Below are 114048 nucleotides of genomic sequence, written 5' to 3'. Positions count from 1 at the left end.
AAGGACTTGAGGTCCGCCTGGATGCCCGCGCCCCCGGTCGGGTCGGTCCCGGCGATCGACAGCACGCGCGGCCGCGAGGGCCGGACGTCGGGGTCGACGTCGGGACCGGGGGTGCGGCCGGCCGCGGGCGGAGGGGCACTGTCGCGCCGGGGTGCGGGGTCGTGCTGGGGCAGGGCGAGCGTCATCGCCGGACATCCCTTCGCTGGTACGAGCCAGAGCAGGTTCGACGGGTCTCATCTCAGCCCTCGTCGGGGCACCCCGTGTCGCTCGCCATGCTACGTCCTGCGTGCCGGACACCCGCGCTCGGTCTCGCGCCGCACCGGGCTGCGTGCGCGACCCCTCCCGGAGGACGCCTCAGGCCTGGTGGATCGCCTCGCCCGCGATCTCGAGGCCGATCTTCTTGCCCACGAGGAACCCGCCGGTCTCGAGGAGCACGTTCCAGACGAGGCCGAAGCTCTCGCGGTCGATCTCGCCCGCGGCGTGGAAGCCGAAGATGTCCCGGCCGTACGGGTCGCGTCGCGCTCCCCCGTACTGCATCGACAGCACGGTCCGGTGGGTGACGCCGCGGACGGTGAGCAGCCCGTTGACGAGGAACCGCCCCGCCTGTGCGGCCCGGGGCTGGACGCGCTCCTGCGCGAGCTCGGCGCGCTCGGGCGAGCGGTTCCGCAGCCGCGCCCACGCGAGGATCTGGTCCTGCTGCTCACCCTGCCAGTCGATCGAGGTGCTGCGGAACTCGATCGTCGGGTAGGCGTCGACGTCGAGGAAGTCGGGGCTGCGCAGGTGCGCGTCGCGCTCCTCGTGGTGGGTCGTGAGGCTCGCCGTCTCGATGCTCGCCGACACGGCCGACGCGATCGGGTCCTCGCCCACCAGGATCGTCGCGCTCGCCCGGGTGAACTCTCCCCGGACGGGCGACACCATCATGTGCATCCCGGTGAACCCGATGCGCTTGTGCGCCTCGTCGAGGGCGTAGGTGCCGGCCTCGGGAACGGTGAGGCCGTTCCACTGCCGGACAGGGCGTGCCGTCGTCATACGTCGCTCCCGGGCGTCGTCGAGCCGCGACGTCGGTGTCCGCCCGGTACTGGTCAGGTGTCCAGGACAGCATCCCCGATGAGTGGATGAAGTTTCAACTAGGTAGCGGGTGATCTCCCCCTCGCTTCTTCTGGCCGCGGCCCTCGGACGACCGCCCCGAACGCACGAGCGCCGCCCGACCGGACAGGTCGGGCGGCGCTACGGTCCTGCGACGCGGCGGGTGGCGACAGGGCGGTCGCCGCGACGTCAGCGAGCCGGGAGCTCTCCCGGCATCGGGTCGTCCGCGCCCCAGCGCGTCACGCGCAACCGGCGCGCGTCGGGCCCTGGCAGCGAGTCCCCGCGGCCCGCGGCCTCGTCCGCCGCGGCACGCAGCGACTCCGGCGTGTCGTGGGTCACGCGGACGAACGCGCCCGAGAACGCGTCGAGCTCGCCCCGGGCGATCGCGACGACCATCTCGACCGTGCGCTCGACCGGGGTCCACTCGGTGCGGCCCTCGTGCATGGCCATCGACGCAGTCATGTCGGTCTGCACCACACCCGGGGACACCTCGAACGTGCGCAGCCCGCGCGCGTGGCCGGACCGGTGGAGGTTCGCTCCCAGCCGCAGGAGCGCCGTCTTGCTCGCGTTGTACGCGCTCGCACCGTCCATGTCGTGCGAGCCCGCGCCGCTGTTGAGGTCGACGACGCGGCCCCCGCCGCGCGCGAGCATCCCCGGCACCACGGCGCGTGCGAGGAGGAACGGGCCGCGCACGTTGGTCTCGACGATCGCCCACCACTCGTCGGGGTCGGCCTCCCAGAGCGGCACCTCGGCGTCGACCCGACCCGCGTTGTTGACGAGGAGGTCGACGCCCCCGAGCGCGGACTCCGCCTCGGCGACGGCGGCCGCGACGGCCTCGGCGTCGGTGACGTCCGCGGTCACGACGACCGCACGCCCGGAATTGCTCCCGTCGAGCGCCGCGATCTCGTCCGCCACGCCCGCGAGCCGGCCGGCGTCGCGCGCGAGGAGCGCGACGTCGAGACCGGCCGCGGCGAGACCGACGGCGATCGCACGGCCGATGCCGCGCGAGGCGCCGGTGACGAGCGCCGTGCGGGCGGGCGCGACCTCCACCGCGCCCGCACCGGACTCCGCGCTCACGCCCGCAGCTCCGCGCCGACGCGCTCGCGTGCCACCGTCACGGCGCCCTCGCGAACACGTGCCACGTCGTCCGCGGTGAGCGTGCGGTCCGCGGCGCGCAGCCGCAGCGAGAACGCGAGCGACTTGCGCCCGGCGCCGACCTGCTCGCCGGTGAAGACGTCGAACAGCGCGACGTCCTCGACCAGGTCGCCCGCGCCGTCGACGATCGCGTCGCGCAGGGCCTGCGCGGTCACGTCGGCGTCCACCACGAACGCGAGGTCCTCCTTGGCCGCGGGGAAGCCCGAGACGGGCGTCGCCTGCACCGGCGCGTCGGACGAGCCCGCCACGAGCGCGGTGAGGTCGACCTCGAACGCCACCGCGCGCGGGGGGAGGCCCAGGTTCTCGACCACCTTGGGGTGCAGCTCGCCCGCGTGCCCGACGACCGTCCCGTCCGCGAGCTCGAGGCGCGCGCAGCGTCCCGGGTGGAACGGCGCGCGAGCCGTGTCGGCCACGACGCGCACGTCCGTGCCGACCCGGAGCCCGACGCGCTCCACGACGAGGCGGGCCGCGCTGAGCGCGTCCGTCCAGTCGGCCGCGCGGCCGGGGCCCCACCAGCCGGCACGCTCGCGGCGCCCGACGAGGACGCCGGCCACGTGGCGCGGCTGCGACGGCAGCGCGGCGTCGATCGCCGCGAGCTCGTCGTCGCTCGGCCGGGCGCCGCCCGGCAGCGCGGGCGCGGCGGGCGCGTCGGGCCGCGGGTGCGTGACGAGGCCGATCTCGAACAGCGCGACGTCGCCCAGCCCTCGGCCGACGTTGCGGCGCGTGGTCTCCAGCAGCGTGCTCAGCAGGTCGGTCCGCATCAGCGGGCGGTCGTCGGCGAGCGGGTTGAGCAGACGCAGCGCCCGACGCCGTGCGTCGTCCGCGGGCAGGCGCAGCGCGTCGAGCTCGGCGGTGCCGACGAACGGGTAGCTCAGCGTCTCGACGAAGCCGTCCTCGGCGAGCGCCCGCGCGACCGAGCGGCGCACGCGCTGCTCGCGCGTGAGCCCCCGGCCCCCGGGAGCGGCGGGCAGGAGGGACGGGATCTCGTCGTAGCCGACGAGGCGCGCCACCTCCTCCACGAGCTCGGCCGGCTCCGTGAGGTCCGGGCGCCAGGACGGCGGGGTGACCACGAGCACGCCCGTGGCGTCCGCGTCGCCCGCCTCCACGGTGCAGCCGATCGCCCCGAGCGTGCCGACGACCTGCTCGAGCGTGTACGGCACGCCGACGAGGCGCGCGGCCTCGCCGACCGGGAGGCGGATCGCAGCGGGTGCCGCGACACGGTCGAGGTCGCCCACGGCCGGGTCCGCGGTCCCGCCGCCGAGCTCGACGAGCAGGTCGACGACGCGCTGCGCCGCGACCGCGGGCAGCAGCGGGTCGACGCCGCGCTCGAACCGCTTCGCCGCCTCGCTCGACAGCTTGTGGCGACGCGACGTGCGCGCGACCGTCACCGGGTCGAAGTGCGCGGCCTCGACGAGGACGGCCGTCGTCGTCGGGCCGACCTCCGAGGAGGCGCCGCCCATGACGCCGGCGAGCCCGAGCACGCGTGAGGCGCGCGCACCGTCGGGGCTGTCCGTGATGAGCAGGTCCTCGGGGTCGAGGGCCCGGTCGACGTCGTCGAGCGTCGTGAGCCGCTCCCCCGCCGCCGCGCGTCGCACGACGATCGGCGCTGCGACCCGCTCGAGGTCGTACGCGTGCAGGGGCTGCCCGAGGTCGAGCATGACGTAGTTCGTCACGTCGACCGCGAGCGAGATCGGCCGCATGCCCGACGCCGTGAGGCGGCGCTGCATCCACGCGGGCGTCTGCGCGGCGGGGTCGATCCCCCGCACGACGCGCGTGACGAACCGGTCGCACCCGACGACGCCGTGGACCGGCGCCGCGTCGTCGACCTCGACGGGGAAGCCGTCGGGCGTCGCCGCGGGCGGGGGCGTGGGCAGGGAACCGGGCAGGCCGGGGTCGGTGAAGCGCGCGCCGGTCGAGTGCGAGAACTCGCGCGCGACGCCGCGGTAGGAGAACGCGTACCCGCGGTCGGGCGTCACGTTGATCTCGAGCACCTCGTCGCCGAGCCCGAGCAGCGCGACGGCGTCCTGGCCCGGGGTCAGGTCCTCGGCCGCGTACCCGAGCCGCGGCAGCACGATGATGCCGTCGTGGTCCTCGCCGAGCCCGAGCTCGCGCTGCGAGCAGATCATGCCGTCGGACACGTGCCCGTACGTCTTGCGGCTCGCGATGGCGAACGGACCCGGCAGGACGGAGCCCGGCAGCGCGACGACCACGAGGTCGCCCGGCGCGAAGTTGTGCGCGCCGCACACGATGCCGCGCGCACCGCCGGCCGGCATGTCGGCGGCGTCCACGCCCTTGATCTCGGCGACGTTGTGCTCCGGACCGACGTCGACCAGGCACCAGTTGATGGTCTTGCCGTTCTTCTGTGGCTCGGGCGTCATCTCCAGGACGCGCCCGACGACGAGGGGACCCGTCACGGCCGCGCCATGGATCGCCTCCTCCTCCAGGCCGACGCGGACGAGGTCGGCGGCGAGCCGCTCGGCGGTGAGCCCCGCGGGCAGCTCGACGTGGTCGCCCAGCCAGTCGATGGCGACGTAGGGCATCAGATCTCCGTTCCGAACTGGGCGGAGAAGCGCGCGTCGCCCTCCACCATGTCGTGCATGTCCGCGATCCCGTGACGCAGCATGAGCGTGCGCTCGATGCCCATGCCGAACGCGAAGCCCGAGTACACGTCGGGGTCGACCCCCACGGACCGCAGCACGTTCGGGTTGACCATGCCGCAGCCGCCCCACTCGATCCAGCCCGGCCCGCCCTTCTTCTGCGGGAACCACAGGTCCATCTCGGCGCTCGGCTCGGTGAACGGGAAGTAGCTCGGGCGCAGGCGCGTGCGCGCCTCGGGGCCGAACATGGCGCGCGCGAACGCGTCGAGCGTCCCCAACAGGTTCGCCATGGTGAGGCCCTCGTCGATCGCCAGGCCCTCGACCTGGTGGAAGACGGGCGTGTGGGTCGCGTCGAGCGCGTCGGTGCGGAACGTCTTGCCCGGGCACGCGACGTACAGCGGCACACCACGCTCGAGGAGCGAGCGCGCCTGGACGGGCGACGTGTGGGTGCGCAGCACGAGGTTCGACGGCGCCGCGGCACCCTCGGAGCCGCCCGCACCGGCCACGTAGAACGTGTCCTGCATCTGCCGCGCCGGGTGGTCGACGCCGAAGTTCAGCGCGTCGAAGTTGAACCACTCCGCCTCGACCTCGGGACCCTCCGCGATCTCCCAGCCGAGGCCGACGAAGAAGTCGGCCACGCGCTCCTGGAGCGTCTCCAACGGGTGCCGCGCACCCGACGGCACGCGGTCGATCGGGAGCGTGACGTCCACCGCCTCCTCGACGAGCACGCGCTCGTCGCGCTCGGCCTCGAGCTCGGCCTGCCGCGCCGCGAGCGCCTGGTTCACACGACCGCGGAGCGGACCGAGGAGCTGGCCGGCGGTCTTCTTGTCGGCGGGCGCGAGCGAGCCGATCTGGCGGTTCGCGAGCGCGAGGGCGCTGCGGTCCCCCGTGTGCTCGGTACGCACGAGCTTGAGCGCGTCGAGGTCGCCGGCCCCGGCGATCGCGGCGAGGGCGGCGTCGAGCGCGCGCTGGAGCGCGTCGGCGTCGAGCGGGGAGGGAGCGGTCGGGGTCTCCGGGCCGCCGTCCCCCGTGACGGGGGTGACGACGTCGGCGTCAGGGCTGGACATGCGTGCCTTCCTGGCGAGGGCGGGACTGCGGGAGCGGGCGACGACCAGGGCAGGAACCTCAAGGGTGGCCTGGACGGCTGCCGCCTCGCGGGGCGCGACGCACGGGGCGCGCGCGGGCGCGCGCTCGTGCGCGCGTCGCGGTCATTCTAGGGCGCCCGTCCCGGCCCGGTCCGTCCCGCCTCGGGCGGGAGGTGTGCACGCGTCAGTCGCGCGGGCCCGTGACGGGCCCGGGAAATCGACGACCACCGTGCATGCTCATGACCGCCATCCTCGCACAGCCGTCGCGCGGGTGCCGGGCGCTGCCCGTGCGGTGGTCGGCTCGCACGGGGGCTCTCGCCGTGCTCCCCACGACGCGGTCGTCAGCCGCGCGCGGTCACCCCGCCAACGGGAAGGTCTCGACCGTGCGGTACACGCGCCGGCCGGACGTGTCGCCGGACGTCGACTCGAGCAGCAGGAGCTCGTGCGCGGTCCAGTCGGGGCCCGCGTAGACGGACAGCGCCGCGGCCGGACGGGCGAGCGGGTCGCCGGTGGTGAGGTCGTCCGCGCCGCCTCCCCCGGAGCGTCGCGCGTGCGCACGACGTCGAGCCTGCCGTGCCCCGGCGGCGGCGCGCGCCACGGTCAGGTGGGCGCGCTGCCGCGGTCGTCGGTCGACGCGCACGCCGACCTCGCCGGCGGCCTCGGCCACGGCCACGCTGAGACCGGGGAGCGCGTCGGCGTCCGGGCCCCCGACGCCGACCCACAGCACGCGCCGGTCGAAGACGCCCGCGCCCCGCAGGCGCAACGACAGCGACGGGGTCTCGCGCGCGACCGGGGCGAGCGCAGCAGCGAGGTCGGGCACCGACCCGTCCGGGACCGACCCGAAGAACGAGACGGTCACGTGCCAGAGCTCGGGCGGGGTCCAGCGCACCAGCGGGGCGCCGTCGGGCCGACGCGCCTCCTGGGCCTGCGCACCCGAGAGCGCGAGCGCGAGGTGGTCGAGCGCGGCTGCGCTCGGTCGGAGCGCGGCGAACAGGCTCACGCGCCGGCCCCTCCGCCCGCAGCCGGACGCCGGACGGGCCGGTGCGCCCGGCTGGAGGCGTAGAGGCACACCGTCGCGGCGGTCGCGAGGTTGAGCGACTCGGCGAGCCCGCGGATCGGGACGCGCACGACCGCGTCGGCGAGCGCCCGGTCCTGCTCGGGCAGGCCCCAGGCCTCGTTCCCGAAGACCCACGCGGTGGGGGCCGCGAGGTCGACCGCGCGCCGCCCGTCCGCGGTGCTCCCCGCGCCCGCGGGACCAGCCACGTCGAGCAGGTCGTCCAGGTCCAGGTCGCCCGCACCGTCGGCGGCGAGCACGGTGAGCCCGGCGTCGCGCAGCGCGGCCACCGCGTCCCCGAGGCTCACGCCCGTGACGACGGGAAGGTGGAACAACGAGCCCGCGGTGGAGCGGACGACCTTGGGGTTGTGCACGTCCACGCTCTCGCCCGCGAGCACGACGGCGTCCGCGCCGGCCGCGTCGGCGGCCCGGATCACGGTCCCGGCGTTCCCCGGGTCGCGCACCGTCGCCAGCACCGCGACGAGGGCGGGCCGCTCGCGGTCGGGGCCGGCGAGCGTGGCCACGACGTCCCCGAGCGTCGGCTCGTGCGTGCGGACGACGGCGAGGACGCCCTGCGCGTCGGCGCTCATCGCGGTCAGCACCTCGGCCGTCACGACGTGGACGTGCAGCCCGGCAGCCCGGGCGTCGTCGACGATCTCGGAGTGGCGCTGGCCCGCCGCCGGCGTCACGTAGACGTCGCGGACCCGGTCGGGCGCGAGCCGCACGGCCTCGCGCACGCCCTGCGGCCCTTCGACGAGGAGCTGTCCGTGCCGGGAACGCGCCGGACGCCCGGCCAGCGCACGGACCGCCTTGACCCGGTCGCTGCGAGGGTTCGTCAGCGTGGGGTCGAGCGGGCCGTGCGCCGTCCGGGCGTCCGTGGCGCGAGAGGCGCTGGTCAGGCTGCGGCCTTCGGCGCGTTGACGTCCTCGGGGAGCGCGTCCTTGGCGACCTGGACCAGCGCGTTGAACGCGGCCACGTCGTTGACCGCGAGCTCGGCGAGCAGGCGACGGTCGACCTCGACACCCGCGGCCTTGAGGCCCTGGATGAGGCGGTTGTACGTCAGGCCCTGCGCGCGGGACGCCGCGTTGATGCGCTGGATCCACAGCTTGCGGAAGTCGCCCTTGCGCGCCTTGCGGTCGCGGTACGAGTAGACGAGGGAGTGGGTGACCTGCTCCTTCGCCTTGCGGTAGAGGCGCGAGCGCTGGCCGCGGTAGCCGCTGGCGCGCTCGAGGGTCGTACGGCGCTTCTTCTGGGCGTTGACCGCCCGCTTCACGCGTGCCACGTGATGCTCCTTGCAGTTCGGGGCTCAGGGGTGAGCCGGTCGGTGGCGGGAACCGCCACCTGCCGGGTCACTTGCCGAGCAGCTTCTTGATGGTCTTGACGTCGGCGGGCGAGACCACCTGGTCCTGGGCGAGGCGGCGCTTGCGCTTGGTGGCCTTGTGCTCGAGCAGGTGTCGAGCGTTGGCCTGCTCGCGCATGACCTTGCCGGTACCCGTGATGCGGAAGCGCTTCTTGGCACCCGAGTGCGTCTTGTTCTTCGGCATGACTGCCGTCTCTCCTTGTGTCCGGTCAGCCGCCTCGCGGCGGCCGACGTGTTCGGGTCCTGGCCGGTGGGCCCGGACCCCGAGCAGGGTCGGTCTGTGCTGCCGGCCGTCAGCCGGCCTTGCCTCGCGGTGCCGGCTTGGGCGCCGGGCGCGGGGCGCTCGGCTTGGGCGCGGCAGGCTTGGGGGCCGCCGGCTTGGCGCCGGACGCCGGCGCGGACGGAGCCGCCGGTGCCGGACGGGGGGTGGCCGGACGCGGCGCGGCGGGCTTCGAGTCCGCCGCCGGCCGGGCAGCGGGACGAGGTGCCGTGGCCGGACGCGGCGCGGGCGCCGAGCGCGGGGCGGCAGCCTTCGGTGCGGGCGCGGCCTTCGGTGCGGGTGCGGCCTTCGGCGCCGGAGCAGCCTTCGGCGCGGGTGCCTCCTCGACCGGAGCCTCGACAGGCGCCTCGGCCGGCGCCTCGACCGACACGGCCGCCTCGGCGGGGGCCGGGGTGGCCTCGACGGCCAGTGCCTCGGCGACCTCCACGGCCTCGGGCGCGTCGACGTCCTCGCCCTCCGCGCCGTCGACCGTGCGCGCCGCGGCACGCTGGGCGGACTTCGTCAGCCGAGGCTCGGCCTCCTGCGCCCGCTTGCGCTGCTCGCTCTTGGCGTCGGCCTTCTTCTTCACCGGGCCGAGCACCATGGTCATGTTGCGGCCGTCCTGCTTCGGCATCGACTCCACGAAGCCGAGCTCCGCGACGTCGTCCGCGAGGCGCTGGAGCAGGCGCACGCCCATCTCGGGGCGGGACTGCTCGCGCCCGCGGAACATGATCATGACCTTGACCTTGTCGCCGGCGGCGAGGAAGCGCTCGACGTGGCCCTTCTTGGTGCCGTAGTCGTGCGGGTCGATCTTCAGGCGGAAGCGGATCTCCTTGAGGACCGTGTTCGCCTGGTTGCGCCGCGCCTCACGCGCCTTCATGTCGGACTCGTACTTGAACTTGCCGAAGTCCATGAGCTTGGCGACGGGGGGCCGGGCGTCCGGGGCGACCTCGACGAGGTCGAGGTCCGCGTCCTGGGCAAGGCTCAGGGCAACCTCGGTGCGGACGACGCCGACCTGCTCCCCGCCGGGACCGATGAGTCGGACCTCGGGGACGCGGATCCGATCGTTGATGCGAGGCTCGCTGATGTGATGCTCCTAGGAAGTCGTCGGTAGACCACCCGGGACGAAGAAGGCCTCCGTCCCTGAGCGCAGGGCGGAGGCCATCAGGTCGGGACGTCGCACCAGGCGACGACCACGTCGGGACGCCCCCGAAAGGGTACGTCCCGGACCAGGACCCGGCCTCTGTCGCGACGTTCGTCGACGGTCGAGACCCGGGTGGGATGAGATCCACTTGCGCACTCGCACTCTTCCCGTCGCCCGGAAACCGGACGAGGAGACGCGCACGAGTCGGTCAGCCATCAAGGATAGCAGAGGCGGACCGACCCCCGTACCGGGCCAGAGACCGAACTCCGGATCGCCTCCATCATTGGAACTCTTCCAGTTTACGTGGTTAGAGTGGTGCCATGACGACAGGAGCGACGCCCGGCGTGGGGACGAGCCTCGACGACGGACCACGACGCGCCCGCCACGAGGGCGAGCTGCGCGAGCACGGCCTGCGCGTCACCGCTGCCCGGCTCGCCGTGCTCGACGCGGTCGAGCTCCAGCAGCACGCCGACGCCGACGACGTCCTGCGGGCGGCGCGCGAGTCGCTCGGCTCCGTCTCGGTCCAGGCGGTCTACGACGTCCTGCACACGCTCACCGACAAGGGGCTGGTCCGCAGGATCGAGCCCGCGGGCCACCCGGCACGCTACGAGCGCCGCCTCGGCGACAACCACCACCACGTGGTGTGCCGGAGCTGCGGCGCCGTCGCCGACGTGGACTGCACGGTCGGCCACGCGCCCTGCCTGACCCCCTCCAGCACGTCGGGGTTCCAGATCGACACCGCCGAGGTGACGTTCTGGGGCCTCTGCCCCGACTGCGCGGACTGACCACCCCACCCCGCCCCCCGTGTCCCCGCGCACCCGGAGAGCGCCCGTTTTCTCACGAAGATCCCGGTATGAGAACACCCAACGGGCCGCGACCGCGGCCCACGGAAGGAGACCCATGACCGCCCCCTTCACCACCACGAACGCCGGCGCACCCGTCGCCTCGGACGCGCACGCCCAGACCGTCGGCGCCGACGGCCCGATCGTCCTGCACGACCACTATCTCGTCGAGAAGCTCGCCCAGTTCAACCGTGAGCGCGTGCCCGAGCGCGTCGTGCACGCCAAGGGCGGCGGGGCCTTCGGGACGTTCACCGTGACGAACGACGTCAGCGCCTTCACGCGCGCGGCGCTCTTCCAGCCCGGCACGACGACCGAGATGCTCGCGCGCTTCTCCTCCGTCGCGGGCGAGCAGGGCTCGCCCGACACGTGGCGCGACCCCCGCGGCTTCGCGCTGAAGTTCTACACGACCGAGGGCAACTACGACCTCGTCGGCAACAACACGCCCGTGTTCTTCCTGCGCGACGGCATCAAGTTCCCCGACTTCATCCGCTCGCAGAAGCGCCTGCCCGGCTCGAACCTGCGCGACAACGACATGCAGTGGGACTTCTGGAGCCTGTCGCCCGAGTCGGCGCACCAGGTCACCTGGCTCATGGGCGACCGCGGCCTGCCGTCGAGCTGGCGCCACATGGACGGGTTCGGCTCGCACACCTACCAGTGGATCAACGCGGCGGGCGAGCGCTTCTGGGTCAAGTACCACTTCAAGACCCAGCAGGGCATCGACAACCTCTCCGCCGACGAGGCGTCGCAGCTCGCCGGGTCGGACTCCGACCACCACATCCGCGACCTGCACGAGCACATCGAGTCGGGCGACTTCCCGCGCTGGACGCTCTCGGTCCAGGTCATGCCGTATGAGGACGCCAAGACGTACCGGTTCAACCCGTTCGACCTCACGAAGGTGTGGCCGCACGCCGACTACCCGCTGGTCGAGGTGGGGGTGATGGAGCTCAACCGGAACCCGGAGAACTACTTCGCGCAGATCGAGCAGGCCACGTTCGCGCCGAGCAACTTCGTCCCCGGCATCGCGACGAGCCCCGACAAGATGCTCCTCGCGCGCATCTTCTCCTACGCGGACGCCCACCGGTACCGCGTGGGCACCAACCACGCGCAGCTCCCCGTGAACGCACCGCACGCGGCGAGCGACGGCGGCCACTCCTACGCCAAGGACGGCGCCATGCGCTACTCCTTCTCCTCCGCGACGACGCCGGTCTACGCGCCCAACAGCCAGGGCGGCGCCCACGCCGACCCGGCCCGCGCCGCGGAGTCGGCCGGCTGGGAGGCCGACGGCGAGCTGACGCGCACCGCCGCGACGCTGCACCCCGAGGACGACGACTTCGGCCAGGCCGGCACCCTCTACCGCGAGGTCTTCGACGACGCCGCGCGGGACCGCTTCCTCGCGACGATCACCGGGCACGTCGGCGCCGTGCGCAGCGACGAGATCCGCGAGCGGGCGATCGCGTACTGGACGAACGTCGACGCGAGCCTCGGCGGCGCGCTGCGCGAGGCGCTCGCCGCCACAGGCGCCCCGGTCGAGGGCGGCCAGCCCGGCACCGCGGCGGAGCCCGTGCGCGTCTGAGTCTCGGGTCCGGGGCGGTCACGGGCCGCCACCCCGCCTCGCCGGCCGTCGTCCCCTACGGGGGCGGCGGCCGGCGTCGTCGCGGCACGTCCATCACGGGGGGCGTGCTCCCCCGCCGCCGGATGGAAAGATGGTCGCCATGAGTACAGAGAACGCCGCCGTGCCCGACCCCGCCGCCGACGCCGTGCGCGACATCGCCGACGTCGCCGCCGTGGAGGTCATCACGTCCGCGGCCGTCCACCTCATGAGCGCCGCGGCCGTCAAGTGCGGTCTGGCGGAGGACGCGCAGGAGCAGGGCCACCTGGACCTCGACGAGGCGCGCAAGCTCATCAACGCTCTCGCCGCGCTCGTGACGGCCAGCGCTCCCGACATCGGCAACCAGCACGCCCGGTCGCTCCGCGACGGGCTGCGCTCGCTCCAGCTCGCGTTCCGCGAGGCGTCGGTCTACCCCGACGCCCCGGGCGAGGGGCCGGGCGAGAAGTACACGGGCGCCGTGAGTTGAGCACTCCCCCGGTGCCGCCGCCGCACGGCGCGTCCTCCGAGCCGCCGCCGGGTCGACCGCCGTCGCCGACCCGGCCGGAGAGCGTCCCGCGGGGGACGACGCCGCCCACGGTCCCGGGCGCACCCTCGTCGGCCGGTGGACCGCCGTCGTTCGCCCCGGCCTCCGCGGCGCCCCGTGGGCCGGCCCCGAACGCGGCCTCGAGCGCGGCGCCCGGCACCTTCGGGGCGGGCGCGGTACCGGGGGCCACCGTCCCTCGGGGCGGCGGCGCCTCGGACAGCGGTGCACCCGGACCGGACGGGGTGCCGTCCGCCGGCGGGGACGCGACGGCGCCGTCGCGCCGCCGCCGCGGCGCCGTGGTGGCGATCGTGGTGCTGTCCCTCCTCCTCGCGGCCGCCCTGGGGGTCGGCGCCTACCTCTGGGTCACCACGACGCGCTGGCAGGAGTCGAGCGCGGACTGGGAGGGCGAGGCCCGCGGGCTGGGCGAGGACGTCGCCCGGCTCCAGACCGAGCTCGACGGCGCGAACGCGGAGCTCGAGTCCGCGCGCACCCAGCTCACCGCCGCGCAGGACCGCATCAGCGACCTCGCCAACGAGAAGGCACAGCTCGGCGACGAGAACGAGGCGTCCCAGCAGTACCTCGACTACCAGAGCCGGGTCTCCGAGGCGGCGGGCAAGGTCGCGGCCGCGCTCGGCCAGTGCACGACGGCGCAGACCCAGCTCATCGGCTACCTCAACAACCGCGACGCCTACGACCCTGCGGACCTGGAGCGCTTCGCCGACCAGGTCGACCTGCTGTGCCAGGAGGCCACGGACGCGAACGCCCAGCTCCAGCAGGAGCTCGCCGGATGACGCGGCGCCGACCCGGGCCGACCGCCGAGGGCATGGCTCGGCGCACCGTGGGGCGCGTCGTCGCACCGCTCGTCTCCGTGGCGCTGCTCGTCGGCCCGCTCGCGGCGTGCGGCGTCCTGCCAGAGCTCCCCGAGCCCGTACCGGACACGGTCGTCCCGTCGCTCGTCGCCCCCGACGACCCCGCGGGGTCCGAGAACCTCTCGGCGGACGGCTTCGACGCCGTCCGGCGCATGGCCGTGCGCATCCGCAACGTGCGCTGCGACGGGCTGTCGACCGGCTCGGGGTTCGCCGTGGACTCGCGCACGCTCATCACCAACAAGCACGTGGTCGACTCGTCGCGCTCGTTGCAACTCCTCACCTACGACGGCCGCGACATCGCGGCCCAGACCGCGAGCGTGGCCGGCCTCGCGGACCTCGCGATCGTCCGGACGTCGGAGGACCTCCCGTCGGCCCCGACCCTCGCGGCGGCCGACCCGGCGCCGGGCGACCCGGTGACGGTCGTCGGCTACCCCGAGGGCGGCCGGCTCACGGTGACGCAGGGCTCTGTCATCGGGACGACGACGGACCCGCTGCACGAGAACCTCGGCGAGGTCCTCGTCACCGACGCCCCCGTCGAGCCGGGGAGCTCCGGCTCCGCCGCGCTCAACGACGCCGGCGAGGTGATCGGCGTCGTCTACGCGAAGACGTCGACCGACAAGTCGCTGCTCGTCCCGGTGAGCACGCTCCAGACGATGCTCGGCGACGAGTCGGCGTTCACGGCACTCCCGGAGTGCGACGCCTGACCACCCCGGCAGGGAGCCCGGCGGGCGGGTCGGCGGGCCGGAACGACCCGCCGCCCCGCACCCCGCGCGCACCAGGGACCGCAGGTCTACCCTTCCTGCCATGAGCACACACGCGAGCTCGGACACGTCCCCGGTCGACCCGGCGCACATCACCCACGCAGCACGCGACACGCTCACCGTGCGTCGCGTCTTCGGAGAGTCCTACGAGCGTGACGGCACGCTCGTCATCCCCGTCGCGACCGTCTGGGGCGGCACGGGCTCGGGCTGGGGATCCGGCGCCGGCGAGCTGTCGGGCAAGGGCGCGGCCGACTGGCGTCGCCGCATCGGGGCCGCGTCCGCACCCACGGCGGACGAGGGCGCCGAGACCGCGGCCGCGGGCTCGTCGTCCGACCCCGGGTCGGGCAACGCCGGCGGCGAGGCGGGGGGCGAGGGCTCCGGGGGCGGTGGCGGCTTCGGGGTCCGCGTCGTCGCCAAGGGCGTCTACGTCGTCGACGACGAGGGGGTGCGCTGGCAGCCCGCGCTGGACCTCAACCGCGTGATCCTCGGCGGGCAGGCCCTCGGCGCGGTCGTCGCGTTCTCCGCCGCGCTCGCGTGGGGTCTGAGCCGCCTGCGCCGTCGCTGAGGCCGCTCGGCGGGACCGCGCGGACGCCCACGTGGCTGGTCAGTCGGCGCGACCGACCCGCAGCTCGAGCCCGTCGACGCGCTCCGACACGACGGCGTCCGTCGCCAGCGCGGCGTTGACCTGACCGAGCACGGCGTCGAGCCCCGCCCGGTCCAGCCCTGCGTCGATGCGCAGCACGACGGCCACCTCGGCGCGCCGTCCCGGCTCCGCCCAGACCCGCGCGACGTGCGGGATCCCGGCGAGAGCGCCCTGGACGGCGGCGACCACCTCGGGGACGACGGTCCCGTCGACGACCGCGGGCGACCACTCCTTGCCCTGCGCGAGCGCCCACACGGCCGGGCGCGGCACGAGCGCCGTCACGGGGCCGCCCGGGTCGAGGACGAGCAGCGACCAGTCCTCGCTCACGGCGGACAGCGCCGCGCGACGAGCGTCGACGGGGACGGGGCGCGCGCTCGCGCGCCACGCGGACATCGCCGCGACCGACGTGAACACCGGGAGCGCGCGGCGCCCGTCCGGTGCCTCGATCGCGACGACCCCGGCGGAGGCCTCCTTGTCGACCGTGTGCCCGTGCTCGCCCTCGCCCGCGCTCTCGAGCTCGGCGAGGATCGGGACGAGCACGCGCGTCTCACCGAGCCGCGCGACCACGTCGGCCAGCGGGGCCGACCCCGCGGCGTAGGCGGCGAGCAGCGCGGCCAGCGCCGGGTCGGCCGACCCGTCGTCGCCCGCGAACCCGGACGACGGCGGGAGCGCCTTCCCCGGGGAGTCCGGGCCCACCGTCACGGCCGGCCCGCGACGTCGAGCGCCTGGGGCAGCGTGAACGCGCCCGCATAGAGGGCCTTGCCCACGATCGCGCCCTCGACGCCTGCCGGGACGAGCGAACGCAGCGCCTCGAGGTCGGCGAGGCTCGAGATGCCGCCCGACGCGACGACCGGCGCGTCCGTGCGCGCCGCGACGTCGCGCAGGAGGTCGATGTTCGGGCCGCGCAGCGTGCCGTCCTTGGTCACGTCCGTGACGACGTAGCGCGCGCACCCGGCGGCCTCGAGGCGGTCGAGGACCTCCCAGAGATCACCGCCCTCCTGCGTCCACCCGCGCGCGGCCAGCGTGGTGCCGCGCACGTCGAGGCCGACGGCGATCGCGTCGCCGTGCTCGGCGATGACCTTGGCCGTCCACTCGGGGTTCTCGAGCGCCGCGGTGCCGAGGTTGACGCGCCGCGCGCCGGTGGCGAGCGCGCGCTCGAGCGACGCGTCGTCGCGGATCCCGCCGGAGAGCTCGACCTGGACGTCGAGGCGCGCGACGACGTCGGCGAGCAGCTCCGCGTTGGAGCCTCGGCCGAACGCGGCGTCGAGGTCCACGAGGTGGATCCACTCCGCACCGCCCGACTGCCAGTCGAGCGCGGCGGCGAGCGGGTCGCCGTACGAGGTCTCGGAGCCGGCCTCGCCCTGGACGAGGCGGACGGCCTGGCCGTCGGCGACGTCGACGGCGGGGAGCAGCACGAGGCGGTCGGTCACGGGGTTCTCCATCGGTGTCGGTGGCGCGTCGCGTGCGCCGCAGCGGGTGTACGCCGGGTGTGCGGGGACCCGGCGTCCGGGTCGATCAGAGCGAGCGGACCCAGTTCTCGAGCAGGGTCGCGCCGGCGTCGCCCGACTTCTCGGGGTGGAACTGCGTGGCGGAGAGCGGCCCGTTCTCGACGGCCGCGACGAACCGGCCGCCGTGGTCGGACCACGTGACGAGCGGTCGCCGGATCGGCGAGTCCGCGGGCAGGTCCTGACCCGTCGTGAAGGACCGGGCCGCGTAGGAGTGGACGAAGTAGAAGCGCTCGTCCTCGACGCCGCGGAACAGGACGCTGCCCTCGGGGACGTCGACCGTGTCCCAGCCCATGTGCGGGACGACGTCGGCCTCGAGCCGGTCGACGAGGCCGGCCCACTCCCCCAGACCGTCGGTCAGGGTGCCGTGCTCGTCGCCCTGGTCGAACATGACCTGCATGCCCACGCAGATGCCGAGCACGGGGCGGCCGCCGGCGAGGCGGCGTCCGACGAGCTCGTCGCCGCGGACGCCGCGCAGGCCCGCCATGACCGCGGCGAACGCGCCGACGCCCGGGACGACGAGGCCGTCCGCATCCTGGGCGCGCGCCCGGTCTGCGGTGAGCTCGACGTCCGCACCGACGCGCTCGAGCGCGCGTACGGCCGACCGGACGTTGCCGAAGCCGTAGTCGAGCACGACAACGGACGGGCGGCGGGCGCCCGACGTCTCGCGGGTCGCCGGCTCGCTCATGCGCCGTCCTTCCGGGCGCGGCGCGCAGCCGACGTGAGCAGGCGCATCGCCTTCCAGCGCGAGATGGACGAGCTCGCGACGACGCCGTCCAGGTCGGCGAGCGTCGTCGTGCCGGTGAGCAGGTCCTCGAGCGCCTCCGGCGCGCCACCGAGCACGAGGCCCGGGGCGAGCTGGTCGCCCACCGCGCCGTCGGCCCAGCGCGTCATCGTGAGCTGCTCGCCGCTGCGCACGACGAGCACGAGCGGGACGCCCTTGACCAGGGTGGTCAGCGCGGCGGCGGCGTGCGCGGGGGCGTCGCCGCCCGTGTCGCGCAGGACCGCGACGGCGCCCACGTCGGTCGGCACGACGTCCGCCTCGACCTGCGCGAGCGAGCACGCGGCGGCGAGGGGCTCGGCCCCGGCGATCTGCGTGATGAGCGCGACGAGGTCGGGCGCCGCGGGACCCGTGAGGGACGAGAGGTCGTCCGGGATCTCGACGCCGTCCAGCGCGTCGTCGCCGTGCGTGCTCACAGGGCCCCCTTCGTGGACGGGACGCCCTCGACGCGCGGGTCGGGGGCCACCGCGGCGCGCAGCGCGCGGGCGAGCGCCTTGAACTGCGCCTCGACGATGTGGTGCGGGTCGCGGCCCGCGAGGACGCGCACGTGGATGCAGATGCCCGCGTGGTGCGCGATCGACTCGAGCACGTGGCGCGTCAGGGAGCCCGTGAAGTGCCCGCCGATGAGGTGGTACTCCTGGCCCTCCGGCTCTCCCGAGTGCACGAGGTACGGGCGCCCGGACACGTCGACGACGGCGAGCGCGAGCGCCTCGTCGAGCGGCACCGTCGCGTCCCCGAAGCGGCCGATCCCGACCTTGTCGCCCAGCGCGACGCGCAGCGCCTCGCCGATCGTGATCGCCACGTCCTCGACCGTGTGGTGCGCGTCGATGTGCGTGTCACCCGTCGCGACGACCTTGAGGTCGATGAGCGAGTGCTTGCCCAGCGCCGTGAGCATGTGGTCGTAGAACGGGACGGTCGTCGAGATCTCCGTCCGTCCCGTGCCGTCGAGGTCGAGCTCGACGAGCACGCTCGACTCGGACGTCGCGCGCTCGATGCGCGCGGTGCGCTTCACAGTCCTGCCACCTCCACGAGGGCCTGTCGGAAGGCCCGCATCTCCTCGCCGGTGCCGATCGACACCCGCAGCCAGCCGTCGGGACCAGTCTCCCGGACGAGCACGCCCCGCTCCAACATCGCCGACCAGACCGCGTGCCGGTCGGCGAACGTGCCGAACAGGACGAAGTTGGCGTCCGAGTCGGCGACGTCGAGCGGGCGACCGTCCGGGTGCCGGAGCGAACGCAGCCACGCGACGGTCTCGTCGCGGCGCTCGCGCAGCTCCGAGACCTGCGCGAGCAGCTCCCCGGAGTGCGCGAGGGCGGCGCGCGCGACCGCCTGGGTCACGGCCGACAGGTGGTACGGGAGCCGGACGACCCGGAGCGCGTCGACGAGGTCGCGCGACGCCGCGAGGTAGCCGACCCGAGCGCCTGCGAGCGCGAACGCCTTGGACATCGTGCGCGTCACCGCGAGGTTCGGGTACCGGTCGAGCAGCTCGAGCGCGGACGGCGTCCCGGCGCGGCGGAACTCGCCGTACGCCTCGTCGACCACCACGACGGCGGGCGCCTCCTGCCCGTCGGGCAGCGGGACCCGGACCGCGAGCGCCGCCTCGCAGACCGCCTCCACGGTCGCTGCGGGCAGCGCCGTGCCGGTCGGGTTGTTGGGGCTCGCGAGCAGGACGACGGACGGCTGCTCCCGCGCGACGACCTCGCGCGCGTGCTCGGGGTCGAGCGTGAAGTCCTCGGCGCGGCGCCCGACGACCCACGCGGTGTGGGTGTCGCGCGCGTACTCCGGGTACATCGAGTACGTCGGGGCGAAGGAGACGGCGGTGCGTCCCGGGCCGCCGAACGCCTGGAGCACGTGGAGCATGATCTCGTTCGACCCGTTGGCGGCCCAGAGCTGCTCGGCCTCGAGCACGACACCGGACTCGGTGCCGAGGTACGCCGCGAGGTCGGCCCGCAGCCCGAGGAAGTCGCGGTCGGGGTAGCGGTTGAGGCCCGCGGCGGCGTCGCGCACGGCCTGCGTGATCGTCGCGACGACGGCCTCGCTCGGTGCGTGCGGGTTCTCGTTGACGTTGAGCAGGACCGGGACGTCGAGCTGGGGCGCACCGTACGGCTCGACGCCGGCGAGCTCGGGGCGCAGCGGGAGCAGGGGCCGTCCCGCGACGGAGGGTGGGGTCACCCGGACAGTCTACGAACCGCGCGCGCACCCACGTCCGTGACGTCCGGCACGCGGGCAGGCGCCGCGGACGGCCGGACCCGTCGGGGCGGCCCCGCGTGCCTCGTCACGCCGAGGTGACCTCGCCGCCGTCGACGGTCACGGGCACCTCGGGAAGGGGCGACGGCGCGGGCCCGCCGAGCACGGCGCCGGTCGCGAGGTCGTAGCGGGAGGCGTGGCACGGGCAGAGGAGCTCGCCGTCCCCGGGCGCGACCGTGCACCCCTGGTGGGTGCAGATCGCGCTGAAGGCCGCAAAGGTGCCCTCCGCGGGCTGCGTGACGAGCAGCGGCGCGCCGTCCACGGTGACCGCGAGCGCCCCGCCGACCGGAACGTCGTCGACGCTCGCGAGCGCCTGCCCGGGACCGACGTCGGGCCCGCCGCTCCCGGAACCCTCACCGCCGCTCGTCCCGCCCTCCGGCGTCCCGGAGGGGCTACCACCGCCGCACGCCGCGAGCAGCGCGAGCGCCGCGCCCGCTCCCGACCCGGCGAGGACGACCCGCCGCGTCGGCGTCGCGCCGCGCGGGGCGCGCAGGACCGGGCCGGAGGGCCGGGTGCGGGTGGCGTCGAGGGTGGCGCTGGGCGTGGCGCCGCGGATGTCGACCGCATCCTCCGGGGGGACGGCGGGGTGCGGTGCGTCCATGTCCGGCCTCCTTGCGCGGTGCGTGGACGGACGGGCCTTCACCCGCCCGGGCCGCCCGGCGCGCGGGATGTCGCCGTCGGCGGTTCCATTGAAGCACCGGGGTACGGGAGCCCGCGCCCCGACCGCGCGAGGCGGAGGAGACGACGATGTCCGAGACCACGGGGCCGCCGACACCACCCGTGCGCGAGGGCCGAGCGCTCGGTGCGTGGGTCCTGCGCGGGCTGACCGCCGCCGGGCTGCTGCTCTCTGCCGACGTGCACCTCGTCCTGTTCGTCGAGGGGTACCGCGACATCGACGTCGTCGGCCCGCTCTTCGCGCTCAACGCCGTCGCGGGGCTCGTCCTCGGCCTCCTCGTCCTCGTGTGGCGACACTGGCTGCCGCTGCTCGGCGCGGTCGGCTTCGGGGCGCTGACCCTCGCCGCGTTCTACCTGTCGACGACCGTGGGCTTCTTCGGCGTGAACGAGACGGTCGGGGGGACGCAGCAGGTCCTCGCCGCGGTCAGCGAGTGGGTCGTCGTGGTCGCCGGGACGCTCGCCCTCGTCGTGGAGAGGCGAAGGTCACGAGCCGCACGGCCCTGAGTCGTCGATCCCGCCGCTCACCGCGCCGACCGTCCTCGGCGCGCGTAGCGTCGAGGACGAGGCAGGACCGCCGGCACGGTCCGGCCGCAACTCTCCCCGAGCAACCGAGGTGATCGTCATGCCCACCATGCGTGCCGCCGTCGTCCACTCCTTCGCAGACCCGCTGAGCGTCGACGAGGTCGAGGTCCCCACCCCCGGGCCGCACGAGGCCCTCGTCAAGGTCGACTACACCGGCGTGTGCCACACCGACCTGCACGCCGCGCACGGCGACTGGCCGGTCAAGCCCGCTCCTCCGTTCGTGCCGGGCCACGAGGGCGTCGGCACCGTCGTCGCGGTCGGCGACCAGGTGACGCGCGTCCAGGTCGGCGACACGGTCGGGAACGCGTGGCTGTGGAGCGCGTGCGGCGAGTGCGAGTACTGCGAGACGGGCTGGGAGACGCTGTGCCCGAACCAGAAGAACGGCGGCTACTCGGTCGACGGCTCGTTCGGCCAGTACATGCTCGTCGACTCGCGCTACTGCCCGGTGGTCCCGGACGGGGTCGACCTCTCCGCCGTCGGCCCGATCCTGTGCGCCGGCGTCACCGTCTACAAGGGGCTCAAGGTGACGGACACGCAGCCCGGTGAGTGGGTGCTCATCTCCGGGATCGGCGGGCTCGGGCACATCGCGGTGCAGTACGCGGTCGCGATGGGCCGCCGCGTCGCCGCGGTGGACGTGGACGACGAGAAGCTCGCCCTGGCGCGCAAGCACGGCGCGGAGGTCACCGTCAACGCCGCCACGTCGCCCGACGCCGCGGCCGAGATCCAGGACCTGACGGGAGGCGGGGTCCACGGAGCGCTCGTCACCGCCGTCAACGCGCACGCGTTCCCGCAGGCCGTGGGCGCGCTGCGCCGCGGGGGAACGGTCTCGCTCGTCGGCCTCCCGCCGGAGAAGTTCCCGCTCGACATCTTCACGACCGTGCTCTTCGGGCTGACCGTGCGCGGGTCGATCGTCGGGACGCGCAAGGACATGGCGGAGGCGCTCGACTTCTTCGCCCGCGGGAAGATCAGCCCGACGTACACGGTGCGCCCGCTCGACGACATCAACACGATCTTCTCCGAGATGGAGGAGGGCAGGATCGACGGTCGCGTGGTCATGGACATGCGCTCCTGACGCCCTGCGCCCTCGGCTCTCGCGGCCCGCGACCCCGTCCCCGGGGTTCGCGGGCCGCGGCCTGTGCACGACGACCCGAGGGTCGGCGGGTGCGCCTACGATCGTGCGGGTGAGCCCCACCGACCCGTACGCCGACCTGCCCTTCGACCCGGCCGACGAGCCGCCGCTCGACGAGCCCGCCGACCCGTTCGGCGACCCGTGGTCCGGGGGCGCGCCGTCGGGGAGCGCACCGGACGCGGAGCAGCCCGCGGTCGCCGGGCCGCGTGCACCGGCTCCGGCCGACGGCGGCGCTCCCGCCGCGGCGCCCGACGGCGGGGAGGCCGCCAAGCGGGCCAAGCTCGCCATGCTGCGCGGCCTGCTCGACGGGCAGTCGCTGCGCGAGGACGCCGAGACCGCGCTGCGCGCGCTCGTCGGGCGCGACGACGCGGCGCTCCGCGAGGACCAGTGGCGCGCGATCGAGGCCCTCGTGGCGTTCCGGCGGCGCGCGCTCGTCGTGCAGCGCACCGGGTGGGGCAAGTCCGCGGTGTACTTCGTGGCCACGCGCCTCCTGCGCGACCGCGGCGCCGGGCCGACCGTCATCGTCTCCCCGCTCCTCGCGCTCATGCGCGACCAGATCTCGGCCGCGGCCCGGGCGGGCATCAAGGCCGTCACCATCAACTCGGCCAACGTCACGGAGTGGGACGACGTGCACCGGGCGATCGCGGCCGGCGAGGTCGACGTGCTGCTCTGCTCGCCCGAACGCCTCAACAACCCGGGCTTCCGCGACGAGGTGCTCCCCCGGCTCGCGGCCGACGCCGGCCTCGTCGTCATCGACGAGGCGCACTGCATCTCGGACTGGGGCCACGACTTCCGCCCCGACTACCGGCGCATCCGCACGCTGCTCGCCGACCTGCCGCCCGGCATCCCCGTACTCGCGACGACGGCGACGGCGAACGCGCGCGTGACCGCGGACGTCGCGGAGCAGCTCGGCGTGACCGCGTCGCACGCCGCCGGGGGCGCGGCGGACGAGGCCGGGCACGAGGACGTGCTCGTGCTGCGCGGCGGGCTCGACCGCGAGTCGCTCCACCTCGCCGTCCTACGCCTGCCCGACCAGCCGACGCGCGTCGCGTGGCTCGTCGAGGCGCTCCAGGACGTCGACGGCTCGGGCATCGTCTACTGCCTCACCGTCTCCGCGGCCGAGCAGGTCGCTAGCCAGCTCCGCGCCGCGGGTCTCGCCGTCGCGTCGTACACGGGTCAGACGGACCCGGCCGAGCGCGAGCGCCTGGAGGAGGACCTCAAGGAGAACCGGGTCAAGGCACTGGTGGCGACGTCGGCGCTCGGGATGGGCTTCGACAAGCCCGACCTCGCGTTCGTCGTGCACCTCGGTGCACCGAGCTCCCCCATCGCCTACTACCAGCAGGTCGGGCGCGCGGGCCGTGGCGTCGACTCCGCCGTCGTCGTGCTGCTGCCCGGCGAGGAGGACCGGCGCATCTGGGAGTGGTTCGCGTCGACCGCGTTCCCGCCGCAGGCCCAGGTCCGCACGACGCTCGACGCGCTGGGCTCGGGCGGCACGCAGTCCGTCGCGCAGCTCGAGACGCAGGTGGACCTCAAGCGGTCGCGCCTCGAGGGCATGCTCAAGGTCCTCGACGTCGACGGCGCCGTCCGGCGCGTCAAGGGCGGCTGGGAGGCAACGGGCGAGCCGTGGACCTACGACGCGGAGCGCTACGAGCGGGTCGACGCGACGCGCACGGCCGAGCAGCAGGCGATGCTCGACTACGAGGCGACGGACGGGTGCCGCATGGCGTTCCTGCGCGCCGCGCTCGACGACCCGGAGCTCGAGGACGGGTGGCGGTGCGGGCGCTGCGACACGTGCGGCGGCGTGACGCTGCCCGCGCTGCCCGACGCCGAGGCCGTCGCCGCCGCGCGCGCCGACATGGACCGTCCCGGGGTCGAGGTCGTCGCGCGCCGCCAGTGGCCGAGCGGCATGGACCGCCTGGGGCTGGACCTGCGCGGTCGTCTCGGCGCCGACGAGCTCGCGGAGACCGGGCGCGCCGTCGCGCGGCTCGACGGGCTCGGCTGGTCCGCCCCGCTGCGCGAGCTCTTCGCCCCCGCGACGCCCGACGGCGACACGCCCGTCGCGCTCCGGCGCGCGGCCGCTCGGGTGCTCGACGAGTGGCCGGAGCTGTACGAGGCCGCCGCGCAGGCCGAGCCGGCCGCGGACGCCGGCGAGGACGACGGCGCGGCGAACGCGCCGGAGCGGCGGCTGCTCGTCGACGGCGTCGTCGCCGTGCGCTCCGCGACCCGGCCGCGCCTGACCTTCCACCTTGCGAACGGGCTGGCGAGCTATCTCGGCAAGCCGCTCATCGGCGCCGTCGGCCCCGTCCCGGGGCGCGAGGAGCCGGGGCGGCACGACGTGAACTCCGCGACGCGCCTCGCCGGCGTCGCCGGCCGCCTTCAGCTCGAGCTGTCGGACGCCGCCCGAGCCGGCCTGGCCGGGCGCCGCGTGCTCCTCGTCGACGACTACACCGAGTCAGGCTGGACGCTCACCGCCGCGGCGCGCCTGCTGCGGCAGGCCGGCGCGGTGGCGGTGCACCCGTTCGTCCTCGGTGTGCGCTGAGGCGGGAGCCGGGTCACCACCGCAGGCGCAGCTCCGTGTACGTCGTGTCGACGAAGCCCAGCGCGCGGTACAGCGACTCGCCGTCGGCCGTGGCGTGCAGGGAGACCGAGTCGGCCCCGCTCGCGCGCGCCCAGTCGAGGGCCGCGACGACGCACGCGCGCGCGTAGCCCTGGCCTCGCTCTCCGGGGACCGTGCAGACGTTCGACAGGTGCGCCGTCGTGCCGTGCGGGTTCCGGGCGGACGGCACCGACCGCTGCAGCTCGACGAGCGCGCACGCCGTGACCTCGTCCGGGCCGTCGACGACGAAGGCCACGACGTCCTTCGAGCGGAGCATCCGGGCGAACCACTCCCTCGCCCGGTGCTGCCAGGCGCGGTCGTCGGCGTCCGCCTCCCCCATCGCGCGCATGAGATGGACGCGCAGGGCGACGAGGTCGTCGGCGTCGCGCGGGACCGCGCGCCGCACCGGCGCACGGTCCTCGCGCGCGACCGTCACAGGAACCGCGCCCGCACCGCCTCGCCGTGGGCCGGGAGGTCCTCGTCGTTCGCGACGGCGACGATCCGGTCGGCCAGCTCCTCGAGGGCGTCGCGGTCGTACTCGATCACCTGGACGGCCTTGACGTAGCTGTGCACCCCGAGACCGCTCGAGAAGTGCGCGCACCCGCCGGTCGGGAGCACGTGGTTGGACCCGGCCATGTAGTCGCCGAGCGAGACGGGCGACCACGGGCCGACGAAGATCGCGCCCGCGCTCGTCACGCGCTCCGCGAGCGCCGCGGCACCGTCCGCCTGGATCTCGAGGTGCTCCGCGCCGTAGGCGTCGACCACCTGGAGACCCTGCTCGAGATCGTCCACGAGCACGATCGCGGACTGCGGACCGGCGAGGGACTGCGCGACGCGCGCGGCGTGCTTCGTGGCCGTGACGAGGTCCGCGAGGCGGGCCTCGACCGCGGCGGCGAGCTCGACGGACGGCGTGACGAGGACGGCCGCCGCGAGCGGGTCGTGCTCGGCCTGGCTGATGAGGTCGGCCGCGACGTGGCCCGGGTCGGCGGTGCCGTCCGCGAGGATCGCGATCTCCGTGGGACCGGCCTCGGCGTCGATCCCGACGACGCCACGGACGAGCCGCTTCGCCGCGGCCACGTAGACGTTCCCCGGTCCGGTCACGACGTCGACCGGCTCGCAGAGCACCTCCCCGTCCTGCGGCTCGCTGCCTGCCGCGCCGTACGCGAACATCGCCACGGCCTGCGCGCCGCCCACCGCGTAGACCTCGTCGACCCCGAGCAGCGCGCACGCCGCGAGGATCGTCGGGTGCGGCAGGCCGCCGTTCTCCTTCTGGGGCGGCGACGCGACCGCGAGGCTGCGGACGCCCGCCTCCTGGGCCGCGACGACGTTCATCACCACGGAGGACGGGTAGACCGCGAGGCCGCCGGGCGCGTAGAGCCCGACGCGACGCACGGGCACCCAGCGTTGGCGGACCTGCGCGCCGGGCCCGATCTCCACCGTGAAGTCCTGCGGGCGCTGGGCGGCGTGCACCAGCCGCACCCGACGGATCGCCTCCTCCAGTCCCGCCCGGACGTCCGGGTCGAGGCGCGCGAGCGCGTCGGCGAGCGCGTCGCCGGGGACGCGCAGGTGCTCGGGCCGCACCCCGTCGAACCGCTCGGCGTACTCGCGCAGCGCCTCCGCGCCGCGCGCGCGGACCGCCTCGACGATCGGGGCGACCCGATGCGCCGCGTCCTCGACGCCGAGCTCTGCGCGCGGCAGGGTCTCGACGAGCTCGCGGGCGGACAGGGAACGTCCTCGAAGATCGATGCGGGTGATCATGGCTCGAGTCTAGGAGCCCGCGCGATCTCGCGACGAGGCGTTTCGCCCACCGGTCGGCCGGCTCGGGTCCCGGCACGCCGCGTCGCGCCCACCCCGCGCGGGCGGGGAGAATGGGCGGCATGAACGCCCCTCACGACGCCCGCCCGGTCGAGATCTCCGACGACGTCATCCGCCTCGGGCAGTTCCTCAAGCTCGCCGGCCTCGCCGAGTCCGGCGCCGAGGCGCGCGAGCTCGTCACCGACGGCGAGGTCCGCGTCAACGGCGACGTCGACACGCGCCGCGGCCGCCAGCTGCACCGCGGCGACGTCGTCTCGGTCGACCACCCCCAGGGGACCGAGAGCGCGACCGTCGCCTGAGCGGACCCCTCAGGCCATGTAGGTCGAGGCCATGACCTTGTCGGGCGTGAGCCGCAGCACGACGCGCTCAGGGTTCGGGGAGAGCGCCCGGTAGCGACGGCCGTACCGCGCGACGGCGTCTGCCACCTCCTCCGCGTCCTCCACGACCTCGATCGTGCCCTCGAGCGTGATCCACCGCCCGCCCTCGACCTGGCACACCGCAGCTCTCGGGGCACCGCCGTCCGTCCCCGAGAGGCGCGCGTTGCGGGCCTTGACCGAGGCGCGGTTCGTCGTGATGCGCAGCACGCCCGCGTCCTGGTCCCAGGTGAAGGCCACGGGGACGACGTGCGGCGTGCCGTCGGCGCGCAGCGTGGTGAGGGTCGCCAGGTGGCGCTCGGTGACGAAGACGAGCTGTTCGGGGTTGAGGCGGATCACGGCGTCGAGCCTACGGGTTCCCGTGCCGGGTGCGGCAGGCGCCCGGTCCCCGGACGCCCGGCGTGGGCGGCCGGTCGCCGGGCGTCAGGCGTCAGGCGTCAGGCGTCAGGCGTCAGGCGTCAGGCGTCGAACCCGAAGGTCATGATCGGCGGCACCGCGCCCTCTCGCAGTGCCCGCAGGACGTGGAGCTCGTGCGGGACGACAGGGTCCGGAAGGTCGTCGAGCGCGAACCACCGCAGGTCGGCCGCCTTGTCCCGCTCCTGGAGCACCGCGTCGCCGTCCCAGGCGTCGGCCGTGAAGAAGAAGTCGGCGCGCTGCTCGAGCGCCGGTCCTCCGGGCACGCCACGGTGCAGCACGGTGAGGGGCCGCGGGTGCGCGGGCGCGATCTCGACGCCCAGCTCCTCGCGCGCCTCGCGCGCCGCGGCCGCCACGACCGACTCCCCAGGCTCGACGTGCCCGGCCGCCGCAGCGGCCCAGAACCCGTCCCGGTAGCCCGTGCCCCGCCGGAGCTGGAGCAGCACCTCGCCGCCGCGACGCAGCAGCACGTACGCCGCGGGCACGACCCGGAACCGGTGCGACGCCGAGCCGTCGTCCCACGACGCGCTGGCGGCACCGCCGACGACCTCCTCCGTCATCCGGGTCAGCCGACCAGGCACGACGGCCCGAGCAGGGCCTTGAGGTCGCCGAACAGCGCCGGCGACTTCTCGACGCGCAGCCCGTCACCCGCGCGCACGATCGTCGTCTTGCCCGGCTCCAGCACCTGGACGTGGACCTCCGCCGACCCGGGATGGGTCGCCAGCACCTCCCGCAGGCGGACGATGATCGGCTCGACGCAGCGCGTGTGGGACACCTTGACGGCGAGCGGCGACTCCGCGCCCACGGTGATGTCCGGCAGCGACACCTCCATGGCCTGGAGCTGCATCGTGTCGTCGCGACGCCGGACGCGACCGCGCAGCACGACCACCTGGTCCTCGGCGAGGATCGTGGAGTAGGCGAGGTACGTCTCCCCGAAGAACATGACCTCCACGGCGCCCTCGAGGTCCTCGATGGTCACCGCCGCCCACGGGTTGCCGTTCTTGCTCATCTTGCGCTGGAGCGACGTCACCAGGCCCGCGATCACGACCGTCGACCCGTCCGGGCGCCCCTCGTCGGCGAGCAGGTTCGCGATGCCGGTGTCCGCCGCCCGCGTGAGCACGTGCTCCAGCCCCGAGAGCGGGTGGTCGGACACGTAGAGGCCGAGCATCTCGCGCTCGAACGCGAGCCGCTGCTTCTTGTCCCAGTCCGGCAGGTCCGGCACGTCGACCGAGAACGACAGCCCGTCCTCGTCGTCGCCCCCGCCGAAGTCGGCGAACAGGTCGAACTGCCCCTCCGCCTCCTTGCGCTTGACGCTGATGACCGAGTCGACGGCCTGCTCGTGCACGACGAGCAGCGCGCGCCGCGCCTGGCCGAGCGAGTCGAACGCGCCCGCCTTGATGAGCGACTCGATGGTGCGCTTGTTGCAGACGACCGCCGGCACCTTGTCGAGGAAGTCGGTGAACGACGTGAACGCGCCCTTCTCCTCGCGCGTCCGGATGATCGCGTCGACGACGTTCGCGCCGACGTTGCGCACGCCCGTGAGGCCGAAGCGGATGTCGTTGCCCACGGCCGTGAACTTCGCCGCCGAGTCGTTCACGTCGGGCGGGAGCACCGTGATGTGCATGCGCCGGCACTCGTTGAGGTACAGGGCGAGCTTGTCCTTGTCGTCCCGCACGCTCTGGAGGAGCGCCGCCATGTACTCGGTCGGGTAGTTCGCCTTGAGGAACGCCGTCCAGTACGCGACCAGGCCGTACCCCGCCGAGTGCGCCTTGTTGAACGCGTAGCCCGCGAAGGGGACCAGTGTGTCCCAGACGGCCTGGATCGCGCCGTCGGAGTACCCGCGCTCCCGGCAGCCGGCCTGGAAGGGCACGAACTCCTTGTCGAGGATCTCCTTCTTCTTCTTGCCCATCGCACGACGCAGCAGGTCGGCCTGGCCGAGCGAGTACCCGGCGAGGATCTGCGCGGCGCGCTGCACCTGCTCCTGGTAGACGATGAGCCCGTAGGTCTCGTCGAGGATCTCCGCGAGCGGCTGCTCGAGCTCCGGGTGGATCGGCTCGATCTTCTGGAGGCCGTTCTTGCGCAGCGCGTAGTTCGTGTGCGAGTTCATGCCCATGGGGCCCGGGCGGTACAGCGCGATGACGGCCGAGAGGTCGTCGAACTTGTCCGGCTTCATCTGGCGCAGCAGCGCGCGCATCGGCCCGCCGTCGAGCTGGAACACCCCCAGCGTGTCGCCGCGCGCCAGGAGGTCGTAGGACGCCTTGTCGTCGAGCGTCAACGACTCGATCTCGATCGGGTCCTTGCCGTTCATCTCGATGTTCTCGAGCGCGTCGTCGAGGATCGTCAGGTTGCGCAGCCCGAGGAAGTCCATCTTGATGAGCCCGAGGCCCTCGGACGTCGGGTAGTCGAACTGCGTGATGACCGCGCCGTCCTGCGGGCGGCGCATGATCGGGATGATGTCGATGAGCGGGTCGCTCGACATGATGACGCCCGCGGCGTGCACGCCCCACTGCCGCTTCAGGCCCTCGATGCCGCGCGCGAGCTCGACGACGCGCTGCGCCTCGGGGTCCGTGTCGTGGAGCTGGCGGAACTCCGCCGCCTCGGGGTAGCGATCGTGCTTCGGGTCGAAGATCCCGGACAGCGGGATGTCCTTGCCCATGACGGCGGGCGGCATCGCCTTGGTGAGCTTCTCCCCCATGGCGAAGGGGAAGCCCAGCAGTCGGGCCGAGTCCTTGAGCGCCTGCTTGGCCTTGATCGTGCCGTACGTGACGATCTGCGCGACGCGGTCGTCCCCGTACTTCTCCGTGACGTACCGGATGACCTCCCCGCGCCGACGCTCGTCGAAGTCGACGTCGACGTCGGGCATCGACACGCGCTCGGGGTTGAGGAACCGCTCGAAGATCAGGCCGTGCTCGAGCGGGTCGAGCTCGGTGATCCCCATGAGGTAGGAGGCCATCGACCCGGCCGCCGAGCCACGGCCCGGCCCGACGCGGATGCCCTGCTCCTTGGCCCAGTTGATGAAGTCGGCGACCACGAGGAAGTACCCCGGGAAGCCCATCTGGATGATGACCTCGGTCTCGTACTGGGCCTGCTTGCGCGACGCGTCGGGGATCCCGTTCGGGTACCTCCGGTGCAGCCCGCGCTCGATCTCCTTGACGAACCAGCTCGTCTCGTCCTCGCCCTCCGGGACGGGGAAGCGCGGCATGTAGTTCGCCTTCGTGTCGAACGACACCTCGCACTGCTCGGCGATGAGCAGCGTGTTGTCGCACGCCTCGGGCAGCTCCGCGAACACGCGACGCATCTCGGCCGCGGACTTCACGTAGTAGCCGGTCCCGTCGAACTTGAACCGGTCCGGGTCGTCGAGCGTCGAGCCGGAGTTGATCGCGAGCAGCGCCTCCTGGCTCGACGCGTCGTCCTCGCGCACGTAGTGCAGGTCGTTCGTCGCGACGAGCCGCGCGCCGATCGTCTCCGCGAGACGCAGCAGGTCCTGCGTGACCCGGGTCTCGATGTCGAGACCGTGGTCCATGAGCTCGACGTAGAAGTTCTCGCGTCCGAAGACGTCCTGGAGCTCGCCCGCCGTCCGGACCGCCTCGTCCCACTGGCCGAGCCGCAGGCGCGTCTGGATCTCCCCCGACGGGCACCCGCTCGTCGCGATCAGGCCCTTGCCGTAGGTCTGGAGCAGGTCGCGGTCCATGCGGGGCCACTTGCCCATCTGCCCGTCCAGCGACGCCAGCGACGACGCGCGGAACAGGTTGTGCAGCCCCTCGTTGTCCTTGGCGAGGAGCGTCATGTGCGTGTACGCACCGCGCGCCGAGACGTCGTCGGACTCCTGCCCCTGCTGCCCGAACCGCACGCGCGTCTGGTCGAACCGGCTCGTGCCCGGCGTGATGTAGGCCTCGACGCCGATGATCGGCTTGATGCCCTTGGCCTGCGCACGGGACCAGAACTCGAACGCCCCGAACACGTACCCGTGGTCCGTCGTCGCGATCGCCTTCTGGCCCAGCCGCTCGACCTCGTCGAACAGGTCCCCGATCCGCGCCGCGCCGTCCAGCATCGAGTACTCGGTGTGGACGTGGAGGTGGACGAAGTCCTCTGCGGCGGTCGGCATGCACCGATCCTAAGTCGCCCCACCCACGCATCCAGGCACCCTCGGCAGTCTCCGGTGTGCCACGTCGCACAGTGGTCGTCGCCGACCCGGCGGCGGCTCTGAGTCCGCGACCGCGAGCGCCTCAGGCGTCGGTCGTGAGGGTCTTCGCGGCGTCGCGGTGGTCGATGCCCGCGTCGAGGTAGACGGGGCCGGACACCACGTAACCGAGGCGCTCGTAGAACCCGATCGCCTGGACCTGGGCGGAGAGCAGGACGTGCACGGCGCGGCGCCCGTCCGTGCCCGACGCCGCGTGCTCGGCGAGCGCGATCTCCTCCAGGGCGCGCATCACCACGGCGCCCGCGCCCGTGCCGCGCGCGGACGCGGCCACCGCCACCCGGCCGACGTGGACCTCGCCCGGGTGGGCCGGGTCCGTGAGCAGCCGGCCCGTGCCGACGACCATGCCGTCTCGCTCGCGGTCGCGCACCAGGACGTGCGTCGTCGTCGCCGCGGTGTCGAGGTCGTCGATCTCCTCCTCGACAGGCACGCCCTGCTCGTCGACGAACACGGCGAGACGCAGCGCGTGCGCGGCGGCGAGCCCGGTGTCGTCGACCACGCGCTCGACCACGAGCCGGTCCGTGCCCGCACCGGGGACTCCGGCACTCACGCGTACGCCCCGCGCAGGACCTCGAGCGCGTGCGCGAGGTCCTCCGGGTACTCGCTCGTCAGCTCGAGCCACTGCCCGGACGTCGGGTGCTCGAACCCGAGGCGGACGGCGTGGAGCCACTGGCGGGTCAGGGCGACGCGCGAGGCGAGCACCGGGTCGGCGCCGTAGGTGAGGTCTCCCACGCACGGGTGGCGCAGCGCGGAGAAGTGGACGCGGATCTGGTGCGTGCGCCCCGTCTCGAGGTGCACCTCGACGAGCGAGGCCGCGGGAAGCATCTCGAGGACCTCGTAGTGCGTGACCGAGGGCTTGCCCTCCGCGGTGACCGCGAACTTCCAGTCGGCGCTCGGGTGGCGCCCGATGGGCGCGTCGATCGTCCCGGTCGTCGGCTCGGGGTGTCCCTGGACGAGCGCGTGGTAGACCTTCTCGACCGTGCGCTCCTTGAAGGCGCGCTTGAGAGCCGTGTAGGCGACCTCGCTCTTCGCGACGACCATGAGGCCCGACGTGCCGACGTCGAGGCGGTGCACGATGCCCTGGCGCTCTGCCGCGCCCGACGTGGAGATCCGGTAGCCCGCGGCGGCGAGGGCGCCGACGACGGTCGGGCCGGTCCAGCCGGGCGACGGGTGCGCGGCCACGCCCACGGGCTTGTCGACGACCACGACGTCGTCGTCGTCGTAGACGATGCCCATGCCCGGCACCGGCTCGGCGACGACCTCGACCGGCGCCGGGGCGGCGTCGGGCACGTCGACCTCGAGCCACGCCCCCGGGACGAGCCGGTCGGACTTGCCGACCTCACGGCCGTCGAGGCGGACGGCACCGCCCGCCGCGAGCTCCGCCGCGCGGGTCCGGGAGAGGCCGAGGAGGCGGGACAGGCCGGCGTCGACCCGCTCGCCCGCGAGGCCGTCCGGGACCGGGAGGGAGCGCAGGCTCACCGGTCCTCCTCGCCCTCGGCGCGCACGGTCGTCGGGCCAGGCTCGGCCGCCGGCTCGGCGTCCGCCTCCGGCGTCTCGTCGCTCCCGTGGCGCGTCCCGTCCAGCCCGATGCCGAGCACCGAGAGCACGGCGATCATCACCGCAGCGGCGACGATCGCGATGTCCGCGACGTTGCCCACGAACCAGTTCGCGTAGGCGATGAAGTCGACCACGTGGCCGCGCGCGAACCCGGGCTCCCGGAAGAACCGGTCCACGAGGTTCCCCAGGGCCCCGCCGAGCAGCAGCCCGAGCGCGACCGCCCAGGCGCGCGAGCCGATCCGGCTCACCATGCGCACGATGACGACCACCACGGCGACGACGACGATCGTCAGGAGCCAGGTCATCCCGGTCGCGATGGAGAGCGCTGCCCCGGGGTTGTAGATGAGTCGGAGCCCGAGGAGGGGGCCCACGAGCGGGATCGTGTCGTCGCCGAGCGTCAGGCTGGACTCGGCCCACCACTTGGTGAGCTGGTCGAGCACCAGGACGAGTGCGGCGAGGACGACGGTCCAGACCACCAGCAGGCGCCACGGACCGCGGCGTGCCGTGCTGGTGTCTGTGCCGGACGCGGTGCCGGGATCGGTGCCGGCGACGGCGTCAGCGGGTTCGGTGGGCTCGGGGCGCGCGGAGGTGGACATCGGCGGCAAGTCTGCCACGTCGACCCCGGCCTCGGCGCGCCCCCTGCCCGACCGGCGGGAGGACGGACCTCAGCGGCGCTCGGCGCGCTGCTTCGCCTCGACCGAGAGGTTCGCCCGCGGGAAGGCCTGGAGGCGCGCCTTGCCGATCGGCAGCCCGGTCTCCTCGCAGGTCGCGTACGTGCCTGCCGCGATGCGGTCGAGGGCGTGCGACGTCTGCGCGAGGAGGTCGCGCACGTTGTTGACGAGGGTCAGCTCCTGCTCCCGCTCCAGGGCGCTCGAGCCGGAGTCGGCCTGGTCGTCGCCCGCCCCGTCGCCGGAGTGTCGCAGGAGGTTCGAGAGCTCCTCGTCGGCGGAGGCGAGCTCCCCCTCCAGGCGCTCCTTCTCCGAGAGGAGCTCGACGGCGAGCTCCTCGACCTCCCGCAGGGTCCAGGGCTCCTCCCCGTCGCGCACGGGGAAGGACTTGACGTCCTTCGCGAGGTTCGGAAATCGGTCGCGCACGGCCGTTCGGGCCGCGGTGGTGAGCTTGGTCATGTCGCCCCTCCAAGTTCGAGTCACGCGAGAGTAGACGCAGCGGCCGGTACGCACAACACACCACGCCGGTCCGCCGAGGCGGGAAGACGCAGGTGCGAGGCGTACCGGCCGCTGCCGGACGGTCGACGCAGGTGCTAGATGCCGGGGGCGAGGTCGCTCGTGCGGCTCGCCCCGCCGACGTTGCTGCGCGGCGGGAGGGCGCTGCCCCGGTTGTCCAGGTCGCCCAGCAGGTTCTGGAGGTAGCTCTTGAGGCGCGTGCGGTAGTCACGCTCGAAGATGCGGAGCTCGTCGATCTTGCGCTCGAGGAGCGAACGCTCCTGCTCGAGCTGCGACAGCGTGCGGTGCGAGGTCTCCTCGGCCTCGCGCACGATGCGCGTGCCCTCCTCCTTCGCCTCCGCGATGAGCCGGTCGCCCTCCTCCTGGCCCGAGCGCACGTAGTCGTCGTGCAGCTTCTGGGCGAGCTGGAGCATGCCGGTCGCCGACTCCGGCTCGGCACCGTTCTTCGCGACGACGGCCTGCGAGATCGGCGCGACCGGAGCGGGCTCCGGCTCGGGCGCCTTGGGCGCCTCGACGACGGCGGGCTGCACCGCAGCGCTGGACGCGTCGGCCCGGCTGAGCTCGGCGATACGACGCTCCGCGGCAGCGAGCTTCGACTTGAGGTCCTCGTTCTCCTCCTGCACGGAGTTGAGGGTCCTCACCACCTCGTCCAAGAAGTCGTCGACCTCTTCGACGTCGTACCCCTCGCGGAACTTCGTCGCCGCGAACTTCTTGTTCAGGATGTCCTCTGCAGTGAGCAGTGCCATCGGTTCACCTCATAGCGTTTGCGTGTCGGTCCGGGCGACCTCGCGATCACCAGAGTCCAAAGTAGCGGAGATTGCCCGTGGGGGCCGGGAGCGGCCGCGCGTTCGCGCGCCGCGCGCCCGTGTGGATGACGTGACGGTCCGGCGTCCGGCCGGTCGCGGTCGGGGCGAACCGGACGTAGCGCACCACGTCCTGCGGGGCGCGCACCCGGAGCGCGTGACGTGCGTCTCAGAGCGACGACACGATCTGCGCAGCGATCGTCACCGCGAAGAAGAGGATGATGAACGCCAGGTCGAGGCGCACCTGCCCCAGCGAGAGCGGCGGGATGAGACGGCGCAGCGCGCGCAGGGGCGGGTCGGTCGCCGAGTAGATCACCTCGGCGATCACGAGGACGACGCCTCGTGGCCGCCACTCGCGCGCGAAGAACTGCACCCAGTCGAACACGAGTCGACCGATGAGCAGCAGCAGGTAGAGCCAGAGCAGGAATCCGACGATCCCTGTGATGAGGTCCCAGATCACGGGTCAACTGTGCCAGACGTTCGTCCCGCGACCGGGCACGGGACACGCGCCTCCCCTGCGCGCAGCAGAAGAGGGACGGACGTGTCACCACGTCCGTCCCTCCTGCCGTGCGGGCGCGTGCTCGGCGGGCGCGACGCGCCCCGCTCGTCGTCAGCTCTGGTTGTAGAACCCGGCGCGCCCGGGAGCCGGCGCGGCGGCCTGCTCCTCACCGGTGATCTCCACGTGCTCGGGCGAGAGCAGGAACACCTTGTTGGTGACACGCTCGATCGCGCCGTGGAGCCCGAAGATCAGACCCGCGGAGAAGTCGACCAGGCGCTTCGCGTCCGCGTCGTCCATGTCCGACAGGTTCATGATCACGGGCGTGCCACCGCGGAACGCCTCCCCGATCACGCGCGCGTCGTTGTACGAGCGCGGGTGCACCGTCGTGATCCTGCGCAGCTCGGCGGCCGACATGCTCGTCTGCGGCACCTCGCGCGGTCCGAGCGCGCGGTGCAGCGGCGTCACCTGGGCCTGGTAGTCGTGCGACACGTCCGCCCCCGTCTCGTCGAGCTCGTCGACGTACTCGTCCTGCTCGTCCTCGCCGCGATCATCAGCGAGGCCCAGATACAGCATGGTCTTGCGCAGCGCTCCCGCCATGGGCCTTGCTCCGTCCTCGATCGATCCGTCGGTCCACCGGCCGTCGGACCGGTGCGTTCACGCTAACCGAGGGCGTCGGACGAACAGGGGACGACACGCCCGGGGTCCTCAACCTCACCCGGAGGTCGAGATCGGGACCGTCACGCGACGGAGAGCGCCACCAGCCCGGCGAAGCGGCCGGTCGTCGTCCCGCCGCGCGCCGCGCGCCGGTGCGAGAAGAACCGGTCGTCCTCGATCGTGCACGCGTCGACGTGCACGACGTCCCCGACCCCCGCGGCGACGAGGTCGGCGACCACGCCTGCGGGCAGGTCGAGCGCGGGGGTGCCCCACGACGTCGTGGACCGCGTGGCCGGCCGCGCGAGCGCGACGTCGTCACGCATCGTCGCGGGGACCTCGTAACACCTCCCGCACGCGCTCGGCCCGACGGCAGCCCGGACGTTCCCGACCCGGGCACCCGCCGCGCGCATCTCCTCGAGGACCGCCGGGACGACGCCGTGCGCCAGACCTCGGCGGCCGGCGTGCGCGACCCCGACGACACCCGCGGCGGCGTCCGCGAGGAGCACCGGCACGCAGTCCGCCACGAGCACGCCGAGCCCCACGCCCGGTACGGTCGCGACGATCGCGTCGGCCTCGCCCACCGAGTCGACGGGCGCACCGTCCGCGTCCCGGGGCGGGGAGCCGAGCCGCACGACGTCGGTGCCGTGCACCTGGGAGGAGAAGGCGACCGGAGCCTCGAGCCACGTGGACGCGCGCGCACGGTTGCTCCGGACGCGCGTCGCGTCGTCGGTCACGTTGAGGCCGAGGTTGAGCGAGTCCCACGGTTCCGGTGAGACACCACCCGTGCGGGTCGTGAAGCCTGCGCGCACGCCAGGACCGAGATCCACCTCGAGCACGACGGGAGGGGCGGCGTCGAGGACGCCACCCCTCCCGTCGGACGCAGGGCGGGCGTTCATCGGGTCCGGCCCCGGGTCAGCACCGGATCACTTGAGGAAGTCGGGGACGTCGAGCTCCTCGACCTTGCGGCGCGCGGGCTCCTCGTCGAAGATCCGCGGCGGCACCTCGACGCCCGCGTTCTGGCCGCCCGGCACCGCGTCGGCGTTCTGGTTCGCCGCGTCGCCCGAGCCGACCACCGTGAACGTAGGGGCGGGCGTGGGCTGGACGGGGACCGGCCCCGAGCCGCCGTCGAGCGTGACGGGCACGTCGTCGGCCTCCGGCTGGATCGGCACCACGGGGCGGGGCAGCGTGTGGGCGCCCGTCGTCGGCGCCGGCGGCACCGGGCGCGCGGCCGGGACGACCGGGATCGCGCTCGTCGCCGGGCGCTGCGCCCCGGCCACCTGGCCGAGCGCGCGGGCGTCGCCACGGACCTGCGGCGCTCCGCCGTCGAAGCCGGCGGCGATGACGGTGACGCGCACCTCGTCACCCAGGGCGTCGTCGATCACGGCGCCGAAGATGATGTTCGCCTCGGTGTGGGCGGCCTCGTGGACGAGGCGCGCCGCCTCGTTGATCTCGAAGAGGCCGAGGTCGGAGCCGCCCTGGATCGACAGGAGCACGCCGTGGGCGCCGTCGATGCTGGCCTCCAGCAGCGGCGACGAGATCGCCATCTCCGCGGCCTGGACCGCGCGGTCGTCGCCGCGCGCGTTGCCGATGCCCATGAGGGCGCTGCCCGCTCCCTGCATGACGGACTTGACGTCGGCGAAGTCGAGGTTGATGAGGCCCGGCGTCGTGATGAGGTCGGTGATGCCCTGCACACCGGAGAGCAGCACCTGGTCGGCCTGGTGGAACGCCTGGAGCGCGCTGACGTTGCGGTCGGACATCGACAGGAGGCGGTCGTTGGGGATGACGATGAGGGTGTCGACCTCGTTGCGGAGGTTCTCGATGCCCTGGTCCGCCTGGACGGAGCGGCGGCGGCCCTCGAAGGTGAACGGCCGGGTCACGACACCGACGGTGAGCGCGCCCAGCGAGCGCGCGATCCGTGCGACGACGGGCGCGCCGCCCGTGCCGGTGCCACCGCCCTCGCCCGCGGTGACGAAGACCATGTCCGCGCCGCGCAGCACGTCCTCGATCTCCTCGGCGTGGTCCTCGGCGGCCTTCTTGCCGACCTCGGGATCCGCACCGGCGCCCAGCCCACGCGTCAGCTCGCGGCCGACGTCGAGCTTGACGTCGGCGTCGGACATGAGGAGCGCCTGCGCGTCCGTGTTGATGGCGATGAACTCGACGCCCTTGAGGCCGACCTCGATCATCCGGTTGACGGCGTTCACGCCCCCACCGCCGATGCCGACCACCTTGATCACTGCTAGGTAGTTCTGCGGAGTTGCCACGTCAATGCCTCTCGATCGGTCAGCCCTGAACCTTCACCCTCAACTAGAGGGTTATAGTTATGTCAGGTCGTTCATGGGTCGACCGTAGGTGTCGACGTGCCCATCATCAACGACCGCCTCGCGCGTGTCGGGTTTCGCCTCCGCGGCGCTTCAATGCTGCTCATCGCGTCACCGGCATCGTGGGCGCCGAGACGTCGAAGAGCGTCACGCCCGCGTTCTCCGGGACCGCCCGCAGCGTCTGGAGGACGCGCACCTTGAGCGCCGCCTCCTCCGAGCTCCCCCACTCCACCACGACACCGTCCCGGAGCGTCATCCGGACCGCGTCGCGGGTCGGGGCCGAGACCTCGGCGACCTGCGCGTGGAGGTCCGCCGGCAACGCGTTGAGGAGCACGAGGGCCGCGTCGAGCGCCTTCGCCCCGCGCTCGTCGAGCGGGGCGTCGATCTCAGGCAGGCCCTCAGGGACCGCCGGGTCGGTCCGGACCTGGACGCCGTCGGCGTCGAGGAGCGCGAACCCGCCGTCCACCGGGACCGCGACCACGGGCTCGCGCGACTCGAGCACGACGCTCAGCCCCGTGGGCCAGGACCGGCGGACCTCGACGTCGCGGACGCCGTTGAGGGCCAGGACCCGCTCGCGCAGCGCGACCGTGTCCAGCCGCGGCAGCGGCACCCCCGCGGACTCCGCCACGACGGTCTCGACCTGGGCCGGGTCGATCACCGTGCCCTCTCCCGAGATCGTCACGTCCTCCGGGTCGAGCCCGAGCACCGAGGAGAAGAAGGCGACCCACACGAGCGCGGCCACGACCAGGACGCCCGCCGTCCACCCCAGCACGCGGGTGCGCACCCGGTGCCGGCGCATCGCGTCGCGCTCGGCCAGGCGCTCGGCCATCCCGTGGGACACCACGCCGACCGGGGCCGTCGGCGTCCCGCGCGGCGCGGTCGGCGTCCCCGCGCCACCGCCCCGCCCCCGGCCGCTCGGCGGTCCCGTCGCCGTCCGGCCCCTCGGGCGCTCGGCGGACGACGGCACGAGCTCGCGCCCGGACGCGGCCACCCGCCGGACCGGTCGCGTGGGCGTCTCCTCGGCCGGAGCCCGGGGAGCCGGCGTGGACGTCCCGGCCCGCGACGCCCCCGGAGCCGGCGGCCGCGCGGCACGCTCCCCCGCGCCCGACCGGTCCGGTCGGGGCGCGGAGGGTCGGGGCCGGGGCGGGGGACGCATCAGGCCTCGCCCCCTCCGGTGGAGCCGGCGCCCGCGGCTCGCTCGGCGATCCGCGCGAGGACGACCGTGCCCAGCTCCGTCACGTCGCCGGCGCCGACCGTGAGGACGAGGTCGCCCGGCCGCGCGGCGTCCGCGACGCGGTGGGCAGCCTCGACCCGGTCCTCCACGGCCGCCACCACGACATCGGGGGCGTCCATCAGGTCGGTGATCGTGTGCGCTCCGACGGTCGGGTCGGGGTCCTCGCGCGCCGCGTAGACCCCCGTCACGACGACCTCGTCCGCGGCGCCCAGCGCGTCGGCGAACTCGCGCGCGAACGTCGCGGTGCGCGAGTACAGGTGCGGCTGGAAGAGCACGAGCACCCGGCCGCCCGCAGCGACGGGTCGCGCGGCGGCCAGCAGCGCGGCGACCTCGGTCGGGTGGTGCGCGTAGTCGTCGACGACGCGCACCCCGCCGGCCTCTCCCCGCGCCTCGAACCGGCGCCCCGTGCCGAGGAAGCCGTGCGCCGCCGCGACCGCCGCCGACGCGTCCACGCCGAGCACGACCGCCGTCGCGACCGCGGCCGTGGCGTTGAGCGCGTTGTGGTGGCCGGGCACGCGCAGCCGGAGCTCCAGCCCGTCGAGCGCCGCGGTGCCGACGGCCCCCGTCAGCGACGCCTGCACCCCTGCCCGCCCGCCGTCGGTCGTGGGACGCACGTCCGACACGCGGACGTCCGCGTCGGCGGAGGTGCCATACGTCACGACCGCGCCCCCGCCCTCGGCATGGGCGGCCGCGAGCGCCCGGGCCCCCGGGTCGTCTGCGCACGCGACGAGCGTCCCGCCCGGGACGATCCGTGCCGCGAAGTCGACGAACGCCTGCTCGAACGCCGCGCGCGACCCGTAGTGGTCGAGGTGGTCCGGCTCGACGTTCGTCACGACGGCGACGTCGGGCGCGTAGTTGAGGAACGAGCCGTCGGACTCGTCCGCCTCGGCCACGAGGACGTCCGACCCGAGGTGGCCCCCGGCGACGGGACCGTCCGCGGTGAGCACCGTGCCCCCGATCGCGAACGACGGGTCGAGTCCCGCACCGCGCAGGACCGTCGCGATCATCGCGGACGTCGTCGTCTTGCCGTGCGCGCCCGCGACCGCGACCGACCGGCCGCGGGCCATGAGCGACGCGAGCGCCTGCGAGCGGTGCAGCACGCGCAGCCCCGCGGCGCGTGCGGCGGCGAGCTCCGGGTTCGACTCGCGGACCGCGCTCGAGACCACCACGGTGTCGGCGTCCGCGACGTGGTCGCCGTCGTGCCCCACCCAGACCCGCACGCCGTCGGCCCGGAGCGCGGCGAGCGTCTCGCTCTCGCGCGCGTCCGAGCCCTGCACGCGGACACCGTGGGCGGCGAGGAGCCGCGCGACCACCGACATGCCGGCGCCGCCGACCCCGACGAGGTGGACGGTGCCGAGCTCCTCGAGCGGGACCGGGGCGGCGGCACCTCGGGTCGTCACGAGCGCGCCCCGGTCTGGCCGGCGGCGACCGCCTCGGCGACGAGGTCGGCGACGCGCGCCGCGCCGTCGCGCACACCTGCCCCCGCGGCGGCGCTCGCCATCGCGTCGAGGCGCGTCGGGTCGCCGAGCAGCGCCGGGACCTCGCGCGCGACCCAGGCCGCGTCGAGCTGCGCGTCGTCGACGAGCAGGCCACCGCCCGCGGCGACGACCGGGCCGGCGTTGAGCCGCTGCTCGCCGTTGCCGATCGGCAGGGGGACGTACACGGCGGGGATGCCCAGGGCGGCGAGCTCGCCCACGGTCCCGGCGCCCGCGCGGCACACGACCAGGTCCGCGACGGCGAGCGCGAGCTGCATCTCGGCGAGGTACTCGCGCACGTCGTACCGCGCACCGGGTCGGACCGCGACGGCTGCCGCGCCGGCGTCGCGGACGGCGGCGTCCTTCCCCTTGCCCGTCAGGTGGAGCACCTGCGCGCCCGCACCGAGGAGCGCGTCGGCCGCCCCGGAGACGGCCTCGTTGAGGCTCTGCGCCCCGAGCGACCCGCCCGTGACGACGAGCGTGCGCCGACCCGGGTCGAGCCCGAGGCGCGCCGCGGCGTCCGCCCGCACGGCCCCGGCGTCGGCCGCGCGGGCGGCCACGAGGTCCTGGATCTCGCGGCGCAGCGGCAGGCCGGTCACCACGCCGCCCTTGAGCGGCGTGCCCTCGAACGTCACCCCGACGCGAGCGGCCCACCGGGCGCCGAGCCTGTTGGCGAGCCCGGGCCGCGCGTTCTGCTCGTGGATCACCACCGGGACGTCACGGCGGCGCGCGGCGAGGTAGGCAGGGGTCGACACGTAGCCGCCGAAGCCCACGACGACGCGCGCGCCCGTCTCGTCGATGACGGCGCCCGCGGCGTCGACCGCCGACTTGAGCCGCCCCGGGAGGTTCACCCACTCGGCGCTCGGCCGTCGCGGGAGCGGGACGCGCGGCACGTGCCGCAGCGGGTAGCCGCGCGCGGGCACGAGGTCGTCCTCCAGCCCGCCCGCGACCCCGAGCGCGGTCACCACCACGCCGGGCTCACGCGCCCGCAGCTCGTCCGCCACCGCCAGGAGCGGGTTCACGTGCCCCGCCGTCCCGCCGCCTGCGAGCACCACCGAACCGATCGTCGTCACGTACCTCGTCGTCCTTCCCTGCGGCGGGTGCCGCGTCCTGGCTGTGGTCTGAAGCTGTGGGCCCGGGAGCCGGGCGTCGCCCGGTCCCCGGGCGAGGGTCATCGCGCGCGGCGCCGGGGCCGGGCCGCCCGGCCGACGACCGCGAGCGAGCGCCGCACGACGCTCCCCCGGGCCGCCAGCGCCTCGGCCGCGCCGGGCTCGGTGCGTGCGAACGAGATCACGACGCCGAGCGCGGCCATGGTCGTCACGAGCGCCGTGCCTCCGGAGGAGACGAGCGGCAGCGGGACGCCGATCACGGGCAGGAGCCCGATCACGACGCCGATGTTGATGAAGGCCTGCCCGACGATCCAGCAGCCGATGGCCGCCGTGGCGATCTTGACGAAGGGGTCCGGGTGGCGTCGCACGATCCTGCTCATCGCCAGTCCGAGGACCACGAACAGGCCGAGGACGAGCAGGGTCCCGAAGAGCCCGAGCTCCTCGCCGATCACGGCGAAGATGAAGTCGTTGTGCGCCTCGGGCAGGTACAGCCACTTCTCCCGGCTCGCGCCGAGCCCCACGCCCGTCAGCCCCCCGGTGCCGAGCGCCCACTGCCCGTGCAGGGACTGGTAGCACTCGCCGAGCGGGTCCGTGCACTCCCCGTACGCCGACGCGATCCGGCCGAGGCGGTCGCCGCCCTCCTGGAGGTAGATCAGCCCGTAGCCCACGGCGAAGGCCGCGACCGCCGCCCCCAGCCCGAGCAGGCGCGCGCTCGCCCCGGACACGACGAACGCACCGGCCGCGAGCATCATGATGACGAGCGCCGTGCCGAGGTCGTGGCCGGCCAGGACGAGGCCGACGACCGCGAGCGCCCCCGGCACGGCGGGCACGAGGACGTGCCGCCATTCGCCGAGCAGCCGCTGCTTGCGGCCGAGGACCACCCCGAGCCAGAGCGCGAGCGCGAGCTTCGCGAGCTCGGAGGGCTGGAACCGGAACCCTCCGATCGGCAGCCAGTTCTGGTTGCCGCCGGTCGCGTCGCCGAACACCACGACGGCGGCGAGCAGGCCGACGGCGACGACCAGGCCGGGCCAGGCGAGGCGCTTGTACCAGCGGACGGGGACGCGCGTGGCGATCAGCAGGACGGGGAGGCCCATGAGCGCGAACCGCGCCTGCTCGACGAACGCGCCGAACGGCGACTTGCCCGCCGCGATCTGGGTGACGGCCGAGCTCGAGAACACCATGACGAGCCCGATGATCGTCAGCAGCGCGGTCGCACCGACGAGGAGGTAGTAGCTCGTCACGGTGCTGTTCCACTGCCCGAGCCAGGGCCGCTCGGTCGGGGCGGCGGTCGTGCGCGGGCGCGCCTCGCGGCCCGTCGGCGCCTTCGTCCGGCCTCGCGTCGTGCTGCGACCCGCGCCCGTGCGAGGGGTCGTGCGCGCCGACGGCGCCCCTCGTCCGTTCGCGGTCTGTGTCATGGCCGGGCCGGCCTACCCGTGGTCGGGGCGCAGCGCGCGCGCCGCGTCGGCGAACGCGTCGCCGCGCGCGGCGTACGAGCGGAACTGGTCCATCGACGCACCGGCCGGGGCGAGCAGCACGGTGTCGCCGGCCTGCGCGAGGCGGCGGGCGGAGTCGACGGCACGGGGCATCACGGTCCCAGTGTCGCCAGGATCGACGCGGACGACCGGGATATCGGGCGCGTGTCGGGCGAGCGCACCCGAGAACGGCTCCGCGTCGACGCCGATGAGCACCACGGCCCGCAGCCGGTCGGCGCGCGCGGCGACGAGCTCGTCGAACGAGGCGCCCTTCGCGAGGCCGCCCGCGACCCACACGACCGTCCCGGGCGCGAACGACGCGAGCGACGCGGAGGCCGCGTGCGCGTTCGTCGCCTTGGAGTCGTCGACGTAGGCCACGCCCTCGACCGACGCGACCTGCTCGATGCGGTGCGAGCCCGTCCGGAAGGCGCGCAGCCCGTCGCGCACGGCCACGGCAGGCACGCCGTGCGCTCGGGCCAGGGCGGCCGCGGCGAGGGCGTTCGCCACCACGTGCGCGGGCACGATGCCGTCGGCACCGGCCAGGTGGGCGAGGTCGCCCAGCGTCGCGAGCTCGGCGGCGTGCGTGTGCCGGTCGGGCGCGTCCGCGGGAGCGTGGAACGCGCGGTCCACGAGCACGTCCTCGATGACGCCGAGCTGGCCGCGGGCCGGCGCGCCGAGCGTGAAGCCGACGGCGCGCGCGCCCTCGACCACGTCGGCCTCCCGCACGAGCGCCTCCGTGCGGGGGTCCGCGGCGTTGTAGACGCACGCGACCTGCGCGTCCTCGAAGACCCGGCCCTTGTCCGCGGCGTACGCGTCGATCCCGCCGTGCCAGTCGAGGTGGTCCGGGGCGACGTTGAGCACCGCACCCGCCTCGGGCGACGTCGTGTGCGTGAAGTGGAGCTGGAAGCTCGAGAGCTCCACGGCGAGCACGTCGAGCGTCGGGTCTCCCGCCGCCTCCACGACCGGAGTGCCGACGTTGCCCACCGCCGCGACGCGCAGGCCCGCGGTCCGCAGGATCGTCTCGAGCATCTCGACGGTCGTCGTCTTGCCGTTCGTCCCGGTCACGGCGAGCCAGGGCGCCGGACGCCCCGACGGGCCGTCGACGCGCAGGCGCCACGCGAGCTCGACCTCGCTCCACACCGGCACGCCCCGCTCGCCCGCCGCGACGAGCAGCGGGTGGGACGGCGGCCAGCCGGGCGAGACGACGACGAGGTCGGTCGCCGCGAGGTCGACGTCGTCCGCGTCGCGCAGGTCGGCGCCCTCGGCGCGGTCGTCGAGCGTGACGACGGCGGCGGCCCGGGGCGCGAGGGCGGCGGCTGCGGCCCGACCGGAGACGCCGAGGCCGGCGACGACCACGCGCGCCTCCTCGAGCGGGACCGCGAGGTCGTGACGGTCGCGAGCCACTAGCCGACCACCCACTCGGCGTAGAAGATGCCGATGCCGAGCGCGGCGAACAGCCCGGCGATGAGCCAGAAGCGGATGACGATGGTGACCTCGCCCCAGCCCGACAGCTCGAAGTGGTGGTGCAGCGGGGCCATCTTGAACACGCGCCGACCGGTCATCTTGAAGAAGCCGATCTGGATGACGTCGGAGAGCACGATGATGACGAACAGGCCGCCGATGATGAGCGCGAGGAACTCGGTCCGGGTGAGGATCGAGAGGCCGGCGAGCGCGCCGCCGAGGGCGAGCGAGCCGGTGTCGCCCATGAAGATCTTCGCCGGGCTCGCGTTCCACCACAGGAAGCCGAAGCACGCGCCGACGATCGCCGCGGCGACGATCGCGAGGTCCTGCGGGTCGCGCGTCTCGTAGCAGCTCGGTCCTGCCGAGGCGAGGCGCTGGCACGTCTGGTTGAGCTGCCAGATGCCCACGAGGACGTACGAGCCGAACACGATGAGCGAGACGCCCGTCGCGAGGCCGTCGAGGCCGTCGGTGAGGTTCACCGCGTTCGACCACGCCGTGATGAGGAAGTTCGCCCAGATCACGAACAGGATCAGACCGACCGTCGCGCCCGCGAACGCGAGGTCGAGGTTCGTGTCGCGCAGGAAGGAGATGCGCGTGGACGCGGGCGTCCGACCGTGCTCGTTGGGGAACTGGAGCGCGAGCACCGCGAACGCGATGCCGACGGCCCCCTGGCCGACGATCTTGGCGCGCGCCGTGAGCCCGAGGCTGCGCTGCTTGCGGATCTTCGTGAAGTCGTCGAGGAACCCGACGATCCCGAGCCCGGTCATGAGGAACAGCACGAGCAGGGAGGACACGCTCGGGAACCGCCCCGAGACGACGTACGACATCGCCCAGCCGAGCAGCGTCGCCCCGATGATGACGACCCCGCCCATGGTGGGCGTCCCGCGCTTGGTGAAGTGCGCCGTCGGGCCGTCCTGGCGGACGAACTGCCCGTAGTTGCGGTGGACGAGGAACCGGATGAACAGCGGCGTCCCGAAGAGGGCGACGAGCAGGGAGACGCCCGCCGCGACGATGATCGCGATCATGCGCGGTCACCTCCGGGCGCGTCCGCACCAGCCGCGGCCAGCTCGTCGCCGAGCCGCCACAGCCCGGACCCGTTCGAGGCCTTCACGAGCACGACGTCCCCTTCCCGCAGCTCGTCGCGCAGCAGCGCGGACGCCGCCTCCACGTCGGGGACGAACCGGGTCTCGTCGCCCCACGACCCCTCCTGGGTCGCGCCGTCGTGGATGCCGCCGGCGCCCTCGCCGACCACGACGAGCAGCTTGACGTTCAATCGCACCACGAGCCGGCCGAGGTCGTCGTGAGCGACGCGCGAGTCCTCGCCGAGCTCCAGCATCTCGCCGAGCACGGCGACCGAGCGCCGGTCGCGCCCCGCCATCACGGCGAGCGCCTTGAGCGCAGCACGCATGGAGTCGGGGTTGGCGTTGTACGAGTCGTCGATCACCGTCACGCCGTCGGGCCGCTCGGTGACCTGCATCCGGTGCGGGCTCAGCGCACGGGCGTCGGAGAGCCGCGCGGCGACGTCGGGCAGCGCGACGCCGAGGCGCAGCGCCGCCGTCGCGGCCGCGAGGGCGTTCGTCACGTGGTGCTCGCCCACGAGGCCGAGGGTCGCGCGCGCGCGCGTCTCCTCGGCCGGCTGCGCGCCCCCGGAAGCCCCCGGACGCACGCGCAGCGTGAAGGACGCGCGGCCGGTGCGGTCGATCCCGAGGTCCTCGGCGCGCACGTCGGCGGCGGGGATGGTGCCGAACGTGACGACCTCGCCCGGCGCGACGTCGGCCATCGCCGCGACCCGGAGGTCGTCGGCGTTGAGCACCGCGACCCCGCCCGGCGCGAGCCCCGTGACGAGCTCGGACTTGGCGCGGGCCACGGCCTCGATCCCGCCGAACTCCCCGAGGTGGGCGCTGCCCACGACGAGGACGACCGAGACGTCGGGGGGCGCGATGCGCGTGAGGTAGGTGAGGTGGCCGACGCCGCTCGCGCCCATCTCGAGCACGAGGAACCGCGTGGACTCGTCCGCCTCGAGCACCGTGAGCGGGAGCCCGATCTCGTTGTTGAACGAACCGCGCGGCACGACCGTCTCGCCCTCGGGCCGCAGCAGCTGACCCAGCAGGTCCTTGGTCGTCGTCTTGCCCACGGAGCCGGTCACCGCGACGACGCGCAGGTCGCCGCGCTCGCGCAGCGTCGCGAGCACGTGCCGGGCGAGCTCGCCGAGCGCGGTCTGGACGTCGTCGACGACGACGCACGGCACGTCGAGCTCGCGCGCGGCGAGGACCAGGGACGCGCCGGCGGCGACGGCCCCGGGCGCGAAGTCGTGCCCGTCGACGTGCTCGCCGGGCAGCGCGACGAAGAGCGATCCCGGCGCGACCCGGCGCGAGTCGACGACGACGGGCCCCCCGACCCGCACCTCCGGGTCGGCGGACAGCCGTCCGCCGGTCGCTGCGGCCACCTGCGCCGCAGTGAGCTCGATCATGCGTGGTGCTCCTTCAGGTCGTCGGGGGTGTCGTGGGGTGCGCGGGCCGGGTCCCGCTCCTCGAGCGCGGCGCGCGCCTCGACACGGTCGTCCAGGGGGTGGTCGACGCCGGCGATCTCCTGCCACACCTCGTGGCCGCGGCCCGCGACGAGCACCGTGTCCTCGGGGCCGGCGGCGGCGATCGCCTCGCGGATCGCCCGGGCGCGCGGCGCGACCTCGAGCACGACGACGTCGCGCGGCTCGGGCGCGGCGGCCGCCGCCTCGCGCGCGGCGTGCGCGCCCGGCAGCACCTCCGCGCGGATCGCGGCCGGGTCCTCGCCGTGCGGGTCGTCGTCCGTCACGACGACGACGTCGGCCCCCTCGACCGCGACGCCGCCCATCGTGGGCCGCTTGCCGCGGTCGCGGTCGCCCGTGGCACCGAACACGACGACCAGACGGCCCGGCGTCGTGGGGCGCAGCGCGTCGAGGGCGAGCGCGAGCGCGTCCGGGTTGTGGGCGAAGTCCACGACGACGCGCGGACGGTGCGGGGGGCGCGAGACGACCTCCATGCGTCCCGGGACCGCCGGGGCGAGCCCGCCCGCCGCCTCGAGCGCCGCCTCCACGTCGCGCGGGTCGGTCCCCGCCTCGAGCACGAGCGCGAGGGCGAGGGCCGCGTTGGCGACGTTGAACGCGCCCGGCAGGGCCGTCGTCGTGCGCACGCTCCGGCCGTCACGGTGCCGCAGCGTGAACGCGGAGCCGCCCGCTGCCGAGGGCTCGACCTCGTGCACGGTCCAGTCCGCGTCGGGCTGCTGGTCCTCCGGGCTCCGCGCGCCGACGCGCAGCGTCGCGACCGGGATGCGGGCGGCCGCGACCATGCGCTCGCCCCACGCGTCGTCGACGACGACGACGCCACGGCGGGCGTGCTCGGGAGTGAAGAGGAGCGCCTTCGCCTCGAAGTACTCCTGGAGGTCGCCGTGGAAGTCGAGGTGGTCCTGGCTGAGGTTGGTGAAGCCCACGACGTCGAACACGAGCCCGTCGACCCGGTGCAGCGCGAGCGCGTGCGACGAGACCTCCATCGCGAGGGTGCGCACGCCGTCCTCCCGCATCGCCGCGAGCAGCGCCTGGAGGTCGGCGGCCTCGGGCGTCGTGAGCCGGCTCGGCAGGACGCGGTCGCCCGACCGCATCTCCACCGTGCCGATGAGCCCGCCCTTCCAGCCGAGCGCGCGCAGCGCGTGGTCGACCAGGTAGGTGGTGGTGGTCTTGCCGTTCGTGCCGGTCACACCGAACGTCGTGAGGTCCTGCGCGGGGCCGCCGTAGACCCACGCGGCGACCGGGCCGAGCAGCGCACGCGGGTCCGCGGCGACGAGCACGGGGACCTCGAGTCCCGCCGCGGCCACGAGCGCCGCGCCCTGCTCGTCCGTGAGGACGGCGTGCGCCCCGCGCGCGACGGCGGCGGGCGCGAAGCGTGCCCCGTGCGCGCGTGCGCCGGGGAGGGCGACGAAGAGGTCGCCCGCGTCCGCCGTCCGGTCGTCGGAGGCGACCGACCACACCTCGACGGCACCCGGCGCCGACGGGCCGCCGGGCCCGCCACCTGCGCGGACGTCGAGACCAAACCGTGCTGCCAGGTCCTCGACCGACCGACGGGTGGTCGCGGCAGGACGAAGGCGGTCGATCGGGGATGTCACGTGTAGAACCTACCGTGCCGGGGCCGCGACCCTCGCAAGCCGTCCTGCCCCGGGCACCGCAGCGGCGCACGCTTCACGGGACCTTCACCGACACCGTCACGGACGACGCGACGGCCTCGTGGCGCGAGGTCGGCCGCCGGGGTGAGGTTCACCACGTCGTCGGGAGCGGCACGTACGGCTCCGTGCTCGGCTGCACGCCCTCGTGCTCGAGCGTGAAGCCCATGATCTCGCTGAACACGGGCGCCGCGACGACACCGCCGAAGATCGACGAGTGGGGGTTCTTGAGGAACACCGACACCGTGTACCGCGGGTCGTCCGCGGGCGCGACGCCGATGAACGACGCCATGATCCCCGACAGCCGTCCGTCCGCACCGGCGGCCTCCGCGGTGCCCGTCTTGCCGGCGACGCGGTAGCCCGGCACCGCCGCGCTCGAGCCCGTGCCCTCCTCGACGACCGACTCCATCATGTGGAGCACGGTGTCCGCCGTCTCCTGCGAGACGACGCGCACCGGGTCCGGGCGCTGCGCCGCGACGAGCTCGCCGTGCTCGTCCGTCGTGCCCGCGACGATGCTCGGCGTCGTGCGCACCCCGCCGTTGGCGATCGTCGAGAACACGCTCGTCGCCTGGACGGCGTTCACGGACACGCTCTGGCCGAAGAGCACGGCGTACTCGGTCCGGCCGTCCCACGCGTCGGCGGGGTGCAGGATCCCGGCGGACTCCCCCGGCAGACCGAGGCCCGACTTCTCCCCGAACCCGAACTTGCGCAGGTAGTCGTAGCGGACCTGCTTGGGGATCTTCTCCCCGACCTGGACCGTCCCGGTGTTCGAGGACTCGGCGAGGACCCCCGCGAGGGTGAGCCGCTGCACCGGGTGGTCGTGCGAGTCCTTGAACGTCTGCCCGTTGGGCGTGGTGTAGCGGTCGGGCACCTCGAACTGGGTCGCGGCGTCGGCATAGCCGCCCTCGATCGCGGCGGCCATCGTGACGACCTTGCCCGTCGACCCGGGGTCGAAGACGTTCGACACCGCGCGGCTCGGCCGGGCGACGGCGTCCGTGGTGCGGTCGTTCGGGTTCACCGTCCCCGAGTCCGCGAGCGCGAGGATCTCGCCCGTGCGCGTGTCCTGCACCACGGCGATCGCGTACTCCGCGCCGGTCTCGCTCACCGCGCGGTCCACCGAGTCCTGCGCCTTCCACTGCACGTCGCGCGAGACCGTGAGCTGCACGTTCCGCCCGGGCACCGCGTCCACGACGTCGCACCGGCCGGTCGGGATGACCTGGCCGCCCAGCCCGGCCTCGCACTCGCGCGACCCGGAGACGCCGGCGAGGACGTCGTCGTAGGACGCCTCGACACCGCCGCCCCCCGACTGCTCCTCGTTGACGAACCCCACGAGGTTGCCCGCGACCGTGCCCGCCGGGTACGTCCGTTCGCTCGTCATGGTGGTGCGCACGTAGGCCGAGAGCTGGAGGTCCGTGATCTGGCGCTGCACCTCGGGCGTGACGTCCTTGGCGAGGACGACGTACCGCGACGTCCCGTTGAGCTGCGCGGCGAGCTCCGGGGAGGACTTCCCGAGGATCGGGGCGAGCAGCTTGGCGACCCCCACGGCGCCGCCCTCCTCGAGCGGCTCCCCGTCGACGAGGTCGGCGCTGCGGGGCTCGAACTCGGCGATCGTCTTCGGGTCCGCCGCGACCGTGTACCGGTCCACGGACGTCGCGAGCACCACGCCGTCGGCGTCGGTGATGTCGCCGCGGTGGGCCAGGAGGGTCGAGCTGCGCGTGCGGTCGTCGCGCGCGTCGGCCGCGAGCGCCGGCCCGCGCAGCACCTGGACGTTGACGAGCTGGCCCACGAAGACGGCCGTGACCACGCCGGCGACGACGATGAGCCAGCGCTGGCGCCGCTCGGGGCGGCCCGGCTCGCGGGTCGCCCGCGCGGGGCGGGCCGGCGGGCGGCCGCCGCTCCGCGGCGAGCGGGAGGCGGACGTCCTCGACGGGCGGGCGGTCGTGGTCGTCGACGGACGGGCGGTCGCCGCGACGCGCGTGCTCGCGCCCGCGGCGCTGCGCCCGTCGCCGGAAGCACCACGGCCTCCCGGCGAGGGCCGGGAGGCCGTGGGGGCGGGGCGGGACCGCTGCGTGCTCGCCGCGGGTCGCGACCGGCGGTCGCGTCCGGCTCCGGTCTTACCCGTCACTGCCCGGCCTCCTCCTGCGCACCACCGAGGACCGTGCCGTCGGACAGCCGGACCATCGCCGGGTCCTCCGCGGGGACCATGCCGAGGGAGGCCGCGGTGTCCGGCAGCGAGGTCTTCTGGGCGTCGACCTGCGCCTGCAGGCTCTGCGTGTCCTGGGCCACGCGGCTCTCCTCCCGCCGCAGCTCCGACATCTCGTAGGAGTTGCGCGCCATCGTCGTGTTCACCAGGAGAGCACACAGGAGCGCGGCACCGAGGATCGACATGCAGACGACGAGGAACGGGATCTTGGACCGCGCCTGGAGCGGCGCCCGGACGAGCTCGAGACGCGAGCGGAGCGCGCGCTCGGACGCGCCGCCCGGCAGCGCGGTGAGCGACGGGCGCGGGGCGGGCGTCGGGCGCGCCGTGCGCGGGAGCGGGCGGGCGGCGGTCGACCTCTGTGCGCTCATCGTGTCCTCTCCCCCGGGTCGTGCGGTCGGTCGGTCGGTCGGTGCGTCGGGCGGCGGTGCGGCGGCGTGGGCCGGGTGCGCTCCGCGGCACGGAGCCGCACGGACGCCGAGCGCGGGTTGGACTCCCGCTCGGTGGCCGACGCCTCCTCCGCGCCCCGGGTGAGGAGCCGCAGGTACGGCTGGTCCTCCTCCGGCACGACGGGCAGCCCGGGCGGCGCGCTGATCGTCGCCCCCGCGGCGAGCACGCGCTTGACGATCCGGTCCTCGAGCGAGTGGTACGACTCGACGACGAGGCGCCCGCCCACGGCGAGGACGTCCACGGCAGCCGGGACGGCGCGCTCGAGGACCTCGAGCTCGCCGTTCACCTCGATCCGCAGCGCCTGGAAGGTCCGTTTGGCCGGGTTCCCACCCGTCGTGCGCGTCGCGGCGGGGATCGCACCGCGCACGACCTCGACGAGCTCGGCGCTGCGCTCCCACGGCCGCTGCTCGCGACGCCGGACGATCGCCCGGGCCACGCGCTGGGCGAACCGCTCCTCGCCGTAGTCGCGCAGGATCCGGGTGAGCGCGCGCTCGTCGTAGGTGTTGAGGACGTCGGCGGCGGTCGGGCCGGTCGTCGGGTCCATGCGCATGTCGAGCGGTGCGTCGTGCGCGTAGGAGAAGCCGCGGTCGGCCTCGTCGATCTGGAGCGAGGAGACCCCGAGGTCCATGAGCACGCCCTGGACCGGTGCGCCGACGACGTCGGCCACGACGTCGCCGATCTCGTCGTAGACGGCGTGCACCGCGCGGAACCGGTCACCGAACCGCTCGAGACGGCGCGACGCGCGGGCGATGGCCTCGGGGTCGCGGTCGATGCCGACGACGCGCGCCGTCGGGACCTGCTCCAGGACGGCCTCGGTGTGCCCGCCCATGCCGAGCGTGCAGTCGACGAGGACGGCGCCGGGCTCCGCGAGCGCGGGGGCGAGGAGGTCGACGCAGCGCTGGAGGAGGACCGGGACGTGCCGCTCGGCGGCGTCGTCGGGGGTGCTCGTCATGTCCGTCCTCCTCTCCGTGCTGGTCGTGGCCGGGTCGTCCCGTCCGGTGGTGCGCCTCGTCCGACCGGTCCCGTACGGTCAGGTCTCCCTCCGCGTCCTTTCTGGCGCCGGGGAAGTGCGTCAGACCGGGCGGGAGGAGGCCTCACCGTGCGGGAGCCGTGGGTCGAGCCCTAGAAGCGCAGGTCAGGGAACACCTCCTCCGCGGTGTCGGAGTACGCCGACTCCTGCTCCGCGAGGTACGTCTCCCAGGCCTGCGCGTCCCAGATCTCGACCCGCGTACCGGCGCCGATCACGGCGACGTCGCGATCGAGCCCCGCGTACGCCCGCAAGGGCCCGGGGATCGAGACGCGTCCCTGCTTGTCCGGGATCTCGTCGCTCGCTCCCGAGAGGAAGACGCGCAGGTAGTCCCGGGCCTGCTTGCTCGTCACCGGCGCCTGCCGGATCTGGTCGTACATGCGCCGGAACTCGTCCATCGGCAGCAGGAACAGACAGCGCTCCTGCCCCCGCGTCATGACGAGACCCGGTGCGAGCCGCGACCGGAACTTCGCGGGGAGGATGAGCCTCCCCTTGTCGTCCAGCCGTGGCGTGAAGGTGCCCAGGAGCAGGCCGGAGGAACCGCCGAGCACGTCGTCCACGAAGCCGGACATACACCTGGCACCTCCCCTCCTGCTCCCTTCTCCTCCACGGTACTCCACTTCCCTCCACCGCTCTCGGTGAATCCACGGGCTTTCACCCGCCTTCGCAGGATCTCCGCAGGTCACGCGGGGTGGAGCGGGGTGGAGGGGAGCACTCCCCATGGCGCGTCGCGACGCCGGTCCGGGGGCGAGCGCGCGCTGTGGCCGCGCGGCCTGGGCGGCGTCCGGCCCTCGCGCCGGCGCTCGGCGCTGAGCCGGTGGTCCACTAGGCTCTTCCCACCCGCGGTCTCCCTGGTCCGCGGCACTGCGCCACCGACGACGGAGGTCTCCGTGCTCCCCGACATCGCCCCTGTCGCGCCCTCCGACGAGCCCGGGGGCGACGCCCTCGCCGGACTCGACGAGCTGGTCGAGACCACGGGCCGGATCCGCTCCGGCATCGAGTCCGTCGTCACAGGCCGTCCCGATCTCGTGACCGTCACCGTCGCCGTCCTCCTCGCCCAGGGCCACCTCCTCATCGAGGACGTCCCCGGCGTCGGCAAGACGACGCTCGCCAAGGCGCTGGCCCGTACGATCGACTGCAAGGTCGGCCGCATCCAGTTCACGCCGGACCTCCTGCCGAGCGACCTCACCGGCGTCAACATCTACCGTGCGGCGAACCACGAGTTCGAGTTCCGTCCAGGACCGGTCTTCTCCAACATCGTCATCGGCGACGAGATCAACCGCGCCTCGCCCAAGACGCAGTCGGCGCTCCTCGAGTGCATGGAGGAGGGTCAGACGACGGTCGACGGGACCTCCCACCCGCTGCCGAGCCCCTTCCTCGTCGTCGCCACGCAGAACCCCGTCGAGATGGAGGGCACCTACCCTCTGCCGGAAGCGCAGCGCGACCGCTTCATGGCGCGCCTGACCGTCGGCTACCCCGACGTCGACGCCGAGCTCCGGATGCTCGACCGGCAGGAGTCGGACAACCCGCTGGCCCACCTCCGCCCCGTGACCACGGGCGCGGCCGTCCTGCGGTTCGCCGAGGTCGCGCGCGCCGTCTACGCGTCGACCGCCGTCAAGCGGTACGTGCTCGCCCTCGTCACCGCGACGCGCGAGCACCCGGGCCTCCGGCTCGGTGCGTCGCCCCGGACGACGCTCCAGCTCCTGCGCGCGGCGAAGTCCCTCGCGGCCATGGCAGGGCGCGACCACGTGCTCCCCGACGACGTGCAATACCTCGCGGTCCCCGTGCTCGCGCACCGGCTCGTCATCACGACCGAGGCCCGGCTCTCGGGCCAGGACGCCGAGGCCGTCGTCGCGTCGATCGTGGCGCAGACGCCGATCCCCGCCCTGGACGCGACCGAGCGACGCTGACGTGCGCGCCCCGTCGTTCCTCGCGCGGCTCCGCGGCAGGGGCAGGAGCCTCGCCAGCGCGCGCCTGACCCGCCGCGGCACGGCGGTGCTCGTCGCCGGTGCCGCGCTCGCCGTCCTGGGCGTGACGCTCGGCCTGCCCGACCTCGTCGGGCTCGGCGTCGCCGGAGCGCTCGCCGTCGGCGCCGCCTGGTGCTGGATGGCCGTCCGCCGGATCGACCGCGGTCGTGGCGCGCTGCACGTCACGCGCCGCGTCCAGCCGAACCCCGCCGTGCGCGGGCAGTTCACGACGGCGCGCCTCACGGTCGCGGCCACGCGGGCGACGTCGTCCACGGCCACGACGCTCGCCCGTCTGCGGATCAGCGAGCAGGCGGCGCACGAGCTGTGCGACCAGGGCTCCCTGCGGGCACAGGTCGCGACGGTGGGCGACCACATCGCGGTCCGCTACCGCCTGCGCCCGCTCCGCCGCGGCCGGTGGCCGCTCGGCCCGCTCCTCACGACGCGGGTCGACCTCTTCGGTCTGGTCAGCGCGACCCAGGAGCTCGGCGACCCCACCGCCGTCGCGGTGTGGCCGCGCACGGTCGAGCTGCCCGTCCGCGGGTCGCGTGCGTTCGGTGAGCACGAGCGCTCCGCGTCGGGTGCTCGGCTCGCGTCGAGCGACGACTCCGTGCTGCGCGACTACGTCGCCGGCGACGACCCGCGGCGCGTGCACTGGGCCAGCGCGGCCCGGCACGGCCAGCTCATGGTCCGCGCGGACGAGAGCGCTGGCCTGCCGCCCGTCAGCGTCCTCCTGGACCGCGGGCTCCTGCCCCACCCGGAGCTCGCCGCCTCGAGCCCACGCGCCCTCGCCGACGGAGAGTGGGCGGTCGAGTGCGCGGCGTCGATCGGCGTGTCCCTCCTCCAGGCCGGGCACCCTGTCCGGCTCGTCCCGACGTCGCTCGCGCCGGTCGTGTCGGGCACGGGCTTCCGCGTCAACCGCTCGGGCGAGGGACCGGCCGACCTCCTGGACGCCACCGTCGACCTCCACGGGCACCACGTCGTCGCGGACGCCGACCGCTCCGTCGTCGCGACCTCCGAGGCGCTGCGGCGGGACCGGCGCCCGGGTGAGATCACCGTCGCGGTGCTCGGCCCGCTCGGCTCCGTCGCCCGGCACACGGTCGCGGCCATGGCCGGGGACGGCCTGCACCGTGCGCTGGTCGTGAGCGCACGGCCCTGGGCGCCCGAGCACGCCGACGCGCTCGAGACCGTGGCCGCCCTGCGGTCCACCGGGTGGCACGCGGCGCTCGTCGACCCGTCGGCGTCCCTGGAGCACGCCTGGACCCTGCTCGTGGAGGGCTCGCGATGACCACGTCCCGACCGGACACCTCGAACCCCGTCGGCTTCCGCGTGCTCGCGACGAGCGGGCTCGTCGCCGTCGCCGTCGTCGCGTCGACCTACGCGCTCGGGAGCGTCATCGGGCCGGGTGGCTGGACCGGCACCGCGGTGCGCACCGTCGCGGTCCTCGCGCTCGTGACCGGGATCTCGCGCTACGCCCTCGAGCGGGGCCATGCGGCACGGGGCGAGGCCCTCGCCCCTCCGGCCGCGCTGCTCCCCTCGCTTGCAGGTCTCGTCGTCGGCCTCTGGGCCCTGCTGGGGCTCTACGGGGGCCCGACCGACCGCTTCTCCCTCCTCATCGGCCTCTCCAACGTCGACCGGGTCCTGTCCCGGCTCTCCACCGCGCGGGACCTCACGCTCGCGGAGGTCGCCCCGATCGACCCGAGCCTGCCGATCGCGCTCATGGCGGTCGGGGGCGCGGTCGTCGTCTTCCTCGTCGCCGACCTCATGGCGGGCGGGCTCCGCCTGAGCGCCGGGGTCGCGCTGCCGCTCCTCGCCCTGTGGATCCCGGGGCTCGTCATCATGGGCGAGATCCCGCCCCTGGCGTTCGTCGTGACCGTGGCCGCGCTCGTCCTGCTCCTCGCGGTCGACAACCCGCACCGCACCGTGCGCCGCGGCGCGTCCGCGCGCCGCGCGGAGGACCGCGCGGCCGGCGGCCTGCGCGCCGCCGGCGCGCTCGTCGTGGCGGTCGCCGTCGCGGTCGTCTCCCTGGGTCTCGGTTCGGCGAGCGCCTCGCTCCCCGAGGTCGCGTCCGCGTCGTGGTCTCGGCTGTTCTCCTCGACCGGGCAGACGGTACGGCTCTCCGACGACCTCGACATGCGGCGCGACCTCGCGGAGCGCTCGGGCGAGGTGGTGCTGCGCTACCGGACCGACGCGGACGAGGTGGGTCCGCTCCGCGTGTTCACCCTCACGGGCTTCGACGGCACGAACTGGCGGCGCGGCGCGGACCGCGACGGCACACCGATCGAGGGCGCGGACCAGGTGCTGTGGCCCACCGACCCGGCAGGTGTCGAGGAGCCCACGTCCGTGCGCGTCACGCTCGAGTCGCTGCGGGACACCAAGCTCCCCGTCCCGACCGAGCCCCGCACCGTGGACATCGACGGCGACTGGTCGTACGACGACGTCCGCGACGAGGTGCTCGGGGACCATCCCACCGGCGCGGGCACCGCGTACGAGCTCGCGGTCTTCCCCCGTCCGCTCGACGCGGCGTCGCTGCGCGGGGCGACGGGCGCGGACCCGGACGACCCCAACTACCTCGACGTGCCCGCGACCGAGCACGAGCAGGACATCCGCGACCTGGCCGCCACCGTGGTCGACGGGGCGCCGACGCGCTACGACCAGGCGCTCGCCCTGCAGACCTACTTCCGCGACGTCTCGCAGTTCACCTACTCGACCGAGGTGCCGCCGGGCGACTCCGGCGACGCGGTCTGGGACTTCCTCCAGGACCGGACGGGCTACTGCGTCCAGTTCGCGACCTCGATGACGATGATGGCGCGGACCCTCGGCATCCCCGCACGTCTCGGCGTCGGGTTCCTGCCGGGCGAACGCGTGGACGACGCGAGCTTCCAGGTCACGGGTCGCGACTCCCACGCCTGGCCGGAGCTCTGGTTCCCGGGTCAGGGCTGGGTGCGGTTCGAGCCGACCCCGGCCCAGCAGACGGGCCCGACCCCGCGGTGGGCGACACCCGTGGCCGTGACGCCGGGGGGCCCGGGAGACCCGGGCAACGTACCGACGCCGGGCGCGACGACCGCGGCCCCCTCCGCGCCCGCGAGCCCGGTGCCCACCACGCCCGGCACGGGCGGGACGATGAGCGGCGCTCAGGACGACGGCGCACCCTGGCTGCTCGTCGTGGGCGTCGCGCTCCTCGTCGCGCTCGCCCTCGGCGGGGTGCTGTGGCTCGCGCTGCGTCGACGGTCCGAGACGCAGACCCTGCGGGACGCCGAGGACGCGTGGGCCGAGCTCAGCGACCGGCTCGGGGCGCTCGAGGTCCGGTGGCCGACGTCGACGACACCCCGGCGCGTCCCCGCGGCGGTCGTCGCGGCGCTACAAGCTCGTCGCGGACAGCACCCGCGGGACGAGGACGTCGCCGAGGCGCTCGCCGGGCTGGCGTCGGCGCTCGAGGCCGAGCGCTACGCCCCGGAGCCGCGGACGGTCGCCCGACCCGACAGGCTCCAGGAGCTCGTCGACACGGCGGTCGAGGCTGCCGAGGAGTCGCTCAGCGACCGTCCTGCTCGCGCCGACGGTCCCAGCGCTCTTCCAGTCGGCTGAGGAACGGCTTGCGGGCCGGCTTGCTCGGCGCGGCCGGGCGGACGGTGCCGTCCGCCTCGACGGTCCCCACCGGTCCCTTGCGCGACGAGCGCGGAGACTGGAAGACCAGGACGACGCCCCCGAACATGAGGACGAAGCCGATCACCCCGAGCCAGGTCTGCGAGAGCGCAGCACCCAGCACGAGGAGGAGGAGGCCGCCGACGACGCCGACTCCGGCCAGGACATAGCGCAGCGCCGAACGTCGTCGTGGCGCCTGGAGCGTGTTCGCCAACCGCGGGTCGTCCGAGGTGAGCGCGCGCTCCATCTGCTCCAAGACCCGCTGCTCGTACTCAGACAGAGGCATGAGCACCCCGTTTCTCCACGGTGGTCGTGTGTCACCCTCAGGATAGATCGACATCCGCGGGGGTGGTAGTCGAGCGGGCCCTCGCGGGCCCCATGGCGATGGATCTCACCCCGAAGCGCCCTCGGACCGCGTCAACGGCCTCCTCCACCCGGCGCCGAGCCGCGCCCGTCTCCTCGACCGCCTCCTCGAGCGTGGGCTGCACGACGGCCTCCGCACGGGGCTCGAGGCCCTCGGCACGAACCCCGACGAGCCGGACGGCGAGGCCCCGCAGGTCGACGCTCGCGACGAGCTCGCGCGCCACGAGGTAGATCTCGCGCGCGACGTCCGTCGGGGCGCCGAGGGTCCGCGCGCGGGTCACGGTGCGGAAGTCGCTCGTCCGGACCTTCACGCTCACGGTGCGCGCGACGAGACCTTGGTGGCGCAACCGGGCGGCGCACCGGTCCGCGAGCTCCAGCACACGCGCCTGGACCGCCGTGAGGTCGCGCAGGTCGTGCGCGAACGTCGTCTCGGCACCGATGCTCCGCTCCGACCGCTCCGGCTCGACCGGCCGGGGGTCGCGCCCCCACGCGAGGTCGTGCAGGTGCGCGCCCGCGACCTTGCCGACCGCCGTCTGGAGCGACGCCACGTCCGTGTCGGCGAGCTCGGCGACCGTGCGGATGCCCCACTGCGCGAGCGCGCTCTCGGTCCGCTCCCCCACGCCCCACAGCGCGCCGACGGGCAGCGTGCGCAGGAACGGGACGGTGGCGGCCGCCGGCACGAGGAGCACGCCGTCGGGCTTGGCGTGCGTCGAGGCGAGCTTGGCGACGAACTTGTTCGTCGCGATCCCGACCGAGCAGGTGATGCCGTGCTCGGCCCGTACGCGACGCCGGAGCTCGGCCGCGATCCGCGTCGGGGGCCCGAGGCGCCGCCGCGCCCCGCTCACGTCGAGGAAGGCCTCGTCGACGCTCACCTGCTCCACGAGCGCGGTGATCTCGCCGATCGCCGCCATGACCGCGCGGGAGACCTCGTAGTAGCGCGTGTGGTCCGGCGGGACGACGATCGCCTGCGGGCACAGCCGGCGCGCGGTCACCATCGGCATCGCCGAGTGGACGCCGAACGCTCGCGCCTCGTACGTCGCCGCGAGGACGACGCCACGTTCCGCGCCGCCGACGATGACCGGTCGCCCCACGAGCTGGGGTCGCCGGGCGAGCTCGACGGACGCGAAGAACGCGTCCATGTCGACGTGGAGGATGGAGCACCCCTCCTCGTCGTCGCCCCAGTCACGGCGGACGACCGCGCGCGGCCCGCGGCTCATCGCCGCCTCACCGGGCGCTCGAGGCAGGCAGCGCCAAGGTCACGACGCCACCGTCCGCAGACCGGGCAACCGGACGAACCCGGCGTCCGGGTCGACGAGCATCGCGACCTCGTCGCGGAAGTCCTCGGCGCACGCCATGAGCTCGTCGGCCCGGCGCGGGTCCACGACGTCGAACCGACCCGCGTCGACGGCGGCCCGGACTCGCGCCCCGCTCGCGAAGTAGCCGGACCAGGCCGCGAGCGACGGCTCGGCGTCCGCGAGCTGGTCCCACACCGACCGGGCCCGTCCACGACGCACCGGCCGGGCACGCAGCGCGACGACCGCCGCCGCGGCGCGCAGGGCGCCGAGGTGCGCGTGCACGAACCGTTCACCCGCGTCCTGCGCGAGCGCCGCCGAGACGAGCTCCGCGTCCGCGCGCTCCAGCAGCCGACGGACCTCGGCGGGGACGGCGACGGTCCCCCTCGCGCCTGCTTCGTTCGACATCGCGCACCTCCTCCTCCACTATCGAACACCTGTTCGATCCTGTCAACGTCGGGCGGCCTCCAGCCCGTACGGTGAGCACATGGCTCGCCGCACCTCCCGACGCTCCTCAGGGTCCTCCGCGCCACCCACACCGTCCCGGCGGCGGGGCAGCGGGGGCCGCGGCGGGACCGCCGTGCCGGAGCTCCCGACCGGGCCCGTGCCGACGTCGACGGGAACCGCGCACGTCGAGCGCGACCCGGACCTCCCGTCGGCCGTCACGCTCTACGTCAACGGCGTCCCGAGCTCGTACCTCGACCTCGACGACCCCGGGATGCTCGCGTTCGAGTACATGCAGCAGATGGCGGCCGTCGTCGACGAGCTCTCGCCCGGGCCGCTGCGCGCGCTGCACCTCGGCGCGGCGGGATGCAGCCTGCCCCGCTGGGTCGAGCACACCCGGCCGGGCTCGACCCAGCTCGGGGTCGACCTCGACGCCCGCCTGCTCGAGCTGGTGCGCACGTGGTTCGACCTCCCGCGGGCACCGCGCCTCCGGCTGCGTCCCGACGACGCACGGCACGCGGTGGCGAGCCTGCCCGCCGCCTCGTACGACGTCGTCGTGCGCGACGTGTTCGACGGCGACCGCACGCCCGACCACCTCACGACCCTCGGCATGGCGGTCGAGGTGCACCGCATCCTGCGCCCGGGCGGCGTCTACCTCGTCAACTGCGCCGACCGGCCGCCGCTCACGACGGCGCGCCGCGAGGCCGCGACCCTCGCGGCCGCGTTCGGGGAGACGTCCGCCGCGGAGGGCCGGGTCGCGGCGATCGCGGAGCCCGCGCAGCTCAAGGGCCGGCGCTACGGCAACGTCGTGCTGGCCGCGGTCCGTGCCGGGTCAGGTGCGCCGAGCCTGTCGAGCACGACTCTGGCGCGTGCGGTCCGCTCGCTCGCCGTCCCGGCGCGCGTCGTCACGGGCGACGAGCTCCGCGCGTTCTTGGGCACCGCGCCGGTGCTCGACGATCCCGAGGAGGTGGCGGACGGCGGCACCGCGGCGGACGGGTCGTGAGACGCGACAGGAGCCGCGCCCGAGGGGCGCGGCTCCTGTACTGCTGCGACGACCGGGTAGCCCGGCCGCCAGACGTCGTGGACGTCAGAGCGGACGAACCTTCTCCGCCTGCGGGCCCTTGGGCCCCTGGGTGATCTCGAACTCGACCCGCTGCGCCTCGTCGAGCGTGCGGTACCCGTTCGACTCGATCGCCGAGTAGTGCACGAAGACGTCGGCACCGCCGCCGTCCTGCGCGATGAAGCCGTAGCCCTTCTCGGCGTTGAACCACTTCACAGAACCCTGCGCCATGCTCTTCCTCTGACCTTCTGTCCATCCGGGGACATCAGCGAGCGGACCCTTCGTCCACCCCCGTGCGCCGCAATGCCATGTCCCACGTCCTCCGCCGGCGCCCCGGCCGTGTGCGGCCGGCAGGCCCGACGCCGGACCGCCCCGCCGGGCGGACCCACGTACCGGCCCTGCACCGGGTCGTGCGCAAGTACGTCACTGCAACGGGTGACAGTGTGGCACGGACCACGTCCGGTCCGCCATGGAACTCGCCACCTCTCGTGATGATTTTTCGGCACATTCCACCCCGGTCCGCGGGCCGGGGTGAGCCGTGTCGGCGCCGCTCAGTCGCCCGACTGCTGGGCGAGGAAGCGCTCGAACTCGGCACCGAGCTCGTCGGCCGTCGGGATCGGCGCGGACTCGGCGAGCAGGCTCGTGCGCCCGACGGAGCGCGCGAACGCGTCGTACTGCTCCTCGAGGGCGCGCACGACCGCGGCGACCTCCTCGGAGTCGCGCACCTGCCGTTCGACCTCGGTCTTCGCGTCCTGCACGGCCTCCGCGAGCCCGCTCGTCGCGAGGTCCAGACCGGTGACACGCTGCACGTGCTCGAGCGCGACCACGGCCGCCGGCGGGTACGACGACTGCGCCAGGTAGTGCGGCACGTGCACGGTGACGCCGAGCGCGTCGTGCTCAGCCCGCCCGAGCCGCAGCTCGAGCAGGGCCGCCAGGCTGGCCGGGACCTTCACCGTGCCGAACCACGACGTGTGCTCCCCCAGCAGCTCGGGCCGCGTCGCGTGGGCGGTGACCGACAGGGGCCGGGTGTGCGGGATCCCCATCGGGATGCCGTGGAAGCCGACCGTGAGCGACACGCCCAGGCGCTCGACGACGTCGCGCACCGCGGCGACCACGCGCTCCCACTGCACGTCGGGCTCGGCACCGTGCAGGAGCAGGAAGCCCGTCCCCTCGGCGTCGCGCACGTGGTCGATCACCAGGTGCGGCTCGTCGTAGTCCGACCAGCGGTCGGTGCTGAAGGTCATCGTGGCGCGCTTGGAGCGGTAGTCGAGGAGCTGGTCGACGTCGAACGTCACCACACGGGTGACCTCGCCGATCCCCAGCAGGTGGTCGACCGCGACCTCGCCCGCGCTGCCCGCGTCGACGAACCCCGCGACGGCGTGCAGCAGCACCGGCCCCGCGCCCGGCTCGGGCGGCGTGGGCCACAGGCGTGCCACGGCCTGCTCGTCGAGCTCGTAGATCCCGCGAGGGTCCAGCATGCATCCTCCTCGTGACGTCCTTCGCCCGTGCGCTGCCGACGGCGCGCGACGGGCCTGACGAGGACAACACGGCTCGTCCCGCGGTTCTTCCCGACCCGGCGGCTCGGGCCCTCGGCGGGTCCCCGGACCGGCCCGCGCCCGGGTCAGCGACCGGGCAGCCGCACCACGGAGACGAAGAAGTCGTCGATCTGGCGCACCACGTCGATGAAGCGGTCGAAGTCGACCGGCTTGGTGACGTAGGCGTTGGCGTGCAGCGAGTAGCTGCGCACGACGTCCTCCTCGGCCTCCGACGTCGTCAGCACGACGACCGGGATCTTGCGCAGCGCCTCGTCCGCCTTGAGCTCGGCGAGGACCTCGCGCCCGTCCATCCGGGGCAGGTTGAGGTCGAGCAGGATCAGGTCCGGCGTCGGGGCGCCCGCGTGCTCGCCCTCCTTGCGCAGAAACGCCAGCGCGCTCACCCCGTCGGAGACCACCGAGAGGCGGTTGGTGACCTTGTGGTCCTCGAACGCCTCACGCGTCATGAGCACGTCGCCGGGGTCGTCCTCTACCAGGAGGACGTCGATCGGCTTGCTGCCGTGGCTCATGCGGGGCTCTCCTCGTCGTCGTGGCGCGCGCGGGCTGCGTCACCCAGGGGTCGCTCAGGGGTCACTGCTCCGCGCCGTCGTGGTCGGAGCGAGCGTAGCCGACCTGCGCGTGCACGTACGCGTGCGCGAGCGTGAAGCGGATCGTCGTCCCGCCCTCGCGCGGCTCGATCCAGATCCGGCCGCCGTGGTACTCGACGATGCGCTTGCACAGCGCGAGGCCGATCCCGGTGCCCTCGTACACGTCCTTGGCGTGCAGGCGCTGGAAGATGACGAACACGCGCTCCGCGTACTGCGGGTCGATGCCGATCCCGTTGTCCTCGACGAAGATCTCCCAGTGCGTGTCGCGCGCGAGCACGCCCACGTGCACGACCGGCGGCCGGTCAGGGTCGCGGAACTTCAGCGCGTTGCCGACGAGGTTGGCCAGGAGCTGGTGCAGGAGCGCCCGTTCGCCCACGACGACGGGCAGCGGGTCGTGCGTGATGCTCGCCCCCGTCTCCGCGACCTTCTCGGACAGGTCCTCGAGCACGCCCTCGAGCTCCCGCTCGAGGTCCACGTCGACGCGCTCGTTGCCCGTCCGGCCGACCCGCGAGAAGCCCAGCAGGTCCTGGATGAGCCGCTGCATCCGCTTGGCGCCGTCGACCGCGAAGTCGATGTACTGGTCGGCGCGGTCGTCGAGCTCGCCGCCGTACCGCTTCTTGAGGAGCTGCGTGAAGCTCGCGACCTTGCGCAGCGGCTCCTGGAGGTCGTGGGACGCGACGTAGGCGAACTGCTCGAGGTCGCGGTTGGACCGCTCGAGCTCGCGCGCCTGCTCCGCGAGGAGCTCGTGCGAGCGGGCGGCGTCCTCGTGCGACGCCTTGATCTCGGCGACCTGGTTCACGAGCTCGACGCGCATGTGCTCGACGTCCTGGGCGAGGTCCGCGATCTCCGCCGGGCCGGAGGTCACGACCGGCTCGTCGAGGCTCCCCGAGCTCACGAGCCGCACGCGGTGCGCGAGCTCGGCCATCGGCTCGGTGACCCAGCGCTTGAGGCACACCCAGAGGATGATCCCGACCGCGAGCGCCGAGCCGACGAGGACGAGGACGCTCCCGAAGAGGGCCCGGCTCCAGCGGTCGAGCGTGTCGAGCCGCTCGATGCGCTCGGCGCGGATCGCGTCGACGTACCGGGCGGTGTCGGCCCGTGCGTCGGCGAACAGCTCCGCCCCGTGCGCCTGGTCCACGGCGCGCACCCGCCCCGGGCCGTCGTCCTCGGTGGTCGCGATCGCGGGCTCGGCGTAGTCGGTGACCCAGGTACGCACCGACGCGTCGGCCTGGGCGAGCGTCGCCGCCTGCTCCTCGTCGAGCCCGAGCAGGTCCACGAGCGCGGGGTCCGGGACGACGCCCTCGGCGTCCGTCCCGACCGCTCGGGTGTAGGCCTCGAGCGCCGTGTCGTCGCCGGTCGCGACGTACGCGCGCACCGCCACCTCGGCGTCGAGCAGGCCCACGTACGCGGCGTCCGCCTCGGTCACCGCGTCGAAGAACGGCCCGGTGACCTCGTCCTGGATGGTCAGCACGCGCGAGAGGGCGATGGCCGACGTCGCGAGCACGCCGAGCAGGATCACGCCCGCGACGACGAGCGCCCACCCGAGCCGGCGGCGCAGGGTGGGGGCGCGCCGGCGCCCGGTGCGCCCCGCGACGGTCGTCTCGCTCGCCGTGGCGGTCACCGGGCCCTCACCGGGCCCACTCGTCCGAGTCCGCGAGGGTCGCCGTGCGCTCGCCGGGGGTGCCCTCGTCCCCGCCCCAGCCGAGCACGAGGAGCGCGGCGTCGTCCGCCAGCGGGCCGCCGTGCAGGTCGCGCACGCGGCGGAAGACGCGCTCCACGACCCCCTCGACGCCCTGCTCGAGCGCGCGGTCGACGGCACTGCGGAGGCCGTCGACGCCGACGCGCTCGGGGCGGGCTCGGGAACCCGCCGAGGTCCCCGGCCCGGCGACGGTCGCCTCGACGAGCCCGTCCGTGTAGAGCATGAGCGCCCAGCGCTCCCCGAGGTCGACGGACTGCGACGTCCACCCTCCCTGGACGGGGATCCCGAGAGCGCGGCCGCGGGCCGTGGGCGTGATCTCGGTCGCGGTGTCGCGCAGCAGGAGCGGCGCGAGGTGCCCCGCGAGGTAGACCTCCGCGCGCCGACGGTCCGCGGAGACGAGGACCTGGCAGAGCGTGACGAAGACCTCGGGGCGGGCGCGCTCGGGCACGAGGACGCGCTCCAGGAGCGGGAGGATGCCCTCCGGCTGGGTGTCGGAGAGCACGATGGTGCGCCAGGCCGTGCGCAGCGTGGCGCCGAGCGCGGCCTCGTCGGGACCGTGGCCTGCGACGTCGCCGATGACGCACAGCACCGTCCCGTCGGGGCGCTCGACCGCGTCGAAGAAGTCGCCGCCCAGGAGCCCGTTGCCGCCGGGGACGTAGCCCACCATGACGTCGAGCCGGTCGTCCTGGACGAGCGGCGTGGGCAGGAGCGCGCGCTCCAGCCGAGCGGTCTCGGCCGCCCGTACCTCGCTGCGGTACAGCGCGCGCTGCTGCTCGACCGACATGCGCCGCTGCACGGCGTAGCGCACCGACCGGCCCAGGAGGTCGCCGTCGACCTCCCCCTTCACCAGGTAGTCGTCGGCGCCGGCCGCGACGGCCTGGACGCCGAGGTCGATGCCCGAGTGCCCGGTGAGGACCACCAGGGCGGGCGGGTGGGTGCCGGTCCGCACGCGCTCGACCGCCGACAGCCCGACGGAGTCGGGCAGCCCGAGGTCCAGCAGGACGCAGTCGACGGGCCGCGAGACGAGCATCTCGAGCGCGGCGTCGAGCGTCGTCGCGCGGTGGAGCTCGACCGTGAGGTTGCCGTCCGACAGCAGCTCCTCGACGAGGACCGCGTCCCCGTCGTCGTCCTCGACGAGGAGGATGCGCAGCTCGTCCGTCGGGGCGAGGACCGCGCGCTCGGACAGCACCTGGTCACGCGCGCCGGCCTCGTCGCCCCGCGCAGAGGGTCGCGCGGGGACCTGACGGTCGGTCCCGGTCACGACGCCCGCTCCCCTCTGGTCGCCATGGCCCACGATCCTAGCGTCAGCCGCGCGTCGGGCCCGGTCACGGGTGCGGGACGCGCCGAGGACCGGTCCGGGGCCGGGCGCCGGTGGGCCATAATGGACGGCCGTGTCACGGGCGGGTGCTCGGGCGCGACGCCCGGCCGAGGGAAGGGACAGCGTGGGACGCAACGACGAGCTCCGGCTCGAGCAGGAGGTCGTGGACACCCTCTACGCGCGCCTCGACGAGCTGCGTGCCGCCGCCCGCGCGCGGCTCGACGGCGTCCGCCGGTCCGGGCCGTCCGGCTCGCCGCAGAACCGGAGCGAGCGCGACGCGTTCGCGACGCTGTACGAGGACCGCGTCGCACAGCTCGACGCGGTGGAGGACCGGCTCGCGTTCGGCCGGCTCGACCTCGACGACGGTACGCGCCGCTACGTCGGGCGCATCGGCCTGACCGACGCCGAGCACACGAGCCTCCTCACCGACTGGCGCGCGCCCGCGGCGCAGTCGTTCTACCGCGCGACGGCGGCCCACCCCGACGGCGTCGTCCGGCGGCGGCACCTGGTGACGCGCGGGCGGGACGTGACGGGTCTGGAGGACGAGCTTCTGGACCTCGACGCGCCCGAGGCCGTGACCGGGACGACGCTCTCGGGCGAGGGCGCGCTCCTCGCCGCGATGGCGGCGGGCCGCACCGGGCGCATGGGCGACATCGTCGCGACGATCCAGTCCGAGCAGGACACGATCATCCGGTCCGGGCTGGCCGGCGCGCTCGTCGTCCAGGGCGGCCCGGGCACGGGCAAGACGGCCGTCGCCCTGCACCGCGCCGCGTACCTTCTCTACGCGCACCGGAGGGTGCTGGAGCGCTCGGGCGTCCTCCTCGTCGGTCCGAGCCACTCGTTCCTGCGCTACATCGACCAGGTGCTGCCGTCGCTCGGCGAGACGGGGGTCGTCAGCACGACGATCGCCGACCTCCTCCCCGGCGTCGTCGCCGACGGCGCGGAGGACCCCCGCGTCGCACGGGTCAAGGGCCGGGCCGTCATGGCCCGGGCGGTGCGACGCGCGGTGCGCGCGCGCGAGCGCGTGCCCGCGGCGGACGTCCCGGTGCGCCTCGACGGCCACGACCTGCTGATCCGGCGCCGCGACGTCCGCGACGCGATCGCCAAGGCCCGGCGGACCCACAAGCCGCACAACCTCGCGCGCGTGACGTTCGTCCGCGAGATGCTCTCGCGGCTCGTCGACCAGTACGGCCGCCAGCTCGGGGAGCCGCTCGTCGGCGAGGACCGCGCGCTCGCCCTCGAGGACCTGCGCTCCCACCGCGACGTGCGCGTCGCGCTCAACCTCGCGTGGCTGCCCCTCACGCCGGAGCGCCTCGTCGAGGACCTCTGGACCAAGCCGCACCGGCTCGCCGAGGCGGCGCCCGAGCTCTCGCCGGCCGACCGGCGCCTGCTGGAACGGCCGAAGGGCTCGCCGTGGACTCCCGCGGACGTCCCGCTGCTCGACGAAGCCGCCGAGCTGCTGGGCGAGGACGACCAGGCGGAGCGAGCCGAGGCCGCCGCGCGCGCGGCGCAGCGCGCGCAGGACCTGGAGTACGCGCGGCAGGTGCTCGAGTCGTCGGGCGCCGGCGGCGGGATCGTCGGCGCGGACGTGCTGGCCGAGCGCTTCTCCGCGAGCGGGCCGCGCCTCACGACCGCCGAGCGCGCCGCGCAGGACCGCACGTGGACGTACGGGCACGTCGTGGTCGACGAGGCGCAGGAGCTCTCGGCGATGGCGTGGCGCATGCTCGTGCGCCGGTGCCCGACGCGCTCGTTCACCGTCGTCGGCGACGTCGCGCAGACGTCGTCGCTCGCGGGCGCGCGCTCGTGGAAGGGCATGCTCGACCCGGTGTTCCGCGACGCGTGGCGTCTCGCGGAGCTGACCGTCAACTACCGCACCCCGGCCTCCGTGGCCGACACCGCACGCCGCGCAGCCCTCGCCGCCGGGCTGCCGGTCTCGCCGCTGACCTCCGCGCGCGACGTGGAGGACGCGCTGCGCGTCGTCGAGGCGGCGCCCGCCGACCTCGCCGCCCGGGTCCGGGCCGAGGCCGAGGCCGCCCGCGCGGAGTTCGTCGCCGCGGAGTCGGGGCGCGTCGCCGTCGTCGCCGCCGCGCCGGCCGTCGCGGACCTGCGCGTCGCTCTCGGTCTCGAGGACGCCGGTCCGGACGCCCCGGTCGCGGTGCTCGACCCGGTCCAGGTGAAGGGGCTGGAGTTCGACGCCGTCGTGCTCGTCGAGCCCTCCGACATCGCGACCGGCCCGTCGGGCGCGTCGGACCTCTACGTCGCCATGACCCGCCCGACCCAGCGCCTGGTGGTCGTGCACGCTCGCGCGCTCCCCGCGGGCGTCGCCGGCACCGGACCGGGCGCCGAGACGCGCGCGGGCACCCTGACGAGCTCCCGGGCGGGCACGGACGCGGACGGCGGCGCGCGCGTCGCCCCGTGACGCGGCGGTCCGGGCCGCGCGGGTCGGGCGTTCACCTCGTCCCGAAGGTCAAGACCCGTTTGGTCCGGACCGCGGACCGGGCGCACCATGGGAGCGTGCTACGCGCCCTCCTCCTTGAAAACCTGCACCCTCTCGCTGCCTCGAACCTCGAGGCGGCGGGGATCGACGTCACCGTCCGCACCGGCGCCCTCGACGAGTCCGAGCTGATCGAGGCCCTCGACGGGGTCCACCTGCTCGGCATCCGGTCCAAGACGAACGTCACCGCGAACGTGCTCGAGAACGCCCCCGACCTGGTGGCGCTCGGCGCGTTCTGCATCGGCACGAACCAGATCGACCTGCGCTCCGCCGCGACGCAGGGCGTCGCCGTGTTCAACGCCCCGTTCCAGAACACGCGCTCGGTGGTCGAGCTCGCGCTCGCCGAGATCATCGCGCTCACGCGCCGCCTCACCGAGCGCGACCGCGCGCTGCACGAGGGCCGCTGGGACAAGTCGGCGGAGGGCGCGCACGAGGTACGAGGCCGCACGCTCGGCATCGTGGGCTACGGCAACATCGGCACCCAGCTCTCGGTCGTGGCGGAGAACCTCGGCATGTCCGTGGTCTTCTACGACACGGCGGAGAAGCTCGCGCTCGGCAACGCGCGCCGCATGGACACGCTCGACGAGCTGCTCGAGCAGGCGGACGTCGTCACGCTGCACGTCGACGGCCGCCAGGGCAACGCCGGGCTGTTCGGCGCCAAGCAGTTCGCCCGCATGCGCCAGGGCTCGATCTTCCTCAACCTGTCGCGCGGGTTCGTCGTGGACTACGGCGCGCTGCGCGAGGCGATCGTCGAGGGCCGCGTCTCCGGTGCTGCCGTCGACGTGTTCCCGCACGAGCCCAAGCGCAAGGGCGACGCGTTCGACTCCGAGCTGCGCGGCCTGCCGAACGTCATCCTCACCCCGCACATCGGCGGCTCGACGGAGGAGGCGCAGGAGGCGATCGGCCAGTTCGTGTCGGCCAAGCTGCGCGACTACCTCACGACGGGGTCGACGACGCTCAGCGTCAACGTGCCGAACCTCGCGCTCGAGCAGACCACCGGGATCACGCGCATCACGCACCTGCACCGGAACACGCCGGGCGTCCTCGCGGCCGTCAACGCGACGCTCGCGGAGCACGGCACGAACATCGAGGGCCAGCTGCTCGCCACCCGTGGCGAGATCGGCTACGTCGTCACCGACGTCGGCTCGCGCGTCGAGCCCGCCGTGATCGACGCGCTGGCGGCGATGGAGCAGACGATCGCCCTGCGCGTCCTGGACTGACGCCCACCGCGAGCGATCTCGCCGCGTGCGCCGCTCGCCCGGCGCACGCGGCGAAGGTCCTCGGGGGGCGTGACCTTCGCCGCTGAGCGCCCCGTCCGCGTCGGTGCCACGATGAGGCATGACCGGATACACGCACGACGGGCCGCAGATCCTCGACGCCGACGCGTCGTGGGACCTCGTGGAGGGGACCCACGTCGCACGCCTCGCCGTGAGCGTGCGGGGCGAGCCGGACATCTACCCCGTCACCGTGCGGGCGCACGAGCGCACGCTCGCGTTCCGCACCGTGCCGGGGACCAAGCTCGCGACCCTCGCGACCAACGAGCGCGTCGCGCTCGAGTGGGACCACGTCGACGACGACGGGGCGTGGAGCGTCGTCGCCCGCGGGACCGCCCACCGGGTCCGGAGCGAGCACGAGGTGGACGCCGTCCAGGACGGTGCGGACCCGCTGGTCCCCACGGTCGACGTGCCGACCGAGGAGTGGGTCGTGGTCGAGGCCCGCGAGCTCACGGGAAGGCGCTTCGCCCGTTCGGAGGACTGACCCCGGACACGCGTCGTCCGGCCGCCCCGTGCGGGACGACCGGACGACGGGACGCGGGTCAGCCGGACTTGCGGCGGAACGTGCGCTGGACCGGACCGACGGTCTCGGAGCCGTGCACCGACCCGGTGTTGGTCTCACCGTCGGCCGTCCGGTGGCGCGCCGCGTTCTTCCGGTCGAGCGCCTCCCGGAACTTCGCCTTGGCCTCGTCGGTCGGTGCGGTGTCTGCAGCGGATCGCTGCTGGTCGGACGCCATGGCGGTCTCCTCGTCGATGGGGAACTCGGTCGTGCACTGCGGTCGGCCCGACGGTGCGGGCACCTCGCCAGCCTCCCGCACCCTGTCGCCGGACGCCACCTGATTTGTCCCCCGACCCGTCGGCTCTCCGACGGGCCGCCGGACGGCGTCGGGTAGCGTCGGCACCGTGCCGCCCGACGCCTCCCCCGCCCCCGCCGCCCGACCGGCCGCGCCGCCGTCGCCCACGGACCGCGCGTCGCTCCCGCACCGCCGTCTCGGTCGTTCCGGGCTCACGCTGCCGACCGTCTCGCTGGGGCTGTGGCAGAACTTCGGCGACGCCGACCCCCGGGCGACCCAGCGCGAGATCGTGCTGCACGCGGTCGACCGCGGGGTGACCCACCTCGACCTCGCGAACAACTACGGCCCGCCTGGCGGAGCGGCGGAGGAGTCGCTGGGGCGTCTGCTCGCGCGCGAGCTGCGACCGGTCCGCGACGAGCTCGTCGTGACGACCAAGGCCGGCTACCGCATGGGGCCCGGCCCCTACGGCGAGGGCGGCTCGCGCAAGTACCTGCTCGCCTCGCTCGACGCGTCGCTGCGCCGGCTCGGGCTCGACCACGTCGACATCTTCTACTCCCACCGCTTCGACCCGACGACGCCGCTCGAGGAGACCGTCGGCGCGCTCGCCACGGCGGTCCGCTCGGGGCGTGCTCGGTACGCGGGCATCTCCTCCTACTCGGCGCGCCGCACCCGAGAGGCGTTGCGCGTCGCGGAGCGGCTCGGGGTCGACCTCGTCGTGACCCAGGTGTCGTACTCGATGCTCAACCGGTGGGTCGAGGAGCCCGACCCGCACGATCCCGCGGGCGCGTCCGTGCTCGACGTCGCCGGGGCCGAGGGTCTGGGCGTCGTGGCGTTCTCGCCGCTCGCCCAGGGGATGCTCACCGACCGGTACCTGCGCGGGGTCCCGGACGACTCCCGAGCGGCCCGCGGCGGACCGCTGCGACCGGCGTTCCTCTCGGACGCCAACCTCGACCACGTGCGGCGGCTCGACGGCCTCGCCCGCGCCCACGGACGCAGCCTCGCCACGACGGCGATCCTCTGGGCGATGCGGGACGAGCGCGTCAGCTCGGTCCTGCTCGGCGCGAGCTCGACGCGCCAGCTCGACGAGAACCTCGCCGCGCTCGACGCGCCAGGTCTCTCCACCGAGGAGCTCGCGGCCGTCGACGCGCTGCCCGCGGACACGGGCATCAACATCTGGGCGTCGCGGTCCAGCGACCTGTAGCACCGCAGGCGCGGTCCGATGGCGACGCGGGGACGAACGACGGGGCGCGGTGTCGCCGCCTCAGGCCTGCGGCGCGGGCTCCTCGCGCGCGTCCGCGGCAGCGCCGTCCGTGCCCTCGGCCTGCGCCGCCGACTCGCGCTCCTCGCGCTCGACCCGGAGCGAGGTGATCGCGCTCTCGAAGTCCTCGAGCGAGTCGAACGCCTGGTAGACGCTCGCGAAGCGCAGGTAGGCGACCTCGTCGAGCTCGCGCAGCGGCCCGAGGATCGCGAGCCCGATCTCGTACGCGTCGAGCTCGGCGCTGCCGCTCGCCCGGATCGTCTCCTCCACGCGCTGCGCGAGCACCGCCAGGTCGTCCTCGTTGACGGGGCGCCCCTGGCAGGCCTTGCGCACGCCGTTGACGATCTTCTCGCGCGAGAAGGGCTCCGTGACCCCCGAGCGCTTGACCACGGACAGGCTCGCGGTCTCGATCGTCGTGAAGCGGCGGTTGCACTCGGGGCACTGGCGACGCCGACGGATCGACGCGCCGTCGTCCGAGGTGCGCGAGTCGACGACGCGGGAGTCCGCGTGGCGGCAGAACGGGCAGTGCATGGCGGGCTCCTCCGCGGTTCGCGCCGACGGGTCGGCGCGACGAACGTATGCCGTCGCGGCGGGACGGTGCAACACGCCTCCCACGCCGGGACCCCACCGAGGTTGGGACGACGGCGCACGGGAGGCCGCCCGTGAACAGCAGAACGGGGGCGGTCGTGGTCGACCGCCCCCGTCGGGACGCCCCCGTCCCCATCTCGCGCGTGACTCGCCTCACGCGCGGCGACGTGCACAGGAGTCGCGGTGGACCGCGTGCTCCTCGCCTCGTCCGCCCAGCCCCCCAGCCGGCGTTGTGAGGTGACACTAACTTAGGTGGGCCTAATCAGGGACGCAACCCCTGCACCCCGACGCACGAGGGTTTTCTGCCGTGTCCTGCGTCACACCGGAGTCGGGCCCGCCGACGACGGACTGCGCGCGCCCCCTAGGCGGACGCCGGAAGGAGGATCTTCTGCCCTGCCTGGAGACCGGACGACGAGAGCCCGTTGAGCTCGGCGAGCCCGCTCACGACGTCGCGCAGGTCCTCGCCCGGAGCCGCCACGCCCTGCGCGAGCTCCCACAGCGTCTCCCCCGCGGCCACGACGTGGACCCGGACCTCCATAGGCTCGCCCGGTCCGCTCGCGACGGCGACGCCCACGCGCGCGGCGAGCAGGAGCAGCACGGCCGCCAGGAGCACGAGGACCACGCGGCCCCGCCGGGTGAGACGCAGCGGCCGCTCGCCCCCACGCTCCGTCGCCGCGGCCCCGCCCGCGCGGCCAAGGGGCCCGACCGTCGAGATCGCCATCGCATCCATGCCCGCTCCGTCCCGGCCCGCGGGCCCGATCGCCTTCCCCGGTCGATCGGACGCCGCGAGCCCTTCGCCTCCGTGCCGACCGGGTCGGTCGAACACGTGTACGTAGAACACCTGTACGAAGGTCTACCACGAACGACCGACAGAGTCGAGACATGCTCGAACAGGTGTTTGATTCGTGTCGCAACCTCCCCTAGCCTGGGGTCAGGTCGGTTCGCCGGACATGTCCGCTCGGACCTGGAGGAACGACCGAGGTCCCGGGGCGCACGTCCCGGGGAGGGGAGGCCGCAGGCCGGGAGGCGTCGGCGGCCGCGACGGACGAAGGCGGAGCGACCATGGCGGCACGAGGCACGGACAGGGCACGGGGGCTCGCCGAGGTGCGCGAGCTCCCGGACGGGTCGGCGGGGGGTGACGGGCTCACGCCGCGGCAGCGCCTCGTGCTCGAGACCATCCGCGCATGCGTCGAGCAGCGTGGCTACCCGCCGAGCATGCGGGAGATCGGCGAGGCCGTGGGCCTGACGAGCCCGTCGTCCGTGAAGCACCAGCTCACGACGCTCGAGCGCAAGGGGTTCCTGCGGCGTGACCCGAACCGTCCCCGCGCGATCGAGGTCGTCCAGCCGGACGACGCGCGCCGCGCGACCCCGCTCGGGGCGGCAGGCGCCGCGCCCCAGCCCACGTACGACGAGGCGCACCCCGCGCCGTCGTACGTCCCGGTCGTCGGACGCATCGCCGCCGGCGGGCCGATCCTCGCGGAGCAGGTCGTCGAGGACGTCTTCCCGCTGCCACGCCAGCTCGTCGGCGAGGGCGAGCTCTTCCTCCTGCGGGTGCAGGGCGACTCGATGATCGACGCCGCGATCTGCGACGGGGACTGGGTCGTCGTGCGCCGCCAGCCGGTCGCGGAGAACGGCGAGATCGTCGCGGCGATGATCGACGGCGAGGCCACGGTGAAGTCCCTGCGTCGCGCGGACGGCCACGTGTGGCTCATGCCGCGCAACGCCGCGTACGACCCGATCCCGGGCGACGACGCCCAGGTCCTCGGTCGCGTCGTCTCCGTCCTGCGCAGCCTCTGAGCGACCGGGGTCCTCCCCTCAGCGCGCCGAGAGCCGGGTGGTCGTCGACCACCCGGCTCTCGCCGTGCTCGGCCCCGTTCGGCGGGCCTGGTCGGTCAGAGACCGAAGCGTCGGGCGACGGCGCGCAGCGACTCGGCGGACGACCGCAGGCCGGCGAGCTCCGCGTCGGCCAGCGGGACCTCGACCCGCTCGGCGGCGCCTCGGCGGTCGACCAGCGTCGGCAGCGAGAGGCACACGTCGTCGAGCCCGTACGCGCCGTCGAGGAGCGTCGAGACCGGCAGGATGCGGTGCTCGTCGTCGAGCACGGCCTCGATGATGCGCGTGCCCGCGAGCCCGACCGCGTAGTTGGTCGCGCCCTTGCCCTCGATGATCCGGTAGGCCGACTGCACCACCTCGCGCGCGATGTCGTCACGGACCTCCCCCGTGAGGGGCCCCCGCCCGCCGAGGCCGGGCCACTCGAGGAGCGGCACGCCGCCGATCGTCGCCGAGCTCCACAGCGGGATCTCACTGTCGCCGTGCTCGCCCGCGATGTACGCGTGGACGTTCTGCACCGCGACGCCGCAGTGCTGCGCCACGAGGAAGCGCAGGCGCGACGAGTCGAGCACCGTCCCGCTGCCGAAGAGCTGCGTCGGCGGCAGCCCCGAGAACTTGAGCGCCGCGTACGTGACGATGTCGACGGGGTTGGTCACCATGACGTAGACCGCGTCCGGGGCGACCTCCACCAGCCCGGGCAGGATCGTGCGCATGAGGCCGATCGTGCCCTCGGCGAGGTCGAGCCGCGTCTGGCCGGGCTTCTGCTTCGCCCCGGCCGTCACGACGACGACGTCGGCCCCCGCGCACACCGCGACGTCGTCCGACCCCTCGACGCGGGCCATCGGCATGAACTGGATACCGTGCTGGAGGTCGAGCACCTCCGCCTCGACCTTCGCCCGGTTCACGTCCAGGAGCGCCACCGTGCGCGCGGCCCCCCGCATGAGGGCCGCGTACGCCAGCGTCGACCCGACGGCGCCCGCGCCGACGATCGCCAGCTTGGTGGTCCGTGCGGCCCCTCCCTGACCGCCCGCGGTCGCGTCGCCGGTGCCCTGCGGGGACGTGCTCGTCGTCATCTCGCCTCCGTGAAAGTTCGTGGGTTCCCCGATGCTCGCGGGAAAGGACTCAGCCTAGGGCGGCGAGGCGCCGCAGCGCAGCGGTAGCGACGTCTCGATCGGTCGTCTGCCAGAACCCCGGCATCGAGCGCGTGAGGAACGTGCCGTAGCGCGCGGTCACGAGGCGCGGGTCGAGGACCGCGACCACGCCCCGGTCCGCCGTGGACCGCACGAGCCGACCGGCGCCCTGCGCCAGCAGGAGCGCGGCGTGCGTCGCGGAGACCTGCATGAACCCGTTGCCGCCCCCGGCCTCGACCGCACGGGCCCGGGCCGACTTGACCGGGTCGTCCGGGCGCGGGAACGGGATGCGGTCGATGAGCACGAGCTGGCACGACGGCCCCGGGACGTCGACTCCCTGCCACAGCGACAGCGTGCCGAACAGGCACGTCGCCGGGTCGTCGGCGAACTCGCGCACGAGCGTCGGGAGCTGGTCGTCGCCCTGGCACAGGATCGGCACGTCGAGCCGCTCGCGCATCGCCTCCGCCGCGGCGACCGCGGCGCGGCGCGACGAGAACAGGCCGAGCGTGCGCCCTCCGGCGGCCTCCACGAGCGCGGCGATCTCGTCGAGCTGGTGCTCCGTGGACGCCTCGCGGCCCGGCGTGGGCAGGCGCTTGGCGACGTAGAGGATGCCCTGCCGCGCGTAGTCGAACGGGCTGCCGACGTCGAGCCCGCGCCACCGCGGCGCGTCGGCGTCGCCGCCCTCGCCACCGCTCCCGAGGCCGAAGGTGCGCGCCACGGCGTCGAAGCTCCCGCCGAGCGCGAGCGTCGCGGACGTGAAGACCCCGGTCCGCTCGGCGAGCAGGTGCGTGCGGATGAGGCCGGCGACGCCCAGCGGAGCGGCGTGCAGTCGGCTCGCACCCTCGCCGAACCGGTCGGCCGACCAGCCGCCCTCGCCGGGCCGTGAGCACCAGAGCACGTCGTGCCCGGTCGGGTCGGCGGCCATGCGCTCGGCGACCTCGAAGAGCTGGAGCATGGTCGACTGGGCCATCTTCAGCCCGGAGTCCGGCTGGGCAGGCTTGGTCACCCCGGTCTCGGGCTTGAGCGTCGAGAGGACCTCGCGCGCGGCGTCGCGCACCGCCGCGACGGCCGAGCGCGCGCCGTCGGGCAGCCCGTCTGGGAACCGCTCGGCGGGCAGCGCGCCGACGACCGTCCCGAACGCCGCCGACGCCGCGTCGAGCGCGTCCGTCGTGACGCCGCCGTGCCGGCGCGCGAGCCGTGCCGCGCTCTCGATCGCGGGGACGGAGAGGTCGACCGTCGCCGCCGCGGTGACCCGGTCGGCGAGCTCGTGCGCCTCGTCGACGACGAGCACGTCGTGCTCGGGCAGCACGCCGGGCGACCCCATCGCAGCGATGCCGAGCATCGCGTGGTTGGTCACGACGACGTCCGCCTCGCGGGCCGTCGCGCGCGCCTTCTCGGGGAAGCACTCGGCGAGCATCGGGCACCGCTGCCCGAGACACTCGAGCGCGGTGACGGAGACCTGGCGCCAGGCCTTGTCGCTCACGCCGGGCACGAGGTCGTCCCGGTCCCCGGTCGACGTCTCGTCGGCCCACTCCCGCAGGCGCACGACCTGCTCGCCGAGCGCCGCGGCGCTGGTGCCGCCACGCGCGGCGGGGTGGTCGGCGGCGCCCGCCGACTCGCCCGGCAGGTCGAACAGCGTCGGCTCGTCCGCGGGGTAGCCACCCGCGATCTTGTGGACGCACAGGTAGTTGTGCCAGCCCTTGAGGAGCGCGATCGTCGCGGGTCGGGGCAGCGTGTCCGCCACGGCGTCGGCGACGAGCGGGAGGTCGCGCGTGATGACCTGGCGCTGGAGCGCCAGGGTCGCGGTCGAGACGATCACCCGCTCGTCGGTCGCCACGGCGTGCCGCACGGCCGGCACGAGGTACCCGAGCGACTTCCCCGTGCCCGTCCCTGCCTGGACGACGAGGTGCTCCGACCCCTCGATCGCCTCGGTGACCGCGCGCGCCATCGCGTGCTGGCCGTCGCGCCGAGCGCCGCCCAGCCGGGTGACGGCGACGTCGAGCAGCGCGTCGACGTCGGGCACGTCACCTCTCGAGGTTCCGGCCGTCGTCCCCGGTCCGGCGTCGACGCGGTCGGGGGCAGGTCGCGTGGAGGGGGGCACCCGCCGAGTCTACGGTCGGGCGCCCACGGGTCGGCGGTCCTGTGGACGGCGGCCCGGACACGGCACGACCCCGCACGGCGCGCGCCGTGCGGGGTCGTGGAGGACGCCCGGCCGGGTCCCCCGGGCGCGACGCGCTCAGCCCTGGGTCGAGGCCCCGACGAGCTCGGTCGCGAGCGCCTGGGCGACGCGCCCGCGCAGGAGCGTGCCCTCGGGCGTGTGCTCCTCGTGGTCGATCTCGCCCTCGGTGTGCACGCGGTGCACGAGGTCGCCCCGGTGGTACGGCACCACGACGTCGATCTCGACGTCGGGTCGGGGCAGCTCGTGCGCGATGAGCTCGCGCAGGTGCTCGATCCCCTCGCCCGTGTGCGCCGACACGACGACCGTGCGCCGCTCGCGCAGGCGGATGCGCGCGATCGTCTCCGGGTCCGCGAGGTCCGCCTTGTTGAGGACGATCACCTCGGGCACGTCCTCCACGCCCGGGATGTCGGCCAGGACGTGCCGGACCGCCGCGATCTGGCCCTCCGGGTCGGGGTGGGACGCGTCCACCACGTGGAGCAGCAGGTCGGCGTCGCCGACCTCCTCGAGGGTCGAGCGGAACGCCTCGACGAGCTGGTGCGGCAGGGCCCGCACGAACCCGACGGTGTCGGCGAGCGTGTAGACCCGGCCGTCCTCGGTGCGCGTGCGGCGCACCGTCGGGTCGAGGGTCGCGAACAGCGCGTTCTCGACGAGCACGCCCGCGCCCGTGATGGCGTTGAGCAGGCTCGACTTGCCCGCGTTCGTGTACCCGGCGATCGCGACGGACGGGATCGCGTGCCGCTTGCGCGACGCGCGCTTGGTCTCCCGGCCCGGGGTCATCGCCTGGATCTCGCGGCGCAGCTTCGCCATGCGGTTGCGGATGCGGCGGCGGTCCAGCTCGATCTTCGTCTCACCGGGACCACGGGAACCCATGCCCGCGCCGGCGCCGCCGACCTGGCCGCCGGCCTGCCGGGACATCGACTCGCCCCACCCGCGCAGGCGCGGGAGGAGGTACTCGAGCTGGGCGAGCTCGACCTGCGCCTTGCCCTCCCGGGACTTCGCGTGCTGGGCGAAGATGTCGAGGATCAGCGCGGTCCGGTCGATGACCTTGACCTTGACGATGTCCTCGAGCGCACGACGCTGGGAGGGCGCGAGCTCGCCGTCGATCACGACGGTGTCCGCGCCGCTGGCCGCGACGACGTCGGCGAGCTCGGCGGCCTTGCCGGAGCCGAGGTACGTGCCCGGGTCGGGCTTCGCACGGCGCTGGATCACGCCGTCGAGTACCTGGGAGCCCGCCGTCTCGGCGAGTGCCGCGAGCTCGCGCAGCGAGATCTCGGCCTCCTGCGCGGACGAGGGCGCGCCGTCCTCGCGCGGGTCGGACCCGGGGCTCCAGAGCCCGACGAGCACGACCTTCTCCAGGCGGAGCTGCCGGTACTCGACCTCGGTGACGTCCTCGAGCTCGGTCGAGAGACCGACCACGCGGCGCAGCGCGCTGCGCTCCTCGAGCTCGAGCTGCTCGCCGTCGTGCCGTGCGTGGACCGTCCCGCCCTCGGCGCGCGCCGTCCCGGCCCGAGCGAGCACCCGCGCCACGACGTCGCTCGCGATGTCCCGCGTCGCGCCGGTCGGCTCGTCCTGAGCCGGGGTGGGGGTCGCTGGGCTCTGGGTCATGTGCCGCCTTTCGTCAGGGAGCGGCGCTCGTGCGCCGTGGTAGTTGAACAAGCGTGGCACGGGAAATCGTCCCGGGGCCAGCGGATAAGCGGGTGAGGCCCGTGCCGACGGCCCGGGTCGCCGTCGCCGCGCGACGTCCCCGCGTAGGATCGGCCGACGTGACCGAGGACCAGGACTCCGCCGCCGACCCCGCGCAGGACGGCTCGCACGACCACTACTTCACCGCGAAGCCGGCATCCGCCGCCGAGCGCCGCACGATCTCCGTGCGCCTGGCCGGACGGGACGTGGAGGTGGAGGTCGCGTCCGGCGTCTTCTCCCCCGGTCGCCTCGACCTGGGCACGCAGGTCCTGCTCCGCACCACCCCGCCGCTCGCCGAGGTCGTGGCGACCCGGGCAAGCGCAGGCCCGGCGCACGTCCTCGACCTCGGCTGCGGCTGGGGCCCCGTCGCGCTGACCATGGCGCTCGAGGCTCCGGACGCGACCGTGTGGGCCGTCGACGTCAACGAGCGCGCGCTCGACCTCGTGCGGCGCAACGCGGAGCGGCTGAGCCTGACGAACGTCCGTGCCGTCGTCCCCGAGGACGTGCCCGACGACGTCGCGTTCGCCGCGCTGTGGTCCAACCCGCCGATCCGGGTCGGCAAGGAGGTCCTCCACGCGATGCTGCTGCACTGGCTCCCACGCCTCGCGCCGGGCGCGAGCGCGCACCTCGTCGTGCAGCGCAACCTCGGGTCGGACTCGCTCCAGCGCTGGCTCGCCGAGGCCCTGCCGCCGCTCCTGCCGGGCGCGGTCGTCGAGCGCGCCGCGAGCGCGAAGGGCTTCCGGGTCCTGGAGGTCGTGGCGCCGGGCTGAGCCCGGTCGCGACCGGCCCGCCAGGCGGACGCGCGTCGCGGCTGCCCGTCAGACCGTGGTGCGCTCCGCGTCCTGCGCCCCGTCGGGGACGACCTCACCGGTGTCCGCGCGCGGGGCGCCCTCCGACCCGTCGTCGCCCTCGGACGTCGCGTCGCCGTCGGCGTCCTCGGCCCTCGCCGAGGCGGGGGCGGGCAGGAACGACGCGAGGTCGACCTCGCCCGAGTACACGAGCTCGGCGGGCCCCGCGAGCTCGACCCGGTCCCCGTCGAGCGCCCTCACGCGGACGGTCCCGCCCGGGACGTCGACGAGCCAGGTGTCCGGCGCGTCCGGGCCGCCCCAGACGCGGACCGCGAGCGCCGCGGCGCACGCGCCGGTGCCGCACGACGGCGTCTCCCCGACCCCGCGCTCGTGCACGCGCATGCGGACGCGCCCGACGAGCGTGCCGTCGTCGGCCGTCGTCTCGCCCAGCGGCACCACGAGCTCGACGTTCGTCCCGTGCGGCGGGCGCGGCTCCACGACGGGCGCCTCGGTGAGGTCCGCGCGGTCGAGCAGGTCCTCGCGCGCGACGGCGAGCACGGTGTGGGGGTTGCCGAGGTCGACGCTCAGCGCGGGGCGGGGGACCTCCCAGCCGCGCACGACCACCGTCGCGTCGTAGCCGTCGTGCAGCGCGGGACGGCCGCCGGGCAGGAACCACGGGCCCATGTCGACCGCGAACCAGCCGTCGGCCTCCTTGCGCACCCGCTTGACGCCCGCGCGCGTCCCGACGGGGATCTCGGTCCCGCCCGCGAAGCTCACGAGCCCGAGGCGCTCGGCGAACGCGGCGAACACGCGCACGCCGTTGCCGCACATCTCGGCCACGGAGCCGTCGGCGTTGCGGTAGTCCATGAACCAGATGGCGTGCGGGTCCTCGGCGAGGACCTCGCGCGACTCGGGCACGAGCGCCGTCGGGACGAGGCGGATGACGCCGTCACCACCGATCCCGCCGCGGCGGTCGGCGAGCGCGCGCACGAGCTCCGGCGTGAGGTCGAGCTCGCCCTTCGTGTCCGCGAGCAGCACGAAGTCGTTGCGGGTCCCGTGGCCCTTGGTGAAGCGGGTGCGCGTCATGAGCCCAGACTACGGCGCACCGGGGCGTCGCTGTCCGCTTCGTCCGGCTCGGGGACCTCGCCCCGCGCGACGGCGTCCGCGCGCTCGTCGGCCCGGGCCACGAGCGCGAGCGCGTCCTCGACGCGGGTCGGGGACTGCGCGTCGAGCCAGTGCACGCGCGGGTCGCGGCCGAACCAGCCCATCTGCTTGCGCGCGAGGCGACGTGTGTTGGCCGTGACCGCCTCGCGCGCCAGGTCCTCCGTTGTCTCCCCGTGGAGCGCGGCCAGCACCTCGGCGTACCCGACGGCGCGGCGCGCGGTGCGGCCCATGCCCTGCGCCTCGACACGGCGCACCTCGTCCACGAGCCCCTGCGCCCACATGCGGTCGACGCGTCCGGCCACCCGCGCGTCGAGGACCTCGCGGTCGCAGTCGAGACCGACCTGGACGGTCGGGCGCACGTAGGCCTGCCGCGGGAGGTTCGCCGTGAAGGGCTCGCCCGTGAGCTCCATGACCTCCAGGGCACGGACGACCCGTCGCGTGTTGGCGGGGCCGATGCTCGCGGCGGCCGCGGGGTCGCGCCGCGCGAGCTCGTCGTGGAGCGCACGCGTCCCCTCGGCCTCGGCGCGGGCCTCGAGCGCCGCGCGCACAGCGGGGTCGGTACCGGGAAACCGCATGTCGTCGAGGAGCGCGCGCACGTAGAGGCCGGACCCGCCCACGACGACGGCGCGCGCCCCGCGCGCGGCGATCTCGTCGAGCACGCGCCGGGCCTCGACCTGGTAGCGCGCGACCGACGCGTCCTCGACGGGGTCGATCACGTCGAGCAGGTGGTGGCGCACGCCGCGGCGCTCGTCGACGGGGACCTTCGCGGTGCCGACGTCCATGCCGCGGTAGAGCTGGTAGGCGTCGGCGTTGACGACCTCCGCCGGCACCCCGGGGACGGACAGCCGCTCGGCCAGGTCGAGGGCGAGGTCCGACTTGCCGGTGGCGGTCGGGCCCACGACGGCGACGACGACGCGGCGGTCGCGCCGATCGCCCCCGTCCCGCGCGCCGGTCGGGTCGTGCTCGGTTTTCACCCGCGCAACGGTACCGGCCGGGTGGCCCGGACCTGGGTCGTGTGGGCGGTGATGCGTAGTGTGTCCGGTGGACGGTCCGCATGCTCGCGGGCCCGCCACCCAACCCCGTCGCGTGCCCCGACCTGCCCTCTCGCGGGCGGTGCACGGACCCTGACACCGACGACAAGGACTCGAGACATGGGTTTCTTCACCAAGCCGGACGCCGCCCCGACGAGCCAGAACGCGCCGCTGACGCGCGAGCGGGTCGAGGCGTTCCTCAAGAGCCGCGACTGGAAGTACTTCGTCGACTCCGACGGAGACCTCGGCGGCAACTGGGACGGCAAGGTGTTCTTCTTCTTCCTCATGGGCGAGAAGCAGGAGATCCTCCAGGTCCGCGGCCGGTGGAACCGGACCCTGCCCGCAGCCGCCGAGGCGCAGGTCGTGCTCGTCGCCAACGAGTTCAACCGCGACAAGATCTGGCCCAAGGTCTACACGCGGGTCGAGGACGACCAGGTCGCTGTGTACACCGAGGTCGCGACCGACCTCGAGTTCGGCGCGGCGGACGACCAGCTCGGCCAGCTCGTCGAGTGCGGCCTCTTCACGGGCCTCCAGTTCTTCGACGCGCTCGACGAGCGCTTCCCCGACACGGCGGCGCAGGGCGTGGTCACCGACGGCACCGCCGACGTCGAGGCGCGGTGAGCGCGGCGCACGAGCGCACCGACGGCGGGGGCGACCCGCACGGCACGGCCCCGGGCGGGGAGGCGACGGCGGCGTTCCAGGTCGACCTGCGGGGCGTCGTGGACCTCCTCGCCCGGCACCTCTACTCCAGCCCGCGCGTGTACCTGCGCGAGCTGTTGCAGAACGGGGTCGACGCGATCACGGCGCGGGTCGCCCTGGAGGGCCCGGAGGCCCCGAGCCGCATCCTGCTGCGCCCGCTCCCGGACGGCGGTCTCGAGGTGCACGACTCAGGCGTCGGCCTGACCCGCGTCGAGGCGCAGGAGCTGCTCGCGACCATCGGGCGCAGCTCCAAGCGCGACGTCGAGCTGGGCTCGGGGCGCGAGGAGTTCCTGGGCCAGTTCGGCATCGGGCTGCTCTCGGCGTTCATGGTCGCCGACGAGATCGAGCTCGTGTCACGCTCCGCCCGCCCGTCGCCCTCGGGAGGACGGGCGGCCCCTGTCCGCTGGCGCGGCCGGGCGGACGGGCGGTACGAGCTCGTCGAGCTGGGCCCGGACGACCCGGACGCGCCCGCGGATCCGGGGAGCGTCGTGCGGCTGCGCCCGCGCCGGGACACCGAGCACTGGCTCGCACCGGAGACGGTGGTCGCGCTCGCGCAGGACTTCGGCTCGCTCCTGCCCGTCGAGCTGCTCGTCGAGACGCGGCTCGACGGCGGGGACGCGACGGGCGCGGACGGCCCCGTCGCGTTGCGCCGGCTGAGCGGCGACGAGCTCCCCTGGCGGGCCGCGCACCCGACGCCCGCCGCGCGCGACGCGGCCCTGGCGGGGTACGCCGAGCGGACGCTGGGCTTCGGCCCGCTCGCCCGGATCGACCTCGACCTGCCCCTCGCGGGCCTGTCCGGCGTGGCGTACGTGCTCCCGGCCGCGGTCGCACCGACGACCACGGCGCGGCACCGGGTGTACCTCAAGCGCATGCTGCTCGGCAGCGCGGTCGACGACCTGCTGCCCCCGTGGGCGTTCTTCGTCCGGTGCGTCCTCGACGCGTCCGTGCTGCGTCCCACGGCGTCCCGGGAGGGCCTGTACGAGGACGAGGTCCTGCTCGCGACCCGCGACGCGCTGGGCGCGCAGGTCCGCCGGTGGCTGCTCGAGACGCTCGCGGCGGACACCGTCCTCGCGCGGCGGTTCCTGGAGACCCACCACCTCGCGGTCCGGGCCCTCGCGCTCACCGACGACGAGATGCTCGACGTCGCGGCGCGCGTGCTGCCGTTCGAGACGACCGCCGGGACGGGGACGCTCGCCGACCTGGCGGAGGCTCACCCGGAGGGCCGCCTGCTCTACTCCGCGAGCGTCGAGGAGTTCCGCCGCATCGCCCCGGTCGCGGCCGCCCAAGGCCTGGCGGTCGTCAACGGCGGGTACGTCTACGACGCGGACCTGCTCGAGCGCGTCGCGGCGCGGTTCCCGCAGTGGAGGCTGTCGCCGGTCTCCGCCACCGACGTCGCGCACGTCCTCGCCGAGGTCGAGCCGCTGCGCGAGCTCGAGGTCGCGGACGCGCTCGCGTCGGTCGACGCCGCGCTCGCCGAGCAGGACTGCGACGTGGTGCTGCGCCGGTACGAGCCGGACGCCCTGCCCGCGATGCTGCTGCACGACCGCGACGGCGACCACGCGCGCGAGGCGGCCCGCGTGGCCGAGACGGACGACCTGTGGGGCGAGATCCTCGCGGGTCTCAGCGGCCCGGCCCGCCCCCGTCGGCTGGTCCTCAACGACGCGAACGACACGGTGCGAGACCTGCTCGCGAGCCCCGACGCGGAGGTCCGTGCCGCGGGTGCCCGGTCCCTGTACGTGACCGCGGTGCTGGCGTCGGGCAAGGCGCTCCAGCCTGTCGAGGCGGCACTCATGAACGACTCGCTGTCGCTCCTGCTGGCCCGCGCCCTCGCGGCCCCTCGCCCCGACCAGCACTCCGACCAGAACACCGACGAGGAGACCCGATGACCCGGTCCGTGGACCAGGTGAACGCCGCGCTGTACGACGTCCGCCGCATGCCCTACGGCCTCGCCCGCTCCACGGCCGCCGCGGCCGAGGTCGAGCGCGTCGAGGCCGAGGGGCCCGACGGGGCGCGCGCGTACGCGCTCTTCGTCCTCGTCGAGTCCTTCGTCTGGGGCGGCGAGGTCACCAAGGCCTACCTGCCGTTCACCAAGATGCTCCGCTGGTGGGACGAGCACCCCGAGCACTTCGACGCCGAGGACGCGCACTCGCTCTTCTGGTCGTTCAAGTGGATGGTCGGGCACCTCATGGAGTTCCCCACGGTTCCCGCCGCGCAGATCGAGCGCACGCTCGACGACATGGCGCGGCGCTACGCGCTCGCGGGGAACGGGACGAACGCCGTCGAGCTGGAGCGCTTCGAGTGGGCCCGCGAGCGGGGCGCCGCGGACGTCGAGGACGCGTATCGCGCGTGGGTCGCGACCCCGCGGGACGAGTACTCCCAGTGCGAGGCGTGCGAGCCGGGCGACCGCGCCGCGTACCTCTTCGAGACGGGGCGCCACGAGGAGGGCATCCGGCTGCTCGAGCAGGTGCTCCAGGGGTCGCCCTCGTGCGCGACCGAGCCCGGAGACATGCTCTCTCACCTCCAGCTCGCGTACGTGGAGGTCGGTGACGCCGAGGCCGCCGCCCGCACGCACCGGCGCGGCCTGCGACACCTCGACACCGGTGTGTCGATGACAGGCCCGAAGGGCAGGCACGTCGAGTTCCTCGCGCGCACGGGCAACGCGTCGCGCGCGCTGCGCCTGCTCGGCGAGCACCAGGCGTTCCTCACCGAGACCGACTCGCCGGGCGACCGCCTCGGCTTCCTCACGAGCGTGAGCGTCGCGACAGGCGTGCTGCGGGCCGAGCACGCGGACGCGCCGCTCGCCCTGCGCGACGTGCCCGCGACCACCGTCGCGGAGCTCGACGACTGGGCCCGCCGCGAGGCGGCCGGGCTCGCAGGTGCGTTCGACGCCCGCAACGGCACGCGCGCCGCGTCCGAGCGCCTGCGCGCCGCGTGGAGCCATGGGTCGCGCTCGCTGCCCGTCGACCTCTCGGTCCTCTCGGCCGTGCCCGAGCCCCCGGCGGGAGCTCCGTCCGGCCGGGCCGTGGGCGGCGCAGGCGCGGCAGACGACACGGCGACGTCCTCGCCGGCCGGCGCGACCCCGCCGCCCCCCGGGGACGCGACGGGCACGGTCCTCGGCAGCGCGGCCTCCCACAGTGCGCACGGCACCGAGCACGGCACCGAGCACCGCACTGAGCACCCCGGGGACGTCACGGCCGATCCCGTCGACGCCGAGGGGCTGCTCGCGCTCGCCGACGACGTCGCGGACGAGGACCCGGTGCACGCGGCGCAACTCCTGCGGCGCGCGTCGGCGCTGCTGGAGTCGGCGGGCCACCTCGACCGGGCCGGGTTTGCGCTCGCCGAGGCGGCCCAGCTCGCCGCGGTCGAGGGCGACGACGAGGGCGCCGCCGCGGCGTTCGTGCACGCCCTCGCGCTGGTGCGCGCGGGCGGGATCGCACCCCGGTTCGTCGGCCCCGTCGTCCGTGCGTACGCCCGCCTGGAGGCCGGGCGCGGCGACGTGACCGGAGCGCTCGCGCAGCTCCAGCGCACGCTGGACGACCTCGACGCGGCGGGTTCCGCCGTCGCCGAGCAGGTCCCGCGTGCTGCCGACCTCGTCGAGCGGGACGCGGCGGCCGACGAGAAGGAGCGCCGCGACCTGCGGGACACCCGAGCTCGCCTGCTGGCAACCGCGGGAGAGCTCGACGCGGCCGCCACGCTCGCCGAGGCCGTGGCGGAGGAGTTCGCGCGCGCAGGGCAGGTCGGGGACGCGGCCCACGCGTTCTGGCTCGCGGGGCGCTCCCGCTGCGAGGCCGGTGCCGACGCGGAGGCCGTCGACCTCCTCGAGTCCGCGATGGAGGGCTTCGCGATCGTCCACGACCGCGACGCGCGGACGCTGGTCGCGAACGAGCTCGTCGCGACCCTGCGTCGCCTCGGTCGCGAGCAGGACGCGGCGGCCGTCGGCGCGGGGCTCAGCGGCTGACGGACCCGCCGGCCGGAGAGGCGGAGCCGACGTCGTCGTACCAGCGCACCTCGTAGCGGCGCTGCTCGTACTCCCCCGTCGCGACGTGACGGTGCCCGGTATCGGGCGCGGCGCCGAACCCGGCGAGCACCGCGTCCGGCGCCGAGCTCCGCGGGTCGTGCACGACGACGAGGCGCGCGCCCTGCCGGGCGAGGCCCGCGCCGAGCGCGTGCGCGGTGGGCGCGTCGGCGTCGTCGAGCTCGACGACGTCGACGGGGCCCGTCCAGCCCGCGCCGGCCAGCGCGAGGAGCCCCACCGACGCGGCCGCTCCCGCCACCGGGCAGTCCCGCGCGCGCGGACGCGTCGCGACGGCCCACGTGGTGTCGAGCCAGGCGTCCGCGACGCCCGCCGCAGCGAGCGACGCCCGCGCCGGACCCCGCGTCGGCGCGGCTCCCGGCGCGACGACGACCACGGGCGCACGCCCGTCGCCCTGCGCGGACCGGACACCGTCCACGAGTCGGCCCAGCGCCGCGAGCGCCGCGGCGCGCGTGTCGTCGAGCACCGTGGTGTCGCCCGCGGCGCCGGGGACGAGGAGCGGGGTACCGGGCAGGACGACGGCGCGGACGGTCACGGGCCCACCGTAGCCGTCGTCGGCACGACGTCGGATCATCCCGGACGGCGGCAGTCGACGGCACCACCCGGGTGCACGCGGCGACGCGACGGGACCGTGCCGTGCCGACGTCGCGCGCAACCGCCTGTGCGACCCAGGCCCGCTGCCACGGGCGGCCACGGACGAGGTCCGCGATGCGACGTCCGGGGGCGCGCGCGAGTACGGTGGGTGAGTGAGGTTCTTCGGGGCGCGGGACGACGACGACCGGCGGGACGGTGATCCCGGCGAGGCTCCGGACGGCGGGGCGGCGCCCGGCCGTGCCGGGGACGAGCTCCAGTCGCAGGTCGAGGACCTCCTGGCGCGCGAGCTGGGACAGGTCGCGACCGACGTGCTGCGTCCCCCCACCCCCCTGGCGCTCTCTCGGGTCGTCGAGTGGATCACGGACAGCGGCTACAGCTACTTCGTCGACTCCGACGGCGACGTGGGCGGGCTCTGGCACGGCCGGCTCTTCTACTTCCTGCTCTTCGGCCACGGCGACGAGATCCTCCAGGTCCGGGGCCAGTGGAACCGTGACCTCGCGCTCGAGCGGCTGGAGGAGATCCTCGAGTTCTGCAACGAGTGGAACGCGGACCGGATCTGGCCCAAGACCTACACGCGCGTGCGCGACAACGGGATGATCCAGGTCTTCACCGAGGTGACCGTGGACCTCGAGCACGGGGTGACGGACGACCAGCTCGACCAGCTCCTCCAGTGCGGGCTGAGCACCGGGTCGATGTTCTTCGACGCGCTCGACGAGTTCTACCCCGACCCCGCGAGGCAGGCGCCATGACGCAGGCCCGCATCAACTGGTTCACGCGCCTGTTCGGCAACCGCCGCCCGAAGGCGCCCGACTCGCTCCCGCGCGAGGAGGAGCTGCCGCGCGCGCTGTCGATGGCGCGCATCGGCGACCACCTCACGCGGCGCGGCTACCACTTCCGCGTGGACGACGACGGCGACATCACCGGGACGTGGGACGGGCACCGGTTCTGGTTCCTGCTGCTCGGCGACCGTTCCGAGATCCTCCAGGTCCGGGGCCGCTGGTCGACGTCGCTCCCCCTCGAGTCACGGCTCGTGACCCTCCAGGCCGTCAACGACTGGAACCGCGAGCGCATCTGGCCCAAGGTCTACGTCCGCGAGGAGGCGGGTCGGCTCGCGCTCTACGCCGAGGTCTCCGTGGACCTCGAGCACGGCGCGACCGACGACCAGCTCGCGCAGACCGTCTCGTGCGGTCTCGGGACCGCCGTGCAGCTCTTCCACGCCATCGGCGCGCAGCTCCCCCCGGGAACCCTGGACGACTGACGGCGGGCGTCACGGCCGGGCACGCGCGGCCGGTCCGCAGGAGCGACCGGCGGCTCAGGCCCGGAGCGTGGGGAGGCCCAGGACGACGGGGCCGGACGGGGCGCCGCCGCCGTGCCCGTGCCCGTGGTCGTCGTCGCCACCGCCGAGGCGGGCGCGCTCGCGCTTCGCCCACGCGTCGCCGGAGCGGGTGCGACGCACCGCGAACGTGCCGCCCGCGAGCGCCGAGTCGGCGATGAGGTGGTGCGGCGCGGAGCGCGTGACCTCGACCGTGACGACGTCGCCGGGCCGCGGCAGGCGCGCGTCGAGGTCGTCCGCGAGGCGTGGGTCCGCGGACCCGGGCGCCGCAGCGGACGACGGCGGCGCGGCGTCGTCGGTCGCCGTGGGCACGACGTCGGCGGGGAGCGCGAGGTGGACGAGCCGGTTGTCGGGGGCGCGACCGGTCACGCGGTGCGTCGCGCCGTCCTTGCGGCCTGCGCCCTCGCCGACCAGCACGTCGATCGTCCGGCCGACCTGACGGGCCGACTCCTCGCCCGCGATGCGCTCCTGGAGCGCCTGGAGCCGCTCGAAGCGCTCCTGCACGACCTCCTTGGGGAGCTGGCCGTCCATCGTCGCGGCGGGCGTCCCGGGGCGGGGCGAGTACTGGAACATGAAGGCCGAGGAGAAGCGGGAGGCCTCGACGACGCGCATCGTCTCCGCGAAGTCCTCCTCGGTCTCCCCGGGGAACCCGACGATGATGTCCGTCGTGATGGCGGCGTCGGGCATGACGGCCCGTACGCGGTCGAGGATGCCGAGGAAGCGCTCGGAGCGGTAGGAGCGGCGCATGGCGCGCAGGATCCGGTCGGACCCCGACTGGAGCGGCATGTGGAGCTGGGGCATGACGTTCGGCGTCTCGGCCATCGCCGCGATGACGTCGTCGGTGAAGGCGGCGGGGTGCGGCGACGTGAAGCGGACGCGCTCGAGGCCCTCGATCGTCCCGCAGGCGCGCAGGAGCTTGGCGAACGCGCCGCGGTCGCCGAACTCGACGCCGTAGCTGTTGACGTTCTGGCCGAGCAGGGTGACCTCGATGGCTCCGGCCTCGACGAGCGCCCCGACCTCGGCGAGGACCTCGCCCGGGCGGCGGTCCCGCTCCTTGCCGCGCAGGTGCGGCACGATGCAGAACGTGCACGTGTTGTTGCAGCCGACGCTGATCGAGACCCAGCCGGCGTAGACCGACTCGCGCTTGGTCGGCAGCGTGGACGGGAACACCTGGAGCGACTCGGCGATCTCCACCTGCGCGGCGTCGTTGTGGCGCGCGCGCTCGAGCAGGACGGGCAGCGCGTCGAGGTTGTGCGTGCCGAACACGACGTCGACCCACGGCGCCTTCTCGACGATCGTGCCCCGGTCCTTCTGGGCGAGGCAGCCACCGACGGCGATCTGCATGCCGGGCCGTGCGGCCTTCACCGAGGCGAGCTGGCCGAGGTTCCCGTAGAGACGCGTCGCGGCGTTCTCCCGCACCGCGCAGGTGTTGATCACGACGACGTCGGCGCGGTTCGCGGCCTCGTCGTCCGCGCTCGCGCGCGTGTAGCCCGCCTGCTCCAGCATCCCCGCCATGTGCTCGGAGTCGTGGACGTTCATCTGGCAGCCGAGCGTGCGGACGACGTAGGTGCGCGGGTGCGCGTCGTCGGCCGGCGCACCGGGGGTGGCGCGGGGTGCGAGTGCGGCCGGGACGGGGGCGGGGGCGATCGTGGACATCACCGTCCAGGGTACGGCGCCGGGTGCCGTGTTACTGAACTGTTGCCCGACTGTTGCCGGATGAGGTGGCACCGTGCAACAGAAGGGACATAGTGTCCAGGAATGGCCGACGAAACCTCTTCGCCGTCCGACGCGCAGCGCAGCGCGCAGGACGCTCAGCCCCTCCCCGCCGAGCAGGACCTCGGCGAGCCGCTCGTCGAGCTGCGCGACGTCAACAAGCACTTCGGCGACCTGCACGTGCTGCGGGACATCAACCTCACGGTCCGGCGCGGCGAGGTGCTCGTCGTCATCGGCCCGTCAGGCTCCGGCAAGTCGACGCTGTGCCGGGCGATCAACCGGCTGGAGACGATCGACTCCGGGGAGATCCGCGTCGACGGGCAGCCCCTGCCCGAGGAGGGCAAGGAGCTCGCCCGGCTGCGCTCCGACGTCGGGATGGTCTTCCAGTCCTTCAACCTCTTCGCGCACAAGACGATCCTCGACAACGTCACGCTGGGTCCCGTCAAGGTGCGGCGCGAGAAGGGGAAGGTCGCGAAGGACCGCGCGCTCGCGCTGCTCGACCGCGTCGGCGTGATGAACCAGGCGCAGAAGATGCCCGCCCAGCTCTCCGGCGGGCAGCAGCAGCGCGTCGCCATCGCCCGTGCGCTCGCGATGCAGCCGAAGGTCATGCTCTTCGACGAGCCCACCTCGGCGCTCGACCCCGAGATGATCAACGAGGTCCTCGACGTCATGGTCGCCCTCGCCAAGGAGGGCATGACGATGATCGTCGTCACGCACGAGATGGGCTTCGCCCGCAAGGCCGCGAACCGGGTCGTCTTCATGGCCGACGGCCAGATCGTCGAGGAGGCCCACCCCGAGGAGTTCTTCACGGCGCCGAAGAGCGACCGCGCCAAGGACTTCCTCTCGAAGATCCTCACCCACTGAAGCCCGCCGGGCACCTACGGGCCCGGCCCGACAGCCCCAGAACCCGGTCGACCGTCGAGGCACACCTTCGGCGGGCGGCCACCACTCACGAAGGGTAGGAACGATGCGCACACGACACGCAGGTGCTGCCGTGCTGGCTGCTCTCACCGCGCTCACGCTCGCGGCGTGCGGCGGCGGCGAGGTCGGCGGCGAGGACACCGCGACCGACGGAGCCACCGACTCGGGCGACACGGGCGGTGGCGCCGAGGGCTCGATCAAGATCGGCATCAAGTTCGACCAGCCGGGGCTCGGCTACCAGGACGGCTCCACCTACACGGGCTTCGACGTCGACGTCGCCACCTACGTGGCAGGCGAGCTCGGCTACGGCGAGGACCAGATCGAGTGGGTCGAGGCGCCGTCCGCCCAGCGCGAGACGATGCTCCAGACCGGTCAGGTCGACATGATCTTCGCGACCTACTCCATCACCGACACGCGCAAGGAGACGGTCGCGTTCGCCGGGCCGTACTTCGTGGCCGGGCAGGACCTGCTCGTCGCCGAGGACAACACGGACATCACGGGGCCCGAGTCGCTCGAGGGCAAGAACCTGTGCTCCGTCACGGGCTCGACGTCCGCGCAGCGCATCAAGGACGAGTACGCCGCCGGCGTGCAGCTCCTCGAGCGCCCCGGGTACGCCGAGTGCGTCACCGCGCTCACCGCGGGCCAGGTCGACGCCGTCACGACCGACGACATCATCCTCGCGGGCCTCGCCGCCCAGCCCGCCAACGCGGGCAAGGTCAAGGTCGTCGGGGCGCCGTTCTCGACCGAGCGCTACGGCGTCGGGCTCCCGCAGGACAACGACGTCTGCGAGGACGTCAACGCCGCGATCGAGAAGATGATCGAGGACGGCTCCTGGGAGGAGTTCGTCACCAAGAACACCGAGGGCACCGGGTACACGCCCAACGCCAGCGAGAACCCGCCGACGGTCGACCCCTGCGCCTGACCGTCCACGGTCGGGGGAGCCGCGCGTCGGTGCGCCGCTCCCCCGACCGCCGGGCCGTCGACTCGGCCCGGCACGTACCCTCCCGGAGGACCACCAACCGTGGGTGACTACCTGTCGCAGACCTGGGCGCTCGCCCGGGAGTACGACGTGCTCGGCGCGTTCTGGGTGAACATCCAGCTGACGTTCTGGGCGGCGATCCTGTCGCTCGTGCTCGGCACGGCGCTCGCGCTCATGCGGATCTCCCCCGTGCCGAGCCTGCGCTGGGCGGGGACCGCGTACGTCAACGTGTTCCGCAACACGCCGCTGACGATCATCATGACGTTCATGGTGCTGGGCCTGTGGGGCCAGCTCAACGTCACGCTCGCCCCCGACTTCGCGGCGAACTTCTTCCGGCTCGCCGTCGTGGGCCTGGCGATCTACCACGCCGCGTTCGTGTGCGAGTCGATCCGGTCGGGCGTGAACACGGTGCCGATCGGCCAGGCGGAGGCGGCGCGGGCGATCGGCCTGTCCTTCCTGCCCGCGGCGCGGCTCATCATCCTGCCCCAGGCGTTCCGCGGCTCGATCGCGCCGCTCGGCAACACGCTCATCGCGCTGCTGAAGAACTCCACCGTCGCGGCGGCGGCGAGCGTGACGACCGAGACCTCGAGCCTCATGAAGACCATGATCGAGTTCAACTCGAACTACATCTACGGGATCTTCCTGACGTTCGCGATCGGCTACGTCATCCTCGTCATCCCCATCGGCCTGCTCACCACGTCCCTCTCCAACCGACTGGCGGTCCGCCGATGAGCACCCAGCAGTCCGTCCTCTTCGACGCCCCGGGTCCCCGTGCGCGCCGCGCGATCCTGCTGGGCAACATCGTCGGCGCGATCGTCGTCCTCGGGATCGCCGCGCTCGTGCTCGTGGCGCTCGGCAACAAGGGCCAGCTCGCCCCCGAGCTGTGGTCGTCGCTGTTCACCGCCGACGCGTGGCAGTACTACTTCATCCCCGGTCTGCAGAACACGCTGCGCGCCGCCGCGTTCGGCATCGTCGGCGCGCTCGCGTTCGGGCTCCTGTTCGGCACCGGCCGGCTGTCGCACCTGCGCGCGGTGCGGACCGTGTGCGGGATCGTCGTCGAGTTCTTCCGGGCCGTGCCCGTGCTGCTCATGATGATCTTCTTCTGGCTGCTCCTGGGCTTCAACAACGTCGACGACGCCCCGTTCCTCGCCGTGGTCTTCGCGCTCGTGCTCTACAACGGCTCCGTCATCGCCGAGCTCGTGCGCTCCGGCGTCGGGAACCTCCCGAAGGGCCAGGGCGAGGCCGGGCTCGCGATCGGGCTCACCCAGGGTCAGACGCTGCGCTCGGTCCAGCTCCCCCAGGCGCTCATCGCGATGCTCCCTGCGCTCGTCTCACAGCTCGTCGTCGTCCTCAAGGACTCCGCGCTCGGGCAGATCATCACGTACAACGAGCTCCTGCGGGCCGCGCAGCTCTACGGCGTCGGCAACGGCAACATCCTGCAGTCGCTGGTGCTCGCCGCGGTGATCTTCATCGTCATCAACTGGCTGCTGACCCTCGTGGCGCGCTGGCTCTCCCGCTTCCTCAGCGGCCGCACCGCGGGCGCGACGGCCGCCGGCCCGGGCATCGGCAACCCCACGGTCGTGGCGGGCGGGCCGACCGAGGACGCACCGGCGGTCTCCGTCACCCGTTGACGGCCTCAGTCGAGCGGAGTCTCAGCCGTCTCGGCGTCGAGCTCCCGCTGGACGATCTCGAACGCCAGCGACGGGCTGTAGCCCTTGCGGGCGAGCGCCCCGACGGTCCGGCGCACGCGCACGTCGCGGTCGAGGCCGCGCGTGCGCGCGAGGCGCGTGCGGGCGAGCTCGAGGGCCGCGTCGGCCTCGGAGTCGTCGTCGACCTGCTCGAGCGCGGCGGCGCCGACCTCGCCGTCGATGCCGCGCCGCCGCAGCTCGGTCGAGATCGCGCGGCGCGACAGCCCGCGCTCGGCGTGCCGGGTGCGGACGATCAACTCGGCGTACTGCGCGTCGTCGACGAGACCGACCTCCTCGAACCGGTCGAGGATCGGCAGCACGACGTGCTCGGGGTAGCCCTTGCGCGCGAGCGACTGCGCGAGCTCCGCGCGGCTCTTCGGCGCAGCCGTGAGGATGCGCAGCACCGTCTCGCGCGCGCGCTCGGCGAGGTCGGCGTCGCTGATCTCACCGCGCTCCACGAGCTCGTGCAGGGTCGGGCGCGGGCGCCGCCCGGCCTTGCGGCCGGGACGGCGCCCGTCGTCCTCCTCCGGCGGGTCGAAGGGCTCGACGCCCTCGTCCCCGTCCCGCTCCTCGATCAGAACGGCGACTTCTTCCCCTTGGCGGCCGCGGCCGGGGCCTTGGTCGCGGCGGGCGCGACCGGAGCGGCGTCGGCCGGGACCGTCACGCCCGCGGCCGGGTCGGCCGGAGCGTCGATCTTGGCCCCGACACCGAGCTTCTCCTTGATCTTCTTCTCCAGCTCGTTGGCGAGGTCCGGGTTGTCGCGCAGGAACGAGCGCGCGTTCTCCTTGCCCTGACCGAGCTGGTCGCCGCCGTAGGTGAACCACGACCCGGACTTGCGCACGAACCCGTGCTCCACGCCCATGTCGATGAGGCCACCCTCGCGGGAGATGCCGACGCCGTAGAGGATGTCGAACTCGGCCTGCTTGAAGGGCGGGGCCATCTTGTTCTTGACGACCTTGACGCGGGTCCGGTTGCCGACCGCGTCGGTGCCCTCCTTGAGGGTCTCGATGCGACGGATGTCCAGGCGGACGGAGGCGTAGAACTTCAGCGCCTTGCCACCGGTCGTCGTCTCGGGCGAGCCGAAGAACACGCCGATCTTCTCGCGGAGCTGGTTGATGAAGATCGCGGTGGTCCCGGACGCGCTGAGCGCGCCCGTGATCTTGCGCAGCGCCTGCGACATGAGGCGGGCCTGGAGACCGACGTGGCTGTCGCCCATCTCGCCCTCGATCTCCGCCTTGGGCACGAGGGCCGCGACGGAGTCGATGACGATGATGTCGAGCGCGCCGGAGCGGATGAGCATGTCCGTGATCTCGAGCGCCTGCTCACCGGTGTCCGGCTGGGAGACCAGGAGCGCGTCCGTGTCCACGCCGAGCTTCTTGGCGTACTCCGGGTCGAGGGCGTGCTCGGCGTCGATGAACGCGGCGATGCCGCCCGCACGCTGCGCGCTCGCGACGGCGTGCAGCGCGACGGTCGTCTTGCCGGAGGACTCCGGGCCGTACACCTCGATGACGCGCCCGCGCGGCAGGCCGCCGATGCCGAGCGCGATGTCGAGCGCGATGGAACCCGTGGGGATGACCTCGACGGGTGCGCGGCCCTCCTCGCCGAGGCGCATCACGGAGCCCTTGCCGAAGCTCCGGTCGATCTGGGCGAGGGCTGCCTCGAGCGCCTTCTCGCGGTCTGCGGGTGCGGGCATGTCAGTCCACCTTCGGTTCGACGTTCATCTGTTCGTTGTGGCCCGACGCTACGGGCAGCCACCGACACGCGGCTCCGGCGACCCCTCGAGCCTGTGGATCGTCGTGCCGGACCAGCGTCCTGGGCCCGCCGCGGCGGGCCCTGTGCACAACTCTAGCCGAACACGTGTTCGATCCCGGAACGCGCCTCGGCGTGTCCGGCCCGCGCCCCTCACGCGTCGTCGGACGACGACCACGACTCCCCCGGGCGCAGGACCACGACGCGCGTCCCGGGAGCCTCGCGCTGCACGGCCGCCTCGAACGCCGCCCCCGCGTGGTCCATCCAGCCGCGCGGGACGTGCCGCCCGCCCGGCGCGTGGAGGGTGCCCCAGTGCACGGGGATCGCGACGCCCACGCCCACCTCGGCGCACACGCGCGCCGCCTGCGCGGGCCCGAGGTGCCCGCCCGAGAGCCGGGGGCCCCAGCCGCCGACGGGCACGAGCGCGACGTCCACCGGCCCGCCCGCGAGCGCCGGCAGGTGGACCATGTCCGGGTAGTGCTCGGTGTCCCCGACCGCCCACGCCCGCACCCCGCCCGGGCCGTCCGCGCGCACGAGGTGCCCGTTCGCCGCGTTGGGCCGGTGCGGCATCGGCCGGTGCCCGTGCACCGCCGTCACGAGGCGCACCTCGACCCCCGCCACGTCCGGCCCGACCGCGTGCCACGCGTCGTCGAGACCCACCCCGCGCAGACCCTTGGCACGCAGCCACCGCGCGTTCGCCGGGGCCGTGAGCACGGGCACGTCGCCGAGGAGACGCAGCGAGCGCAGCTCGGCGTGGTCGTGGTGCAGGTGGGACACCAGGACGGCGTCGCTGTCCTGCCACACCGCGGCCGGCCGCTCCCCGCGCCGCCGCAGCATCCCCGCGTGCCGGTGCAGGAGCGGGTCGGTGACGAGGCGGACGGCCGGCGCCCCCGCGCGTCCGGACCGCACGTCGAGGACGACGCTCGAGTGCCCGAGCCACGTCACCCGCACGCTCACGAGCCGTTCCCCCGCACCGGTGCTCCCTCGGCGGGGACGGGCGGTCGCACGCCGAGGTCGGCGAGCCACGCGACGAGCCGGCGGTGCACCGCCTCCGCGCCGACGAGCATCGGCGTCCCGTCCACGTCCTCGAGCTCGTCGTCGGGCAGCCCGAGGTGCGCGGGGTGCAGCAGGACGGCCTCGTTCTGGGCCCCGCCGAGGCCGCCGTGCGACCCGACCAGCCCCTCGAACGCGTGCACCATCCCGACCTCGTCCACGCGCGAGACGAGCATGAGGTCGCCCGCGTCCTCCAGCCCCGCCACGCGCAGCAGGTCCGCCGCGGCGCGCGACCCGTAGCCCGCGAGCGGGTCCTCCCCCACGACCTCCCCGGTCCGCAGGTCGCGCGAGCCGCCGCGGCCGTGCGCCCGCACCTCGCCGCCCGCCCCGCGCTCGACCACGACACCGACGGCAGGGTTCGCGACGAGACCCGGGAGCAGCCCCGGCCACCGCTCGCGCACCTCGGTGCCCGTGAGCCGGCGCGGCTCGCGCGGGAACCAGACCATGCCCAGGTTGCCCGACCCCACGACCGCGACCTCCGGGAGCTCGGGCAGCGCGGCGTCCTCGGCGCCAGGACGTCGCTCGCTCCGGTCCGGGCCGACCATCATCCGACCCGGACGTGCGGCGTCCTCGCCCGACGCTCCCGGCCGCAGGGCGTTGAGGGCGGTGTTGGCGGGGCCCCACGACTCGCTGTCGGGCGAGGTGGCCCGACGGCGCCCCTCGGCCCGGGCGTCTCCCTCGCCGTGGCCGACCCCGGCGTGCGGGCCCGGCTCGAGCGCCATGAGGCGCCGGACCTCGTCGAGGAAGGACCGGCCCTCGACCTGCTCGAACGTGGAGCCGAGCGACTGCCCGTGGTCGGACAGCACGACGACGTCGTAGCGGCGGGGCGCGACGGCGGCGACCTGCTCCCAGAGCCCGACGACCCGGTCGAGTCCCTCCAGCGCGCGCAGCGACTCGGGGCGCAGCGGTCCGGCGTGGTGGGCGATCTCGTCGTAGTCGACGAGGTCGACGCACACCACCGGCGCCCCGCGCACGAGCTGCTCCGCGACGAGCGTCGTGTTGAGGTCGCGCAGCACGACGTTGGTCACCGCGCGCAGCACCGGGTACCACCCGAGGCGCGACACCCGGGGCTCGACGCCCCGCACGGCCTGCTGCCAGCCCTGGTAGAGCTCCTTGAGGAGCTCGCCGAGCGCGACGACGACCGCACGCACGAGCACGAACGGGCTCGCGAAGAAGTGCACGAACATCTGGCCGGGCCCGAGCCCCTCGCGCGCCCGGCTCATGACGAGCAGGCTCGTCGCCGCGTCTCCGGAGAACATGGTCGAGACGGCGACTCCCCCGCCCGCGAGGAGCCCGGAACCGTCGCTCGTCCGTGCCTCGACGGCCGCCGCGTCGGCGGGGCGGTTCGTCACGACGAGCCGGCCGAGCGCGCGCGACCACCAGCGGAACGCGGGCACGTGCTCCGTCGAGCCGTGCAGGAGACCGATCGTGGAGGCGGGCGTCGTCGCGGGCACGCGCGCCCACCACGTCGTGAGGTGGTGGCTCCCGCTGCCCAGCCAGCGCGCGAGCGTCGGGGCGAGGCCGGCCTGGAGCGCGTAGTCGAGCGTGGGGCGCGCGACGCCGTCGAGCAGGACGACGAGCAGGCCCGCCGGGCGCTCGGCCGCGCCCGCCGTCCTCGCGTCGCGTCGCGGCACGCCGGCCTGCCGGCGCGCCCGCCGGAGCAGGTCGCCGAGGACGTACTCGTTGTCGCTCGCCCCGACCACCCAGCGTCCGAGCGCCATGAGGACAGCCGCGAGCACGAGCACCGCGAGCACGTCCACCCACGAGCCGCTCCGGAACCCCGGCAGGTACGTGAGCGACGCCCACGCGACCGCGAGCTGTGCCACCACTCCGGACACGAGCGCGCCGACCACGCCGAACCGGTGCGCGAGCCGCCGGAGCACGGGGCGCAGGAGCACGTCGCCCAGCCCGACCGCGAGCGCCGCGAGGACGAGCGACCACGGGTTGGTGACCTCGACCCCGGGGACGAACCAGATCGCGAGCCCCAGGCCGACGGTCGTCGAGACGAGCGACCAGACCGCTCCGCGCACGTCGGCCGCGGTCACGCGGACCCTGGCACGGCCTCGGGCGGGAGCGCTCATGCGGCCATCATCGCGGCGCGCGGCCCGTCGCGCCCCTCGGCCGCCCCGGTCGGCCGCCGCGGGCCCGGTCAGCGGCGCGGCGGGGCCTGGCGGTGGTCGTCCTGGCCCCAGCGCCGCGCGTCGGGCACGTCGAGCGCGTCGCACAGGGCGTGCCAGACGACGCGTGGCTCGACACCGTCCTCGAGCGCCTGGGCGGCGGTCCGGTCGTCGAGCACGGACAGCACCTGCTCGCGGACGTAGGCGCGTCCCAGGGACGCGCCGAACACCTCGTCGACCAGCTCGGAGAACTCGCGGTAGCGCACGGGACCAGCCTCCCACGGACGGACGGACGGACGTCCCGTCCCCCTCCTGCCGGCCGACCGCCGCCCTCTCGCGGGCGGGCCGCCGGTCCGCCGTCACGCGGCGCGTGTGGGTGGGCACGACGACAATGGCCGGGTGACCGTGGATCCGCTCGCGCGCTTCGCCGCGCCCACGCGCGCCTGGTTCTCGGGTGCGTTCGACGCCCCGACCGCCGCGCAGGCGGGGGCGTGGGACGCGGTGTCGAGCGACCGGCACGCGCTCGTCGTCGCCCCGACCGGCTCGGGCAAGACGCTCGCGGCGTTCCTGTGGTCGCTCGACCGGATCATGGCCGCACCGGCGTCCGGCGAGGAGCTCGCGCGCGGGCAGCGCTGCCGCGTCGTGTACGTCTCTCCGCTCAAGGCGCTCGCGGCGGACGTCGAGCGCAACCTGCGCTCCCCGCTCGCGGGCATCCGCCAGGCCGCGGGGCGTCTGGGGCTCGACGTGCCGGACGTCGTCGTCGGCACCCGCACGGGCGACACGCCCACGAGCGAGCGCCGCCGCCTCGCGACGCACCCGCCGGACATCCTCATCACGACGCCCGAGTCGCTGTTCCTCGTGCTGACCTCGCAGGCGCGCGCGGGGCTCGCGGGCGTCGAGACCGTGATCGTCGACGAGATCCACGCCGTGGCAGGGACCAAGCGCGGCGCGCACCTCGCGGTGTCGCTCGAACGTCTCGACGCCTTCCTCGAGGCGCAGGACCGTCCGCCCGCGCAGCGCATCGGGCTCTCGGCGACGGTCCGCCCCGTCGAGGCCGTCGCGACGTTCCTCGGCGGCCACCGGCCGGAGGCGGAGGCGGGTCGCGAGGTGGTCGTCGTGCAGCCGCCCGCGAGCAAGCGCATCGAGGTCGACGTCGTGGTGCCCGTCCCCGACCTCGCGGACCTCGGCACGGCGGCCCTGGTGCCCGACGCCGGTGCGCGCCCTGGGACGAGCGGGCCCGGGGGGCGTGGCGCGGCGTCCGGAGCGACGACCGCGGGCGGGCTGCCGCCCCTGCCGCCGGGCGAACGGGACCTCTCCGGGCCCGCGACGTCCCGCCCGACCGGGGCGCCGGAGGTTCGGCCACCCCGCCCGTCGGTCTGGCCGCACGTCGAGGAGCGCGTCGTCGACCTGGTCGCCGACCACCGCTCGACCCTCGTGTTCACGAACTCGCGCCGCGGGGCCGAGCGGCTCACGGCGCGCATGAACGAGGTCTGGGCGGAGCGCCAGGGCGAGGACGTCCTCGACCCGGGCACGATCACCGCCGCGCAGGTGCAGGCGCAGTCGGGCGCGAGCTCCGGCGTCGAGCCCGTCATCGCGCGCGCCCACCACGGGTCCATGAGCCGCGCGGAGCGCACGCGCACGGAGACCGAGCTCAAGGACGGACGGCTGCCCGCTGTCGTCGCGACGTCGAGCCTCGAGCTCGGCATCGACATGGGCGCGGTCGACCTCGTGGTGCAGGTCGGCGCCCCGCCGTCGGTCGCCTCCGGGCTCCAGCGCATCGGGCGCGCGGGGCACCAGGTGGGCGCCGTGTCGCACGGCGTCGTGTTCCCGACGCACCGGGGCGACCTCGTGCCCTCCGCGGTCGTCGCCGAGCGCATGCGGACGGGCGGCATCGAGGAGCTCCACGTGCTCGCGAACCCCCTCGACGTGCTCGCGCAGCAGGTCGTGGCCATGGTGGCGGTCGACGGGTGGACGGTCGCCGAGCTCGCGACCGTCGTGCGGCGCAGCGCGCCCTACGCCCACCTCGGGGACGCGTCGCTGCACGCGGTGCTGGACATGCTCGCCGGGCGCTACCCGAGCGAGGACTTCGGCGAGCTGCGCGCGCGCATCGTGTGGGACCGCGCGTCGGGCCGGCTCACGGGACGCCCGGGCGCGCTGCGGCTCGCCGCGACGAGCGGCGGGACCATCCCCGACCGCGGTATGTACGGCGTCTTCCTCGCCACGGACGCCGCGACCGGAGGTGTGGCGGGCGATCCTGACACGGCGGGCGGGCGTGCCCCGCGCGGCGGCAAGCGCGTCGGCGAGCTCGACGAGGAGATGGTGTACGAGTCGCGCGTCGGCGACACGTTCACGCTCGGGTCGAGCACGTGGCGCATCGAGGACATCACGCCGGACCGCGTGCTGGTCACGCCGGCGCCGGGCATCCCCGGGCGCCTGCCCTTCTGGAAGGGCGACTCCCCCGGGCGGCCCGCCGAGCTCGGCCGGGCGCTCGGCGCCTGGGTGCGCGAGACCGACACGCTCGCGGCGGACGACCACGACGCCGCGGCCGACCGGCTGCGCACCGCCGGGCTCGACGCGTGGGCGAGCGACAACCTGCTCGCGTACCTCCGTGAGCAGCGCGACGCGACCGGGCGCGTGCCCGACGACCGGACGGTCGTCGTCGAGCGGTTCCGCGACGAGCTCGGCGACTGGCGCGTCGTCGTGCACTCACCGTACGGGGCCAAGGTCCACGCGCCGTGGGCGCTCGTGCTCGCCGCGCGGCTGCGCGAGCGGTACGGGGTCGACGCCGCGGCGATGCACGCGGACGACGGGATCGTCCTGCGCCTGCCGGACACCGGCGACTCGTGGCTGGAGGGGTCGAGCGACGGGACGGGAGGGCTCGGCGGCGAGGCGCCCGTCGTCCCGGTGGAGGACCTGCTACTCGACCCCGACGAGGTGCTCGACGCGGTGCGCGACGAGCTCGGCGGGTCGGTCATGTTCGCCTCGCGGTTCCGCGAGGCGGCGGCCCGCGCGCTCCTGCTCCCCCGTCGTCGCCCGGACCGCCGCCAGCCGCTGTGGCAGCAGCGCCAGCGCTCGGCGCAGCTCCTGTCGGTCGCGTCGCAGTACCCCGAGTTCCCCATCGTGCTGGAGGCCGCGCGCGAGTGCCTGCAGGACGACTTCGACGTCGCGGCGCTCACCGACCTCATGCGCGACCTCGCGGCGGGGCGCGTGCGCCTCGTCGAGGTCACGACGCCCACGCCCTCGCCCTTCGCGCAGTCCCTCCTCTTCGGGTACACCGCGCAGTTCCTCTACGACGGTGACGCCCCGCTCGCCGAGCGTCGGGCGGCGGCGCTGTCCCTCGACCCGACGCTCCTCGCCGAGCTGCTGGGCGGGGACGGCGTCGCGGCCCAGCTCGCGGACCTGCTCGACCCTGCGCAGATCGAGCGCACCGAGGCCGAGCTCGGCGCGCTCGCGCCGGAGCGCCAGGCCCGCCACGCCGAGGACGTCTGGGACGTGCTGCGCCGGCTCGGGCCGCTCACCGGCGCGGAGCTCGCGGCCCGGACGCGCGAGGACGTGCGCGACGACGCCGAGGGCTGGCTCCGCGAGCTCGAGGCGACCCGCCGCGTCATCCAGGTACGGCTCGCGGGGGTCTCCCCCGAGCGAGCGACGCAGTGGGCCGTCGTCGAGGACGCCGGCCGCCTGCGCGACGCGCTCGGCGTCGCGCTGCCCGTCGGCATCCCCGAGGTGTTCACCGAGCCCGTCCCCGACCCGCTGGGCGACCTCGTGCGCCGCCACGCGCGCACGCACGGCCCGTTCACCGCCGCCGACCTCGCCGCACGCCTCGGCCTCGGCGTCGCCGTCGTGGCGCAGACGCTCGAACGGCTCGAGGCGGCACGCCTCGTCGTCCGGGGGCGCCTGCGGCCCGAGTCGATCGGCGGCACCGGGGACGACTGGTGCGATGCGGAGGTGCTGCGCGTGCTGCGGCGCCGCTCGCTCGCGGCGCTGCGCGCGGAGGTCGAGCCGGTCCCCGCGGAGACCCTGGGCGTCTTCCTGCCGCGGTGGCAGGGGCTCGGGGCGCTGCGCGGGACCGACGGCCTGCTGCGCGTCGTCGAGCAGCTCTCGGGAGCGGCCGTGCCCGCGTCGGCGCTCGAGACGCTCGTCCTGCCGTCCCGTGTCACCGACTACACCCCGACGATGCTCGACGAGCTGACGACGACCGGAGAGGTCGTCTGGTGCGGCCATGCGGCCCTACCAGGGTCCGGGGGCGGCGACGGGCTCGTCAGCCTGCACCTCGCGGAGTGGGCGCCGCTCACGCTCCCGGACCCCGGGCCGGCTCCCGAGGCAGGGCTGCACGCGACCCTCCTCGACCTGCTCGACGGCTCGGGCGGGTACTTCCTCCCGCGGCTCGCGGAGCGGGCGGGCGCGGACGTCGGTCCGACGCTCGAGGCGTTGTGGGACCTCGTGTGGTCCGGCCACGTGACGAACGACGGCCTGGGGTCGCTGCGCGCCCGGCTCGGCGCCGGGGGCGGCGCGCACCGCGCGCCCCGCGCGCCGGCCCGTGCCCGTCCGGTCGGGCGCGGGCGGTTCGCCGGGCTGCGTCCTCCGGTCTCCGCCGACACCACCCTGCGCGGGGGCGCCGGCCGCTGGTCGGCGCTGCCCGCACGCGAGGGCGACCCGACCCGCCGTGCGCACGCGCTCGCGCGCGTCCTGCTCGACCGGCACGGCGTGCTGACGCGCGCCGTCGCGCCGGCCGAGGGCGTGGCGGGATCGTTCCGCGCCGTGTACCGGGTGCTCAGCGAGCTGGAGGCGACCGGGGCCGCGCGGCGCGGGTACTTCGTCGAGCACCTCGGCGGCTCTCAGTTCGCCCTCCCGGGCGCCGTCGACCAGCTCCGGACCGACGGGCAGGACCGCGAGCGCGCGATCGAGGCGTCCGCGGCCCGCGGCCTGCGTCGTGCCCCCGGTCACGGTCTCGCCACGGCGCCCGGCGACCCGATGCTCGACGACGCCGTGCTCGACGGCCCGGTGCTCGGCGGCACCGGGTCCGGGCGCGGCGGTCCTCGCCCGGGAGCCGTCCTCCTCGCCGCGACCGACCCCGCCAACCCCTACGGCGCCGCTCTGCCGTGGCCGGCACGACCGGCCGCCGTCGGGCCGGGTGCTGTGCCCACCACGACCGTCGCGTCGCAGGCCGGCGGCGGTGCCGTGCCGTCGGACCGCGCGACGACCGGTGCCGACACGTCGCGCGGGCACCGCCCCGGGCGCAAGGCCGGGGCCGTCGTCGTGCTGAGCGACGGCGACCTCGCGCTGTACGTCGAGCGCGGTGGCAGGTCCGTCCTGTCGTTCGTCGACGGCCCGCGGCTCGCGGAGGCCAGCGCCGAGCTCGTCCGGGCGGTCCGCGCGGGGAGGCTCGGCAAGGTCGTCGTGCAGCGGGTGGACGGCGTCGAGGCGCTGGCCGGTGCGGGCACGACGGCCACACCCGCGGACGACGCGGTGCGCGCCCTCCTCGATGCCGGGTTCCGCGCGACGCCGCGCGGGCTGCGGGCGGCCTGAGGTGACGGCGGAGGGCACGGGACGCGCGCGCCGCCGTCCCCTCGCGACCACCCGGGGGTGCGGCCGTGCCCGAGGGTGACATCCTGCGCCTCGTGTCCGCGCGGCTCGACGAGGCCCTCGCCGGCCGGGTCCTCGTGCGAGCGGAGCTGCGCTGGCCGAGCGCCGCCGAGGTCGTCCTGACCGGCCGGACGGTCGTCGAGAACGTGGCGTACGGCAAGCACCTCTTCACGCGCCTCGACGACGGCCGGTCGCTGCACACCCACCTGCGCATGGAGGGGTCGTGGCGCATCGCGCGCACGGGTGCGCGGGACGCGCGCGGAGCCGAGCCGAACGTCCGCGTGGTGCTCGCGAACGAGTGGTGGACGGCGGTCGGGAACCGGATCGGCATGCTGCACGTGCTGCGCACCGCGGACGAGCCGGTGATCGTCGGGCCCCTCGGACCCGACGTGCTCGGCGACGACTTCCCGGAGACCGGCCTGCCCGAGGCGGTCGCGCGCATGCGGGCCGACGACGCGGCAGGCGGGAGCGGGCCCCGGCACCGGCCGGAGCGGGCCGCGACCGGCGTCCCCGTCGCGGAGGCTCTCCTCGACCAGCACCTCGTCGCAGGGATCGGCACGATCTACACGGCCGAGTCGCTCTTCGCCGAGCGCACCTACCCGTGGACGCCCGTGCGCGACGTCGAGGACCTCGAAGGACTCCTCCTGACGGCCCGCGCGCTCATGCAGCGCACCGTGCGGCACGGGTTCGACCCCCGCGCCGGCGTCGTGCGCCACGTGCACGGGCGCACACGAAAGGCGTGCCACGTGTGCGGCACGCCTGTCGTCGAAGGCACGGCGAACGAGCCGCCGTACGACCGTCCGATCTTCTGGTGTCCCTCGTGCCAGGCGCCGCCCGCGAACCGGTGACCGCGGCGTCGCTGCCCCAGCACCTGCTCCCGGGCGACCCGGTGTGGACCGTCAGCCGACGGGCTGCAGGTCCTCTCGTCGTGCCGTGCCCTCGGGGTTCTGCCGTCCGAGCACCGCGGTCGCGAAGTCGGCCGGGATGGTGTCCGGGATGAGCAGACCCTCGGCGACGGCGACCCGGTCGCTGACCTCGCGCAGCACCAACGACATCGGGATGTCCAGCGCCTCGCAGATCGAGCCGAGGAGCTCCGACGACGCTTCCTTCTGACCGCGCTCGACCTCGCTGAGGTAGCCCAGCGAGACCCGTGCGGCGGAGGACACCTCTCGCAGGGTGCGCCCCTGTCGCTGGCGAGCGTCTCGCAGCACGTCCCCGATCTCTCGTCGAAGAACAATCATCTGGCGACCCCCTTCCGTGTCCCGTGCGCCCCCGGGTGCCGGTGAGGCCCCCACCTGGGTGCGCGAACTGCTCGTGCCGGTCTTCCTGTTCACTGCCCCGCGTGACGGGGTCGTCCTACCGTACCCCGCCCGCGGTCCGCTCACGTCTCCGGTGCGGCGTGCCGGACCGGCCGTCGGCGCGTTGTCCGTGCGGCCCACCGGTCGGTTGACGGTCCTGTTGGCGATCACGTGCTGTGCAACGTCCCGACGTGGGGCCTTGTTCCCGCGCCTGCGGGCCCGGCGAAGCCCCCGCGGCACGTTCACGACCTCTCCACGCGCCGCTCCGGAGACGGCGGCCGCCCGTCGCGGGCGACCGCGGATCACCCGCCGATTTCACCCGGCCTGCCGTCGTCCCCGGCGGGTCCGTCGACCATCGCGCGGGCGAGGTCGATCGCCGCCACGACCGTCCCGGCGCGGACGGCCGCGCGCTCGCCGGCGAGGTGCAGCCGCCGCACGCGCGTCCCTCGCGGACCGCTCGCCGCGACGAACACCGTGCCCGGTGGCCGGCCGTCCTGCGGGTCCGGTCCGGCGACGCCCGTGGTCGCGACCCCGACGTCCGCCCCGAGCACCTCCCGCACCCGCTCCGCCATCTGGCGCGCGACGTCCGGGTGGACGGCCCCATGGGCCGCGAGGAGGTCGCCGTCGACCCCGAGCACCGATCGCTTGACGTCCGTCGCGTAGGCGACGACCGCGCCCCGGAGCACGCGCGAGGCCCCGGGGACGTCGACGATCGTCGCGGAGAGGAGTCCCCCGGTGAGCGACTCGGCCGTCGCGAGCGTCCACCCCCGCGCCTCGAGCGTCGCGAGGAGGCCGACGACGTCCGGTCGCGCGGGCGAGCTCTCCGCCCCCTCGGCGTCGCGCCCCGCGCCGGTCACGACGCCGACGCGCCGTCCGGTGCCGCGCCGCGCTCGGCGAGGCGGGCCGCGCGGATCGCGTCGCGCCGCAGCCGCCAGCCCTGGAAGGCGTACTCGAGCCCCGTCACGACCGTGACGAGGATCGCCGCGGCGAGCACGACCCAGGCGACGACGCCGATCCACGCCGGCAGGTGCGACAGGGGCAGCAGGAAGAGCGTGATCGCGACGGTCTGGAGCACCGTCTTGAGCTTGCCGCCGCGCGACGCGGGCATGACCGCGTACTTGAGGACCGCGAACCGCAGGAGCGTGACGCCGAGCTCGCGCGCGAGCACGACCACGGGCACCCACCACGGCAGCTCGCCGAGCGGCCACGCGAGCAGGACGAGCGCGGTGCCGACGAGCAGCTTGTCCGCGATCGGGTCCAGGAGCTTGCCGAGGTCCGTGACGAGGTCGTACTTGCGCGCCAGGTAGCCGTCGAGCCGGTCCGACGTCGCGGCCAGCACGAAGATGCCCGTCGCGACGAGCCGCCAGGTGACGGACTCCCCACCGTCGACGAGGAGCGCCCACGCGAAGAACGGGACGAGCAGGATCCTCGCCATGGTGACGAGGTTCGCGGAGTTCCACGGCGAGGGGACGGCGGTGACCACGTGACCAGCCTAGGGGGTCCTCAGGGGTGCCCGGACCGTCGTCCGCCGCCGCGACCGCCCACCCCCAGCCGGCTCGGCCGGGACCCGGTGCCCGCTCAGCGCCAGCCCGACTCCACGTCCGCACCGTCGTGGTAGTCCGTCGCGACCGGCGGCATGTGCCCCTCGGTGCCCTCGCCGTAGTCGTGCCCCGCGCCGCCACCCGGCGCCGCGGCGGGCGCGGGCGCCTGGCCGTCGAAGACGTCCTGCGCCGGCTCGCCACGGATCAGCGCGAGCGCCGACGGCAGTTCCTCGGGCGTCACGAGCACCTCGCGTGCCTTGGACCCCTCGGACGGGCCGACGATCTCGCGTGACTCGAGGAGGTCCATGAGGCGACCCGCCTTGGCGAACCCGACGCGCAGCTTGCGCTGGAGCATCGAGGTCGAGCCGAACTGCGAGGTCACGACGAGCTCCGTCGCCTGGAGGAGCAGGTCGAGGTCGTCGCCGATGTCCTCGTCGACCTGCTTCTTCGCCGCGGTCTGCGTGACGTCCTCGCGGTAGACCGGCTTGAGCTGGCCCTTGACGTGCTCGACGACCGAGTGCACCTCGGACTCGGAGACCCACGCGCCCTGGACGCGCATGGGCTTCGCGGCGCCCATCGGGAGGAACAGGGCGTCACCCTGGCCGATGAGCTTCTCGGCGCCCGGCTGGTCGAGCACGACGCGCGAGTCCGCGAGCGAGGAGGTCGCGAACGCGAGCCGCGACGGCACGTTGGCCTTGATGAGGCCGGTGACGACGTCGACCGACGGCCGCTGCGTCGCGAGCACGAGGTGGATGCCCGCGGCGCGCGCGAGCTGCGTGATGCGCTGGATCGACGCCTCGACGTCGCGCGGGGCGACCATCATGAGGTCCGCGAGCTCGTCGACGACCACGAGGAGGTACGGGTACGGCGCGATCTTGCGCTCCGATCCCGGCAGCGGCTTGACCTTGCCCGAGCGCACGGCGGCGTTGAAGTCGTCGATGTGCTTGTACCCGAACGCGGCGAGGTCGTCGTACCGGGCGTCCATCTCCCGCACGACCCAGTCGAGGGCCTCGGCGGCCTTCTTCGGGTTGGTGATGATGGGCGTGATGAGGTGCGGGATGCCCTCGTAGATCGTCAGCTCGACGCGCTTGGGGTCCACGAGCACCAGACGCACCTGCTCGGGGGTCGAGCGCATGAGGATCGACGTGATCATCGAGTTGATGAAGCTCGACTTGCCGGCGCCCGTCGCGCCCGCGACGAGGATGTGCGGCATCTTGGCGAGGTTCGCGACGACGTACCCGCCCTCGACGTCCTTGCCCACGCCCATGACCATGGGGTGCTCGGTCCGGCGCGCCGCCGACGAGCGGAGCACGTCGCCGAGCACGACCGTCTCGCGGTCGGTGTTGGGGATCTCGATGCCGATCGCCGACTTCCCGGGGATCGGCGCGAGGATGCGCACGTCCGCGCTCGCGACCGCGTAGGCGATGTTGTTCGAGAGCGACGTGATGCGCTCGACCTTGACCTTGGGGCCGACCTCGACCTCGTAGCGCGTGACCGTCGGGCCGCGCGTGAAGCCGGTGACCTTCGCGTCGACCTCGAACTGCTCGAACGTCTGGGTCAGCGCCTCGACGACGCGGTCGTTCGCGGCGGAGCGCACCTTGTGCGGCGCGCCCTTGACGAGGGAGTCCTCGTTGGGCAGGAGGTAGACGGTGTCGCCCTCGAGCATCGGCTGCACACCGCGCGGCACGGGGCTGCTGGGCGGGGGCGGCGGCACGCTGCCCGCGCCGTCGCCGGGGGCGGGCGCGACGGCGCCCATCGCGGCGGCCGCGGTGTCCTGCGCGGCGCCCTGCCCGACGGCGGGCACCGCCTCGGTCGGTGCGGTGCCGGGCGCCGGGTCGTCGCCGCGGCGCTTCCTGCCCCGGCCACGAGGCGCGTCCTCCTCGTAGTCGAGGAACGCCGCCGTCTCGAACGCCTCGTCGCCCGAGAACCCGCCCTCGGGCTTCTCGATCTCGGCGGCCTCCGCCGCGCGCTGCGCCTTGGTCTTCCGGGGCTTGCGCGGGCGCCGTCCCGCCGGCACGTCCGTGCCGTCATGGCGCGAGACACCCTCGGCGAGCGCGAGCCCGTCGGCGTCCAGCTCCTCGTCGTCCGCGCGGTGGTTGCCCGTGAGCACGTCGTAGAGGCCGCGCAGCCGGCTCGGGATCCGGTGCACCGGGGTCGCGGTGACGACGAGGAGCCCGAAGAAGCCGAGCAGCAGGAAGATGGGGACGGCGAACCAGGGCGTGAGCCCGGTGGTCACGGGCGTCGCGGCGAGGTAGCCGACGATGCCGCCCGCGTCCTGCACCGCCTCGAAGCCGTCGCGCGGCGCCGGGAGGTCCTCGGAGATGTGCACGAGCGAGCACACCGACACGACGATGAGGGTGAGCCCGATGGCGACGCGCGAGTTCGCCTGGGCGCGCTCGGGATGCCGCATGATGCGCACGGCGAGCCAGAGCAGCAGGACGGGCACCGCGACGCCCGCGAGCCCGAAGGTGCCGGCGACGACGCCGTGGACGACCAGGCCGAAGGTGCCCTGGATGCCCCACCACTCGCGGGCCGCGACGACGACCGCAAGGGCGATGAGGAAGAACGCGACGCCGTCGCGCCGGTGTGCCGGGTCCAGCTCTCTCGCTCCCTTTCCGATGGTGCGCACAAGGGCCCCGAGGCCGTGCGCGGCGCCGAGCCAGACCGCCCGCACCGCGCGGACGGGCCACGGCGGCCCCGACGCCGGGCGCCGGGCGGGCCGGCGCGTCGCGGCGGAGGTAGACCGCCCTCGACCGGTACCGGCGCGCGACGTGCCGCGGGCCGAGGACGAACCGCCGCGCGCCGAGGTGCGGGGCGCTGGCGTGCGGTTGCTCGCGGTCCGACGTGCCTGCGGGGACGTGCGGGTCGCCATAGTGGTCCTAACCTACCTGCGGGGGACGACACGGACGCGGACCCGGCGGCGCGTGTCCCGGACGGGCTGGAGCAGCGCGGCCCACCGCCCCACGAGCGACGACCCTGATCGACGACCGGGAGCGACGAGGACCGGAGGAACCGTGCACGACCCGACGCACGTCGAGCGCAGCGACGCACCGAGCGGTGGACCGAGCGAACCACCGGCCGACCCGGACCCTGTCGCCCCGCCCGGGGCCACCACCGTGCCGCGAGAGCGCGACCTCGTCGAGGTGGTCCCCGGGGTCTGGGTCGCGACGGCGGAGATCTGGACGACGACGTCGACCGTCGTCACCGCTCCGGACGGCCAGGCGCTGGTCGTGGACCCGGCGGTGACAGTCGCCGAGGTCGAGGGGCTCGCCGCCGCGATCCGGGCGCGCGGCTGGCGCGTGACCGCCGGGTTCGCGACGCACCCGCACTGGGACCACGTGCTGTGGTCGCCCAGGCTCGGCGACGCGCCCCGCTGGGCGACCGCGCGCACCGCCGACGCGACGCAGCGGCGGCGGACCGCGGTCCTCGCGTCGACCGAGGCCGCCGCGCCCGGCCACGACCCCGCGCTCGTGGGCGCGCTGACCCCGCTCCCCCGCGGCGCACGCCGGGTCCCCTGGCCCGACGCCGCACCGACCGGCCCGAGGTCGGTGACCGTCGTCGAGCACGACGCCCACGCGCCGGGCCATGCCGCGCTCGTGGTGCGCACGCCGGACGGGAGCGTGCTCGTGGCGGGCGACATGCTCTCCGACGTCGAGGTACCGCTCGTCGACACCGACGCCCGCGACCCCGTCGCCGTCTACCGGGGTGCGCTCGACGCGCTCGAGCTCGCCGCGCGTGGCGTGGACGCGCTCGTCCCGGGCCACGGAAGCCCCGCCGTCGGCCGTGCCGCGGTCTCCGCGCGGTTCGCAGCCGACCGTGCGTACCTCGACGCGCTGGACGCCGCTCTCCGCGGCGGGGCCATGCCCGACGACCGTCGGCTCGCGGGCTACGTCGCCGAGTGGCACGACGCGCAGCTCGAGGCGCTGCGCGCGCGCTGAAGCCGCCCCGCCCCTCCCCCGGACGGTGCGCGCCGCGACCCGGCGCGCTGCCGACGCAGGCCGCCGGGCTCAGTCGTCGAGCCCGAGCTCCACGGATCGGGCGAGCGCCGCGTCGAGCGCCTGCTCGTCGGTGACCAGGCGGTGCAGGTGCCGTGCCGCGGCGTGCAGCGCGCCGAGGTCCGACCCATAGACGCTCACCATGCCGCCCTCGGGGTCGAACCCGACCGCGTCCAGGACGCTCGGCTCGTGGTCGGTCAGCGTGGCCCGGAGCGCGCCGGAGAAGTCGTACCCGGAGCCCTCGATGCCGTGCCGCTCGAGGGCGCCCTTGTGCTGGTGCCACTCCGGACCGCCGGGCGAGTAGATGATGCTCCACCCCTCCGCCTGGGTCACGAGGTGGACGGGGTCGAGCGGGGCGAAGTCCTCGGCGTTCGTCATGCGGGAACCGTAGCGGCGACCACCCACGACGCCGCGGCGGACCTCCGGGGACGCCGGCCGAGCCCGGGCCGTGCCGTCGTCACCCGAGGAAGAGCCCGATCGCGAGCGTCACGACGCCTGCCGCGAGGACCACGCCGCCGGCCGGGAGCAGCACGACGGCCCGGTTCGGCGCCTCGCGCCCCGCGCCCACGGCGGAGAGGAAGAACCCGGCGGGCAGCAGGATCGCGGCGACGAGCACCCCGGTGGCGGCGAGCCACCGCCAGAAGCCCGCGAGGTCGGTGGCCTCCGTGAGCAGCAGGCACACGAGCCCCAGGATGACGAGCACGCCCGCGTGCGCGTGCCCGGCGCGGAAGAAGGAGGTCTGGAAGCCCGTCGCCGGCACCCGCCGCGTGACGACCTTGACGAGGAACGCGCCGCCGGACTCGATGCCGACGACCGTGAGGAGGACGACGCCCGCGGTGATGCGGGCGGCGTCAGTGAGCTCGAGCACGGGACCTCCTGAGCTGGCGGGACACTCGGCGCACGGCACGCCGCGGGTTTACGAACACTGTTATAGAACAGCGTTCGCAAACCCGTGTCAAGCCCTCTAGACTCGTCGCGTGGCACGACCTCGACTGCACGACGACGCCCTCCGCGACCGCCTCCTCGACGTGGCGTCCCGAGCCATCTCCGAGCACGGCGAGGGTGCCGTGACGGTCCGCTCGGTGGCGACGGCCGCGGGGACGAGCCCGTCGGCCGTGTACGCGCTCTTCGGCAGCCGCGACGAGCTCGTGGCCGCCGTGTCGGCGGAGGGCTTCCGGCGGTTCGCGGCCCACCTGGCGGCCGTCGAGCGGACCGACGACCCGGGTGCCGACCTCGCCGCGCTCGGCAGCGCCTACCGGGCGTTCGCCCTCACGGACCCGCACTTCTACGCCGTGATGTTCGCGCGCGGCGTCCGGCCCGGCGCGGACCGCCCGCGTGCCGTCGAGGAGGCGACGTTCCTCGTGCTGCGCGACGCGGTCGCACGGCTCGTGCCGGACGCGACGGCCGCCGACGACGTCGCGCTCGGGCTGTGGGGACTCGTGCACGGCCTGGTATCGCTCGAGCTTGCCGGCCTCGTCCCCGGCGACGACACGGAGCGCGCCGCACGCTACGGCGCGACGCTCGCCGCCGTCGGTCCCGGGCTGGTCCGGCGCACCGGGACGTAGCGAGGCCGTCGGGTCCCGAGAGGTGGGTAGTTGGGGCGCGCCCGCCCCCCCCCCCCGGGGCCCCCACACCCACAACCCCCACCCACCCCCCACGCCGGCCCGGGCCGACCCCCCCCCC

105 protein-coding genes and 1 riboswitch (1 of these 106 running past the window's edge) are annotated in these 114048 nt (G+C 74.7%); of the genes, 33 read left to right on the top strand and 72 right to left on the bottom strand.

Annotated elements, in window-relative coordinates:
• From thiD to infC, 10 genes are all read right to left on the bottom strand, one after another.
• Positions 1-185, bottom strand: the beginning of a protein-coding gene (gene thiD / locus ACFVN3_RS09595) for a bifunctional hydroxymethylpyrimidine kinase/phosphomethylpyrimidine kinase (RefSeq protein ID WP_378232563.1). It extends 784 nt beyond the left edge of the window; the window shows 185 of its 969 coding nt (coding positions 1-185); its start codon is at positions 183-185; its stop codon lies beyond the left edge, outside the window.
• A riboswitch (TPP riboswitch) is annotated at positions 178-271 on the bottom strand. Its footprint overlaps the gene before it by 8 nt.
• 83 nt (positions 272-354) lie before the next feature.
• Positions 355-1029 (bottom strand): YceI family protein, encoded by a 675-nt coding sequence (locus ACFVN3_RS09590; protein ID WP_378232562.1) that lies wholly within the window; start codon positions 1027-1029, stop codon positions 355-357.
• Between the two features lie 246 nt (positions 1030-1275).
• The gene (locus tag ACFVN3_RS09585; protein WP_378232561.1) at positions 1276-2163 is read right to left on the bottom strand and encodes an SDR family oxidoreductase; all 888 of its coding nucleotides are present in this window, start codon (positions 2161-2163) and stop codon (positions 1276-1278) included.
• Positions 2160-4781, bottom strand: a complete 2622-nt coding sequence (gene pheT / locus ACFVN3_RS09580; protein ID WP_378232559.1) for a phenylalanine--tRNA ligase subunit beta — start codon at positions 4779-4781, stop codon at positions 2160-2162. Before pheT ends, ACFVN3_RS09585 begins: the two co-directional genes overlap by 4 nt.
• Positions 4781-5905 carry a phenylalanine--tRNA ligase subunit alpha gene (pheS, locus tag ACFVN3_RS09575; protein WP_378232558.1) on the bottom strand — a complete coding sequence of 375 codons (1125 nt, stop codon included), beginning with the start codon at positions 5903-5905 and terminating at the stop codon, positions 4781-4783. Before pheS ends, pheT begins: the two co-directional genes overlap by 1 nt.
• 373 nt (positions 5906-6278) lie before the next feature.
• Positions 6279-6923: an RNA 2',3'-cyclic phosphodiesterase gene (thpR, locus tag ACFVN3_RS09570; RefSeq protein ID WP_378232556.1), complete on the bottom strand. Its 645-nt coding sequence runs from the start codon at positions 6921-6923 to the stop codon at positions 6279-6281.
• Positions 6920-7816, bottom strand: a complete 897-nt coding sequence (locus ACFVN3_RS09565) for a TrmH family RNA methyltransferase (RefSeq protein WP_378232589.1) — start codon at positions 7814-7816, stop codon at positions 6920-6922. Before ACFVN3_RS09565 ends, thpR begins: the two co-directional genes overlap by 4 nt.
• Positions 7817-7872: 56 nt before the next feature.
• A complete protein-coding gene (gene rplT / locus ACFVN3_RS09560; RefSeq protein ID WP_024840664.1) occupies positions 7873-8259 on the bottom strand; it encodes a 50S ribosomal protein L20 in 387 nt (128 codons plus the stop codon).
• A 67-nt stretch (positions 8260-8326) separates the two neighbouring features.
• Complete coding sequence (gene rpmI, locus ACFVN3_RS09555) at positions 8327-8521, bottom strand: 50S ribosomal protein L35 (RefSeq protein ID WP_047233980.1); 195 nt, start codon at positions 8519-8521, stop codon at positions 8327-8329.
• Positions 8522-8630: 109 nt separating this feature from the next.
• Positions 8631-9632, bottom strand: a complete 1002-nt coding sequence (gene infC, locus ACFVN3_RS09550; protein WP_378232588.1) for a translation initiation factor IF-3 — start codon at positions 9630-9632, stop codon at positions 8631-8633.
• A gap of 428 nt (positions 9633-10060) precedes the next feature.
• On the opposite strand from infC, the gene ACFVN3_RS09545 reads away from it, so the two are divergent.
• The 6 genes from ACFVN3_RS09545 (at position 10061) to ACFVN3_RS09520 (ending at position 14909) form a co-directional block, all read left to right on the top strand.
• Positions 10061-10525 carry a Fur family transcriptional regulator gene (locus ACFVN3_RS09545; RefSeq protein WP_378232555.1) on the top strand — a complete coding sequence of 155 codons (465 nt, stop codon included), beginning with the start codon at positions 10061-10063 and terminating at the stop codon, positions 10523-10525.
• Between the two features lie 115 nt (positions 10526-10640).
• Positions 10641-12155, top strand: a complete 1515-nt coding sequence (locus ACFVN3_RS09540) for a catalase (protein ID WP_378232554.1) — start codon at positions 10641-10643, stop codon at positions 12153-12155.
• A 130-nt stretch (positions 12156-12285) separates the two neighbouring features.
• Positions 12286-12657 carry a DUF1844 domain-containing protein gene (locus ACFVN3_RS09535; protein WP_371861946.1) on the top strand — a complete coding sequence of 124 codons (372 nt, stop codon included), beginning with the start codon at positions 12286-12288 and terminating at the stop codon, positions 12655-12657.
• A gap of 299 nt (positions 12658-12956) precedes the next feature.
• The gene (locus ACFVN3_RS09530; protein WP_378232553.1) at positions 12957-13505 is read left to right on the top strand and encodes a hypothetical protein; all 549 of its coding nucleotides are present in this window, start codon (positions 12957-12959) and stop codon (positions 13503-13505) included.
• Entirely contained in the window at positions 13502-14287 is a 786-nt protein-coding gene (locus ACFVN3_RS09525; protein ID WP_378232552.1) for a S1C family serine protease, read from the top strand. Before ACFVN3_RS09530 ends, ACFVN3_RS09525 begins: the two co-directional genes overlap by 4 nt.
• Positions 14288-14387: 100 nt before the next feature.
• On the top strand, positions 14388-14909 hold the full coding sequence (locus ACFVN3_RS09520) for a hypothetical protein (protein WP_378232551.1): 522 nt from the start codon (positions 14388-14390) through the stop codon (positions 14907-14909).
• 39 nt (positions 14910-14948) lie between these two features.
• Here ACFVN3_RS09520 and ACFVN3_RS09515 read toward each other — a convergent pair whose 3' ends face one another.
• The 7 genes from ACFVN3_RS09515 to ACFVN3_RS09485 form a co-directional block, all read right to left on the bottom strand.
• Complete coding sequence (locus ACFVN3_RS09515) at positions 14949-15689, bottom strand: SseB family protein (protein ID WP_378232550.1); 741 nt, start codon at positions 15687-15689, stop codon at positions 14949-14951.
• Positions 15686-16417 (bottom strand): bifunctional 1-(5-phosphoribosyl)-5-((5-phosphoribosylamino)methylideneamino)imidazole-4-carboxamide isomerase/phosphoribosylanthranilate isomerase PriA, encoded by a 732-nt coding sequence (priA, locus tag ACFVN3_RS09510; RefSeq protein WP_378232549.1) that lies wholly within the window; start codon positions 16415-16417, stop codon positions 15686-15688. Before priA ends, ACFVN3_RS09515 begins: the two co-directional genes overlap by 4 nt.
• Positions 16418-16502: 85 nt before the next feature.
• Complete coding sequence (gene hisH, locus ACFVN3_RS09505) at positions 16503-17180, bottom strand: imidazole glycerol phosphate synthase subunit HisH (RefSeq protein WP_378232548.1); 678 nt, start codon at positions 17178-17180, stop codon at positions 16503-16505.
• Positions 17177-17689 carry a hypothetical protein gene (locus tag ACFVN3_RS09500; protein ID WP_378232547.1) on the bottom strand — a complete coding sequence of 171 codons (513 nt, stop codon included), beginning with the start codon at positions 17687-17689 and terminating at the stop codon, positions 17177-17179. Before ACFVN3_RS09500 ends, hisH begins: the two co-directional genes overlap by 4 nt.
• Positions 17686-18285 carry an imidazoleglycerol-phosphate dehydratase HisB gene (gene hisB / locus ACFVN3_RS09495; RefSeq protein ID WP_021482124.1) on the bottom strand — a complete coding sequence of 200 codons (600 nt, stop codon included), beginning with the start codon at positions 18283-18285 and terminating at the stop codon, positions 17686-17688. The genes ACFVN3_RS09500 and hisB overlap by 4 nt, the downstream gene beginning before the upstream one ends.
• A complete protein-coding gene (locus ACFVN3_RS09490) occupies positions 18282-19445 on the bottom strand; it encodes a histidinol-phosphate transaminase (RefSeq protein ID WP_378232546.1) in 1164 nt (387 codons plus the stop codon). The genes hisB and ACFVN3_RS09490 overlap by 4 nt, the downstream gene beginning before the upstream one ends.
• Before the next feature lie 103 nt (positions 19446-19548).
• Entirely contained in the window at positions 19549-20121 is a 573-nt protein-coding gene (locus ACFVN3_RS09485; RefSeq protein WP_378232545.1) for a Rieske (2Fe-2S) protein, read from the bottom strand.
• A 146-nt stretch (positions 20122-20267) separates the two neighbouring features.
• Between ACFVN3_RS09485 and ACFVN3_RS09480 the strand changes: the two genes are divergently transcribed.
• The 3 genes from ACFVN3_RS09480 to ACFVN3_RS09470 all read left to right on the top strand — a co-directional run bounded on the left by ACFVN3_RS09480 (position 20268) and on the right by ACFVN3_RS09470 (position 24445).
• On the top strand, positions 20268-20699 hold the full coding sequence (locus tag ACFVN3_RS09480; protein ID WP_378232544.1) for a hypothetical protein: 432 nt from the start codon (positions 20268-20270) through the stop codon (positions 20697-20699).
• Positions 20700-20817: 118 nt separating this feature from the next.
• Positions 20818-21849, top strand: a complete 1032-nt coding sequence (gene adhP / locus ACFVN3_RS09475; RefSeq protein ID WP_378232543.1) for an alcohol dehydrogenase AdhP — start codon at positions 20818-20820, stop codon at positions 21847-21849.
• A gap of 343 nt (positions 21850-22192) precedes the next feature.
• Positions 22193-24445, top strand: coding sequence for a RecQ family ATP-dependent DNA helicase (locus tag ACFVN3_RS09470; RefSeq protein ID WP_378232587.1), 2253 nt, complete (start codon positions 22193-22195; stop codon positions 24443-24445).
• A gap of 13 nt (positions 24446-24458) precedes the next feature.
• On the opposite strand, the gene ACFVN3_RS09465 is transcribed toward ACFVN3_RS09470, so the two are convergent.
• Positions 24459-24908, bottom strand: a complete 450-nt coding sequence (locus ACFVN3_RS09465; RefSeq protein WP_378232542.1) for a GNAT family N-acetyltransferase — start codon at positions 24906-24908, stop codon at positions 24459-24461.
• A gap of 26 nt (positions 24909-24934) precedes the next feature.
• On the bottom strand, positions 24935-26260 hold the full coding sequence (hisD, locus tag ACFVN3_RS09460) for a histidinol dehydrogenase (protein WP_378232541.1): 1326 nt from the start codon (positions 26258-26260) through the stop codon (positions 24935-24937).
• A gap of 119 nt (positions 26261-26379) precedes the next feature.
• Here hisD and ACFVN3_RS09455 point away from each other — a divergent pair, with 119 nt between their 5' ends.
• Positions 26380-26616 carry an RNA-binding S4 domain-containing protein gene (locus tag ACFVN3_RS09455; RefSeq protein WP_378232540.1) on the top strand — a complete coding sequence of 79 codons (237 nt, stop codon included), beginning with the start codon at positions 26380-26382 and terminating at the stop codon, positions 26614-26616.
• 9 nt (positions 26617-26625) lie between these two features.
• Here ACFVN3_RS09455 and ACFVN3_RS09450 read toward each other — a convergent pair whose 3' ends face one another.
• From ACFVN3_RS09450 to mraZ, 24 genes are all read right to left on the bottom strand, one after another.
• The gene (locus ACFVN3_RS09450; RefSeq protein ID WP_378232538.1) at positions 26626-27030 is read right to left on the bottom strand and encodes a pyridoxamine 5'-phosphate oxidase family protein; all 405 of its coding nucleotides are present in this window, start codon (positions 27028-27030) and stop codon (positions 26626-26628) included.
• Positions 27031-27149: 119 nt separating this feature from the next.
• Complete coding sequence (locus tag ACFVN3_RS09445) at positions 27150-27665, bottom strand: NUDIX domain-containing protein (protein ID WP_378232537.1); 516 nt, start codon at positions 27663-27665, stop codon at positions 27150-27152.
• 5 nt (positions 27666-27670) lie between these two features.
• The gene (dnaE, locus tag ACFVN3_RS09440) at positions 27671-31210 is read right to left on the bottom strand and encodes a DNA polymerase III subunit alpha (RefSeq protein ID WP_378232536.1); all 3540 of its coding nucleotides are present in this window, start codon (positions 31208-31210) and stop codon (positions 27671-27673) included.
• Positions 31211-31331: 121 nt separating this feature from the next.
• Complete coding sequence (locus tag ACFVN3_RS09435) at positions 31332-31853, bottom strand: GNAT family N-acetyltransferase (protein WP_378232534.1); 522 nt, start codon at positions 31851-31853, stop codon at positions 31332-31334.
• Positions 31850-32782, bottom strand: coding sequence for an RluA family pseudouridine synthase (locus ACFVN3_RS09430; protein WP_378232533.1), 933 nt, complete (start codon positions 32780-32782; stop codon positions 31850-31852). Before ACFVN3_RS09430 ends, ACFVN3_RS09435 begins: the two co-directional genes overlap by 4 nt.
• On the bottom strand, positions 32779-33456 hold the full coding sequence (locus ACFVN3_RS09425) for a signal peptidase II (protein ID WP_378232532.1): 678 nt from the start codon (positions 33454-33456) through the stop codon (positions 32779-32781). The genes ACFVN3_RS09430 and ACFVN3_RS09425 overlap by 4 nt, the downstream gene beginning before the upstream one ends.
• 69 nt (positions 33457-33525) lie before the next feature.
• A complete protein-coding gene (locus tag ACFVN3_RS09420) occupies positions 33526-33987 on the bottom strand; it encodes a TraR/DksA family transcriptional regulator (RefSeq protein ID WP_378232531.1) in 462 nt (153 codons plus the stop codon).
• Positions 33988-34121: 134 nt separating this feature from the next.
• Positions 34122-34790, bottom strand: a complete 669-nt coding sequence (locus tag ACFVN3_RS09415; protein ID WP_378232530.1) for a DivIVA domain-containing protein — start codon at positions 34788-34790, stop codon at positions 34122-34124.
• A 226-nt stretch (positions 34791-35016) separates the two neighbouring features.
• Positions 35017-35307 carry a YggT family protein gene (locus tag ACFVN3_RS09410; RefSeq protein WP_378232529.1) on the bottom strand — a complete coding sequence of 97 codons (291 nt, stop codon included), beginning with the start codon at positions 35305-35307 and terminating at the stop codon, positions 35017-35019.
• A 150-nt stretch (positions 35308-35457) separates the two neighbouring features.
• Positions 35458-35943, bottom strand: a complete 486-nt coding sequence (locus ACFVN3_RS09405; protein WP_047234000.1) for a cell division protein SepF — start codon at positions 35941-35943, stop codon at positions 35458-35460.
• A 140-nt stretch (positions 35944-36083) separates the two neighbouring features.
• Positions 36084-36896 (bottom strand): peptidoglycan editing factor PgeF, encoded by an 813-nt coding sequence (gene pgeF, locus ACFVN3_RS09400; protein WP_378232528.1) that lies wholly within the window; start codon positions 36894-36896, stop codon positions 36084-36086.
• Positions 36897-36923: 27 nt separating this feature from the next.
• Positions 36924-38261: a cell division protein FtsZ gene (ftsZ, locus tag ACFVN3_RS09395; protein WP_378232527.1), complete on the bottom strand. Its 1338-nt coding sequence runs from the start codon at positions 38259-38261 to the stop codon at positions 36924-36926.
• A 160-nt stretch (positions 38262-38421) separates the two neighbouring features.
• The gene (locus ACFVN3_RS09390; RefSeq protein ID WP_378232526.1) at positions 38422-39147 is read right to left on the bottom strand and encodes a cell division protein FtsQ/DivIB; all 726 of its coding nucleotides are present in this window, start codon (positions 39145-39147) and stop codon (positions 38422-38424) included.
• A gap of 326 nt (positions 39148-39473) precedes the next feature.
• The gene (gene murC, locus ACFVN3_RS09385; RefSeq protein ID WP_378232525.1) at positions 39474-40952 is read right to left on the bottom strand and encodes a UDP-N-acetylmuramate--L-alanine ligase; all 1479 of its coding nucleotides are present in this window, start codon (positions 40950-40952) and stop codon (positions 39474-39476) included.
• On the bottom strand, positions 40949-42100 hold the full coding sequence (murG, locus tag ACFVN3_RS09380) for an undecaprenyldiphospho-muramoylpentapeptide beta-N-acetylglucosaminyltransferase (protein WP_378232523.1): 1152 nt from the start codon (positions 42098-42100) through the stop codon (positions 40949-40951). The genes murC and murG overlap by 4 nt, the downstream gene beginning before the upstream one ends.
• 98 nt (positions 42101-42198) lie before the next feature.
• The gene (locus tag ACFVN3_RS09375; protein ID WP_378232522.1) at positions 42199-43551 is read right to left on the bottom strand and encodes an FtsW/RodA/SpoVE family cell cycle protein; all 1353 of its coding nucleotides are present in this window, start codon (positions 43549-43551) and stop codon (positions 42199-42201) included.
• Positions 43552-43563: 12 nt separating this feature from the next.
• Complete coding sequence (gene murD, locus ACFVN3_RS09370) at positions 43564-45012, bottom strand: UDP-N-acetylmuramoyl-L-alanine--D-glutamate ligase (RefSeq protein WP_378232521.1); 1449 nt, start codon at positions 45010-45012, stop codon at positions 43564-43566.
• A complete protein-coding gene (gene mraY / locus ACFVN3_RS09365) occupies positions 45012-46094 on the bottom strand; it encodes a phospho-N-acetylmuramoyl-pentapeptide-transferase (RefSeq protein WP_378232520.1) in 1083 nt (360 codons plus the stop codon). The genes murD and mraY overlap by 1 nt, the downstream gene beginning before the upstream one ends.
• The gene (gene murF / locus ACFVN3_RS09360; RefSeq protein ID WP_378232519.1) at positions 46091-47539 is read right to left on the bottom strand and encodes a UDP-N-acetylmuramoyl-tripeptide--D-alanyl-D-alanine ligase; all 1449 of its coding nucleotides are present in this window, start codon (positions 47537-47539) and stop codon (positions 46091-46093) included. The genes mraY and murF overlap by 4 nt, the downstream gene beginning before the upstream one ends.
• Positions 47536-49203: a UDP-N-acetylmuramoyl-L-alanyl-D-glutamate--2,6-diaminopimelate ligase gene (locus ACFVN3_RS09355; RefSeq protein ID WP_378232518.1), complete on the bottom strand. Its 1668-nt coding sequence runs from the start codon at positions 49201-49203 to the stop codon at positions 47536-47538. Before ACFVN3_RS09355 ends, murF begins: the two co-directional genes overlap by 4 nt.
• 148 nt (positions 49204-49351) lie before the next feature.
• Complete coding sequence (locus ACFVN3_RS09350; RefSeq protein ID WP_378232517.1) at positions 49352-51382, bottom strand: penicillin-binding transpeptidase domain-containing protein; 2031 nt, start codon at positions 51380-51382, stop codon at positions 49352-49354.
• Positions 51379-51828 carry a hypothetical protein gene (locus ACFVN3_RS09345; RefSeq protein WP_378232516.1) on the bottom strand — a complete coding sequence of 150 codons (450 nt, stop codon included), beginning with the start codon at positions 51826-51828 and terminating at the stop codon, positions 51379-51381. Before ACFVN3_RS09345 ends, ACFVN3_RS09350 begins: the two co-directional genes overlap by 4 nt.
• Entirely contained in the window at positions 51825-52859 is a 1035-nt protein-coding gene (rsmH, locus tag ACFVN3_RS09340; protein ID WP_378232515.1) for a 16S rRNA (cytosine(1402)-N(4))-methyltransferase RsmH, read from the bottom strand. Before rsmH ends, ACFVN3_RS09345 begins: the two co-directional genes overlap by 4 nt.
• 170 nt (positions 52860-53029) lie before the next feature.
• The gene (gene mraZ, locus ACFVN3_RS09335; RefSeq protein ID WP_378232586.1) at positions 53030-53464 is read right to left on the bottom strand and encodes a division/cell wall cluster transcriptional repressor MraZ; all 435 of its coding nucleotides are present in this window, start codon (positions 53462-53464) and stop codon (positions 53030-53032) included.
• Between the two features lie 372 nt (positions 53465-53836).
• On the opposite strand from mraZ, the gene ACFVN3_RS09330 reads away from it, so the two are divergent.
• The 3 genes from ACFVN3_RS09330 to ACFVN3_RS09320 are packed head-to-tail and all read left to right on the top strand — an operon-like array spanning position 53837 to position 58483.
• A complete protein-coding gene (locus ACFVN3_RS09330) occupies positions 53837-54844 on the top strand; it encodes an AAA family ATPase (protein WP_378232585.1) in 1008 nt (335 codons plus the stop codon).
• A gap of 1 nt (position 54845) precedes the next feature.
• On the top strand, positions 54846-56186 hold the full coding sequence (locus ACFVN3_RS09325; protein ID WP_378232514.1) for a DUF58 domain-containing protein: 1341 nt from the start codon (positions 54846-54848) through the stop codon (positions 56184-56186).
• On the top strand, positions 56183-58483 hold the full coding sequence (locus ACFVN3_RS09320; protein WP_378232513.1) for a transglutaminaseTgpA domain-containing protein: 2301 nt from the start codon (positions 56183-56185) through the stop codon (positions 58481-58483). Before ACFVN3_RS09325 ends, ACFVN3_RS09320 begins: the two co-directional genes overlap by 4 nt.
• On the opposite strand, the gene ACFVN3_RS09315 is transcribed toward ACFVN3_RS09320, so the two are convergent.
• From ACFVN3_RS09315 to ACFVN3_RS09305, 3 genes are read right to left on the bottom strand one after another with little or no spacing between them, the layout of a single operon-like run.
• The gene (locus tag ACFVN3_RS09315) at positions 58431-58826 is read right to left on the bottom strand and encodes a DUF3040 domain-containing protein (RefSeq protein ID WP_047233786.1); all 396 of its coding nucleotides are present in this window, start codon (positions 58824-58826) and stop codon (positions 58431-58433) included. The genes ACFVN3_RS09320 and ACFVN3_RS09315 overlap by 53 nt on opposite strands.
• A 37-nt stretch (positions 58827-58863) precedes the next feature.
• Positions 58864-60120 (bottom strand): DNA polymerase IV, encoded by a 1257-nt coding sequence (locus tag ACFVN3_RS09310; RefSeq protein ID WP_378232512.1) that lies wholly within the window; start codon positions 60118-60120, stop codon positions 58864-58866.
• Positions 60121-60159: 39 nt separating this feature from the next.
• Positions 60160-60603: an SAV_6107 family HEPN domain-containing protein gene (locus ACFVN3_RS09305; protein WP_378232510.1), complete on the bottom strand. Its 444-nt coding sequence runs from the start codon at positions 60601-60603 to the stop codon at positions 60160-60162.
• 172 nt (positions 60604-60775) lie between these two features.
• Here ACFVN3_RS09305 and ACFVN3_RS09300 point away from each other — a divergent pair, with 172 nt between their 5' ends.
• Entirely contained in the window at positions 60776-61642 is an 867-nt protein-coding gene (locus ACFVN3_RS09300) for a spermidine synthase (RefSeq protein ID WP_378232509.1), read from the top strand.
• Positions 61643-61726: 84 nt separating this feature from the next.
• Here ACFVN3_RS09300 and ACFVN3_RS09295 read toward each other — a convergent pair whose 3' ends face one another.
• From ACFVN3_RS09295 to ACFVN3_RS09275, 5 genes are all read right to left on the bottom strand, one after another.
• The gene (locus ACFVN3_RS09295; protein WP_034655075.1) at positions 61727-61930 is read right to left on the bottom strand and encodes a cold-shock protein; all 204 of its coding nucleotides are present in this window, start codon (positions 61928-61930) and stop codon (positions 61727-61729) included.
• Positions 61931-62250: 320 nt separating this feature from the next.
• Positions 62251-63177, bottom strand: a complete 927-nt coding sequence (locus ACFVN3_RS09290; RefSeq protein ID WP_082141376.1) for a proteasome assembly chaperone family protein — start codon at positions 63175-63177, stop codon at positions 62251-62253.
• Positions 63178-63320: 143 nt separating this feature from the next.
• Positions 63321-63761, bottom strand: a complete 441-nt coding sequence (locus tag ACFVN3_RS09285) for a response regulator (protein WP_378232508.1) — start codon at positions 63759-63761, stop codon at positions 63321-63323.
• Positions 63762-63822: 61 nt separating this feature from the next.
• Positions 63823-65460, bottom strand: a complete 1638-nt coding sequence (locus tag ACFVN3_RS09280; RefSeq protein ID WP_378232507.1) for an ATP-binding protein — start codon at positions 65458-65460, stop codon at positions 63823-63825.
• A 7-nt stretch (positions 65461-65467) separates the two neighbouring features.
• Positions 65468-66799: a PP2C family protein-serine/threonine phosphatase gene (locus ACFVN3_RS09275; protein WP_378232506.1), complete on the bottom strand. Its 1332-nt coding sequence runs from the start codon at positions 66797-66799 to the stop codon at positions 65468-65470.
• Between the two features lie 181 nt (positions 66800-66980).
• On the opposite strand from ACFVN3_RS09275, the gene ACFVN3_RS09270 reads away from it, so the two are divergent.
• The 3 genes from ACFVN3_RS09270 (at position 66981) to ACFVN3_RS09260 (ending at position 71108) form a co-directional block, all read left to right on the top strand.
• Positions 66981-69275, top strand: a complete 2295-nt coding sequence (locus ACFVN3_RS09270) for a HelD family protein (protein WP_378232505.1) — start codon at positions 66981-66983, stop codon at positions 69273-69275.
• 95 nt (positions 69276-69370) lie between these two features.
• Positions 69371-70570 carry a phosphoglycerate dehydrogenase gene (serA, locus tag ACFVN3_RS09265; protein WP_378232504.1) on the top strand — a complete coding sequence of 400 codons (1200 nt, stop codon included), beginning with the start codon at positions 69371-69373 and terminating at the stop codon, positions 70568-70570.
• Between the two features lie 118 nt (positions 70571-70688).
• Positions 70689-71108, top strand: coding sequence for a pyridoxamine 5'-phosphate oxidase family protein (locus tag ACFVN3_RS09260; RefSeq protein WP_378232503.1), 420 nt, complete (start codon positions 70689-70691; stop codon positions 71106-71108).
• A gap of 58 nt (positions 71109-71166) precedes the next feature.
• On the opposite strand, the gene ACFVN3_RS09255 is transcribed toward ACFVN3_RS09260, so the two are convergent.
• Positions 71167-71424, bottom strand: coding sequence for a DUF5302 domain-containing protein (locus tag ACFVN3_RS09255; protein ID WP_378214866.1), 258 nt, complete (start codon positions 71422-71424; stop codon positions 71167-71169).
• A 103-nt stretch (positions 71425-71527) separates the two neighbouring features.
• On the opposite strand from ACFVN3_RS09255, the gene ACFVN3_RS09250 reads away from it, so the two are divergent.
• Entirely contained in the window at positions 71528-72619 is a 1092-nt protein-coding gene (locus tag ACFVN3_RS09250; RefSeq protein ID WP_378232502.1) for an aldo/keto reductase, read from the top strand.
• A gap of 60 nt (positions 72620-72679) precedes the next feature.
• On the opposite strand, the gene nrdR is transcribed toward ACFVN3_RS09250, so the two are convergent.
• Together nrdR and ACFVN3_RS09240 are read right to left on the bottom strand one after the other, a co-directional pair.
• Positions 72680-73207 (bottom strand): transcriptional regulator NrdR, encoded by a 528-nt coding sequence (nrdR, locus tag ACFVN3_RS09245; RefSeq protein ID WP_378232501.1) that lies wholly within the window; start codon positions 73205-73207, stop codon positions 72680-72682.
• Positions 73208-73625: 418 nt separating this feature from the next.
• Positions 73626-73994, bottom strand: coding sequence for a LysM peptidoglycan-binding domain-containing protein (locus tag ACFVN3_RS09240; RefSeq protein ID WP_378232500.1), 369 nt, complete (start codon positions 73992-73994; stop codon positions 73626-73628).
• 332 nt (positions 73995-74326) lie between these two features.
• Between ACFVN3_RS09240 and lexA the strand changes: the two genes are divergently transcribed.
• On the top strand, positions 74327-75061 hold the full coding sequence (gene lexA / locus ACFVN3_RS09235) for a transcriptional repressor LexA (RefSeq protein WP_378232498.1): 735 nt from the start codon (positions 74327-74329) through the stop codon (positions 75059-75061).
• A 95-nt stretch (positions 75062-75156) separates the two neighbouring features.
• Here the strand turns inward: lexA and ACFVN3_RS09230 are convergent, their stop codons facing one another.
• From ACFVN3_RS09230 to hflX, 3 genes are all read right to left on the bottom strand, one after another.
• Positions 75157-76167: an L-lactate dehydrogenase gene (locus ACFVN3_RS09230; RefSeq protein ID WP_378232497.1), complete on the bottom strand. Its 1011-nt coding sequence runs from the start codon at positions 76165-76167 to the stop codon at positions 75157-75159.
• A 49-nt stretch (positions 76168-76216) separates the two neighbouring features.
• Positions 76217-78247 (bottom strand): ATP-dependent DNA helicase, encoded by a 2031-nt coding sequence (locus ACFVN3_RS09225; protein ID WP_378232496.1) that lies wholly within the window; start codon positions 78245-78247, stop codon positions 76217-76219.
• 213 nt (positions 78248-78460) lie between these two features.
• Entirely contained in the window at positions 78461-80008 is a 1548-nt protein-coding gene (gene hflX / locus ACFVN3_RS09220; protein WP_378232494.1) for a GTPase HflX, read from the bottom strand.
• A 158-nt stretch (positions 80009-80166) separates the two neighbouring features.
• Here hflX and ACFVN3_RS09215 point away from each other — a divergent pair, with 158 nt between their 5' ends.
• Entirely contained in the window at positions 80167-80856 is a 690-nt protein-coding gene (locus ACFVN3_RS09215) for a class I SAM-dependent methyltransferase (protein WP_378232493.1), read from the top strand.
• A 48-nt stretch (positions 80857-80904) separates the two neighbouring features.
• On the opposite strand, the gene dapF is transcribed toward ACFVN3_RS09215, so the two are convergent.
• Positions 80905-81960, bottom strand: a complete 1056-nt coding sequence (gene dapF / locus ACFVN3_RS09210) for a diaminopimelate epimerase (RefSeq protein WP_378232491.1) — start codon at positions 81958-81960, stop codon at positions 80905-80907.
• Positions 81957-83012, bottom strand: a complete 1056-nt coding sequence (gene miaA, locus ACFVN3_RS09205; protein WP_378232489.1) for a tRNA (adenosine(37)-N6)-dimethylallyltransferase MiaA — start codon at positions 83010-83012, stop codon at positions 81957-81959. Before miaA ends, dapF begins: the two co-directional genes overlap by 4 nt.
• Positions 83013-83189: 177 nt before the next feature.
• On the opposite strand from miaA, the gene ACFVN3_RS09200 reads away from it, so the two are divergent.
• The 3 genes from ACFVN3_RS09200 to ACFVN3_RS09190 are packed head-to-tail and all read left to right on the top strand — an operon-like array spanning position 83190 to position 87726.
• The gene (locus ACFVN3_RS09200) at positions 83190-83690 is read left to right on the top strand and encodes a YbjN domain-containing protein (RefSeq protein ID WP_378232488.1); all 501 of its coding nucleotides are present in this window, start codon (positions 83190-83192) and stop codon (positions 83688-83690) included.
• A complete protein-coding gene (locus ACFVN3_RS09195) occupies positions 83687-85654 on the top strand; it encodes an HSP90 family protein (RefSeq protein ID WP_378232487.1) in 1968 nt (655 codons plus the stop codon). The genes ACFVN3_RS09200 and ACFVN3_RS09195 overlap by 4 nt, the downstream gene beginning before the upstream one ends.
• Entirely contained in the window at positions 85651-87726 is a 2076-nt protein-coding gene (locus ACFVN3_RS09190) for a hypothetical protein (protein WP_378232486.1), read from the top strand. Before ACFVN3_RS09195 ends, ACFVN3_RS09190 begins: the two co-directional genes overlap by 4 nt.
• Here ACFVN3_RS09190 and ACFVN3_RS09185 read toward each other — a convergent pair.
• Positions 87716-88336, bottom strand: coding sequence for a hypothetical protein (locus tag ACFVN3_RS09185; protein ID WP_378232485.1), 621 nt, complete (start codon positions 88334-88336; stop codon positions 87716-87718). The two genes, ACFVN3_RS09190 and ACFVN3_RS09185, sit on opposite strands and share 11 nt — an antisense overlap.
• A gap of 211 nt (positions 88337-88547) precedes the next feature.
• Between ACFVN3_RS09185 and ACFVN3_RS09180 the strand changes: the two genes are divergently transcribed.
• On the top strand, positions 88548-89144 hold the full coding sequence (locus ACFVN3_RS09180) for a YbjN domain-containing protein (protein WP_378232484.1): 597 nt from the start codon (positions 88548-88550) through the stop codon (positions 89142-89144).
• The gene (locus tag ACFVN3_RS09175) at positions 89141-89653 is read left to right on the top strand and encodes a YbjN domain-containing protein (protein WP_378232483.1); all 513 of its coding nucleotides are present in this window, start codon (positions 89141-89143) and stop codon (positions 89651-89653) included. Before ACFVN3_RS09180 ends, ACFVN3_RS09175 begins: the two co-directional genes overlap by 4 nt.
• Before the next feature lie 54 nt (positions 89654-89707).
• Here ACFVN3_RS09175 and miaB read toward each other — a convergent pair whose 3' ends face one another.
• On the bottom strand, positions 89708-91384 hold the full coding sequence (gene miaB / locus ACFVN3_RS09170) for a tRNA (N6-isopentenyl adenosine(37)-C2)-methylthiotransferase MiaB (RefSeq protein ID WP_378232482.1): 1677 nt from the start codon (positions 91382-91384) through the stop codon (positions 89708-89710).
• Positions 91385-91486: 102 nt separating this feature from the next.
• On the opposite strand from miaB, the gene ACFVN3_RS09165 reads away from it, so the two are divergent.
• The 4 genes from ACFVN3_RS09165 to ACFVN3_RS09150 all read left to right on the top strand — a co-directional run bounded on the left by ACFVN3_RS09165 (position 91487) and on the right by ACFVN3_RS09150 (position 94972).
• Positions 91487-92305 (top strand): amino acid ABC transporter ATP-binding protein, encoded by an 819-nt coding sequence (locus tag ACFVN3_RS09165; RefSeq protein WP_378232481.1) that lies wholly within the window; start codon positions 91487-91489, stop codon positions 92303-92305.
• A gap of 103 nt (positions 92306-92408) precedes the next feature.
• Positions 92409-93284, top strand: a complete 876-nt coding sequence (locus tag ACFVN3_RS09160) for a glutamate ABC transporter substrate-binding protein (protein ID WP_378232480.1) — start codon at positions 92409-92411, stop codon at positions 93282-93284.
• Between the two features lie 99 nt (positions 93285-93383).
• On the top strand, positions 93384-94073 hold the full coding sequence (locus ACFVN3_RS09155) for an amino acid ABC transporter permease (protein WP_047233748.1): 690 nt from the start codon (positions 93384-93386) through the stop codon (positions 94071-94073).
• A complete protein-coding gene (locus tag ACFVN3_RS09150) occupies positions 94070-94972 on the top strand; it encodes an amino acid ABC transporter permease (RefSeq protein WP_087471782.1) in 903 nt (300 codons plus the stop codon). Before ACFVN3_RS09155 ends, ACFVN3_RS09150 begins: the two co-directional genes overlap by 4 nt.
• A 5-nt stretch (positions 94973-94977) precedes the next feature.
• On the opposite strand, the gene ACFVN3_RS09145 is transcribed toward ACFVN3_RS09150, so the two are convergent.
• The 5 genes from ACFVN3_RS09145 to ACFVN3_RS09125 all read right to left on the bottom strand — a co-directional run bounded on the left by ACFVN3_RS09145 (position 94978) and on the right by ACFVN3_RS09125 (position 100214).
• A complete protein-coding gene (locus ACFVN3_RS09145; RefSeq protein ID WP_378232478.1) occupies positions 94978-95487 on the bottom strand; it encodes a regulatory protein RecX in 510 nt (169 codons plus the stop codon).
• A gap of 116 nt (positions 95488-95603) precedes the next feature.
• Entirely contained in the window at positions 95604-96722 is a 1119-nt protein-coding gene (gene recA / locus ACFVN3_RS09140; RefSeq protein ID WP_378232477.1) for a recombinase RecA, read from the bottom strand.
• A gap of 209 nt (positions 96723-96931) precedes the next feature.
• Positions 96932-97735 carry an MBL fold metallo-hydrolase gene (locus ACFVN3_RS09135; protein ID WP_378232476.1) on the bottom strand — a complete coding sequence of 268 codons (804 nt, stop codon included), beginning with the start codon at positions 97733-97735 and terminating at the stop codon, positions 96932-96934.
• The gene (locus ACFVN3_RS09130) at positions 97732-99912 is read right to left on the bottom strand and encodes an alkaline phosphatase family protein (protein WP_378232474.1); all 2181 of its coding nucleotides are present in this window, start codon (positions 99910-99912) and stop codon (positions 97732-97734) included. The genes ACFVN3_RS09135 and ACFVN3_RS09130 overlap by 4 nt, the downstream gene beginning before the upstream one ends.
• A 68-nt stretch (positions 99913-99980) precedes the next feature.
• Entirely contained in the window at positions 99981-100214 is a 234-nt protein-coding gene (locus ACFVN3_RS09125) for a DUF3046 domain-containing protein (protein ID WP_378232473.1), read from the bottom strand.
• A gap of 133 nt (positions 100215-100347) precedes the next feature.
• On the opposite strand from ACFVN3_RS09125, the gene ACFVN3_RS09120 reads away from it, so the two are divergent.
• Both ACFVN3_RS09120 and ACFVN3_RS09115 read left to right on the top strand, forming a co-directional pair.
• Positions 100348-105474 carry a DEAD/DEAH box helicase gene (locus tag ACFVN3_RS09120; RefSeq protein ID WP_378232472.1) on the top strand — a complete coding sequence of 1709 codons (5127 nt, stop codon included), beginning with the start codon at positions 100348-100350 and terminating at the stop codon, positions 105472-105474.
• A 65-nt stretch (positions 105475-105539) separates the two neighbouring features.
• Entirely contained in the window at positions 105540-106379 is an 840-nt protein-coding gene (locus tag ACFVN3_RS09115) for a DNA-formamidopyrimidine glycosylase family protein (RefSeq protein WP_378232470.1), read from the top strand.
• 51 nt (positions 106380-106430) lie between these two features.
• Here the strand turns inward: ACFVN3_RS09115 and ACFVN3_RS09110 are convergent, their stop codons facing one another.
• The 4 genes from ACFVN3_RS09110 to ACFVN3_RS09095 form a co-directional block, all read right to left on the bottom strand.
• Complete coding sequence (locus ACFVN3_RS09110) at positions 106431-106772, bottom strand: helix-turn-helix domain-containing protein (RefSeq protein WP_047234712.1); 342 nt, start codon at positions 106770-106772, stop codon at positions 106431-106433.
• Between the two features lie 359 nt (positions 106773-107131).
• Positions 107132-107686, bottom strand: a complete 555-nt coding sequence (locus tag ACFVN3_RS09105; RefSeq protein WP_378232469.1) for a CinA family protein — start codon at positions 107684-107686, stop codon at positions 107132-107134.
• Positions 107683-108312, bottom strand: coding sequence for a CDP-diacylglycerol--glycerol-3-phosphate 3-phosphatidyltransferase (gene pgsA / locus ACFVN3_RS09100; RefSeq protein ID WP_378232468.1), 630 nt, complete (start codon positions 108310-108312; stop codon positions 107683-107685). The genes ACFVN3_RS09105 and pgsA overlap by 4 nt, the downstream gene beginning before the upstream one ends.
• A 95-nt stretch (positions 108313-108407) precedes the next feature.
• A complete protein-coding gene (locus ACFVN3_RS09095; protein WP_378232467.1) occupies positions 108408-111242 on the bottom strand; it encodes a DNA translocase FtsK 4TM domain-containing protein in 2835 nt (944 codons plus the stop codon).
• A gap of 142 nt (positions 111243-111384) precedes the next feature.
• Between ACFVN3_RS09095 and ACFVN3_RS09090 the strand changes: the two genes are divergently transcribed.
• Positions 111385-112308, top strand: coding sequence for an MBL fold metallo-hydrolase (locus tag ACFVN3_RS09090; RefSeq protein WP_378232466.1), 924 nt, complete (start codon positions 111385-111387; stop codon positions 112306-112308).
• A 69-nt stretch (positions 112309-112377) separates the two neighbouring features.
• On the opposite strand, the gene ACFVN3_RS09085 is transcribed toward ACFVN3_RS09090, so the two are convergent.
• Together ACFVN3_RS09085 and ACFVN3_RS09080 are read right to left on the bottom strand one after the other, a co-directional pair.
• Positions 112378-112743 (bottom strand): Imm51 family immunity protein, encoded by a 366-nt coding sequence (locus ACFVN3_RS09085; RefSeq protein WP_378232465.1) that lies wholly within the window; start codon positions 112741-112743, stop codon positions 112378-112380.
• 79 nt (positions 112744-112822) lie between these two features.
• Positions 112823-113233: a hypothetical protein gene (locus ACFVN3_RS09080; protein WP_378232464.1), complete on the bottom strand. Its 411-nt coding sequence runs from the start codon at positions 113231-113233 to the stop codon at positions 112823-112825.
• Positions 113234-113342: 109 nt separating this feature from the next.
• Between ACFVN3_RS09080 and ACFVN3_RS09075 the strand changes: the two genes are divergently transcribed.
• A complete protein-coding gene (locus tag ACFVN3_RS09075) occupies positions 113343-113930 on the top strand; it encodes a TetR/AcrR family transcriptional regulator (RefSeq protein ID WP_378232463.1) in 588 nt (195 codons plus the stop codon).
• Positions 113931-114048: the final 118 nt, after the last annotated feature.

It is taken from the genome of Cellulosimicrobium sp. NPDC057862, assembly GCF_042797035.1.
In the GTDB taxonomy this organism is placed as follows: Bacteria; Actinomycetota; Actinomycetes; order Actinomycetales; family Cellulomonadaceae; genus Cellulosimicrobium.
This window is presented reverse-complemented; position numbering and strand designations above follow the sequence as displayed.

Excerpts from the sequence above, each read along its gene's own strand:
- ACFVN3_RS09590 (WP_378232562.1), bottom strand. The coding sequence starts at position 1,029 with ATGACGACGGCACGCCCTGTCCGGCAGTGGAACGGCCTCACCGTTCCC.
- pheT (WP_378232559.1), bottom strand. The coding sequence starts at position 4,781 with ATGCCCTACGTCGCCATCGACTGGCTGGGCGACCACGTCGAGCTGCCC.
- pheS (WP_378232558.1), bottom strand. The coding sequence starts at position 5,905 with ATGTCCAGCCCTGACGCCGACGTCGTCACCCCCGTCACGGGGGACGGC.
- rpmI (WP_047233980.1), bottom strand. The coding sequence starts at position 8,521 with ATGCCGAAGAACAAGACGCACTCGGGTGCCAAGAAGCGCTTCCGCATC.
- ACFVN3_RS09545 (WP_378232555.1), top strand. The coding sequence starts at position 10,061 with ATGACGACAGGAGCGACGCCCGGCGTGGGGACGAGCCTCGACGACGGA.
- ACFVN3_RS09540 (WP_378232554.1), top strand. The coding sequence starts at position 10,641 with ATGACCGCCCCCTTCACCACCACGAACGCCGGCGCACCCGTCGCCTCG.
- ACFVN3_RS09535 (WP_371861946.1), top strand. The coding sequence starts at position 12,286 with ATGGTCGCCATGAGTACAGAGAACGCCGCCGTGCCCGACCCCGCCGCC.
- ACFVN3_RS09525 (WP_378232552.1), top strand. The coding sequence starts at position 13,502 with ATGACGCGGCGCCGACCCGGGCCGACCGCCGAGGGCATGGCTCGGCGC.
- ACFVN3_RS09520 (WP_378232551.1), top strand. The coding sequence starts at position 14,388 with ATGAGCACACACGCGAGCTCGGACACGTCCCCGGTCGACCCGGCGCAC.
- hisH (WP_378232548.1), bottom strand. The coding sequence starts at position 17,180 with ATGAGCGAGCCGGCGACCCGCGAGACGTCGGGCGCCCGCCGCCCGTCC.
- ACFVN3_RS09485 (WP_378232545.1), bottom strand. The coding sequence starts at position 20,121 with ATGGACGCACCGCACCCCGCCGTCCCCCCGGAGGATGCGGTCGACATC.
- ACFVN3_RS09480 (WP_378232544.1), top strand. The coding sequence starts at position 20,268 with ATGTCCGAGACCACGGGGCCGCCGACACCACCCGTGCGCGAGGGCCGA.
- adhP (WP_378232543.1), top strand. The coding sequence starts at position 20,818 with ATGCCCACCATGCGTGCCGCCGTCGTCCACTCCTTCGCAGACCCGCTG.
- ACFVN3_RS09470 (WP_378232587.1), top strand. The coding sequence starts at position 22,193 with ATGCTGCGCGGCCTGCTCGACGGGCAGTCGCTGCGCGAGGACGCCGAG.
- hisD (WP_378232541.1), bottom strand. The coding sequence starts at position 26,260 with ATGATCACCCGCATCGATCTTCGAGGACGTTCCCTGTCCGCCCGCGAG.
- ACFVN3_RS09455 (WP_378232540.1), top strand. The coding sequence starts at position 26,380 with ATGAACGCCCCTCACGACGCCCGCCCGGTCGAGATCTCCGACGACGTC.
- ACFVN3_RS09445 (WP_378232537.1), bottom strand. The coding sequence starts at position 27,665 with ATGACGGAGGAGGTCGTCGGCGGTGCCGCCAGCGCGTCGTGGGACGAC.
- dnaE (WP_378232536.1), bottom strand. The coding sequence starts at position 31,210 with ATGCCGACCGCCGCAGAGGACTTCGTCCACCTCCACGTCCACACCGAG.
- ACFVN3_RS09425 (WP_378232532.1), bottom strand. The coding sequence starts at position 33,456 with ATGTCCACCTCCGCGCGCCCCGAGCCCACCGAACCCGCTGACGCCGTC.
- ACFVN3_RS09420 (WP_378232531.1), bottom strand. The coding sequence starts at position 33,987 with ATGACCAAGCTCACCACCGCGGCCCGAACGGCCGTGCGCGACCGATTT.
- ACFVN3_RS09415 (WP_378232530.1), bottom strand. The coding sequence starts at position 34,790 with ATGGCACTGCTCACTGCAGAGGACATCCTGAACAAGAAGTTCGCGGCG.
- ACFVN3_RS09405 (WP_047234000.1), bottom strand. The coding sequence starts at position 35,943 with ATGGCGGGAGCGCTGCGCAAGACCATGCTGTATCTGGGCCTCGCTGAT.
- pgeF (WP_378232528.1), bottom strand. The coding sequence starts at position 36,896 with ATGAACGCCCGCCCTGCGTCCGACGGGAGGGGTGGCGTCCTCGACGCC.
- ACFVN3_RS09390 (WP_378232526.1), bottom strand. The coding sequence starts at position 39,147 with ATGGCCGAGCGCCTGGCCGAGCGCGACGCGATGCGCCGGCACCGGGTG.
- ACFVN3_RS09375 (WP_378232522.1), bottom strand. The coding sequence starts at position 43,551 with ATGACACAGACCGCGAACGGACGAGGGGCGCCGTCGGCGCGCACGACC.
- mraY (WP_378232520.1), bottom strand. The coding sequence starts at position 46,094 with ATGATCGCGATCATCGTCGCGGCGGGCGTCTCCCTGCTCGTCGCCCTC.
- murF (WP_378232519.1), bottom strand. The coding sequence starts at position 47,539 with ATGATCGAGCTCACTGCGGCGCAGGTGGCCGCAGCGACCGGCGGACGG.
- ACFVN3_RS09345 (WP_378232516.1), bottom strand. The coding sequence starts at position 51,828 with ATGAGCGCACAGAGGTCGACCGCCGCCCGCCCGCTCCCGCGCACGGCG.
- rsmH (WP_378232515.1), bottom strand. The coding sequence starts at position 52,859 with ATGACGAGCACCCCCGACGACGCCGCCGAGCGGCACGTCCCGGTCCTC.
- ACFVN3_RS09320 (WP_378232513.1), top strand. The coding sequence starts at position 56,183 with ATGACCACGTCCCGACCGGACACCTCGAACCCCGTCGGCTTCCGCGTG.
- ACFVN3_RS09315 (WP_047233786.1), bottom strand. The coding sequence starts at position 58,826 with ATGCCTCTGTCTGAGTACGAGCAGCGGGTCTTGGAGCAGATGGAGCGC.
- ACFVN3_RS09310 (WP_378232512.1), bottom strand. The coding sequence starts at position 60,120 with ATGAGCCGCGGGCCGCGCGCGGTCGTCCGCCGTGACTGGGGCGACGAC.
- ACFVN3_RS09305 (WP_378232510.1), bottom strand. The coding sequence starts at position 60,603 with ATGTCGAACGAAGCAGGCGCGAGGGGGACCGTCGCCGTCCCCGCCGAG.
- ACFVN3_RS09295 (WP_034655075.1), bottom strand. The coding sequence starts at position 61,930 with ATGGCGCAGGGTTCTGTGAAGTGGTTCAACGCCGAGAAGGGCTACGGC.
- ACFVN3_RS09290 (WP_082141376.1), bottom strand. The coding sequence starts at position 63,177 with ATGCTGGACCCTCGCGGGATCTACGAGCTCGACGAGCAGGCCGTGGCA.
- ACFVN3_RS09285 (WP_378232508.1), bottom strand. The coding sequence starts at position 63,761 with ATGAGCCACGGCAGCAAGCCGATCGACGTCCTCCTGGTAGAGGACGAC.
- ACFVN3_RS09260 (WP_378232503.1), top strand. The coding sequence starts at position 70,689 with ATGACCGGATACACGCACGACGGGCCGCAGATCCTCGACGCCGACGCG.
- nrdR (WP_378232501.1), bottom strand. The coding sequence starts at position 73,207 with ATGCACTGCCCGTTCTGCCGCCACGCGGACTCCCGCGTCGTCGACTCG.
- ACFVN3_RS09240 (WP_378232500.1), bottom strand. The coding sequence starts at position 73,994 with ATGGATGCGATGGCGATCTCGACGGTCGGGCCCCTTGGCCGCGCGGGC.
- lexA (WP_378232498.1), top strand. The coding sequence starts at position 74,327 with ATGGCGGCACGAGGCACGGACAGGGCACGGGGGCTCGCCGAGGTGCGC.
- ACFVN3_RS09230 (WP_378232497.1), bottom strand. The coding sequence starts at position 76,167 with ATGACGACGAGCACGTCCCCGCAGGGCACCGGCGACGCGACCGCGGGC.
- hflX (WP_378232494.1), bottom strand. The coding sequence starts at position 80,008 with ATGACCCAGAGCCCAGCGACCCCCACCCCGGCTCAGGACGAGCCGACC.
- dapF (WP_378232491.1), bottom strand. The coding sequence starts at position 81,960 with ATGACGCGCACCCGCTTCACCAAGGGCCACGGGACCCGCAACGACTTC.
- ACFVN3_RS09200 (WP_378232488.1), top strand. The coding sequence starts at position 83,190 with ATGGGTTTCTTCACCAAGCCGGACGCCGCCCCGACGAGCCAGAACGCG.
- ACFVN3_RS09190 (WP_378232486.1), top strand. The coding sequence starts at position 85,651 with ATGACCCGGTCCGTGGACCAGGTGAACGCCGCGCTGTACGACGTCCGC.
- ACFVN3_RS09175 (WP_378232483.1), top strand. The coding sequence starts at position 89,141 with ATGACGCAGGCCCGCATCAACTGGTTCACGCGCCTGTTCGGCAACCGC.
- miaB (WP_378232482.1), bottom strand. The coding sequence starts at position 91,384 with ATGTCCACGATCGCCCCCGCCCCCGTCCCGGCCGCACTCGCACCCCGC.
- ACFVN3_RS09165 (WP_378232481.1), top strand. The coding sequence starts at position 91,487 with ATGGCCGACGAAACCTCTTCGCCGTCCGACGCGCAGCGCAGCGCGCAG.
- ACFVN3_RS09160 (WP_378232480.1), top strand. The coding sequence starts at position 92,409 with ATGCGCACACGACACGCAGGTGCTGCCGTGCTGGCTGCTCTCACCGCG.
- ACFVN3_RS09150 (WP_087471782.1), top strand. The coding sequence starts at position 94,070 with ATGAGCACCCAGCAGTCCGTCCTCTTCGACGCCCCGGGTCCCCGTGCG.
- recA (WP_378232477.1), bottom strand. The coding sequence starts at position 96,722 with ATGCCCGCACCCGCAGACCGCGAGAAGGCGCTCGAGGCAGCCCTCGCC.
- ACFVN3_RS09130 (WP_378232474.1), bottom strand. The coding sequence starts at position 99,912 with ATGAGCGCTCCCGCCCGAGGCCGTGCCAGGGTCCGCGTGACCGCGGCC.
- ACFVN3_RS09110 (WP_047234712.1), bottom strand. The coding sequence starts at position 106,772 with ATGATTGTTCTTCGACGAGAGATCGGGGACGTGCTGCGAGACGCTCGC.
- ACFVN3_RS09095 (WP_378232467.1), bottom strand. The coding sequence starts at position 111,242 with ATGGCGACCCGCACGTCCCCGCAGGCACGTCGGACCGCGAGCAACCGC.
- ACFVN3_RS09085 (WP_378232465.1), bottom strand. The coding sequence starts at position 112,743 with ATGACGAACGCCGAGGACTTCGCCCCGCTCGACCCCGTCCACCTCGTG.